This is a genomic window from Flavobacterium hauense (assembly GCF_054457175.1).
This window is the reverse complement of sequence record NZ_JBTKVX010000018.1, coordinates 1-96534: the sequence shown is the minus strand read 5'-3', so window position 1 is coordinate 96534 and position 96534 is coordinate 1. Positions and strand designations below refer to the sequence as shown.

Genomic DNA, 96534 nt, shown 5'->3' with positions numbered 1-96534 from the left:
TTATTACACGCCATGGCAAATAAATTATAATGGGCTTTTATTTGAAACCACTTCTATAAAACTTGGAAAGTTAATAGAACGACTTACTAAAGGTACTTTATTGGACAAAAAATTCATGGCGAAGGAATATGCTATATTTAAGATCACTGATTATATGTATAACTTATCTTTAGGTAGGGAATAAATATAATAAATCCGCTTTGAGTTTTCAGAGCGGATTTTTCTTTATAGGAATTCCTTATTTTAGCCTTCTAAACCTAAACTACTCATGAAGAAAATTATTAGCCTGCTGGCAATCGCCCTGTCATTATATACAGCCGTAGCATGTAAAGAAGATAAAGCGAGAACGGGAATCGAAAATGAAAAAAATGTAGACCCAAAATCGGCTAAGTCAGATATTTTTGCCGTAGCTGATAAATTCCACACCGCTTTCAGGGCAAAAAAAGCCGAAGACATAAAAACACTTACTACTGACACCGGCTTTTTTGCAGGGACCGATCCTGAAGAAGTTTTCAACCAGCAAACCTTTATTGATTACCTGAGATTAAAACTTACGAACCCTGGTATTGGCACCATAACCTATGAGATAGACAGGCGTGAAATAATTTTTGAAGATGGCGGCAAAGGTGCCATTTTAGTAGACCAGTTTACACCAATAGTATTCACCCAGAATATTCCGTGGCGTATGACAAGCCATCTTGTAAAAAAAGACGGTGCCTGGAAATTTGATTTCATTTCCTTTGCAATGACACCAAAAAACGACGTTGTACCTTATATAAACATGGCTGCACATAAAGAAGAATAAGATCTTTTTTTTGAGATAATTCGAAAAGCGTAATAATTTTTATTGCGCTTTTTTTATGCCGGAAGATTAACTTTATAAAGGGAGATAGCGGTTAAAGCTTATAAACACTTTCAAAATAAATTATGAAAAATTATTTTGGAAACCATGATTTATATCAGCTATTGCGGTATTTGTCTTACATACTTTTGATATGTAATTCAAAACACACACAAATGAAAAAGTTAATCCTATCCGTAATTGCATTATCATTTTTTAGCACTGCAACACTATTTGCACAAACTGAAAAAGAAGACCTTTCATCCGATTTTAAAAAGTGGCAGATTCGTCTTCGCGGTATTGCCGTAGTGCCCGATGAAAGTGCCAAAATAGGTACTATCGGAGGTGATGTTGCCATCTCATCTACCTTTATCCCTGAACTTGACTTTACCTATTTCTTTACCAAAAATTTTGCTGCTGAACTTATACTCGGCACCTCTAAACATGACGTCAGTACTACCGGTTCGGATATTTCTGCCATAGGCGGGCCGACGAATGCCAACATAGAATTGGGAAGTGTACGCCTGCTGCCTCCTACCCTGACATTTCAGTATCATTTCTTCCCACTGGCTGATAAAGACTTTAAGCCCTACGTGGGTGCAGGTATAAACTATACCATTTTTTATGATGCAAAACCCGGCAAGACTGTAAAAGGTATTGAATATGACAATGCCTTAGGTTATGCTTTTCAGCTTGGCTTTGATTATATGATAAACGATAAATTCTTTGTGAATGTCGATGCTAAGAAACTCTTTCTTAACACCGACGTAAAAGTAGATGCTTCTAACCTTGCCCCCGGACTTAGCATACCGGCCGAAGTGGACATCGACCCATGGCTGTTTGGCTTTGGTGTAGGGATGAAGTTCTAATGCCAATTCGTTTTTTTGTTGAAAAAGCCACCTTAGGGTGGCTTTTATTATACTGTTTTCAATGCTACGATGAGCAAATCTATATCCTCATTGGTATTGAAATGACTAAATGAAATGCGCAATGACGGTTTTCTTACCTCTTCATCCGACAAGATTTCTTTTAGTACATGCGAAGGCTTTACGCTGCCCGACTGGCAGGCGCTGCCTCTTGACACAGCGATACCCTGCATATCTAAATGAAACAATATCATGGCTGTTTTATCTTCCGGTAGCGGAAGCATCACATTGATTATATTATAAAACAGGTTATCATTATAACCGTTGATCTTATATCCCGGAAAATGGATATCCATCTGCCCGATAAAATACGCTTTCAGGGCACTGATATGTGCTTTTTCAGTTTCAAGATTGGCATACGATAATTCCAGTGCTTTTGCCATTCCACCAATCTGATGGACTGCTTCGGTTCCTGCACGGAAACCTTTTTCCTGCTCACCGCCATAGATCATTGGCTTTAGTGGTGTGTTTTTCTTTATGAAGGCAAAGCCTACTCCTTTCGGCCCGTGGAATTTGTGTGCGCTGGCGACCAGAAAATCAACTTCAAGCTCTTTTAGATTCAGAGGCATTTTACCCATGGATTGTACCGTATCGGTATGAAAAAGTGCTCCGGACTGTTTGCAGATACGGCCTGTCCTTTCAAGATCAAGTATCGTTCCTGTTTCGTTATTCACATGGATAAGGCTTACCAGTGTTGGCACATTATCAGCAAGCAGACGCACAAGATGGGCAAGGTCAATACTCCCGTCGGGCAACAAGTTTACATAATCTACCTCTACACCATATTGGGTACTGGCTTCGATAACTGAATGCAATACTGAGTGATGCTCTACCCTGCTGCTAATAATACGTTTAATTCCCAAATCCCTAACTGCACTCAGAATGACCCAGTTGTTAGCTTCGGTACCGCACGACGTAAAAATAATTTCACGTGCTTCTGCGTTGATTAGTCCGGCAATCGTTTTTCGTGATGTTTCAACCAGAACTTTGGCGCTACGGCCAAAACTGTGTGTTGAAGATGGGTTTCCGTAATTTTCTGCAAGCAGCTGCGTTATTTCCTGTAATACTTCAGGGTGCAATGCTGTGGTAGAGGCGTTATCCAGGTATACTTTTTTCATTAATGCAAAATTACAGAAAAAAAGCAGGCAATAGCAGGATCCGTTTTTAGTTGCATCGATCATGCAGTATTTATTATACGCAATCTAATAATCCAACTATCGAAAATCGATTAAAAACCTTATTTTTGTTCGAAATACTTCTTATATGAAAAAGTTTTTTTTACTACTAGCTTCAATGGTATTGATTGCAGGATGCGATGATGGCGATATGGCTTACAAATCGTTTGATTTTTCCAACCAGCCAAACCCAACTTCATGTCCCGCTAACACTACAGATCCTACAGCTACCAGTGAAATCTATTATAAAATAAATGCCACAGAAGGGCTTATATTGACCCTTGTAAAAGGAGCGCTTATAAACTCGCCTACACAGGATGAAGATGGTGTCGACACACCACGTGAAATTGTACTGAGCGGATCTAACACCCTTACCTACTATGATTTTGTAAGCAAACCTACTTCGCTTTGTATGGTATCTGAAGTTCCGGCCTTTAACGAAAAATGGACCGGACAGGGAACTTTATCTGTTAGTACCTATGAAATTTTAGATACTAACAATAAACTTACTGGATATACACATAGCATTACCATAAAAAATGTTTCTTTCAGCCGTGACCAGGAAACCATAACCGTAATTGATAGCGATTTCGGGAATGTTGACAAGCCATTGGGGTTCACATTTAATTTTGTTCCTGAAAACGGAACAGACCCTATGGTTAAGACATGTACCGAAACTACATTGATCTATACTATGAAAGACCAGCAGATTCTTTCTATTGACATTCCTGATCAGGACTTTTATTTTGCTAATGAAACAGGGACAAAAACAATCACTATCCCTAACGATAGTAACGATGCAACTGTGCTGTTCAATGTTTATAATGGTACCGCAAGTACACTAAATGTGTGTGGAAAAGGGTCAGACGTGCCTTCGTTACCTATTCAGAAATGGCAGCTTGCACAGGGATCTGTAATTATAAAGACAAACGAATCAGGTGGTATTTACACTCATAATATTTACCTTAAGAATGCTTTATTTATACGTACCAACAGTTCAGATCAATTTTATCTTGATGATGTTGTAACTGTAGGCGCAGATGGTTACTTTTTTGGAACATACTAATAAAAAAAATCCCTCGTAAAAACGAGGGATTTTTTTTTAACGCCTGTCAACGTTTTGTCTTATAAATACTTCGGTAGCGCCAAGACCATACTTTTGATAATCGGCATCCTTAAAATCGATACCCTCATAGCGCCCCAGTAAAAAATCAAGTTCTGCTTTCAACACTCCCTCTCCTACTCCGTGAATCAGGACTATCTTTTGCATCCTGTTCTTTATGGCAAATTCCAACTGTCGTTTAGCCGTTTCAGACTGTAGTGTAAGAATATCATAGTTTGACATTCCTCTTTTATTTGGTACAAGCTTTTCTATATGCAGGTCAACTTCAAGTACAAATTCATCTTTTTTCGACTTCTTTTCTTTTACGAAGCTTCTCTTTTTAGGCTCTTCTTTTTCTCTTATCACAGAACCCAGGCTCTGATTGGAGAAAAAAGATTTCATTTCTCCTGCATTATTATCTTTAACCAGTTCTTTCTCTTCAAACATTAGCTCAAAGCCTTCATTGGTTTCAATAATTATTTTTCCGTTCTTAAATCCTCTTACGCGTCCGCTGAAAGAATCATCCAGCACGATCACTTTTTCACCTATACTAAACATCTTTTTCCTCTTCAGTATTTTCATCCCTCTGGTGCTTAGAAGGAACTTTAGACATAAGTTTCATCATACCATACATAAAAACAGCAATACAGCCAACCATAATGATCTTATTAGGCTGTACTTTAGATTGCTCAAAAAGCGCTACAAAGGCGGCTGCAAAAAACAAAACAATATATATGGTCTTCATGATAGTTCTTAAATAGCATTACTAATAATGCTGCAAAGATAAACTTTCTGCCTAATATTTCATTTTAGAAGGTTAAAGACTAAAAATAAATGGCGCAACCCGGCAGGGCTTTGCTTATTCTTGCCTTCTCTGCCTCCCGCAATGGGTTACCTGTAAGTATAAGTGTTTTTAATCCTTTCATTTTTTCTATTCCCTCAGGAAGTTTTATAAGAGAATTGTGGGCTAATGACAATAGTTCTACCCCTGAAAGTTTTGTTATGCCCTCCGGTAGTACGGTCAGTTTATTATAATCGGCTACAATGCTTTTAAGCTGATTTAGGGAAGCAATAGTTTCCGGTAAACTTCTTAACCCGTTATACTCTATATTCAGTTCCTCCAGAGACTGAAGTTTTATCCATTCAGCATCAAACTCATTAAACTGATTACGGCCTACATGAAGCACTTTAAGGTTTTTGAGTTTAGAAATACTTTCCGGTAAATAACTAAGCTGGTTATTATCTATAGCCAAAACCTCAAGGTTGCTGCAATTACCTATTTTATCTGTTAGCGATGTCAGCGTATTTTGAGAAAGATAAAGATATTTAAGCTTTTTAAGTTTTCCTATGGCATCGGGTATTGTGGTTATCTCATTATCTGAAAGGTTCAGGTTTAGTAACGACGTGAAAACAGATATCTCCTCAGGTACATATTTCAAAAGGTTAGCCTGCATATTCAGGACTTCAAGCTTTGACTGCGTGAAAAGGACATCGTCCCAATGTTCAAGGTTATTACCCATTAGGTTCATGGAGTGCAATTCCTTTAATTTCCCTATATCATCAGGCACATTAAAATAGTGCCTGTCCCTTAAGTTAAGGTGTAGTACTTTGTTTGCTTTCATGGCATCGGCTACACTATAATATACCGGTTCTTTAAGCGGGTTAGTATTTTGCGCTACCGAATAGGATAACGAAAACAAAGCAAGCAGCACTACTGCAACAACATTTTTATTCATAAAATTTTAAATAGAAAAAAGGGCCGGTATAAATGGCATACCGACCCCTTAAAAAAATTAATCAACTACTTAATTCTTCCTGATAAGTTTGTAAGTACCTGTTTTATCACCAATGTGAACGCGTACCACATATACCTGTTCTCCCGAAGCGGCAGAAAGGTTAACTTCTATTTTTTGGTTTCCGCCAAATGACTGTCCTTTCGTTTCAGAAATTTTTCTTCCAAGCATATCGAATACTTCAACAGAAACATCTTTTCCTGAATCACCTGTAATATCTACAGTAACGTTACCCTGAGTTGGATTCGGATAAAGACTTACCATATTTTTAAGAGGGTTTTGCATACCAAGAACTTCTTCAACAACTATGTAGTCAGTCTTATCAATTGCAGGGCTTGTACCGGCAGCATTTGATGTAGTAAGGCTTACTGTATAAGTACCCGAAGTTTCATAAGTAACTACCGGTGTTTTCTCAGTAGAAGTTGCAGGTGTACCTCCTTCAAAAGTCCATGACCAGCTTGTAGGATTGTTGGTACTAAGATCTGTAAACGTTACAGTCTCTCCTTCTTCTACTGTAGTGATATCAGCAGTAAAATCAGCAGCTGGAGTCTGAGCACCAAGATCTTTATTAAGAGCAAATACTACAGTTGCAGAAGTATTGAAGTTTACATCGGTAAAAGTAGCATCCTGTTGAGGCGCATTGGTGCCGTTAGGGTGTTGTACTGAGAAGAAACCATATTTATAGTCCGGTGTAAATGTAAGTCCAGTTGGCTCAGAACCTGCAGGCATAGAAGCAAAAAGCTCTATTTTAGGGTTGCTCTGCGTATGGTTTGGACGAATAACCCAGATATAGTTAAGACCACCATCCTGAAGAACCCAAAGGTTACCTTTATCATCAAAAGTAAGGTTGTCATTACCATCAGCCCAAGGCTCATTTACAGGACCGTTAGGACCGGCAATAGTATAGCTCATATCACCAGCAAAAGTTTCAAATTCAGAAATGGTTATACCATTATCCCTGAAACTGTAAATACGGTTCTTACCTTTACTTGTAAAATATATTTTCCCATCAATAGGGCTGATTTCACAATCCTCTACACCGTTAAAGTTTGTACCACCCAATGTCTGCGCAACTGATCTAAGGTTGTTACGGTCTGCCTGAGTTGTGTTAGGAACCTGTATCCATGTAGCTGTCGGTGAACTTGGCTCATCGTTAGAAAGTATAAGATCCATTTTAAGAACATATACTTTTCCAGAAGTAAAATTACCCGGAGTGTCGGCAACAAATTTGTATACACAGTGTGTACCACCATCTTCACCATAGTAACCTGTAGAACCGTCAGCAGTAATTGCAATGTTCTCGTGGTTCATTCTTCCAAGAGCCCAAAGTTTCTCTTTTTTGTTGTTTCCGTACTCCATTACTGATGCCGTTGTAGGATCAATTTCTACGAACCAACCTAAATCTTCATAACCATCACCGTTAGCATCGCCAAGAGCTGTATCCTCTTCAGTTGTGATAACTGTTCCCCAAGGTGTAATACCTCCTGAACAGTTTCTTGAAGTCGTTACAAGATCTGTGTTGTACATGTCAACCATTTTAGAGTCGTCTACAACCCAAAGCTTAGTTTGTTCATCAAGGTGTATGTTAAGCATTGACACACCACCCGGAGTGTTCTCCTGGTTAATTGAAAGGTGACCTACAGTACTACTTCCTGAAGTAGGAACATATCCTGTAAAATCGTGGTTACCCGGTACGTTTCCTCCACCTGTCATATAAGCAGATCCTTCTTTGAAAAGAAGCTGGTAACGGAATTCAGGTGCAATGATAAGATGATCCAGCTGCGGAGTTGGAGCTATTGAACTGAAACACCCGATGTGTTCTTCGTCACAGCTAATTGTTAATGCCGGGTTTACATTTTTGATGAACATGTCAAATCCTATATCAGAACTTGAACCGTCACGGTTGTGTACTTCTGCAGATATCCTGTTAAGACCTGTAGTGAAAGCCGTTTTAGGAACCTGGAAAATATAATATCTTTTTTCATTAGCCCCATCTACTGTTGTAGATGAGAACGTTAAATGGTTCGTAGGTTCAAGAGGCATGTTATCCCTGAACACTTCTACACCATTTACATAAACGATAACACCATCATCTCTTCTCACACCGAATTCTACGAATTCAGTAAGTGATGAAGTGTTTACTTCTATATCTCTGTAAAAATAAGACGTAATAAATTTGTTCCCTGAATCAGGACCAAATGATATTACAGTTGCAGTAGGGTCACCATAACCAAGTGGTGCATTTCCTGAAAGCCATCCTGCATTTGCAGCAGTAGGAAGGTTCCAGTCTGTTTCGTCCTGGCTTGTACCATTGTCAAGGTACTTCCATGCAGATCCTTTTGTAACAGGATAACCGCCTATTTGTGCATAGATAGCACCCGAAAGCAATAGGCTTACAATTAGTAAACGTTTTTTCATAATGTAATCAATTAGTTTTTGTTTTATACCACAAAAATAGATTGACAACATTTCCTGAGCCTGAACAACGGCTTAAGTTTTGATTAATTAAGCACCCACTTCGTAAACTAAACCTTAATTAATTGCCAGATATTGCGATGCCGCTTAACATAAGAAAAACAATTATTTTGCGACCGGAACATCATTCAGGGAATTTATAAAAGTAATAAGTTCTTTTTTTTCTTTAGCTGTAAGGTTCAACGGATCGGCAGAGAGCGTTTGGTTACTTACATTCAGCCCAAGTCCACCACCACCTCCATTATTATAAAAATCGATAACCTCTTCCAATGTGCTGTATGCGCCATTATGAAAATAGGGAGCGGTAAGTCCTGCATTTCTAACAGTATTTGTTTTAAATGATTTTTCATAGATCCAGGCATACTCACTTAAGATCGTGTTAGACCACCTTCCCTCATCACTGTCCAGCTTCGGCTGTTTTGCATTGGGATCGGCCAATACTCCCAAAATCTCACTTTCATTCTCACTATATAAAGGGGGAACAAGCCCGGCAAATGTTGGTACAAAATGACAAGTTGCACAATTAGCCTTGCCCATAAAAAGGTTAAAACCGTTTTTTACATCCTGGCTAAGCACATCAGATTCTCCCCGTATGTATTTATCAAATTCGCTGTTGAAAGAACGTAGTGAAATCACATAAGAAGCAAGTGCCTTAGAGAACTTTTCGCGGGTAATATTGCCTTTACCAAAAACCTCCCTGAACTGGGCGGCATATTTTGGACTTTCACTAAGTTTTTTAAGGATTGCACTGTATGCAGTATTAAATTCGTCGGGATTAAATATTACATGCTCCGCCTGCTGCTCAAGGGTGAAGGCACGCAGGTCATAAAAAAAGCGGTCAGCATATACTGCATTTACCAATGTTGGAGCATTGCGCAATACTGTTTTACCCTGAATATTACTGATTGATTTTGGCATTCCGTCTGCGAATGCTTTTCCGGGCTGATGGCAGCTGGCACAATTCATTTTGCCATCACCACTTATTGCAGTATCATAGAACAGGGACTCTCCCAATTTACGTAGCTCAGCGCTGTCTTCCCCTTCTTTCAAATCAGTAAAAAAGTACGGATTTAGAAAATCATTACCAAAAATAGATTTGCTTCCGGCATTCCAGGCAGCCGTTTGCTTGAGGAACTCAGGCTCATTTCCCGGTTCAATCTCTCCTAACTTTTTATACAGAGGATCTATATATTGCCTGAATATCTCAAGCCTGTTTAAGGTCTCAAAAGAATCAGCCTTATCAAGGTATCCTATTACACCATCAAATAGCGCTGTTATAGAATTTGATTTCTCTGGATGGCTCTCAGCATAAAAAACTTTCATACCCTCAAATGATGCTTTAGCCTCGGAAATGGCATTAAGTGATCCGGGAGTATCAAAACCGGTAAGCCCCAAAGCATATAACCTTACTAATTGCAAACGCATAGCTGATATGCTGTTTTTTGTTTCAGCTTTAGTATCCAGGCTATCAAAAAGAAGCTTGTAACTTGAACTTAGCTTTTTTGTCAGAGTTGCTATTTGTAATTTTTCCTCAGTAGCTTCATCAGAAAAAACAAGTTCATCAAGTACCTGAAGTCCTTCGGGTGTTAGTACCACTGGACTGGTGCCTGCTTTCTCAATATGGAGCAAAGGCGCTCCATTAATATGCTCGTTTACATATTCAGGATTGTAAAATGCGAGATAGAACTCTATTTTTTTATAGCTTATCCTTGTTTGCGCTAATGTATTCCTTAATGAATCAAGGCTGATTTTTCCTTTGCTGAAATTAACTGCTGCATTATCAAGAATAATTACTGACTCTTTAAAATCATGTGTAAACTGATTGATAACCACAGGGTACTTTTCATACTCTTTTTCAGAAGCAAACGAAAGCGAGACAGCAACACCTCCTATAGCAACTATTGTTAGAAAACAAGCCCTTACTCTTTTATCAAATCTTAGCATAATACCACTTTCTTTTAAGCGGCTAACTTAAATAATAGCAAAAATCAAGGCGTTAACTAAGCGTTAAGCAATGTTTAATATAAATTGCCAAAAACTGATCTATACAATCTATTTTGCAGAATTTACCGCTGTTTGCAGAGTACTTAATGCTTTTTTTTGTTTTTTTATACTATCTGAGAAGATCCTGAAAAAATAATGAAGTGCAATAGCTAAATATTGTAAATCCTTTATAAATATGTTTATAAAGTTTATTCAAAAAAAAGCCTGCCTGCTCAAGAGCAGACAGGCAGTTTAATAAAATTATGGCTAAACTAGCTAGGCCTGTTTATGTATACCCATCCGGTCTTACTGCTTCCATCAGCATTTTCTATGCTGTAGTAGTAAGTACCATCCGGCAATTCATTACTGTTATTGTCCTGTCCGTGCCACTGGTTGGTATAACCTGAACCATGGCTGAACACTTTTTTACCATAACGGTTGTAGATCTCAATCTTTTTCACGCCTGTTCCTGTAAGGTCAAGGCTGTCATTGAGTCCATCGCCGTTTGGCGATATTCCCCTTGGGATATCACACATTAGCGTTGTCACGCTATAGGCCACTTCGTTTGAACACGAAGCTGAGCTAACCGTTACCGTAAAGCCTAATGGCAATTCCGGTGCGTTATTCGCTTCTGCATAGGCCGTAACATTGAATGTTGATTCTGTGCTCACCGTTACCCCGGCTTTGTCTTTCCATACATAACCGGCAGTTTCAGGATCGAATGACGCGTTTACAGGGTTTGCGAACAGCCATGCATTGTTGCCGCGGCACTCCTGTGACACAGCTATATCCAACTTGCCCGATACCGATACCGTAGCGATATCAGAACCTCCTACATTACATGTGGTATCATCGGCTACTATAGTATATGTAATCACATAAACACCCGGTGTACTACCTGCCACATTTATCTCACCTGTTGCAGGATTGATTACAAGCCCTGCTGTTGAGCTGAACGTTCCTCCTGTGGTGAAGCCTGTAACAGTTTCAGGAAGCGTATCTGTGCTGTCATAACAATACGAATCTTCATAAGTGAACCCTGTTACCGGGGTGATTCCTGACTTAAGCTCTACTGATGTGGTAAAGGTTCCACCATCGATGCAAAGCAATGCATCTACCGGTAGTATATACTGAATATCGTGTATGCCTTGTGTAGCGCTAGTAAGGTCGATGATACCTGTTGCTGCATCTACTGTAACAGTTGCTGAGCTGAACACCCCACCAAGGGTAAACAGGTCTTCAAGGGTTGGTACAAGCTCATTTCCTGAGTTGATACAGGTTGGGCTCTCGTAGCTGAATGCCACTACAGGTGCTGTCAGAGCATTGATTACAACCGTAACCGTAGTGCTTCCTGCTTCAAGACAATCTGCTTCGGTTACTGCATAGATAACATCATAAATGCCCGGTGTTGCTGTTGTAAGGTCAATCTCCCCTGTTACAGGGTCAACTGTCAGGCCGCCTGTAGCGCTGAATGCTCCTCCTGTGTAGAAGTTAGCATCTGGTGCCGGTGTTGGGTTAGCCTCTGCTATACAATATTCCGCAGCATAGGTAAAGCCCGTAACAGGAACTGTTGGCTGTACCAGCGTTATCTCAAAGATAGATGTACCTGAGTTAACACAACCTGCAAGGCTGGTATCGGCAGCAATGCTGTAAATGATCTCATGTGTACCTGCTGTTGCTGTAGCCAGGTCAATTTCCCCCGTTACAGGATCTATAGTTACCGTAGCCGATGAATATGTTCCGCCTGTTGCAAAACCTACGGCCTCTGAAGGAAGCAATGCGGCTGTGTTGTTTAGGCATACGTCATTGGTATAGGTAAAGTCTACCACAGGGTTGGTTGCTGCATTTACAGTCACTGTAACTGTATTTGTGCCAGGATTGATACAATCTACCGCTGTTACATCGTAAGTCACATCATACGTACCTGCTGTACTTGCCGAAAGGTCAATCGCTCCTGTTATCCCATCGATGGCAAGGCCTGTTGGGGTTGCCGTAAATGTACCGTTTGGTGCAAAATCTGCATCAAGTGTAATTACAGGGTTTGTAGCGATAGAACAATAGGTTGCTGCATCATAAGTGAAGCCCACAACTGGATTGGTTTTATCGTTTACAACAACATCAAGCTGGGCCCTTACCCCTTCGCATCCTGCTGCATCTACATAAGCCACATAGTATGGCGTGGTTCCTGCTGCCGTGGTTACAGGTATCGGAGCTGCTGTAAGTGCTGTGCCGCCTGTTGCAACATCATACCATACAAGGGTATAGTCTGCAAGTTCCGGTGCTGTAAGCGGTACGGCAACCGTATCGATACAGTATTCTACCGGAGTAATAACTGCCGGGATCTCATCATTAGCAACTTTGTTTATGACGATGGTTTCTTCGCAGTAGCGTGTCTTCCACGTAAATGTATAGTCTCCTGAAAGAACAAATCCTGAGATCGATGTTGTAGAAGCAGTTGGAGTAGCAATAACAACATCAGATGGGTTCCTTTCGTCAGCTATCCACTGTCCTACTCCACGTGCAGAAACAGATGTTCCGTCAACACCACATGCAACTGAATGTGGTAAAGTAAGTATCTCATTATTAGGAACAATACTAATTGCATCAAGTACTATCCAGCTTCCAATCGGATTTTTAGTGCGGAACAAAATCCTTGTCTTAGATTGTCCTGCTGGAACGTCGTATATTCCGGTTTGTACAGTCCATTCTTTAGAGTTACTAAAATTATCTTCCAGAAGTACAAAAGGACCTGCCGGTGGACCCATAAACATTTGGACTGCAGTTGGTGAAGATGCCCTTATTGCCTGAGCATAACTATAAGTCAGCTGTGTCATTTCAGAGGTATCAAAGTCCTGATACAATCCTTCAATATTTACCATATCAGCCGGATCATAATTAGGCGTAGTCTGATTAGTTAATAACTGAATAAACTGAGTGCCTTCATAAGGTACAGGAGTACCACCAGGAGCTGTACCTGAAAAATCCATAAAAAAGAAATATTCATTACCCGGAATATTATAGCGCCAGGCAGGGACAAGCTGCTTCGAGAACATATTAGTCAGACCTCCAAATGCTGCCTCCGGATCTTCAAAACTACCATTTGCAATACCAATTAAACACGGATTTGTTGGAGTTTTAACACAAACATCAAATGTATATGCCCTTGTATTAGCAACAGGTGCTGCATTAGTTTTTTCATTGTTATTAAGAGTCAGCCTCACTTTATAAGTGTCACCAATTATTGTGGCTGTAGAGTAAGCTGCTGTTATTGAGTTCACACTACTACAGGATAACTCTTCTAAAGCTGCACCGTTTACACGGTAAAGTGTCATTGTAATAAATGGATGAGGCGGATTACCTGATGAATTATAATAATCTCCTGAGAAATTACCCAACTCAATTATGTGTGCAGTAGAAGTAGCCTGGAACTGATACCAGATATCACCATTATTTACACCTGTACATGTCATTGGTTCAGTAGAAGGTGTTGCACCTAAGAAAGTTGCATTAGCAGAAGAAACTTCACAAGTATCTCCTGTATTTACTGGAACAACAACTGCTTTTGCAGCTGAATCATTCCTTAAAAATCTGAATGGAGCTGACCAGTAACTTTTATTGGTTGTACTACATACTGCTCTTACAAAGAACTCATAAGTTCCATTTGCAAGATTTGCAAAATCAGCAGCTACAGGAGTATAAGAATTTGTTGTTATTAATGTTCCTGCTTGTGGTAATGTACCATTATTAAGTGGCTGCACAAATACTTCCCACTGCGTTTCAGCACCTCCGGCTGTCCATGAAAGAACACCGTCAGTTACCGTAAGGTTAGTTGGATTCGGACATGTAACAACGCTACATGCTGCAAAACCGGTGTATATCACATCATTCATTGGCCCAACACCCTGAGGGCTGGTCCAAACGTTTGTACCGTCGGCTTTTTTTATGGTAACAGTAGCCTGAGCCTCTCCTGATGAAGGAACAGAACCCACGGCATCCCAGAATAGCGAATACTCTACACCATCACATAAGAATACGGGAAAGGTTTGAGAAGAACCTCCTGCTGTAGTTGTTAAATTGAAGGTCTGAACAACTACCTGGTTCTGTATTAATCTGATTTCACCCTGAATATCTCCAAAATTCACAGGATTAGCCAATGTAATATTATATTCACAAAGGTTCTCATAGCTACACATTGATGTGAACTGGAACGGCCCAACCCATGGACTGTCAGTGTCAGTACATGCAGCTCTAACATAATAGTCATATTTTGTGGCAGCTGTAAGTCCTGTTTTAGTATAAGGGTTAGTTGTAACTGTTGTAAGATAAGCCGGGTTACCGTCCCCTACCGGAGCCGCAAGCCCTGCTGGCTGTACATATACATCCCAAGCTGTTTCTGTGCCTGTAGTATCCCATTTTAACTGCGCCTGAACATCAGTAATGTTTAGAACTGCGAGGTTTGCAGGCTGAGAACAAGCCGGTATATCTTCAATAACAACCTTGTCAATAAGCAACATTTGTCCTCTGTAACCCCAAGCGTTAGAAGGTTTAGGAGGTATGCGCCATGCAATATTGATATTACCGGTAACACCTGCAGGAAGGTTAATAACTTTCTCTTTCCACTCGGTATTATTAAGTGGAGGTGTATCAAAGTAATCTGCTGACGATAAAACCGTTGTAAAATTGGCAGACTCAATACCTGTAGTAGACAATAGTACTTCAAGATCTTCATAATAATCTGAACTATTTGTCCTGTAATAATATCTAAGACGCTGTCCGGCAGTTACAGTAATGGTTGGCGAAATTAGCCAGTCATTGTTGTCACCATTTGAGCCGCTGAATATACCAGCTGCATGATCACCTTCATAAGGATTTATACCCGCATTGGTATTCCAGGTATAAACAAGACCTCCTCCTGTACCTGTACCTACATCGTTTCTTACAAGCCAGCATTGTTCAGTTGCTGAATCAGGGTTAAACGTTTCTGTAAACGGTGACGCAATAGGGTTACATAAGGTTTTAAATTTAATCGGGCCAATCCAGTTACTCTGGTCCGTGCCGCTACAATATGCTCTTACATATACTTCGTACTGTGTATCAGCTAATAAAGGAGCAACTGTGTTAAATTCAGGATTAGTATCAACCAGTGTACCGGCTGTAGGAACACCTGTGCCTACAGGCTGTACTGCTACTTGCCATTGTGTTTCTAAAAATCCTTTTGTCCATGAAAAACGGGCACTGTTAACAGTAATGTTAGATACCGTAAGCAATGAAGGATTAGGACAAGCCGGAGCTTCATCTATCCTTACATCATCTATATACAAGTTAGCTGTTCCCGGAGCCACAGAATATGTTGGTGGTACTCTAAAAGCAATATAGACAGGTCCGTTTGCATTAATATATAATGCTTTTTCAACATAATCAACGTTTGTAGATACCAGTAATGGCGAGATTACAGTAAAGCTTGCCGGGTTGGTATCTGTAGTTGACATTAATACCTCTAAGCCATTTCTTGCCGTAGCGTGAAATATACTTGTTGCAGATTTATACTTAAACTTAAGCTCTTTAGTACCTATCACATTAATAGCAGGTGTAATAAGCCAGTCATTATAAGATGTTGGGGCATTAAAGCCAGGTCTTACAAGCTGCGCTTCGGTAACCGGTACTGTCGGTGTACCTAATGTAAACGTTCCACCACCATTAACATCAGTGATCGTCCAACAGAATTTGTGAGAGTTTGCGGGATCGCCATTATTAAAGTTCTCAACAAATGGGGTGTTAAACACACCACATACAGTGTTGAATGCAACAGGGCCTACCCAGTTACTTTTTTGTGTAGATGAGCAGTAAGCTCTTACATAATATTCATAAGCTGTAGAAGGAAGTACTGTAGCGGTATATGGATTAGAGTTAACCAAAATACCATCTGCTGTTGGAACTCCTGTACCAAGAGGCTGCACGACAACTTCCCATTGAGTTTCCGTATCGCCTACAGTCCATGCAAACTGAGCCGTTGTAGTTGTGATATTACTAACCGTTGGTAAAATTGGATCCGGACAAGCAGGCTTATCTTCGATAAATACATCATCAATTGAAATCCTTGTTGCTGTATTACCCGTACCCGGTGTAACGATAAAGGCTATATTTACAGGACCTGTTATTGAAGTTGGGATATTAATTATCCTTTCCTGAAATGCCGTCATTGTAGCAAAAGACGTTTCCGGCATAAGTACAGTCGTGAAATTATCTACCCCTACTCCGGTAGTTGAAATTTTAATAGAATATTTCACATTTCCACCTACAGCCTGATGCTTATATCGTAACCTTTTTTGTACTCCTGTAAAGTTTACCTGAGGGCTTACAAAATAATCATTATTATAATTTTGGTTTCCATTTACTGCTATTGTAGCATAAGATGAAGATAAATATGTCCATGCAACAACATCGTTATTTACATCTAAAATGGTCCAACATGGTGTCGGAGCTGCAGGTGTTGCCCCTGTAAAGTTTTGTGAATACGGTGTAGGGAACATGGTACACTGCGTTGTAAACCTGTAAGGTGCACTCCATGCACCAGGTGTTCCGCCACAAACTGAACGAACATAAAGATCATACGATGTTCCTGCTGCCAAACCAGTGTTTATGTTAACATCAATGTTGGTTGGTGTAGCTGTACCGGCACCTGTCGGAACTCCTGCACCTGCAGCCTGAACTTTATATTCCCATGCACTGGCAAAGTTGCCAACGTTATTCCATGAAAATTTGACGCTTGTCTGTAAAAGATCCTTGTAAGTAAACACTCCCGGAGGAGCACATGCAGCCGATTGTACAGACAATGTAAATAATATACCTGCTGTTGCTGTTAAGTTTGAGGATACTACAATTATGTAAGTATGCCCAGCCTGTACAAATACGTTATTGATAGTAGCAGGAACAGCTGCTGTAGATGTAGTATTAGCGCCAAGACAGGCTACAGCAACATTACTACAACCATCGTATACAAAAAAGCCTGTTGAATGGTTAAAACCATTCAGAGCAGAATTTGCTGTAGTTACGTTTGTTACACTTATCAATCCATCCTGAGTAGGAGTATACGAGAAAAATGCCTTAGCACCTGTCATATAGTTTTGTGTGATTGCAGGCGAAAGACAGCCTGTTCCCGGATTTGGATACGTTACCGCAGCATTAGCAAATGTAGAAAGGTTACCCGTAAAAGTATACGGTGCTCCTGTAGCAGGAACGATAATAGGATTACTGCAATATGAACCCACAGCAACAGTACTAAAAGTATTGGCTGTTGTTGTAACCCACGCACTGGGGGTCACTGAACATATTGCTTTAATATAAGCCTTATAAGCAGTACTGGCTGTTAAGCCTCCCGCCGCATACGAAAACGACGGTCCTGCCCCTGTAACGGTAGTACCCACTGCCGAAGCACCCGGTGCCGGAAGGGCAGCCTGCTGCACAATAATCTGAAATTGTGTTGCGGTTGGATGTGTCCAGTTTATAGTAGCAGTCGAAGTAGTAATGTTTGCAGCCGGTGCTGTAATTGTAGTTGCCACTACAGGATTACATACTGTTGCTGTCTGTACACTGACATTATCAATTAACCAGGTGTCAGCATTAGGTGTAGCACCTACCTGTTGATTTACCAATACGAATGCAATGTAAATGTTAAGTCCCGGGGCAATATTACCCAGAGATAACGCTTTTTCCTCATAACCGGCAGTGGTAGTAAGCTGTGCTTCTGTAAATGTCCCTAATACCGTTGAAAAACTGCTGATATCAGATGGGCCCACTGTAGATAGCCTTACCTCATAAATATTACCAAAATCAGTCGCGCTGGACTGTTTGGTAAAAAATCGCAATTCACCATTGGAAGGAACCGCAAACGGTGGAGTAAAAAGATAATACCTGGCTGTAGTGCCACTACCGAGAACTTCCGCTGATGGATCGATAAAAGCAGCGCCCGCGCTGCCAAGATATCCATCAGTAGAGGTTGTCCATTGCGAAGTACCTCCCACGTAAGCCCTCGGCCATGTTGCCGGGATACCGCCATCGAAATTCTCGGTAGCCAGCTGTGCAAATCCTGCCGTTGAGATCAGGTTTAAAAGCACTATCAGGCATAGCTTCCCGATAATACTTTTCCAACTCAAAAAACGACAAGCACCTGAGTAATCATCAGGCGATTTTTCGAATAGTTTTTGATTCATAGTTTTGATAGGTTTTTGTTTAGTTAGCTTATTCCAGCTTAAGCAAATCTTAACATAAAACTCATATTATCCTAATAGTAGCCTTTATCAATTCGGTAATTTAAAAACACAAAATATCACAAATAAAACCTGATTATCAATACTTTAAAACACAATATCTACATTGTGGTTATCCGCAGCATTTCATGCTGTTTTGAAGTTTACTTATTAAAATTTTATCACATTGCTACATGATAAAGTTGTATCTCTGTATGCCATCTTTAAAAAAAAACTTTAAAATAAATTCAGCGATTTTTGTTTTGTAAAACAGTATTGGTTGTATAGAGCAAGTTAAAAACTGTTTTTAGCAAACGCTGTTTAAAGCAGCCATAGGCAACTATTATATTTTTATAATTATAAAAACATGCTGACATTCTTATATCTCTTTCCGTATGACTGATTTTTGTAAGCCTATTTATAGAATTTAGCAAACCTAAACATCAACAAAAAAGCCTAAACTCAAATAAATCAACACATTAAAGTTAATTCAAAGTCTACAATTCCGTAAAATATTATATTAAAATTTAGCAAAAATTTAAGAAGGATACATTATTATATTTTAACATTTGTCTATAAGCCGTATTCTATGTAAACAAATTACGGGTATAACAAATCAGATGAAATTATCTACTCAGATACTTATAGCATTTATAGCGGTCATACTGCTTTCGGCGGCAGATTCGTATACAAACTATATGCTATCTAAAAAAGTAGAGGAAAACTCAGAGTTTCTTTTAAAATCAGAAGACATTATCCGTAATTCAAATAAATCCCACAAGGCGATAATTGATATGCAGAGCTCTTACAGAGGATATTTGCTGACTAACGATCAGACTTTTTTGGATTTATATTATAAAGGCAAAAAGATAGTACCCACTTATCTTGAGTTGGAAAAAAAGCTTGTTGGCCACAGCGGTACACAGCGAGCCATACTTGATTCCATAAGCCTGATGCACACATCATGGGTAGCCTATTCAGGTCAGCTTATAAACTCAAGGCAAACGATGAATGCTTCGTACTATAACTTAGTTGAAACCAGAGTAAAAAAACATGTTGGAAAAAAAATAAATGACGAGATAGCACGTATGTTTACCCGGTTTGACCGAATTGAATATGCCCGGAGAAAACAGCACAGTGAAGTCCTAATGGCATCAATAAAAAATACACACACTGCTTCTTTAATATTTTTAACCCTTACCATAGGTGTGGGCATATGTAGTACAATTTATATAGTAAGGCTGATTTCAAAAAGAATTGCATCTATGGTGCGCTTGGCTGAAAATATTTCAAACGGTAACTTCTCAATAGTAGAGGACACCCGAAATGATGAACTTACCGGCTTGTCGAGATCACTTAATGTTATGTCGTTAAGGTTGGATAAGACCATCTATGAGCTGGAACATAAAAATGCTGAGCTAAACAAATTTGCATATGTTGTTTCGCATGACCTTAAAGCCCCTATAAGAGGCATTCATAATGTAATTACCTGGATTGAAGAAGATCTTGAAAATGAGCTCTCACCCCAGCTAAAGAAATATTTGAATATTATTCCACAAAGAACCCAGCGTATGGAATCTTTGATCAACGGTTTGCTTGACTACGCAAGGGTAAATAAGGAAACTGAACCTGAAAAAATAGATACTAATAAGCTCGTAACTGAAATTACAAGTTCTATAGTACCAAGGGATTTTATCGTAGAAACTGATGATTTACCTGAACTGTATGGTGAAAAGCTGAAACTCGAACAGATATTCACAAATCTTATCAGTAATGCCGTAAAATATACATCACACCAAAACGGAACCATTACTATCAAATATAAAGAATATCCGGGATACTATGAATTTTCCATCAAGGACAATGGGATTGGAATAGAAACCAGGTATCACAAAAAAATATTCGAACTCTTCCAGACGCTACGTGAAAAAAATGAAAAAGAAAGCACAGGAATTGGACTCGCAATTGTAAAAAAAATATTAGACGAACGACAGGAAAAAATAACGGTAAATTCAGAACCCGGGGAGGGCTCAGAATTTATTTTCACCTGGAAAAAAATATAATGCCATGGAAAAACACACCATTTTACTCGTAGAAGATGATGAACTCGACGTGATCAGCGTTGAGCGATCATTAAAAAAAATAGAAAACGAATATAATCTTTATACTGCCTACAACGGCATTGAAGCTCTGGATATCCTAAAAAAAATGAATGCGAATGCATTACCTGACGTAATATTACTTGATCTTAATATGCCAAAAATGAATGGCTTAGAATTTTTAAGGATTATCAGGGCAGATGAGCTATTAAAAGATATAAAAGTTTTTGTCATGACTACTTCATCTGAAAGCTCGGAACGGGCTGAAGCTGAAGAACTGGGTATTTCGGGTTATATAATAAAGCCTTTAAACTATACCGATAATACGAAGCGGGCTGATTCTATGGACGCTTTTGTTCAGTTTCATTTAAGAAAGATACTCACGAACGAAATATGATTATTCAATCATAAAAAACTAGTAAACAACAACAAACATATAATCCGTAACTTAGTAAAGTTCAACCTTACACTAATCACCTTACTACCAGATAGCAAAAGCAAAACGAATACGGACTGCATTAGTTATCGCCAACTAAAACTTGAATCAGGTTTATGAAAAAAAACACTCACCAAAAAGCCACTCCTACTACAGAAACGTTTATTGCAGTTCCTGTTATTGCGGAAACACCAATAAGAGCCAAACGCAAAAAAGCTACATCAGAGGAATCTGTACTCACTGATGCGGAATTTCTTAAAATTCTTGTGAAGGTCAAAAATGGTAATTTTTCACAACGCTTTCCTACCGACCAGAATGGAACAAAGCGATCTATATGTGATACACTGAACGAAATTATCGATCTGAATGAAAGAATGGTATTTGAGTTTCAGAAAGTTGGTAAGAGCATTGGTAAACAAGGTAAGCTAAACAACAGGGTTGCCCTAGACGGTGCACGTGGCTCATGGAGCTCATGTGTAGATTCGGTAAACACCCTGATCTCAGACCTTGTACATCCTACTATTGAGATTGCACACGTAATTACCTCGGTGGCAAAAGGTAACCTTTCGCAGGAAATGCCATTGTCTATTGAAGGTAATCCGCTGCAGGGTGAGTTCTTGCGAATTGCAAAAGAGGTAAACGGGATGGTGAAACAGTTGAACCTGTTCTCGATGGAGGTGACCCGTGTGGCTCGTGAGGTAGGTACCGAAGGTAAACTGGGTGGACAGGCTAAAGTGCGTGGTGTAGGTGGTGTATGGAAAGATTTGACCGACTCGGTTAATAAGATGGCGAGTAACCTTACCGGACAGGTACGTAATATTGCTGATGTAACAACAGCAGTAGCAAAAGGTGACCTTTCCAAAAAAATTACGGTTGACGTTAAAGGAGAGATATTAGAGCTTAAGAATACCATTAATACCATGGTGGATCAGCTGAACTCATTCTCTTCTGAGGTGACGCGTGTAGCGCGTGAAGTGGGTACTGAAGGTAAGCTGGGCGGACAGGCACAGGTAAAAGGTGTTGGCGGTACATGGAAGGATTTGACCGACTCGGTAAACCAGATGGCATCCAACCTTACCGGACAGGTGCGTAATATTGCTGATGTAACAACAGCGGTAGCAAAAGGTGACCTTTCCAAAAAAATTACGGTTGACGTTAAGGGAGAGATCCTGGAACTTAAAAACACTATTAATACAATGGTGGATCAGCTGAACTCCTTCTCCTCTGAGGTGACCCGTGTGGCGCTTGAGGTAGGATCGGAAGGTAAGCTCGGAGGACAGGCTAAAGTACGTGGTGTAGGTGGTGTATGGAAAGATCTTACCGACTCGGTGAACCAGATGGCATCTAACCTTACCGGTCAGGTACGAAACATTGCCGAAGTTACAACTGCCGTGGCGAAAGGTGACCTTTCTAAAAAAATTACAGTAAACGTTGCGGGTGAGATCCTGGAACTTAAGAATACAATCAATACCATGGTGGATCAGCTGAACTCCTTTGGTGCCGAGGTAACCCGTGTGGCACGTGAGGTGGGTTCTGAAGGTAAACTGGGTGGTCAGGCTAAGGTAAAAGGTGTGGGTGGTACATGGAAGGATTTGACCGACTCTGTAAATCAGATGGCATCTAACCTTACCGGACAGGTACGAAACATTGCCGAGGTAACAACTGCCGTGGCAAATGGTGACCTTTCCAAGAAAATTACCGCAGTAGCCGAAGGTGAAATCCTTGAGCTTAAGAAGACCATCAATACCATGGTGGATCAGCTGAACTCCTTCTCTTCTGAAGTAACCCGTGTGGCTCTTGAGGTGGGTACCGAAGGTAAGCTTGGCGGACAGGCAAAAGTAAAAGGTGTAGGTGGTACATGGAAGGATTTGACCGACTCCGTGAACCAAATGGCATCCAACCTTACCGGACAGGTACGTAACATTGCCGAAGTTACAACTGCGGTAGCAAAAGGTGACCTTTCCCGACAGATTACGGTAGATACCAAAGGTGAGATTCTTGAGCTTAAAAACACCATCAATACCATGGTGGGCCAGCTGAACTCTTTTGCATCCGAGGTAACCCGTGTGGCACGTGAAGTAGGTACCGAAGGTAAGCTGGGCGGACAGGCACAGGTAGAAGGTGTAGGCGGTACATGGAAAGATTTGACCGACTCCGTGAACCAGATGGCATCCAACCTTACCGGACAGGTACGTAACATTGCCGAGGTAACAACTGCCGTGGCAAAAGGCGACCTTTCATTACAGATTACAGTAGACGTAAAAGGAGAAATCCTTGAACTTAAAAATACCATCAATACCATGGTGGATCAGCTTAGGGGCTTTGCCTCTGAGGTAACAAGGGTATCGCGTGAAGTAGGTACCGAAGGAAAACTGGGAGGACAGGCTAATGTACCGGGAGTTGCCGGAACATGGAAGGATTTGACCGACTCCGTTAACCAGATGGCAGGTAACCTTACCGCTCAGGTACGTAATATTGCCGATGTGGCTATTGCCGTGGCAAATGGGGATATGTCCCGCAAAATTACCGTCGACGTTCGTGGTGAGATTCTTCAGTTGAAAGAAACCCTGAATACCATGGTAGACCAGCTTAGGGAATTTGCATCTGAGGTAACACGTGTTGCCCGTGAGGTAGGTACCGAAGGTAAACTGGGAGGACAGGCTAATGTACCCGGTGTTGCCGGTACATGGAAGGATTTGACCGACTCCGTTAACCAGATGGCTGGTAACCTTACCACTCAGGTACGTAACATTGCCGAGGTAACCATTGCGGTAGCAAATGGGGATATGTCCAAAAAGATTACAGCCGACGTGCGTGGTGAGATCCTTCAGCTTAAGGAGACCGTAAATACCATGGTGGATCAGCTTAGGGCCTTTGCCTCTGAGGTTACCCGTGTGGCCCGTGAGGTAGGTACCGACGGTAAACTGGGCGGACAGGCATTCGTTCCCGGTGTTGCCGGTACATGGAAGGATTTGACCGACTCTGTAAACCAGATGGCTAGTAACCTAACCGACCAGGTACGTAATATTGCAGAGGTAACTAAAGCGGTGGCAAATGGTGACCTTTCCAAACAGATTACTGTTGACGTTAAGGGCGAGATCCTTGACCTTAAGAATACATTTAATACCATGGTGGAACAGCTGAACTCTTTTGCTTCGGAGGTAACCCGTGTGGCACGTGAGGTAGGTACCGAAGGTAAACTGGGTGGACAGTCGGAAGTTAAAGGTGTTGCGGGAACATGGAAAGATTTGACCGACTCGGTTAACGTTATGGCATCCAACCTGACAGAACAGGTTCGTGGTATTGCGAAAGTAGTAACATCGGTAGCAAAGGGTAACCTGAAACAAAAATTATCAATCGATGCTAAGGGTGAAGTTGCGCAGCTGACGGATACTATTAACGAGATGATTGATACCCTGGCTACATTCTCCGATCAGGTAACAACTGTGGCACGCGAGGTAGGTGCTGAAGGTAAACTGGGCGGACAGGCTAACGTTCCGGGAGCATCGGGAACATGGAAGAACCTTACCGAAAACGTAAACCAACTGGCAGAAAACCTTACTACACAGGTACGTGCGATATCTGAGGTAGCATCGGCGGTAACGCAGGGTGACCTTACCCGTACTATTGGTGTAGAAGCAAAAGGAGAAGTTGAGGCTCTTAAAGATACCATCAACCAGATGATCTATAACCTGAAAGCAACAACGCTCAAAAATCAGGAACAAGACTGGCTGAAATCCAACCTTGCGAAATTTACCCAAATGCTTCAGGGTCAAAAAGAGCTCAATTCGGTAACCAAAAAGATCCTTTCAGAGCTTGCGACCGTTGTAACTGCACAGCACGGATTATTCTATATCCTGCAGGAAGAAGAGGATTTCATGGATTCCAAACTTAACATGATTGCTTCTTATGCCTATAAAAAGAGGAAAGACTCCCCTACCCAATATGGTATGGGCGAAGGATTGATAGGACAGGTAGCTATTGAGAAAGAAAGAATACTCCTGAGTAACGTTCCTAAAGATTACATCAGGATTAACTCAGGCCTTGGTGATGCCAAACCAAAAGATGTTATCATCCTGCCTGTACTTTTTGAAGGACAGCTGAAAGCTGTAATTGAACTCGCTTCACTTGACACATTTAGTGAAATTCACCTTGACTTCCTTGAAGGGCTTACCGAGAGTATTGGTATCGTACTGAATACGATCCAGTCGAACTCAAGGACTGAAGAACTATTGGTACAGTCACAATCACTGGCAAGCGAGCTGAAAAGCCAACAGGAAGTTCTTAAAAACACCAATGAGGAACTGGAAGAGAAAGCATTCCTTTTGGCCAACCAAAAAGAAGAGGTTGAGCTTAAAAACCAAGAGGTTGAGGTAGCGAGAAAGGCACTTGAAGAAAAAGCAGATCAGCTGACACTGACTTCAAAATATAAATCGGAGTTCCTTGCCAATATGTCACATGAGTTAAGGACACCGCTTAACAGTTTACAGATATTAGCCAACGAGCTGATCGCCAACCGTGATGGAAACCTATCAGAAAAGCAGATTCAGTTTGCTAAAACGATAAATTCATGTGGTGATGACCTTATCCAACTGATCAATGACATTCTTGACCTTTCTAAAATCGAATCGGGTTACATCTCTGTTGATTACAACCCTCTTAGCTTTGCTGAGATCACGAAATTTGTGGAATCTACCTTCAATCCTATTTCGGCGGCAAAACATCTTCGCTTTACCATTGATGTAGATGACAGCCTTCCTGAACTTATTGAAACCGATTCACAACGACTTAACCAAATCCTTAAGAACCTGTTATCAAACTCCTTTAAGTTTACTGAAAAAGGAGAAGTTGGGTTAAAAATATACAAAGCCAGTAACAATTGGAAAACCAAAAACATCAGCCTTGATGAAGCAGAAACCGTGATTGCATTTGAAATTTCAGATACAGGTATCGGTATATCTAAAGAAAAACAAAACATAATATTTGAAGCCTTCCAGCAGGCAGAAGGCTCTACCAGCCGTAAGTATGGAGGTACAGGTCTTGGATTATCCATCAGCCGTGGACTATCCGACCTTTTAGGAGGAAGTATTGAGCTTGAAAGTGAAACCAATATTGGTAGTAAATTTACACTGTTCCTGCCATTGAAATTCGTTCAGGTATCGCAGGCAGAATCAATTGAAGTATCTGAAGAAACGGATGAGCATGTAGCACCGGCTAAAGGAGGGCTTAAATCTCTTCCATCATCTAACTTTAACCGCTCTGATATTGATCTGTTCTTTGTTGATGAAGTGGGTGACGACAGGACCGATATTAAGCCTGATGATAAAGTGCTTCTGATAGCAGAAGATAATCTTACTTTTGCTAAAATCATGCTGGATCAGGCTCATGCAAACGGAATAAAAGCCATAGTAACCACAAAAGGAAATGATGTGATCGATTTTATTAATCATTTCAATCCGCACGCCATTACCATGGACCTGAATATGCCGGATACCAGTGGATGGAAAATACTGGACAGGCTTAAGACTGACTTTAACCTAAGGCATATACCGGTATACATAATCTCAGGAGATGACGAAAGGAATAAAGGTCTAAAGCGTGGTGCCAGGAACTTCCTTCTAAAACCCGTAAAAAATGATTCACTGACACAGCTGTTTGATGATGTACATAGCTTTAAAGATAAAAAAGCAAAACATCTTCTTATAGTTGATGATAACGAAGAAGAACTATTAAGGGTCCTCGAAGCTGTAGGCGGTAACGATATTGAAATCGCTACAGCCCGAACTGCAAAAGAAGCAATTGACTTTATAAAAAACCAGACTTTTGATTGTATCATACTCGATTTAAAATTACCGGATGCCGATGGATTTGATATTATCAATGATCTTGAAAATAACATTGCCGGACATGATACCGCGATAATTATACATTCGGCAGGTGATGTCAATAAAGCACAAAAAATAAAACTGAACAGGTTTGCCCATAGGATAATCACTAAGAGTGCTAATTCAATGGATCTGCTAATTGACCAGACAGCGTTGTTCATGCACAGGGTTCATAAAGAGCTTCCTGAGCTAATGCGTGAAAGGATTGAGACCTACTACATGAAAGAGGATGTACTAAGCGGCAAAAATGTGTTGCTGGTAGACGATGATGTGCGTAACCTTTTTGCGATGACAACTGCATTAGAACGCTTTGGCCTTAATGTACTGACTGCGGAAAGCGGACAGGAAGCCATTGACATACTGGACAAAAACTCAGCTATTGATATTGTGCTTATGGATATCATGATGCCCGAAATGGATGGCTATGAGACGATGAAGAACATCCGTAGTGTACAAAAGCATAAAAACCTTACTATTATAGCGGTTACCGCAAAAGCGATGAAAGGTGACAGGCAAAAATGTATCGAGTCGGGTGCATCAGATTATATCACAAAACCGGTAAATGTGGAACAATTGTCTTCGCTAATGCGTGTATGGCTTAAAAATTAATGTGTTGACAATGGAAAATAAAATGGATACTATAATCAAAATTTTAATTGTTGACGACAAAAAGGAAAACCTGTTATCGTTACAGGTTATCCTTGCCGATCGCGGATATGAGTTTGTGGAAGCCTCATCCGGAAAGGATGCTTTGCGTATATTATTAAAGGATCAGGATTTTGCAATTATCCTGATGGATGTACAAATGCCCTTAATGGACGGTTTTGAAACCGCGGAGATGATACGTCAAAGCGATAAGCTAAAGCATGTACCCATTATTTTCCTGACGGCAAATATGAATACCCAGGATTATATTTTTAAAGGTTATCAGGCAGGTGCGGTAGACTACATGATTAAACCGCTCTCGGCAGGAATCCTCCAGGCTAAAATCGCTGTATTTGCAGAATTGTATAAAAAAAATCACGAATTAAAGGTTAAAGAAGAGGAAACCAAAATACTGAATGATGCCATACTTGCCGCAAACAGGGAGCTCTCAATGCAGTATGCCGAAATTGAAAGGCATGTAAGAGACCTTAAGATCAAAAATAAGGAACTAGATGCATTTACTTATGTATCAAGTCATGATTTACAGGAACCTTTGCGTAAAATTGAGATTTTCTCGAACATGATACTCTCAACTGAAGAAGAAAAACTATCAGACAGCAGTAAGCAAAAGTTTAGCAGGATATTGTATTCTGCTAACCGTATGCGACAGCTTATAAACAGTCTGCTAATGTTCTCAAGAACCAATTCGTCTGAAAGGAGGTTTGAAGAAATCGATCTCAATGCCATTCTTGATGACCTTAAAGAAGCTTTAAGTGAAGATATACTCGAAAAAAACGCTATCATAGAATCTGAACTTCATGGAATCCTTAACATCATCCCTTTTCAGTTTACCCAGCTATTACATAACCTGATAAGTAATTCGATTAAGTTTTCGAGGATAGACAGTCCTCCATATATTTCTATAAAGAGTTATATAGCAAAAGGCGCAGCGTTGAAAATCGAAAAACTTTCTCCTGAGGAGGATTATTGCCATATTATTTTTCAGGATAACGGAATTGGATTCGATCCTAAGTACAGCGAAAAGATATTTGAGGTATTCCAGAAGCTCGATTACAGGGATGCCTATGAAGGTACGGGTATTGGCCTTACTATTGTGCAGAAGATAGTTGATAACCACAATGGTATTATAACAGCTTCTTCAGAACCTATGAATGGAGCACGTTTTGATATATATGTTCCTAATGCGATGAAGAATCAGGTAGATTAACCAATGCTCGATATTCAGGCTCAATAGTATAGGATCAGATCATAAATTTATGCTATTACCCTATAGAATTAAATGATTATGATATTATAAGTCAATATCTTAACTTTATACTTTTGACTAACTGAACACTTCATTAAATCCTAAATCAAAAAGTATGAAAGACGAATCCAATGACCTGAGTAAATGTCCGTTTCACAATGGCACAATGAAACAAGCCGTTGATAATGGAGGTACAAAAAATAACGATTGGTGGCCGGACCAGCTCAAATTAAATATATTAAGGCAACACTCTCCCCTATCTAATCCTTTGGATAAAGGGTTTAGTTATGCCGATGCTTTCAGGAGCCTTGATCTTGAAGCTGTAAAAAAAGACCTTCATGCCCTTATGACAGATTCTCAGGACTGGTGGCCCGCAGATTTTGGACATTACGGGGGATTATTCATAAGAATGGCCTGGCATAGTGCAGGAACATACCGTGTAGGTGATGGCCGTGGCGGTGCAGGATCAGGACAACAGCGTTTTGCTCCGCTTAACAGCTGGCCTGATAACGTAAGCCTTGACAAGGCCCGCAGGCTTCTCTGGCCAATCAAACAAAAATATGGAAACAAAATCTCCTGGGCTGACTTATTGATACTTACCGGTAATGTAGCATTAGAATCAATGGGCTTTAAGACGTTTGGTTTCGCAGGAGGCCGCGAAGATGTATGGGAACCTGAAGAGGATGTATATTGGGGATCGGAAAGGGAATGGCTCGGAGGCGATATACGCTATGCACACGGCTCTGAAGGCGTACCAAAAGAACATGGAGTAGTATCATCAGATGATAATGCCGATGGGGATATTCACAGCCGTAACCTTGAAAAACCGCTCGCTGCTGTGCAAATGGGACTTATATATGTAAATCCTGAAGGTCCTGACGGAAACCCTGACCCTATTTTAGCGGCAAAAGATATCCGCGATACTTTTGGCCGTATGGCCATGAATGACGAAGAAACCGTTGCGCTGATAGCCGGTGGACATACCTTTGGAAAAACACATGGTGCAGCACCATCAGACAATGTTGGCAAAGAACCTGAAGCTGCCGGAATGGAGTCTCAGGGATTCGGTTGGCACAATAACTATAAATCAGGTAAAGGGCCTGATACAATAACCAGCGGACTCGAAGTTACCTGGACAAAAACACCTACCCAATGGAGCAATAATTTCTTTGAAAATCTTTTTGCCTTTGAATGGGAACTCACAAAAAGTCCGGCAGGCGCACACCAGTGGGTTGCCAAAAATGCCGAGGCTATTATCCCAGATGCTTATGATAGCTCTAAGAAGCATTTGCCTACCATGCTTACTACCGACCTTAGCTTACGACTGGACCCTGAATATGAAAAAATATCAAGGCACTTTTTAGAAAATCCGGATGCATTTGCCGATGCATTTGCAAGAGCATGGTTTAAGCTTACACATCGTGATATGGGACCACGCGACCGCTATCTTGGTCCGGATGTTCCGCAGGAAGAGTTATTATGGCAGGATCCTATTCCGGAAGTTAACCACACATTAGTTGATGAAAGCGATATAGCTGACCTTAAAGCTAAAATCGCTGCATCTGGACTTAGCATATCTCAACTGGTATCAACAGCATGGGCATCGGCTTCAACATTCAGAGGTTCTGATAAGCGTGGCGGCGCCAATGGTGCACGGATAAGGCTGGCACCTCAAAAAGACTGGCAGGTGAACAATCCTGCACAATTGAAAAATGTTTTAAGCACACTTGAGGGTATTCAACAGGATTTTAATGTAGGCCAGGCAGGCGGAAAAAGGATATCGCTAGCAGACCTTATTGTTCTCGCCGGTAGTGCAGGAATCGAAAAAGCGGTAAAAGAAGCAGGATATACTGTAACTGTTCCCTTTACTCCCGGCCGTATGGATGCATCACAGGAGATGACAGATGTTGAATCATTCAGTTACCTTGAACCTAAAGCTGATGGTTTTCGTAACTATCGTATGCCAAAACTTCCCGTATCAACTGAAAAATTATTAATTGACAAAGCTAACCTGCTTACTCTTACCCCATCAGAGCTAACAGTACTAATTGGTGGATTACGTGTGCTGGATACTAACTTTGACGGTTCCAAAAATGGGGTTTTCACTTCAACTCCGGGGCAGCTTACCAACGATTTCTTTGTAAACCTGCTGGATATGAATTCCGAATGGAAAGCTGCATCTGAAGATAAAGAATTGTATATAGGAAGCGATCGTAAAACCGGAGCTCTAAAATGGATCGGAACACGTGCCGATCTTGTATTTGGATCTAATGCAGAGTTAAGGGCTATTGCAGAAGTATATGCAAGTGCCGATGCTAAAGATAAATTTGTAAACGATTTTATAGCAGCATGGCATAAAGTAATGAATCTTGATCGATTTGATATTTAAACAATACGGCAACATTTAAACATCAGTCCCTTTCAAACACATAATTTGAAAGGGATTCTTTATTTAAAACTTTATCAAAAAATTAAGAACAGTCTACAGGAATAGAGTAAACTTTGTTTAAATCAAATTCCCCGATCACAATGTTGCCTATCAAAGACATAGCCAGACGCTTTCCTGAAAATCCATTACTGTCTCCAAAAGACATTAAAGCAAGTAATACATCATTGCAGGTTATCAGTCTGCTTAACCCCGGCGTGTTTACATTCGATAACAAAACATGGCTACTGGTAAGAGTTGCTGAATGTAGTCCTCAAAAAGAAGGTGTTATTTTCTTTCCCGCTATGAATGAGGATGGAATAACCGAAATTATAGAAGTTAAGCTGGATGATCCTGACCTGATAGCCAATGATGCACGGGTAATTAACTATAAAGGATCGGACTATCTGACAACCATTTCACATTTACGACTGCTATACAGCGATGATGGTTTGCATTTTCATGAACCCGAAAAGGATAGCATGCTGTTTGGAAAGGGATACCTTGAACAATTTAGCATAGAAGATTGTCGTGTAAGCAAAGTTGAAAGCGTCTACTATCTTACCTATACTGCAGTTTCAGAAAATGGTGTTGGCGTTGGACTGCGAATGACTAAGGACTGGAAAACTTTTGAATCAAAAGGCATGGTACTCCCACCTCACAATAAAGATTGTGCCCTGTTTGAAGAAATGATCAATGGTAAATATTATGCTTTGCATCGTCCCAGTAGTGTAGCTATTGGCGGAAATTATATTTGGCTGGCAGAATCCCCCGACGGCATCCATTGGGGAAATCACAAATGCATAATTAAAACAAGGCCGCAACTGTGGGATAGTGCCAGAGTTGGTGCCGGTGCGGCTCCAATAAAAACAGAGTACGGCTGGTTGGAGATCTATCACGGCGCAAATACTGATCATCAATACTGCCTTGGTGCATTCCTTATGGCTCTTGATGATCCTTCAAAAGTAATTTCCCGCACCATTCAACCCATTATGATTCCTACAGAAGAATATGAACTCACAGGTTTTTTTGGACATGTGGTATTTACTAATGGCCATGTTGTGAATGGCGATGAACTCATCATTTATTATGGTGCTGCAGATGAATTTGTATGTGGTGCCCGCTTTTCGATTAATGAGATTTTGTCGCTCCTTGAATAATAAGTCTGATATTATCCGCCACCTCCACTTGGAGCACCATCATCAACTGCAGTTTCTTTACGTTTAAAATGCTTAAAGGTATTAGGCAGCAGGTTATTGAAGGTAACATTCACCTGTAAAGCATTATAGACCTTATCGTTTCCCTCACGGGGTAAATATTCATTGGCATACGAGATTTCAATTTGGAAATCATTTGATGCCTTATAGCCTAATCCTATCGTAGCCCGGTTACGGTCAAAATTATCACTGCCGCTTATTTGACTTTTTGTTTTAAAATATAATTCATCAGATACAAAGCCATATAAAGTGTTTGATTCTATTTTGGGCTTGTTTATAGGACAAACTGCCCTGGCCTGAAACCTGAAACGCTCAACAGACTCATATATACCGGCATCAGTTTTTATATTCCGGTCTTCAAACCTACCCCTCAGATTAACATTGATGCGGCGGTGCTTAAGTAAATTATAAGTTGCCTGAAAAGCAAAACGATATTCAGGCGCCTTATTCTGATTAAGCTCTGGTACATTCTCATTATAATAATAGGCATAAAAAAAAGAAAGCTTCCAGCGGCTTGCAGGATAATAATGTATCCAGCCACGGAAACTAAACTGTGTGAACCCGTAAAATATAGTATTCTCATCGGGTACGCCACTGGTAGTTAGTCCTGCATCCAGTTCGGCAACCCACTTTTCACTCAGGTCTCTTGTAAAAGCATACTCGTTCCAGAACTGGTTAAGTGTTTCAGTCTGGCTGTAAACAGAAAATCCGGTTACTATAAAAAGTATGGTAAAAATGTATTTTGAATAACTACGCATGTTCTTTGAAATTGGCATTCTCAAAAAGTAATTTTTACCAAATTTCGCAAGTTTTAGTTTTCAGGCCGCTTATAATTCATCCTAAAAGGTAGCATATTATAATCTGCTACCTTTTAAGACCAGAAAAGGCTCTAAAGCAAACAAAAAGGTCCCGCTACTGAGCGAGACCTTTATAATTTCATGAAAAGATATTACACATTTCGCATGGCTGCGGCTGCCGTTGCAAATACAATAATAAAACCTATGTAGGACAGTATCCAAATAATTGTCAATATCCCTGACCACATAAAATAAGATTTCAGGTTACTAAAGGCTTTTGTGATTCCTTCTGTACTGTTTTGATCAATGGCCTTTTTGGTTGAAATTGAAAATTTAAACAGGTACAGGACTGGTAGAAAAAACAATACTGTAAATGCAAGCATTATAATACCCAGTGATATAGCTGAGATGACACCCATAAATCCGGGTATCTCATCGAGCGCCTGTCCTGCAGCCATAATACCAAACGACATAAGCAGTCCAAAACCAAGGCAAATAAAACCTATAACTGATAAAAACATGGCCCAATTGGCAGCAGTTTTAAGAAAACTCTGAGCAGAATTGGAAACCTGCATTTCAAAAGAGTCAAAAGCAGAATTATTCTCCATAAATTATTATTTCTCGAAAGTTTTAAGTGTTTTGATTATAATCGAAACACAGTCTAAAAGTTGTTCTTTATTCATTACCAAAGGTGGTGCGAAACGGATGATATTTCCGTGTGTTGGTTTTGCCAACAAGCCATTTTCCTTTAGGCTCATGCATATATCCCATGCTGTAGAGCTATCTTCAGAATCATTAATTACGATTGCATTTAGTAACCCTTTACCCCTTACAAGAGTGGCAATAGTACTGGTAGCGATATATTCATTTATTTTTTCCCTGAAAAGCTGCCCCATGGCCTCGGCATTTTCAGCAAGCTTTTCTTCTTCGATCACTTCAAGCGCAGCAATAGCTACAGCCGCAGCAACAGGGTTACCCCCAAACGTTGAGCCATGCTGACCAGGCTTGATCACATTCATTATCTCATCATTAGCCAATACAGCTGATACTGGATATGCCCCACCTGAAAGTGCTTTACCTAAAATAAGAACATCCGGTTGCACATTTTCATGATGAACTGCTAGTAATTTACCAGTACGTGCAATACCTGTTTGCACTTCATCAGCAATGAAAAGCACATTATGCTCAGCACACAGTTGTTTTGTTTTAGCCAGGTAACCTTCGCCAGGCACATATACTCCTGCTTCTCCCTGAATAGGCTCAACAAGGAAACCTGCAATATTTTTTTCAGTTTTAAGAACATTTTCCAATGCGGCAACATCATCATAGGCTATCTTAATGAAGCCTGCGGTGTAAGGACCAAAGTTCTTTCTTGCATTCTCGTCATTAGAAAACGAAATGATAGTAGTAGTTCTTCCGTGAAAGTTATTTTCACAAACTACAATTTTTGCTTCATGCTCTGCAATGCCTTTTTTCTCATAAGCCCATTTGCGGCACAACTTGATTGCCGTTTCAACTGCTTCTGCACCCGTATTCATTGGCAATACCTTGTCAAACCCGAAGTATCTGGTTACAAACTCTTCATACCTTCCCAACTGGTCATTGTAAAAAGCACGCGATGTAAGCGTTAGCGTCTGAGCCTGTGCTATCATTGCATTTACAATTTTGGGATGGCAGTGCCCCTGGTTTACTGCCGAATAGGCCGACAGGAAATCATAATACTTTTTTCCTTCTGCATCCCATACATTAACACCTTCTCCCCTGCTTAATACTACCGGCAGTGGGTGATAATTGTGTGCTCCGTACTTGTCCTCCAAAGCAATGGCATCAGCCGAGCTTAATTTTTCTAAAACTGACATTGATTTTTTATTTTTTGTTTGTCAAACAGCAATTCCTTCTTATGGAGAGAAATCATCCCAATAAGCGTGCAAATTACTAAAAATAAAATAATGTTGTGTTTACTCTGAATTAAATGCAAACAAAAAACCTCATTTTAAACAAAATGAGGTTTTTCAATAAATTTGCTTAGAAGCTCATGTCATCGGCAGACGGTCCATAACTACCCGGCAATGGTATATCCAGCAATCGCAAATAGACTCCCAGTTGTGCCCTGTGGTGTATGATCTGCGAATATGCCATCCTGATAATATCATATTTTGTTTCCTTACTGTATATCTGTTCACCGCTACGCAGTATCCATTCTTTACCAAAGGTATTTACATCGGCATTAGCCAAAGCTTCTCTCCCTTTCTTTAGTGATTCTTCAAAGTAGTTCAATACATCTTCAGACGATTGCACTTCCTGAGGTGTGTAAGGATTATTTTCGAAATCTAGCTCATCGGTAGTAATTGCCATCTCAACCCATGCAGGCAGTTCAGCAACGTGAGCAGCAAGCCTTCTTAGGGTCATGCTTTTAGGATGGGGCTGCCAGTCAAATTTTGCGGCAGGTACAAGGCTCAGCATTTTGTGCGTTGTTACTGCTTCCTGTTCCATTTCTTTCTGTAATAGTTTAATAAGTTCCATAATTAATTGGTTTTATTGTTTTACAGTACAAAGAAAATAACAGGTTATGACAACCCTATGTCAGCAGCTTTTCAGTAATTGGATTTTTTTTAGCCATAGTGTCTAACAATCTGGCTACAGTATCTTTTAATAGTTGCGGTTCAATAATTTCTCCTTTATCAGCAAACATTATAAACCAGCGTGCAAGACCTTCTTCCAGCGATTGGGACAGGAAAGTCATTTCAACATAATCATCGGTCACTATCTCTGACACAAATCCGAAATAATGACGGCGATCCTGAAGGTAAACAGCTATGTTTTTATCAAAACGAATGACTGCCTTCTGGACTGCAAAGCCTGCCCTTGTTTTTTCCTGAAGCTGTTGAAATTCTTTTAAAGATGTACGTTCCTCTTGTGCCTGGCTGGTAAGATATATTTCTATTACCCTGTCAATACGAAATTGCCGGTACTCCTGCCTTAAGTGACAAAACCCAATAGTGTACCAATTCTCATGTTCATGAAATATGCCTATAGGCTCAATTAACCTTTCGCTTATATCATTGCCAAATGCTTTGTACATCATTTTTACTACTTTCTTTTCGGCTATCGCTTTAAGCAAAACATCAAGAATATTGGCTGGCGGTGTAGTATTTCTTGGCCTGTCAATAACAATAATCTGTTCTTCAAGGTTTTCAACAATATCTTTCTCTGTACCTCTCAAAACCGCCTTAACTTTATACATGGCAGAACCAAAATTAGTATTGAGTGCACTATCCGTAAATTTCCCCATAAGTTTTTCGGCGGTTACGAATGCTATTGCCTCTTCCTGCGTAAACATAACTGGAGGCAGCCTGTATCCATCTACTATCGAATATCCAATACCGGCCTCACCATATAAGGGCACACCTGCCTCTTCAAGTGTACGAATGTCCCGATAAATGGTGCGTAAGCTTGTACCAAACCTATCGGCCAGATCCTGTGCTTTTACAACCTTTTTAGATTGCAACTGGATAAGTATTGCTGTTATTCTGTCAAAACGATTCATGATTGGTGATTTTGCCATCCAAAGATATAAAATCTTGAAATGAAAAAAGGTCCCGTAAGACGGGACCTTAAATATGAAATCAAAAATAAACTTAACTCCGTACTAATGTAGCATTGGATGTAATAGCCGTATTCAATAACCTTGAAATTGGGCAATTAGTCTCTGCTTTTTTTACCAGCTGCTGAAACTCATCTGTTTCAATATCGTCTACCCTTGCAAGGACAGACAGATGTGAGCCAATAACGCTTCCGTCCTGGAAATCAATATCACACTTTGTTTCGATAGAAGCTACATTAAAACCTGCTTCATTTATGTAGGCAGTTAACTGCATTGTAAAACAACCGGCGTGTGCAGCTGCAACTAATTCTTCCGGATTGGTGCCATTACCATCTTCAAAACGGGTTTTAAAAGAATACTGAGTATTGCTTAATACATTGCTTTGAGTAGTTATTTTTCCCGCACCTTCCTTTAAGGAACCTGACCAAACGGCCGTTGCATTTCTTTTCATTTTATAAGTTTAATTACTATCCTAAATTACGTAATCATAAAATTGGTTGCATTTACTTTAACAAAATTTTAAACTACTCCATCATTGATAGCAGTTTGAGCGTAGTATTCCAGTTTCGTGTGGTAGCCCTCACTTTAAGCTTACTCTCTATCAGGTTATTAGATAATTTAGAATCCGATGCTTTGGATTCCAGCTTAAAATAAAGAATATCGTTTAAAAGTTCAATTAAATCATCACCTATTGGCGCCTGGCGCAGGTTTCAATATTCTTAGGAGCAGGAACTTCTGAAAGAAACGTGACATAGAGTTTTTTAAAACCCGCCGCCTCTTCTTCCCTGCCCTCTGCAAATGGATTATCATCAACGGCTTTTTCTACAGCCATTTTATCGGTTACAAAAACTGTAACATCAAATCCATACTGCGTTTCAATTAACGATTCAATTGCTTTTGCAATCTTAACTTTTGATTTCTCTTCACTCCTAAAAACAATATTGCCACTTTGTATATATGTTTTCACATCAGAGTAGCCTGCGTCGGTCATGACTTTGCGCAGATCTTCCATTTTAATTATCTTTTTTCCGCTGACATTAATACCCCGAAGCAGGGCCAGGTAGGTAAACATGGTGTTTAGTTTAATGAGATTGTAGCAAATGTATTTAAATTTTATAATAATATACCTTATTTTTGCCGCATGGGAAGAAAGAAGACAGACAAGATCGTATTTGACAATATTACAGTGCTGGATGCCGGTGCTAAGGGTGTATCAGTAGCAAAGGCACCAGATGGAAAAGTAATTTTTATACCAAATGTAGTACCCGGAGATGTAGTTGATGTACAGACTTTTAAAAAGAAAAAGGCATACTATGAAGGAAGGGCTATAAACTTTCATGCCTATTCTGAACACAGAATTGACCCTGTATGCAGCCATTTTGGCTCATGCGGAGGCTGTAAGTGGCAGAATATGCAGTACTCTCAGCAATTATTCTATAAAAATCAGGAGGTTTATAACCACCTTAAACGTATTGGTAAAGTAGAACTTCCCGATTTTGAACCTATCATGGGATCGGAGAAGCAATTCTATTACCGAAATAAAATGGAGTTTTCTTTTTCTAATGCACGTTGGAAAACACAGGCTGAAGTAGATAGCGGCGTAGAAATATCCGATGCTAATGCACTTGGCTTTCATATTCCTAAAGCCTGGGATAAGATCCTTGACATTACTCATTGCAGCCTTCAGGAAGATCCAAGTAATGGCATACGTAACAGTGTAAGGGAATTTGCAAATGCAAATGGACTTAGTTTTTTCAATCCACGCAACCACGAAGGGCTTCTGCGCACTTTAATGATACGTACTGCCTCAACCGGGGAGATTATGATACTTATTCAATTCTTTGAAGATGATAAGGAAAAAAGAGAGTTGCTGCTTGATTTCTTAGCAGAACGTTTTCCACACGTAACTTCGCTACAGTATGTTGTTAACAGTAAAGCGAATGATACTATTTATGATCAGGAAGTTGTGCTTTATAAAGGACGTGATTATATTCTTGAAGAGATGGAAGGCCTTAAATTCAGTATCAATGCCAAATCGTTTTACCAGACCAATTCTGACCAGGCTTATGAACTATACAGCATTACACGCGAATTTGCCGGGCTAACCGGTAATGAACTGGTATATGACCTTTATACAGGAACCGGTACGATTGCACAGTTCGTATCAAAAAAAGCCCGCAAGGTTATTGGGGTTGAAGCCGTACCTGAAGCTATTGCAGATGCAAAAGAAAATGCAAAACGAAATAACATAACCAATTGCGAATTCTTTGTTGGCGACATGAAAGTTGTCTTCAATGATGAATTTATAAATACACATGGCAGGCCGGATGTTATTATTACCGACCCACCACGTGATGGTATGCATAAAGATGTTGTAGAGCAGATATTACAAATAGCTCCTGAAAAGGTCGTGTATGTAAGCTGTAATTCGGCTACACAGGCACGTGACCTTGCCCTGATGGACGAAAAATATAAAGTTACACGTGTGCGTCCTGTAGATATGTTCCCGCAAACGCACCATGTGGAAAATGTTGTACTTTTAGAAAAACGATAACATAAACAGGCACTGCCTTTATGAAAAGACTAATAGCTTCTATAGCCCTGCTACTCGTAATTACCACTTATCTTTTGAGTTGTGAAAAGGATGATATCTGTGCAGACGGTACACCTACAACACCGGGCCTTGTGGTCGACTTTTACAGTAAGACAGAACCTGACCAAAAAATCGAAGTCGCTAATTTCAGATATTATGTACCCGGAAGAGAGGATGACATGCTGCCTCCTGATAAGGATACGTTAACCAGAGTTTCCAGAATTATCCTGCCATTACGAACAGACCATGACGAGGTAACCTGGGCATTAAGATATAATTCTGTATCCCCTTTAGGATTAAAAACAAGCAATACCGACCTGTTTACAATAAAATACACCCGTACGAATACTTATGTATCACGTGCCTGTGGTTATAAAACAACATTTACCCTGCTGCCTGAAACAAACGGTAATCCAAATCCGTTAATTGAACCCGGTACAGACGGTCCACTTATAGAAGACTATACAGTTGTTACTCCATATATTGAAAACCAAGATGAAGCACATGTCAAAATCTATTTTTAGCCTTTTACTACTTGCAGCTTTTTCGGGTTTTGCACAGCAGAACAAAGTCGCGGACACTATTACCAAATCGCCTATTGCAAAAACAGAACGATATGGACTTCGTATAGGAGGCGACCTTTACAGGCCGGCACGTTCGCTTTTTGAAGACGGTTTTACCGGATTTGAAGTTGTGGGAGATTACAGGCTTACACATAAAATGTTTGCTGCCGCCGAATTAGGTACAACAGAATATACCGTAGACGATGCTCAGCTAAATTTTACTACAAAAGGCAGTTACCTTAAAGTAGGCTTTGATTATAATGTTTATGAAAACTGGCTTGACATGCAAAACATGATTTATGTAGGTATGCGCTATGGTTTCTCTACATTTAGTCAAAATCTTAATTCATATACAATTTATGATACAACAGATTATTTTGAAGATGTAACTCTGTATCCCGACAAAAATTATTCAGGACTAACAGCCCATTGGATAGAAGTTGTAGGTGGTGTAAAGGCCGAAGTTGCAAAAAATCTTTTTGTTGGTTTTAGCGTACGCCTTAATATATTGTTAGCAGAAACCAAGCCTGATAACTTCGACAATCTTTACATACCCGGTTTTAACCGTACCTACGATGGCAGTTTTGGTGCCGGAATGAATTATACAGTTTCCTATCTGATACCTTTTTACAAGAAAGAGTCATTATCAAAAGAACCTAAAAAATAAAAAATGCCCCTTAATTGGGGCATTTTTTATTAATCATATTGTCTTACATTAATTATTTAATCACAAGTTTTTTAACCTGGTTTTTACCGTCAGCAGTAATACTTATAAAATAAACACCACTATTTAGGGCTGAAATATCCAAAACAGCTTCGTTAGCAGTAAAATTGTCTCTCACTATGGTTTTACCAAGCATATCTATCACCGAAACATCAAAGCCATTATCAGCATTGGCAACCCTCAGGTTAACATTAGCAGATGCAGGATTAGGGTAAACAGTGAAACTATCAGGAGTATTTTCATTAACACCCGCTACACTTTGTACTGTAGTACTTATTGGTTCTGTTGTAATTGGATCGTTGAAATCAAAGTAAATATCTGCCTGCGCCCACATAGAATCACCAATTGTAACGCTTGCTTTGGGCTTAATCCTATAAATCATGTAACCGTTGCTTTCAGGGACTACACCAGTAGCTGTATTTTCAAAAGCAAGATCGATACCTGTGAATAGGAATTCGATCTCTTCTCCTGAACGTTTTACTGTAAAGTCATCACTTCCGGATATAGCTTCAAAAGTAGACCAGTCAAGATTCTCGTCAAGATCAATTACTATCCTAACATTTTCAGCATTAGCAGTACCTTTGTTTTGGAAACGAACAGTATAATTCAGATAATTGGCAACCTGTGCTTCAGTAATATATTCCCCCTCACGCACCGTTATATCATTTGGATCGTAAGGACCAACTACAGTCTGACTCATAACCAAAGTATTATTTGCTACGTTTACATCGCCGTTTAGCGGTGTGATAGAAGCTGTAAAATTAAGTACAGTTCCCACCTGTGTTATTTGAGGTACATTGATCGTAAAGTACACCAAAGCTACTTTAGATTGAAAAGGCATAAGATTTGAATAACTAAGCGTTACTGTATTTCCTGATTGTGCCATCGCAGGAATTGCATTTGAAAATACCATATTAGCACCATCAAACTGAATTGTTACATTTCCGCTTTTGGTCGTATTTCCTAAATTTTGATACATTATAGCGTATGAAGCCACAAAACCTGCACGTGCTGTAGTAATCGGAATCATTGTTACAGCTACATCGCTTACAACGTCTCCCTCAGGAGTAATACAGAAATTCTTTTCAGCAGCAGATCCCGGCATTGTTATACCATAAACTGTAGGTGATATTGTAGCAGATGGTATGGCGTTTACATAAACCGAATTAGCACCATCCGGAACATTTTGAAAACTATAGTAGCCATCGGCATTAGTATAAGTAATGTATACATCATTATCATGGGTTAAATATACGGGAAGGTTTGCTACAGCTTCTTCAAATGTATTGCAATCATTATCAAGGTTCAATCTCGCAAAACCTGAAATTGTATTTCCGTTACAAATTATCGGCATCAGTTGTACCGGAGCCACCCAACGGCAATTGCTAACGGTTCCTGACTGCACCATAGAAACATATACCACACCTGCTACACTGGCATATGCCTGAGGGTTAGGTATGACATTCGTACCCGTTTGTGCTGCTGCCTGAGTTTGATGAAAGGTATAGGTATAACCTGTTATCACGCCACCGGTAACCTGTGGTATAACCTGAGTTAAATCGAAAATAGCCACTCCGTCTTCATTAGCACAAGCCTGTAAAGGGAGAGGTGCATTAAAATCAGGTAGTGTTACAATTGTTACCTGAAAACTTGATTCGTCTGAACATCCCCAATCGCTTTCAGCATATAAATAAATAGTTTGGGTTGAAGTTATCAACGTGTTGGGACCTAACAATGTTCCTGTGCCGTCCGGGCCAGTATAATATGATCCGGATGTCAAAGGCTGCAATTCGTAAGCATCACATGATTGTACATCCGGTAAATCCGGAACATATATCCCTGACAACCAGCTTATGTGAAAAACAGTGATGTCAGAATCTCCATTTTCATTATTGACAACCTTGGCAAAAATAAGCTGTTGCGATGGTGACACAAAAAAAACAGGATTAGCAATTGGATTTGTTCCGTTAGCGGCATCAGCCTGAGTAAGGTAATAAATAACTGTAAAATTCAGAGGATCCTGATTGCCTAAAATAATTGGATCCTGCACAGTAAGGTCAAATACCTCACTGCCGCATTGATTAATATTCGGTGCAGGATAGGCTTCTGCCTGACAGAATCCTTTAACTGCAATTAAAAGAATAATAGCTAAGAAAAGTAGTTTCTTTTTCATAAGAAGGTTTTAATTGGTTCGATGCTATTAGAACAAACCATTTGTTAAAATCCCTACTCAAAGATTAGAATAAATTTAAAAAACATCTGTAAACCGCCCTGTTTTAAAGGAATAAAAAACCGGAAAAATTCCGGTCTTATTCTTTTTTCTTATTCTTATCTTTCCATTGCTGTTTAATTGCAGGATAATCTATACTGAATGCAGGAGTTTGCTGCTCAAGCCTGTGATCTTTAAATGCCTGTAGTAAAAAACCTTCTATATGAAAGTCTTCGGGAACTGCTGCAGGACTGTATTTCATTTTCAGATCAATGTTAAACATATGTGCAATACGGTTTGACCAAAAGGCTTTCCATCCACTTTTATGGGATTTAATAAGGTCAAAAGTACTCTTTCCTGTTTGCCTGTATATAAGTTTAACCAATATTTGTCCTTCTTTTCTGGTAAGTTTCTTCAGCCTTCCTTCAAATTCATCTTCCAGATAATTTTCAACAATTTTTGCGTATTTTTTTTTCTCCTTATCGGTTTTGAGTTTTGCCAGGTTATTGCTAAGCATGGTTAGTTTGTCGGCAGCAGCTTTGGCATAGGGATAAACTTTAAGTGTCCTTCTTTTAAGGATAACAAGATTTGCACGCTCATCGACAGATAGGGTATCCTTAACATTAGATATCACCAGCTCCTGGAGCTGCACACTCATTGAAATTGAGTCCAGTTGGGCATCGGTAAGAGTATCTTTCTCTACAACCTGAGCAAATGCCCCCATCGAAGACAATAAGAGAAACAGCAAGCAAATCTGTGCTTTCATGTACTAAAAATTTTACGTCAAAATTATACAATAATACGCAACTCTGTAATCTAATTTATACTTTAGCAAAAAAATTATATATGTCTTCAAAAACCATACTAAACGACACATCGCTGTCTTTCCTGGAACAATACCTAAACAACCCTTCCCCTACAGGTTATGAATCTGAAGGCCAAAAGATATGGATGGATTACCTAAAGCCTTACGTTGATACTTTTATCACTGATACTTACGGTACTGCGGTTGGTGTTATCAATCCTGATGCACCTTATAAAGTTGTGATTGAAGGCCACAGCGACGAAATATCATGGTATGTTAATTACATAACGGAAAATGGCCTTATTTATGTTATCCGTAACGGAGGCTCCGACCACATGATTGCACCTTCTAAAAGAGTCAATATCCATACCAAAAACGGAATCGTTAAAGGCGTATTCGGATGGCCGGCAATACATACACGCCAACGCGGCAAGGAAGAACCTGCAAAAATTGAAACTATCTTTATCGACCTTGGCTGTTCTACCAAAGAAGAAGTAGAGCAATTGGGAGTTCATGTCGGATGCGTCATCACCTACCCGGACGATTTCATGATACTTAACGAAAATAAATTCGTATGCCGCGCTATCGATAATCGTATTGGTGGCTTTATGATCGCCGAAGTGGCACGCCTGCTTCACGAGAATAAAAAGAAACTTCCTTTTGGGTTATACATTACCAATTCTGTACAGGAAGAGGTTGGTCTTCGCGGCGCTGAGATGATCACGAACACCATTCGCCCTAATGTCGCTATTGTTACCGATGTTTGCCATGACAGCACTACTCCTATGATCGATAAACGTATTGAAGGCGAAACCCAGATTGGAAAAGGGCCTGTTATTACCTATGCCCCTGCCGTACAAAACAATCTTAGGGAACTGATCATTGATACTGCCAATAAAAAAGAAATCCCTTTCCAGAGACTGGCTTCGTCAAGAATTACAGGTACTGACACGGATGCTTTTGCCTATAGTAACGGTGGTGTAGCTTCAGCACTGATATCACTACCATTGCGTTACATGCATACTACTGTAGAAATGGTACACAGGGATGATGTTGAAAATGTGATTAAACTTATTTACGAAACCCTCCTGAATATAGAGAACGAAGAAACCTTCTCTTACTTCAAAGCATAAAAAAAAGCATTCGCCACGGCGGATGCTTTTTTTTTAAAAGCTAAAGATCGTTAGGCGTCCATTGCTTCTTTAAGAAGAACAGAAGCTTCTTTTGCATTTGATGCCTCTGCATGTTTAAGGGCAGTAAGTCCTCTTTCATCTTTTTCTTTTACATTCGCGCCACTTTTCAATAATAGCGTAATGATTTCAGACTGGTTGTAACGGGCAGCAATCATTAATGGTGTCATACCGTTGCATTTTTCGTGTACAGATGCACCATATTCGATAAGTTTTTTTACCGTTGCTACATCTCCTTTAGAAATCGCTACGCCAAGTGGTGTAGTTACTCCGCGCTCCCTAACTAATTCAAATTTAGAAGCAGTTCCAACATTGTTTGCCATTGTTGCGTTAGTGAATGCTAAAACAAGGGCCAGGGCTGAATAAATGATCGTTTTTTTCATGATTGATTGAATTTGATTTGATGATTGTTTTTATAATTACCGGTTGATGAGACCGTTTAAAATAATAGACGCTTACAAATTAAAAACGTTACAGTATTTTTTCGAATTAACGATAATTTAACAATCATAAACTTACTATGCTTGCATATATAAATAAAAAAAACCGCCTTAAAAATAAGGCGGTTACGAGTACTATTATGTAAGTTTTACTTGCTTAAAAAAGCTAAAACATTTTTTTCAATTCTTTCATTGATACTTGTAATATCAGCTTTGGCAAACTTCTCTCCTAAGATATTCTCATAAAGTTCTATATACCTCTCTGATACTGTTTCGATGTACTCATCGGTCATTTCAGGGATCTGCTGACCGTCTTTACCCTGGAAACCATTAGCTATAAGCCATTGGCGAACAAACTCTTTAGAAAGCTGTTTCTGCTCTTCGTTGTTGTTCTGGCGCTGTTGGTAACCTTCAGCATAGAAATAACGGGAAGAATCAGGAGTATGTATCTCGTCAATAAGAACGATCTTACCGTCTTTAGTCTTTCCGAATTCATATTTAGTATCTACAAGGATAAGTCCTCTTGAAGCAGCGATCTCAGTACCTCTCTGGAAAAGGGCACGTGTATATTTCTCAAGAACTAAATAATCTTCTTCAGAAACGATTCCCTGTGCAAGAATGTCTTCGCGAGAAATATCCATATCGTGCTCACCGTTATCAGCCTTTGTTGTCGGCGTAATTATCGGCGAAGGGAATTTGTCGTTCTCTTTAAGTCCTTCAACTAGTTCCACACCGCAAAGTACTCTTCTGCCTGCAGCATATTCACGGGCAGCATGTCCTGAAAGGTAGCCACGGATAACCATCTCAACCTTGAAAGGCTCACACAGAAGGCCAACAGCAACATTGGGGTCCGGAGTATCAATAAGCCAGTTTGGCACTACATCTTCGGTAAGGCGCATAAATTTAGTAGCTATCTGATTCAGTATCTGCCCTTTGTATGGAATACCTTTTGGCATAACTACGTCAAAGGCCGATAGCCTGTCCGTAGCTACCATTACCAATAGCTCATCGTTAATATTGTATACTTCCCTTACTTTACCGCGGTAAACCGATTTTTGCCCCGGAAAATTGAAATCAGTGCTTGTGATGGTATTCATGAAACTGTTATACGTTTAATGGTTTTTTGAAGATGCAAAAATAAGAAAGTTAATTGTCTAATCTTTTGTTTTTATCATACAATTTGTAATACATGGCGAAAACTGCATTCATTACTGCTATTACTATTGTCAGTATTGAAGTTCCAACTGTTAATCCATAATAATCATACCTCTCTTCAAAATTTACCACAAATGGTATTAATATGATTATAAAATAATGAACAATAGAAATCCTAAGATTTATTCTGCATTTAAACAGCCATAAAAAACCATATCCAGTAACAGCAATTATCTGAGAACCTAAAAAGAAAACTCCACTGGCAGCAACAAAATCATAGGCCTGACCAATTGTTTTATTCACGCCAAAAACAAAATACGATTCAGGAAAAACTCCCGTCAATCCTAACAGGATACTTAGAAATGTAATATAGCCCAACCCAATCAGAAAAAGATGCTTTGGTTTAGAAAAATCAATCATAAATAGCTAACAAAGTAAAACCTGCAAAACTATAGAAATTCTGCAGGTTTATATAAGAAGTTTTAAATTCTAATTCGTGTGCTCAATCGTCTTGTATGCTTCGATAACTTTCTTAACAAGGCGGTGACGCACGATATCTTTATCATCAAGATAAATAATGCCTATACCTTCCACATCTTTCAGGATAAGTATCGCTTCTTTCAGTCCGCTGGTGGTACTTCTCGGAAGGTCGATCTGGCCCGGGTCACCCGTAATCATAAATTTAGCATTCTTACCCATACGCGTCAGGAACATCTTCATCTGCGAGTGGGTTGTATTCTGCGCCTCATCCAGAATCACATAAGCATTATCCAGTGTTCGTCCACGCATGAATGCAAGAGGCGCAATCTGTATGATTCCTTTAAGAATATAATCTTCTAAAGTCTGCGGAGGCAGCATATCACGCAATGCATCATATAAAGGCTGCATGTACGGATCAAGCTTTTCTTTCATGTCCCCCGGAAGGAAACCGAGGTTCTCTCCTGCTTCAACAGCCGGACGGGTAAGTATGATACGCTTTACCTGTTTCTCTTTTAATGCTTTTACCGCAAGGGCAACACCGGTGTAGGTTTTACCCGTACCGGCAGGGCCTATGGCAAAAACCATGTCATTCTTAGCCATATAGTCCACAAGCTTCTGCTGGTTTGGCGTAATGGCTTTTATAAGTTTGCCGCCTATACCATGTACCAGTATCTTATCGCTCGGATCCATTTGCTCTGTTTGCGAATCGCTTTGAATTACCCTTTCTATGACATTGTCATCAATGTTGTTATAGCGTGTAAAGTGCTGCATAAGCCTGTTAAAGCGCTTTTCAAATTCGTCAAGAATTTCTTTTTCACCAAAGGCTTTTAACGTGGTTCCGCGTGCAACGATTTTCAGCTTAGGATAATATTTTTTTATGGTTTCAAGATGAGAATCCTGAGCACCCCAAAAATCTTTCGGGGCAATGTCTGTCAGTTCAATTATTCTTTCGTTCAAAAGCAGTTTATTTTAATTAGAGAAATGAGCATATAATTATTAGCTTTGCAATCAAATTTAGTGAAATTAAATCTCGCTTTTTGTAAAAGTTTTACACAATTTTATGTCAATAATTACCCTTACAACCGATTTTGGCCTCAAGGACCATTTTGTGGGCGCTTTGAAGGGAAAAATTATTTCCGGCTATGACGAAGCCCGGATTATTGACATTTCTCACGACATCGACCTGTTTAATGTTTCGGAAGCCAGCTATATCATTGGTGCTGCATATAATAGCTTTCCAAAAGGCTCTGTACACCTCATTGGTGTCGACTCCGAACTGACCAAAGACAACAAGCATATTGCCATGCAATGGAATGATCACTATTTCATTTGTGCCGATAATGGTATCTTAAGCATGCTTACGCAAAAGATCGTTCCGGAAAAAATAGTTGAGATAAATATCCATGACAGACTGCCGGAAGGTTCAACCGAAATGGATGCCTTCGTGGCTGTGGCCTGCCATCTCGCAAAAGGCGGACAGCTGAGCGTCATAGGCCGTGAGATAACCGAGATTAAAGAAATGAATGAACTGCAGCCTGTTGTGGCAGCCGACCTCAATTCGATAAAAGGGTATATTGCCTACATAGACCACTATGGCAACTGTGTTACCAATATTCCATATAAGCTTGTCAAAGACACTGCCAAAGGCAGGGATTTTGAAATAAAGTTCAGTACCAAGACTATAAAATCGGTACGCAAGAACTACTCAGACTTTGTTATCAGGGAAAACTTTACCATAAAAGATTACGAAGGCGATAAGCTGGCTATATTCAATGAAGCGGGCTTCCTTGAGATTGCCATATATCGTAGTAATCCGTTGACTGTAGGCTCTGCTAATACGCTATTAGGACTAAAGTTTAGAGATGTTATCAATGTGGTTTTTAAGTAGATTTTCAGACAGTTAGATTATTGAATCATTCGATAAAAGACGGTTTGAAATTTGTAATTTGTGATTTGAAATTTAAATTGAAAATAACTGTATGTTTGTACGCATAGTAAAAATGGGATTCTACGAAGATAAGGTTCAGGCCTTTCTTGATAATTTTGAACAGGTTAAGGAGCAGATACGAAATTTCCCCGGTAACCGTTTCTTAGAGTTGTATCAGGACAGGAACGACCCAACCGTGTTTTTTACCTATAGCTATTGGGAAGATGAGGCTGACTTGAAAAAATACCGCCAGTCAGAGCTATTCATTGAAGTGTGGGCTTTTACAAAGCAACTCTTCAACCAGAAGCCGGAAGCCTGGAGTGTAGATAAACTGGTTACTTTAGAATAAATCGATATGCGTTTTGTCATTCTGAACGAAGCGCAGCGAAGCTGAAGAATCTCTTTAGATATTTTCTTTTGTCGAAATTATAGAATGTGTATTATTATATTTAAAAGAAATAAATGAAAGCATTGTTATTACGTGAGATCAAATCCTTTTTCGGTTCACCGATAGGTTATTTGGTCATTGCTATTTTCCTGCTGCTCAACGGCCTGTTTTTATGGGTATTTGAGGGTGATTTCAATATACTGAACAGTGGCTTTGCCGACCTTAGCCCATTCTTTACCATATCGCCATGGATAATGATTTTCCTTATCCCTGCGGTAACCATGCGTAGTTTCTCGGATGAAAAAAAACAGGGAACCATCGAATTGCTTTTTACCAAACCATTGAGTGTATGGGAAATCGTAAACGGGAAATTCTTTGGTGCATTAACACTGATCGTATTAGCACTTATACCAACAATTATCTATGTTTTGGTTATATCATATTTTGGTAACCCGCAAGGTAACATTGATATGGGAAGCACTATTGGTTCTTACTTTGGCCTGTTGTTTCTGGCTGCCGGATATACGGCGATAGGTATCTTTACCTCTACCCTGTCTGACAACCAGATCGTAGCATTTATTGTTTCTGTGTTCCTTTGTTTTGTTTTCTATTTCGGGTTCGAAGGCGTAGCTAATTATATTGGCAGCATTAAAGGCCTTATATCATCGCTTGGAATGGATTATCATTTCAAGAGCATGAGCCGTGGTGTAATTGATACAAGAGATGTTATTTACTTTGTAAGTATTACTGTATTGTTCCTGTCGTTAACTGTTTACAAACTAAAATCAATCAAAGGATAATGGAAGCAGTAAAACAAAAGAACTTTAAACAGCTTGTCATCACTGCGATTATACTATTGGCAGTAAACTTTGGCGGATACTATTACTTTAAACGTTTTGACCTTACGCAAGACCAGCGTTATACCTTGTCTCCTGCAACATTAAGTATCATAGAAGAGGTAAAAGATCCTGTATATATAGATGTATTCTTGGAAGGGCAGTTTCCTGCTGAATTTAAAAGGCTTCAGGACGAAACAAAGCAATTGCTGGAAGAATTCCACGCACGCAATTCTAATATCATTTTCAATTTTATCAATCCGCTTGAGGACGGAGATAACCCTCAGGAGGCAATGCAGAAACTTTACAGTATGGGCATGACACCCGTAAATGTTACTGTAGATGATAAAGGAAAACAATCCCAGGAAGTGGTTTTTCCGTGGGCTATGGTAAATTACGAGAAAAAAACAGTCAAATTCCCGCTTCTGAAGAACATGACCGGAGCTTCTACAGCTGAAAAAGTTGTCAGCTCTGTACAGCATCTTGAATATGCTGTTACCGACGCCATTAACAAGGTAACAAGGAAAAAAGAGAAAAAAGTAGGCATACTAAGGGGTAATGGCGAAATGAAAGAACGCTTCATGGGCGATTTAATCAGGACCATTGGCGAAAACTACCACATTGGGCCGTTTCCATTGGACTCTGTTGCGCAAAACCCTGAAAAAATGGTTAAAGCCATTAAAAATTGTGACCTTGTAGTAATAACCAAACCAACTGAAGCCTTTACAGAACAGGAAAAACAGGTTTTGGATCAATATATTGTCAGTGGGGGCAAAACCCTATGGATGATAGATGCCGTTCAGATAGAGATGGACAGCCTTTATAATGAAAGCGGTACCACACTGGCTTTCCCTCGTGACCTTAATCTTAATGACATGTTCTTTAAATATGGTATCAGGCTTAACCCTGACCTTGTTAAAGATGAGATATCCACACGTATTAAGCTGGCAACCGGAGCTCAAGGAAGCGAAACACAATTCCAGGAGTATCTGTGGCGATTTTCACCTTATGTATATCCTGACTCAAAGAACCCTATCGTTAAGAATATGGACGGTATCAGGTTTGAGTTTGCCAATAGCATCGATACCCTTAAAAACGGCATCAAAAAGACTGTACTATTAAGATCTTCCCAATACTCAAGAAAGGTTGGTACTCCAACAGAGATCAATCTATCTATGGTAGAAGAACAGACCAGCCCGAAAGATTACACAAACAAAGGGCATATCCCCGTAGCTGTATTGCTTGAAGGTAAATTCCGATCCGCATTTGAGAACAGGGTCCTTCCGTTCAAGGATTCTTCTTTCAGGAATGAGGATAAGGCCGGAAAAATGATCATTATATCCGATGGTGATATTGCCAAGAACAGCCTTGACAAGAATTTTCAACCGATGGAGCTTGGTTATGACAAATGGACGGGAGTGCTTTATGATAACAAGGGTTTCCTTATGAACTGTGTAAATTACCTGCTAGATGACAAAGGACTTATTAACATCCGAAGCAAGGATGTTGACCTTCCATTGCTCGACACCCAGAAAGTTCATGAAAACTATACAGCCGCGCAATTTATAACTGTCGGATTACCAATAGTGATTTTAGCACTGTTCGGCTTCCTGTTTACATACCTTAGAAAAAGGAAATATTCAAAGTAGTGTTAATAAAAAATGTTGCACTATTCAATTTGATTACGATATATTTGTGAAACGTAAAATCAGTGGGTTTTACATCTAAAAAACAAAAAAAGAGATGAAATTTATAGTATCCAGTTCATATTTGCTAAAACAACTGCAGGTTTTAGGAAGTGTCATAAACAGTAATAATACGCTGCCTATACTTGACAACTTCCTGTTTGAATTAGATAATACCGAATTAAAAGTGTCTGCTTCAGATCTGGAGACAACTATGTCTGCCACACTTGAAATCGATTCAGAAAGCAAAGGTAGCGTTGCAGTCCCTGCAAAACTATTGCTTGAGACTTTAAAGACATTTCCTGAGCAACCGCTTACTTTTACGGTAGAGGATAACAACACTATAGAAATAAGCTCTAATTCAGGTAAATATGCACTTGCTTATGCCGCAGGAGATGAATTCCCTAAAGCAGTAACGCTTGAAGACCCTTCTTCTACCCTTGTACCGGCAGAAGTTCTGGCTACAGCTGTAAGCAAGACTATTTTTGCTGCCGGTAACGACGATCTTAGGCCTGTAATGTCAGGTGTATTCTTCCAGTTCTCTCCGGAAGGACTAATTTTCGTTGCAACTGACGCACACAAACTTGTAAAATACTCAAGAACAGACGTTAAAGCTTCGCAAGTGGCTGATTTTATCATGCCTAAAAAACCATTGACTATCCTAAAAGGTATTCTTGGTTCTTCTGATGCTGAAGTTAAGATCGAATATAATGATTCTAACGCTACGTTCTCGTTTGACAACTATGTACTTACCTGCCGCCTTATCGATGGCAAGTATCCTAACTACGAAGCTGTTATACCAAAAGAAAACCCAAATAAACTGCTTATTGACAGGACACAGATATTAAGTTCTGTACGTCGTGTGGCTATCTTCTCTAATAAGACAACACATCAGATCCGCCTTAAGATTGCAGGAACTGAATTAAACATTTCAGCAGAGGATATTGATTACTCAAACAAAGCTGAAGAGCGTCTAACGTGTGATTATCAGGGAGACGATATGCAAATAGGCTTCAACTCACGTTTCCTTACAGAAATGCTTACAAACCTTCAGAGTGATGAAATCATGCTTGAGATGTCACTACCTAACCGTGCAGGTATCCTTACCCCGGTTGACGGCCTTGACGAAGGTGAAACTGTTACCATGCTGGTTATGCCGGTAATGCTAAACAGCTAAAATCGCTATTTAACCAATCCTTTTTTATAGAAACCCGTATCGCATAAAGCTTTACGGGTTTTTTCTTTTTATTTTCCGGTGCTGTATTACTACCGATTTTGTTTTAGTGAAGCGTCAAAATATTTATTTCCCAATTGCTTTTAAAATTCTATCTTCTTGGATGAGTACATCTCTCATCAATAAATTATGCGGAAAGACTTTCAGCTTGGAATTTCTGAAACCAACTAAAATTTTCATCAGTGATGAAGCTGTTATTAGTGATAAATTCAATTCATATTCTAAACCGCAATCTTTTATAAAATCATCTGAAAACTCCGGTGCAATTAAAAGTGATTTAATCACTTTATAACCATTCTTTTTAGCAATTGAATCATACGCTTTTAATTGTCTGGATACAGAACTAAACTTATTATAATTGCTTTCCTTTATTGTTTTACATTCAACAATAATCAAATCATTATTATCAAGATTAATAAGTATATCAATTTGTTCTTTTGAAGTATTTAAATTTTTACGCAGACCTTCATCAATATTAAAACCTAATTCAGTTAAAATTTTCTTTGTAAGGTCTTCAAACTTTATCCCTAAATCAGCTTCTTTAACTGCAATACCTCTTTCTTTCAAAGCATTTAAATTTCTGAAGCCAATATTTTCATAGTTTTCCAAAAGGAGGTTTTCAGAATCTTTATATGCATCTAAAACATTAGAAATTATATCGCCTCTGGTTTTTATTTCTTTAAGTCTACAGAATTCTTCCAGTTCTTTTTCGGGTATGAGTTCAAGAATATCCCTAGGCTTAATATTATAATCTAATAGAAAATTACTCCTTAAAACATTCTCATCCTGTAACTCAAATTTAGTCCTTAAAGCCTGATTAATATGAGGAATACTCTCCCCTATTTGTATCAACATTTTTTCATATCCATCATGAGACATTCCCAAATTATCATCCCGGTCAATTTCCTCAAAATAATTAATTAAGTTATCTATTTTTTCTTCAATAAGTGTTCCTTTTAGAGATGTGATTAATAAGCTCTTCTCACAAAAGTCATTAAGATATTTTTTTTTATCAGTTAAAGTTGTGCCCTCTTTATGAATATCTTCAATAAATATTTGACTGAATGAAATTCCAGAGTTTATGATTTCATTGATCTTACCTTCTAATGGTAATTTTCTATCAATGTTATGCTTTTTGCTTATGAGATTGATTTGAGGTTCTCTAAACAATAATAAAATTCTTCTGAAGAATTTATCACCCACTTCTTTACCACGAATTTTTCTTAAAACCCTAACTACTTCATCAGCTATATAAAGAGTGTTGTTCTTTTTTGAGTAAAAAACAACTCCAATTGATTTCAATTCATTAATAACTGCATCAATTTCAAGCTTCTTTACAGGAAGAATTAAATAATTTATCAGTTTAATTTCCTCTTGTGAAAGAGACAATTGATTTGCAAGTGTTAAAAGAATTGCGTGTTCATCTGATGTTATTTTTTTATCTTGATTATTAGCTTCGTCATTAAAATATGCCGTTTTTAAACATGACAGATAAATTTTATAATCTCTCTTTCGTTCCTCAGAAATTTCAGATTTGTCGCTATTTATTTCTTCCTCAAAAGATTTAAGCTTAGATTTTAGAGATAATAGTTCCTTTTCATATAATCTCGAAAACCAGTCCTGGCGAATAATACAGCATCCATCTTTTGAGATAATATCAATTAGAATATCTAATTGAGATGAAGTTTTTAAAAATTCATTTTTGATATATTCTGCAAATTCATCCTCTAAAAGATTAAAAACATTTACAATATTAATACTGTCAACATTTTTTAGATCTCTGTTTGAATCAGACAAAATATTTTCAATAATTTTTCCATTCTTTGGTTTAGAAATAATGATTGTATCAATAATTTTCAAGAATGAATTCTTTTCAAAGGAATTGATATTGTTAAGTATTTTTTCAAGTTTCATATCGTAATAAATTGGTTGGTATTACGAATATAATCATAAAATTTTAACAATTTCTTACAACAATAAAAACCGCAATTCAACTAATGCCAAATTGCGGTTTCCAAATCGGGTTTAAAAGCCCTTATACTTATGATACGAATCAATACTGTTGCCACCGGCAAAAGTAATCAAATCTTCATTGAACCTGTTTTTATGCGTATAGAACAAACCATGCGGCGCATCATCATATACAACATACTCGGCGTGCGGCACCTGCTTAACTGTTTCTTCGGCTGAAATTTCGATAGGCACGGTTTCATCTTCCCTTCCGTGCATTACCAGCAACGGAATTTTTATTTTAGTAAGATCGTCCCTGAAATCGGTTGTCGACCAGGAATGCATCGATTTAACCGTTGCATATAAAGCTGCATTAAGGCTGCGGGTAAGGCTTTGCTGCAGGAACTCCTCGCTCACCGGATGATTGAAAGTATGGTAACCATAGAATTTCTTACCGAAGTCTGACAAAAATTTAGCACGGTCTTCTTCTAATTGTTCTTTCATTGTATCAAACTCCTCCTGTGGAATTCCACGAGGATTATCAATTGTTTTTAGCAAAAAAGGAGTTACAGATCCAATAAGGGCGGCTCGTGTTACCCTGCCATCAGCATTATATTTCGCCAGATAACGTGCCACTTCTCCACCACCCATGGAAAACCCCACAAGAGTAATATCGTTAAGATCAAGTTCATCTATGATCGCTCTGAGGTCAGAGGCTAAAGTGTCATAGTCATATCCTTCCCAGGGACGGGATGAATTACCAAATCCCCTCCTGTCATAAGCAATTACTCTTACATTGTGTTTAGGGAGCTCATTAAGCTGATATTCCCACATTGCATGGTTAAGCGGCCAGCCATGTATTAAGATAATCGGCTTACCTCTTCCAACATCTTTGTAAAATAGCTCCACTTCTTCGGAATTTCCCGATAAGCTTACTGATTTTGTTGTAATAAATGGCATAATATTGTTTTTAGCAGTTAATAATTCATATAAAGTTACTAACTACAAATCGCAGTATTATGCTAATTAAGAATTCGTTAGGTGTTAAAATCTTACATGGTAATTTATTACTTCTCTATTATGCCCATCTTTTCCATCAGAAAGGTCGCGCTTTTATTTTTGCAGATACCATCACGCAGCCTATAATCAAAATACAGTTCATTATCTACGATCTGCGCCTCAAAACAGCGGTTTATCAATTTCTCCGGATAATCGTCAGTAAGAGAGCAGACTTCTATATCGTGGGTTGCTATTGCACCCATGCCCTGCAGGTCAAGCATTTTTTGTATGACTTTTACAGTTCCGCTGTGTTTGTCTTCAGAGTTAGTTCCCTTTAAGATTTCATCCAACAGTATAAATGCTCTCTTACCCTGTAATTCATCAATAATATATTTAAGTCGCTTTACTTCAGCAAAAAAATAGGATTCATTTTCGGTTAGCGAATCTGATAATCGCATGGAAACCAATACGGGCAACGGATGAACATTTGCCTGCTGAGCACATACCGGTGCTCCAACTCCGGCCAACACCATATTTATACCCAGGCTTCTGAGAAATGTACTCTTACCCGACATGTTTGAACCTGTCAATATCATGAATCCGGGATCAAATTTTATATCATTACCTACTCTTTTTTCTTTTTCGATAAGTGGATGTGCTAAATCTTTAAAGTCGATCTTAAAGCAGTCATTCAGCTCAGGGAAAACAAAATCAGGATTATTATAATACAGATTACCAAAACTGCTTAAGGCTTCAATTTCGGCTATTGTATCAAGCCACGAAACAATATCTTGTGAATGCTGTTTTTTCCATTGCCATAATGCATTAAGCGAATGTATGTGGAATAAAAATGCCCCGTTAAACAATAGTGCTCCAAAGACATTATTAATGCTGTCAAGCCTTGAAAAGAGCACAGCTAATCTTTTTATCTCTTTTGATACCTTTTTATTGCCTTCATTAAAAACCTGCTGTAGAGCTTTCAGTTTTTCAGAGTCAAATTGCTCCTTTTCAATCACCTCAATGATAAGTCCGTAATGGTGAATGATTTCGTCGATTTCGGTAATATCTCTAATCTCCGCTTTAATTGACTTTAAATGAATTAATGTAAATAGAATATTAAAACCAAACAGGCATCCGGCAATATCACCAAATGTTCCATTTGCAGTTATAGCATAACCTATACAGGAAATTATAAATAATACAGGTGAGAGATACATAATACCTTTTACCGCGAATGACAAATTCCCTAAAGTTTTCTTTGTCCAGGCGATGAGTGCCCCGTAAACAGATTCACTGTCTTTTTTTACCATTCCCAGAGCCATGATTTCCTGCCTGAATTCAGGCTTAGACGCTAGTTCTTTTATAGCTTCCTGATTGCGTTTGATATCGTCATTAGGCAATATACCTTCCAGTAATCGGGCAAGTTTTTCATTTCCCTTATAGGTTTTGGTGCGGTTAAGGTTATGGAAAAGTGATTTAGCTCCAAATATATCCAAATCGTGCGAATAGGAATGAGCATGATCGGTAAAGGAGGCACCATCTCCAAACGGAATCGCTTTACCCGAAAGATAATCCATTTCATCCTGATTTATCTTTACCATTGCCTCTGCCCTGAGCTTTTTGTTGAGCACAAGTACGTGCCGGTTCATAAGTAGAATAAATTCTACCACACAAAAAGCCATACAGCTAAGCAGCACAGCCGGATTTTCTGCTTTAAGGCAATAATACCCAAGAACAAAAAAGGCAATAACCATCAGAAGCCTTGAAGCACTGATTATGTTATACCGGATAGTGAGCTTTTTAAGTTCGTCTAAATGGGCAGCCTTTCGCTTATTATAAAATTCCATACGCACACATCTCTGTCAAAAATTTAAATAAAATCCTGCCTCTGCAGATTTTTTAGCTTTCATGGAATACCAACAGAGGTATCCTGGTATGATAGGCCATTTTTTTTGTCAGGCTGCGATGAAATAAACCTTCGAAGAAGCCACGTTTATGAGTACGCATTACCAGCATTCCAACATGCTGATTTTGTATAAAATCAAGTATTGTCTGTTCGATATGGCCTCCGGCTATATTGTAGAAGTCTATTTTTTCGCTTCGGTAAAATATCTTCCATTCATTTATCCTTTCTTCGATATCTTCTGGATCATCATCATTTTTGATGTAAAGACATAGCACTGATGCTTCAAATTTACGTGCTATCTCAAGTGTTTTTGCAAGTGCATCGTTATCCCTGTCTTTATATTGGGTGGTAAAGGCAATGCTTTTTATAGGATGGTATTCCGCTTCGGCTGGTATACCCAAAACAGGTACAGTAGCATTGGCAATGACCGAAGCAGTAGAGGAACCCAAAAAAGTTTCCTTAAGCCCTGATGCCCCTTTTGTTCCCATCACGATCAGATCGATTTCCTCTTCTTTACATATCTTATTGATATTGTATATAAGATCACCATACAGCAAAACATTTCTCATTTTCACATGCCCAAGGTTTCGTCTTTCAGCAATTTGATGCAGTTCCGGCAATTGTTCCCTGAAGCTTTCAAACTGGTTCATCTCGACTATATCAAAAATCTCTTTGGTAGACTCCGGCAATGGTGGGGTTTCTACGATTGGAAGATCATAGACGTGCAGTATTACCAGTTCAGCTCCAAAAGAATCGGCGAACCTTAGTGCATAGATAAAAGCCGTTTGGGCAGCTTCGGAAAAATCGGTTGGAAAAAGAATTTGTTTCATGAGACCGTATATTGGTTTACCATAAAATTACAAAAAATATACCGTCTTCTTACATTTTAATTCTCAGTGTTATGTTAAAAAGCAAAGGGCTGCCAAATGGCAGCCCTTATAATCTTGTGCATTGTTTATTATAGCTTGTTGAAAGTATCAACATAATTACCTGTTATAGTAACGTTGCTTCCTTTTGTAACACTACCGAAGATAGTGATTGAAGAACCTGAACCTACAAATTCAAGTTTAGCACCACTGTTAAGTATCATGTTTCCATATACTACAACCGATCCTTCAATTTTAAGTGTACCATTAACATTCAGAGAATTGTATGGTGTAAGAACCGATCCCTGTGCCAGTGAGCCTTTCATATAGAATACTCCACCGCTGTTAACATTGATTCCCTGAGATACTGAAAGTGAACCACACCATGTAAGGTTTGCATTTACATTTACACCTGTTAGTGCTGCTGCTCCCTGATATTGTTTTGTTTCGCCCGAATTAACGTTTAACCATGTAGAACCTGTATAGGTAGGGAAAGATGTACAGTCAACAGTACTTGTTACCATCTTAACTATTTTAAGGCCTCCGTTACCCATTGCTGCAAATATATAGTCTCCTGAACTTGTAAGGTAGTTACATGAGCTGTTTCCGCTAAGGGCAATCGAACCAAGGAAACTTAATACCTGGTTTGTGTTTTTATAGATATACATACCGGCACCACCATTGGCAACAAATACATTTGAACTGTTTACAGAAACCGCATTAGTAGTAATATCACTTGCAAGTACACCAGCAACATTTGTTGGTACTGCAATCGTTTGGGTTTTAGCACCAGTTGAGATGTTATATACTCCAAGTCCGTTGTATCCTTCAGAAACTAATAATGAAGTTGTTCCAAGGAAATCAATTGTTCTTTTAGCCTGCTGAACATCCTGAGATGTAGGGAATGAAGCGATTTGGGTAAGGCCAGTCGCGTTATAAACTTTTACTCCCTGAGTTCCACTCAACACAACAATTTTGTTATCATTAAAACCTACCGCTCTAAGATCTGCCAATGGTATTGACATTTCAACTGCGTTAGAAGTCTTGTTAAGTTGGTACAGAGAGCCGTTATTTCCTGATACTGCGTAGTATTTTGATGATGAAGAAGTAACTGAAGTACCTGTATTACCAGCCAGAGAAACCTGGTTTAGCGTTGTAGTTACAAGACCGCCGTTAAGAGGCATTACACCTGAAAATGCTGCTGTTCCTGCTGTAGGAAAAGCGTCTACACTTCGTGCACCGGCAATGTATAGCACTCCGCTGTCAAACCTTACGCTGCTTACATCGGTATTTGGTAATATTGCCTGAACCATAAGCGTAGGGGCATTAGGATTCGAAATATTAATAACATCAATAGCTCCACCATAAGCTTCACCTTCGATATTGTAAGACACATACGCATATGTACCATTAATAGCTACGTGAGTAGCCTTAAGTGTCCTTCCATTATAAGAAGGTGGTGCAACTTCAGCAACAAGTGTTAACGGAAGTGTACCGGCAACCTGCTCTGTCCTGTCTGAGCTTGAGCTGTCGTCTCTCATAGAAAGCACACCCACATTATCAAAGCTAATACGCTGGTTAAGAGCCGATGCATCACTATCCAATACAATATCATTACCCTGTACATCATCATCGTTGTTACAAGATGCCATCATAAAAATAGCTGCTAATGCTGTAAATCTTAGTAAATTAAGTTTCATATAATAATAAAAAATTTAGTTGCTTAAATATATTAATTTAGTGCCAGTTCAAAAAGACATTTAACTTCTTCTTTGCAGGCTCCCTTAGAAAATAAAAGGACGTTTATGCTCACCGAATAAAAAATCTTATTTTCCATGATTATTCCGTTTTGATGAGACAAATATAGAAAGGGAAAATTGACTGAAACAAAATTTGAGGTAAAGCACAAATTATGTGCGGTAAATAGGCTTATCTTTGCAAAAAATCATACAAAATGATACTACAGGACACGATAGTTGCACTTGCCACCCCTTCAGGATCAGGCGCTATCGCAATCATAAGGATATCGGGGAACGATGCCATTGCAATAGCTTCAAAGGTTTTTGTATCAGTTAGCGGTAAGGACATTACCCGCCAAAAAACGCATACGCTACACCTGGGACACATTGTAGATGATAACAAAACTTATGACCAGGTATTATTGTCGCTCTTTAAGGGAACCAACTCTTACACCGGAGAAAACACCGTTGAGATATCGTGTCACGGATCTACATACATACAGCAACAGATTATTCAGCTTTTATTACGCAAAGGCTGCCGTATGGCTAATGCCGGTGAATTTACCCTGCGTGCTTTTCTTAATGCCAAACTTGATCTTTCGCAGGCAGAGGCAGTCGCCGATTTGATAGCTTCTGATAATGAGGCTTCTCACCAAATTGCAATGCAGCAGATGCGTGGTGGCTTCTCAAACGAAATTGCCAAATTACGCGAAGAATTGCTGAATTTTGCATCACTGATAGAGCTTGAACTTGATTTCGCTGAAGAAGATGTCGAATTTGCCGACCGCTCACAATTCACCGAACTTTTGGAACGCATTGTATTTGTACTTAAAAGACTTATAGATTCCTTTGCTGTAGGCAACGTTATAAAGAATGGTATACCGGTTGCTATCGTGGGCGAACCTAATGTTGGCAAGTCAACTCTGCTTAATGCTTTACTCAATGAAGAAAGAGCTATAGTATCTGATATTGCAGGAACTACACGCGACACAATTGAAGACGAATTAATCATTAATGGCATAGGATTCAGGTTTATTGACACAGCAGGTATCCGCGAAACGCAAGATGTAATAGAGAGTATTGGCATCAAAAAAACATTCGAGAAAATAGAACAGGCACAAGTGGTTGTCTACCTAGTTGATGGCTATCAGCTGATTGATAATTCAGAATTAAGTCGCCTTAAAATCGAAGTAGAAAAAGTAAAAAACCAGTTTCCTCTAAAACCTATTGTTGTTATAGGTAATAAAGCTGACAAGCTTACTGCTGAACAAAAAGCCATTATATCATCTGTTATACCGGAATTACTGTTGATTTCAGCTAAAGAGAATATTGGCGTTGAGGAACTGAAAGACAAATTACTTTCATTTGTTAATACAGGTGCTCTACGTAATAATGAAACGATTGTAACTAACACCCGCCACTACGATTCATTGATTAAAGCCCTTGAAGAAATACAAAAAGTACAATTTGGCCTGCAATCAGGTATCCCTGCCGACCTTATGGCTATTGATATACGCCAGGCTTTATATTTCTTTGGGGAAATCACTGGCCAGGTCACAAATGACGAACTGTTGGGAAATATTTTTGCTAATTTCTGTATCGGTAAATAGCAGGTATAATCACATCCTAAGAATTATAAATTCACTACGCCTGTTTAGTTGGTGTTTTGCTTCGGTACAAGGAACCCCATTTGAACACTCGTTTATTAACTGGGTTTCGCCATAACCTATAGCACTTTCGATTCTTTCGGGTGCAATGCCTTGGGATATAATATAATCCCTTGTCGATTTTGCCCTTTTATCTGACAACTGAAGGTTATAATTATCATTAGCCCTGGAATCGGTATGTGATTCTATTTTTATGACCATGTTTGGATATTCGTTCATAAGCATTACTACCTTATTTAGCTCAATAGCCGCATCATTACGTACTACAGATTTATTAAGGTCAAAGAAGATAATGTCTATTTTTATCTTAAGCAGCCCATTCTCTTTTATTATCAATGCAGGATCAATACCAAGAGGAACTATAGTCTCTCCTGAAACTTTATCAGTCAGCACCGGCTTGGTATTATCTTTAAAGCCTTCTTTAGAAGCAATCACAAAATAGTTAGTATCACAATCAATTGGCACTGTAAATTCATAGTTGCCATTTATTTTCGAAACAGTTTCATCAATTTTAATTCCGTCAGTATTAGTAAGGGCAACGCTTGCCCCGGAAATCCTTTCTCCTGTAATTTCATTGGATACGGTTCCTTTAATGACCTGTTTACACACTATTGGGGTTCTTTCAAAAGAATAAATGTCATCATCTCCTTTACCCGTTTTACGGTTAGAGCACACAAAGCCTTTGTTGGTTTCTTCTATCACGATATATCCAAAATCATCCATATTGCTGTTAAGCGGCACGCCAAGGTTTACAGGAGTACTGTACACACTATCTTTAACCACGCTTTCAAACACATCAAGGCCTCCAAGGCCTAAATGCCCGTCTGTTGTAAAATACAAGGCTTTCTCAGTTACATAGGGAAACATTTCCCTGCCTGTAGTGTTTATAGTTTCACCAAGATTCCTGGGCTGAGAGAACTTATTATCTCCCTCTATATCAACTACGAATATGTCAGTCGCCCCTATAGTCCCGGGCATGTCTGACACAAAATAAAGCTTCTTGCCATCAGGGCTCACTGTTGGTTGCCCAACAGAATATCCATCACTGTTAAACGAAACTTCTTTTACGTTTTCCCACTTTACCTTTCCTTTATCTTTGGCAGCAGCTGTAGCCATGTATAGCTTCAGGTTATTAACTCCTTTTCCATCCCTTTTTAGTTTACCATTGTAATTATTTCGGGTGAAATAGATAGTATTGCCATCGGGTGAAAACGCTACACAGGCTTCGTGGTATTTAGTCGTTATTTCTTTTGCAAACCGCTCTTTATACGTAACATCTGTTTGAGCAGGATTTATATCGCCTAACTGAAGATTGAGGAAAGGCTGGTCGTTCCATCCATAATTTTCAGTCTTGAAATAAGAAGAATCTATAGTTGTAGAATATACCAGCTGCCCTTTGTAGTACATAGGGCCAAAATCGGAATATGCTGAATTTATCTCAAGATTCTGAAGCGTAAATTGTGAAGGCAGGTTTCTGATGTCGTCCAGTGTAATTTCTTTCTGGGAAAAGTTCTTAGCCCGCGCATCAGATATTTTGAGTTTTTCAGCAAAGTTTTTCATCCATTTTTTTGCCAGGTCATAATTTTCAGTGCCTTCGAGTGTCTGGGCATACCTGAACATATATTCAGCAGGCACCTCATCCGGATATTGTGATATAAACTTCCCATACCATTTATTGGCTTCCTGCATGTTTGTATTAAAGTAATAGCAATCTCCCACCCTTTGCAACGTTTCTTTGGAAATGTCGCCATTTTTAATTGCAGCCTCATAAGCTTTTGCCGCTTCTATATACCACATTTTATCAAACAGGGCATCAGCCTGTTTATTGCCTGTTTGTGCATATCCAAAAGATATTGTCAAAATAAGGAGTATAGTAAGTACTTTTCTCATGGCTCTTATATTTTAAAAGAATCTTGGCGACTTTAATCCTTTATCTTTAGATTTTAACTCAAACCTTAGCATAATCTCATGACTTCCGTATGTAAAACTCTGAAGCTCGGTGGTTGTATAATCAAATGCATACCCTATAAGCAGTTGTGGCACTATCTGAAAACTTGCCAGTGCACTAAAAGAATCGCCTGTACGATACGATGCCCCAAGGGTAAATTTTTCATTGAATAAGAAATTTGCCGAAATATCAGCTGTTACAGGTGCTCCTGAAACCGCCTTAACCAAAAAAGCGGGTTTGAATTTTACATTATACGAAAGGTCAAAGACCATCCCACCTATGATGTAAAAATGCATACGTTCATCGGCAAGTCCTTCCTGGACACCGTCATATCGTTTATCAACCAGAAAATTCGGTACAGAAAAACCAATATAGTTCTTCTCACTATGCAAATACAACCCTGCACCAATGACCGGCAAAAAGCGGTTCCTTATATTTTCCTGATATTGAACATCAGGATTCTGATAACTTCCTTTGGACCAGTCAATATTAAGTATCCTGCCCCCTGCTTTAAGTCCAAAGGATAGTTTATGTGTTTCAGAAGCTTTTATAGTATACGAAAAGTTACCATCAATATATTGCTCTTCTGATGGTCCTATTTCATCATTAACTACCGATATGCCAAGTCCTACGTTCTTGCCTATTGGGGAATCAATAGTCAGCGACTGGGTATTGGGAGCTCCTTCAAGTCCTACCCATTGTGTCCTGTAGATGCCTGTTATGGTAAGATGCCCCATAGAACCGGCATAGGCCGAATTGACACTGAGTGTATTATACATATACTGAGTGTATTGAGGATCCTGCTGTCCAAAAACAAAATTTATGGACAACAGTATGAATATGGCGGTAATTTGTTTGATTCTCCTGGTCATTGTTCAAATGGTGTTAGTTCAATTACCTTACTTATCGTTTAATATAAAGCCATCCCGATGTCTTATCAGATCCGTCGCCCAAATCCAGTATGTAGAAATATGTTCCTACCGGCAGTGTTTTTTCAGGCCCGTCAGATGTTCCGTCCCATGTGTTGTCATAGGCTTTCCTACTGTATACCTTATCGCCCCAGCGATTAAATATTTCAAGCACATTATTAGGGTACAAGGAGATACAATCTATATGGAAAGTATCATTATCTCCATCATCATTTGGAGAGAATTCGTTATAGATCTTAAGGCATTTAGGCTGTACTTCGGCACTATCACTATCATTGGCAGAATTGGTGTCAATCTGGTCAAGGTTTGTAAGCGTTGCTGTATTCAGGTAATCATTCTTATCAACAACTTTAACCGTTACCGTCATACTCTCCTGACTGCCGGAGCTAATTGACGATATTTCCCATAAACCGCTACCTGAATCATAGCTGCCGGATGTTACCACTAATGAAATGAATTCATAACCGGTTGGCAGGATATCCATGACTTCAACATTGGTAGCAGCAGTAGTGCCCAGATTACTAGCTGTAATAGTAAACACTACATTGTCATCCATTACCGGCTTTGAAACATCGACATCTTTAGTGATGGCAATATCTGTGCTTTGTACCTGTATGGTGACTGAATCCTCATCGTCTTCACTTTGGTCATCGTTATTTGGTGTACTATCAGGATCATGAAGATCAGATGCCGTTACCTGGGCAATGTTGAGATAATTGCCTGTTGGCAATACAGTAGCTGTTACTAGTAATGTTTGTGCGTTACCATTACCTATTGTTCCAATATTCCATAATCCTGTAGAAGGGTTATAGGTTCCCGAAGTAGTGCTTGATATTACATAAGCATATCCAGAAGGCAGTAAATCTATTGCCTGCACTCCTGTTGCAACCTGAGGTCCATCATTCGCTACCGTTATCTCAAAAGTTACCTGTTCGCCTTCTACCGGTACAGTATTATTAACTGTTTTGATTAACGAAAGGTCAGCCGACTGGATAATAGGCACTACTGTTGCGCTGGCCTGGTCATCCTCGGTAGGTATATTGTTACCCGGTGTACTATCAGGGTCAAAAATGGCGCTTGAAGTTACTTCAGCGATATTGACATAATCACCATTGCCTAGTACAATAGCATTGATGAGCAGGGTTTCTGAAGCTTCATTTACAATTGTTCCCACCTGCCATATTCCTGTTCCGTTATTATAAACACCTACTGTAGAACTTGCCAATACATAGAGATAACCCGTAGGCAGTATATCCGTTACCTGAACACCTAATGCTGTTTGAGGACCATTATTGGTCACAATTATTTCAAAAGTTACCTGAGCTCCCACTACAGGTGTTGGATTATTTACTGTTTTTGTCAATGATACGTCAGCTACAGCGGGAACAGGAATGGTAGCTACAGAAGCATAATCATCTTCGGTAGTAATTCCGTTATCCGGTGTACTGTCAGGATCTGTTAGACTGCTTGCAGTGACTTCTGCTACATTAAGATAGTCGCCTGTAGGTAACACTATGGCGTTTACCAACAATGTTTCAGAAATTCCATCAGCAAGGCTGCTTATTGTCCATACCCCCGTGCTATTATTATACACACCTGAAGTGGTGGTCGCAAGCACATACGCATAACCAGCCGGCAGCAGATCGGTTAACTGAACTCCTGCTGTATCCTGCGGCCCATTGTTTGTTACAATTATTTCAAAAGTTACCGAAGAGCCTACAAGCGGTGTTGGGTTATTTACTGTTTTGGTTATGGATAAATCGGCACTAGGGACAATAGGCACTACTGCAATACTTGCATAATCATCTTCGGTTGTGGCTCCGTTATCCGGTGTACTGTCAGGATCCGACTGATTAAGAGCAATAACCTCAACCTCGTTCAGGTATTCATCAACGGTTCCTGTAGGACTGTTTACTATTACATTTACTATTAAAGTTTCTGTTCCTCCCGGAAGTACTATACCAACATTCCATTCACCTGTAGCCTCATCATATGCTCCTGAGGTGGCATTGTAAAACTCAAAATCATACCCTGATGGCAGCAGATCCCTTAATACAACTCCACCAGCCGCGCCGGGGCCTGAATTTGAAACTGTAACGACAAAAGATATGTGTGTTCCTGCCAAAGGAGTCAGCTGATTGTTCAAAACTTCTTTAGTAACTGACAAATCAGCTATATCAAGCATAGGAGAGAGTAAAACATTGTCTTCATCGTCTTCACCAGCAATATTATTATTAGGGGTACTGTTAGGGTCTATCCTGTTGCTTTCAAAAATCTCAGCTATATTCAGGTAATTACCTCCCGGAAGTACTTTTACAGTCATTAATAAAGTTTCTGTAGCATCGTTCAGAATAGTACCTATGTTCCATATACCGCTATTCTGGTTATAGGTTCCCGCCGTAGAACTGAATACCAAATATTCATATCCGCTCGGCAGCAAATCAAGAACCTTAACCCCTGCCGCATCCTGAGGGCCATTATTGGTTACTGTTACCTGAAAAGTAATAGTTGAACCAAAAATTGGATTCAGGTTACCGCCAACAACTGTTTTTTGCAAAGAAAGGTCAGCCATAAGAGGAATCGGCAATTGGGTTACTGTTGCGAAGTCATCTTCTGAAGTAACTGCATTATTTGGTGTGGAATCAGGGTCAGGAAGGCTGCTTGCTGTTATTTGGGCAGTATTAGTATGACTCCCTGCAGCATTTACCGCTGCTGTCACGATAAGTGTTTCAGAATCACTATTAAATAATGTTCCTATATTCCAAACTCCAGTTGTGCTGTTATAATTCCCTGCTGTAGCATTATGTATTACATACGTATATCCTGTGGGAAGCAAATCGGTAACCTGAACCCCCGATGCAGTCTGTGGCCCGGCATTTGTAACCACTATTTCAAAAGAAACCTGAGAATCTACAAGTGGTGTAAGGTCGCCGCCAATAACCGTTTTAGTTAATGAAAGGTCGGCTACTTGTGTTATAGGAACAACAGTGGCGCTTGCCTGGTCGTCTTCAGTAGCAATATTGTTAGCAGGAGTACTATCTAAATCTGGAAGGCTGCTTGCACTTACCTGAGCAATATTCACATAATTACCCGTAACATTTACGGTTGCGTTAATCAATAATGTTTCAGATGCACCATTTGCCAAACTGCCTATGTTCCATAATCCGTTAGTAGCATTGTAAGTTCCCGCAGTTGAGCTTGCCAGTATATAAGTATATCCGGAAGGAAGCAGGTCTGTTACCTGAACACCTGTCGTAACCTGTGGCCCGTTATTAGTTATGATCACTTCAAAAGTAACCGATGCTCCTACTAATGGTGTGGCATTATTTACTGTTTTGGTAAGCGACAGGTCAGCCGATACTGGAATAGGAGTAGTTATAACACTGGCATAATCGTCTTCTGTTGTTATGCCATTATTTACCGTACTATCAGGATCTGGCAGGCTGCTTGCAGTAATTTCGGCAACGTTAAGATAGTTTCCTGCAGCATTTACTATTGCCGTTACCTGCAATGAATGTGAAGCACCGCTTGCAATCACACTTCCTATGCTCCATAGGCCGGTTACTCCATTATAAACCCCTTCTGTAGCATTGTACGATACAAAAGTATATCCTGAAGGAAGCAGATCGCTTATTTGAATATTATTTACTGATTGAGGGCCCGCATTACTTACTGTAACTTCAAATATTACCTGATTACCTACCAACGGTGAACTGTTACCTCCAACAATGGTTTTTGCCAATGATAGATCGGCCATAGGAACAACCGGAATGGTTATAGCAGAAGCATAATCATCCTCAGTAGTAATACCATTATTTGGTGTACTGTCAGGATCGGGCAAATTGCTTGCTGACACTTCAGCTATATTGAGATAATTTCCGGTAGGCAATACGGTTCCATTAATTAACATGGTTTCTGAAAACCCGTTTGCAAGATTACCCACAACCCATACTCCTGTGGCACTATTATAAATTCCTGCAGTAGTACTGGCAAGAACATAAGTATAACCAGAAGGCAGCTGATCAGTTACCTGAACTCCTGTTGCTGTCTGAGGGCCATTGTTAGTTATAACAACCTCAAAAGTGACCGGCGCACCTACTGCCGGTGTTGCATTATTTACTGTTTTAGTAAGTGACAGATCGGCTGAAACAGCTATTGGAACAGTTCCAATACTTGCATAATCGTCTTCGGTTGTTACAGCATTAGCCGGTGTACTATCAGGGTCAGCAATATTGCTTGCGGTTATTTCGGCGATATTGAGATAAGCACCTGTGCCATTAACAACTACTGTTATCTGTAAGGTTTCAGATGTTCCTGAAGCAATAGCACTGCTTAAATCCCAAACACCAGTTGCCTCATTATAAGCGCCTACTGTAGCAGTATAGGATACAAAAGTATAACCTGCAGGCAGCTGATCTGTAATGAGAACACCTGTTGTCGGCTGAGGGCCTGCATTGCTAACTGTTACATTAAATATTAGCTGGGTACCGACCAATGGTGTTGTATTTCCTCCCACAATGGTTTTAGTCAGAGACAAATCTGCTGCTGATGCCACAGGTACAGTTACAGCACTTGCATAATCATCCTCAGTTGTAACACCATTACCGGGAGTACTGTCAGGATCGGCAACATTGCTTGTGGTTACTTCGGCAATATTTAAATAGTTACCTGTTGGCAATACCGTACCATTAATAAGTAGTGACTCTGATGCTCCACTGGCAAGAGTGCCAACAGCCCATATCCCTGTCGCGCTATTGTATATTCCTTCGGTTGCACTGGCAAGCACATAACTATATCCTGATGGTAGCTGATCGGTCACCTGGACATTTGTAGCTCCCTGAGGCCCACTATTGGTTACAATTATTTCGAAGGTGACCGAAGAACCTATTAGTGGTGCAGCATTATTAACTGTTTTGGTTAAAGACAGGTCTGCCGAAATAGTTGTTGGGAATGTTATGGCACTTGCATAATCATCTTCTGTTATAACAGCATTATTTGGTGTACTATCAGGATCGGCAATATTACTCGACGTTATTTCTGCTGTATTAAGATAAGGACCTGCTGCATTTACAACCACAGTTATCTGAAGGGTTTCAGATGTTCCGGAAGGGATGGTACCACTAACATCCCAAACACCCGTGCCCGTGTTATAAGCACCTTTTGTAGCAGTATACGATACGAATGTATAACCCGCAGGAAGAATATCTGTAATCAATACTCCCGTTGCAGTTTGAGGGCCTGCATTGCTAACTGTCACATTAAATATTATCTGCGTTCCTACCAACGGATTCGTGATACCACCAACAATTGTTTTTGATAATGAAAGATCTGCCGCTGCAGCGACTGGAACAGTTATGGCACTGGCGTAATCATCTTCTGTTGTTATCCCGTTGTTTACAGTACTATCAGGATCCGGCTGGTTACTTGCTGTAACCTCAGCCACGTTTTGGTAATTTCCTGTAGGAAGCACAGTGCCGTTAATAAGCAATGTTTCAGAGGCTCCACTTGCTAAAGCACCTATAATCCAGACACCCGTGGCACTATTATAAATTCCTGCGGTCGAACTTGCAATCACAAAAGCATAGCCTGAAGGCAATTGGTCTGTTATTTCAACACCAGTTGCACCCTGAGGGCCATTATTAGTTATGATAAGCTCAAATGTAACCCCTGTTCCAACTAATGGCGTAGGATTGTTTACTATTTTGGTTAGCGATAAATCTGCTGCAATTGCTACAGGAGTGGTAATAGCACTGGCATAATCGTCTTCTGTGGGATTAGCATTACCCGGAGTACTATCAGGGTCAGGCAGGCTGCTCGTTGTAATCTCAGCAATATTCAGATAATTACCTGAAGAAAGAACCGAAGCATTGATTAATAATGTTTCAGAAGCTCCACTGGCAATAGTGCCAACCAACCATATGCCTGTACTGTTACTATAAACTCCTGTTGTAGTGGTGGCAACAATATAAGAATATCCCGAAGGCAGTTGATCAGTGACCTGAATGCCTGTAGCATCCTGAGGACCATTATTTGTCACCACTACCGTGAAAACAATGCCTGAACCTACTAATGGCGTAGGATTACCTACCGTTTTAGTTATCGAAAGGTCAGCTGAAATCTGAACAGGCACGGCTGTAACACTTGCATAATCGTCTTCGGTTATCACACCATTGTTTACTGTACTGTCAGGGTCAGAAAGACTGCTGGCAATAACCTCAGCTACATTCTGGTAGTTCCCTGATGCATTAACAGTTGCGGTTACTATCAGGGTTTCAGCATCTCCATTGGCTAATGAGCCAACATTCCATACCCCTGTACCGCTATTATATGTACCGGATGTAGCGCTAAATATATTATAGGTATATCCTGTTGGAAGCAGATCAGTAACCTGAACACCTGTTACATTATTAGGCCCCGAGTTGCTCATCACAATTTCGAAAGAAATCTGGCTGCCTACAAGTGGTGTTGTGTTTCCTCCTACTATTGTTTTTGTTAATGATAAATCCGCTGATAAGGCTGTCGGAACTGTGATTGCAGTAGCATAGTCATCTTCAAGAATAGCGCCGTTATTTACGGTACTGTCTGTATCAGGAAGGCTACTGGCTGTAACCTCGGCTGTATTTATATATGAGCCTGTTGGGTTTACAGTAGCTGTTACCTGTAAGGTATATGATGCTCCTGAAGCGATAGTCCCTACTGTCCATAAACCTGTGACAGCATTGTAACTACCTAAAGTAGAACTATACGACACAAACGTATAACCCGCAGGCAGCAAATCGGTTACTGTTACTCCCGAAGTGCTTTGCGGACCCGCATTGCTCACTGTTACCGAGAAAGTAACCAGAGTTCCAACTACAGGTATAGGATTATTCACAGTTTTAGTTAGTGATAAATCGGCAGCGGTACCTACAGGTACAGTTGTTACACTGGCATAATCATCTTCAGTAGTAACGCCATTATTTACTGTACTATCAGGATCAGGCTGGCTGCTTGTAGTAACTTCAGCAGTATTGATATATGGTCCTGTTGGGTTTACAGTAGCTGTTACCTGTAATATCTCTGAAGCCCCATTGGCCATAGCACCTACTGTCCATACCCCTGTTCCTGTAATATATCCGCCTTGCGTAGTTGTTGATGATACATAAGTATAACCGGTAGGCAATAAATCAGTCACAATTACACCTGTTGTATTATTTGGACCTGCATTCGTAACTGTTACTGTAAAAATCACCTGTGAGCCAACCAATGGTGTAGGGTTATTTACTGTTTTGGTCAATGATAAATCTGATGCTAAAGCCGTTGGGGTTGTGATTGCTGTAGCGTAGTCATCTTCAGTAATTATAGCATTGTTCGGGGTTGAGTCAGGATCTGTTTGGCTACTTGCTGTAACCTCAGCTATGTTAGTGTAATTACCTGTGGCATTTACAGTAGCTGTTATCTGTAATGTTTCAGATCTCAAATCCGGTAATTGAGTTATAGTCCAAACTCCCGAAGAAGGATTATAGGTACCCTCTGTCGCACTATATGAAACATAAGTATAGCCAGATGGCAATAAATCAGTTATTGCAACTCCTGTAGCATTAAATGGACCTTCATTACTTATTGTAATTGTAAATGTTACTTGTGTCCCGACTAAAGGATTTGTGTTGTTTACAGTTTTGGTTATAGATAGATCCGCATTAGTATCAATAGGTACCTGAGCGCTTACTGCAGTCAAAGCAGCAGCATAATCATCTTCGGTTGTTACTCCGTTATTTGGTGTCGAATCAGGATCCGATTGATTACTAGCTGTTATTTCAGCAGTATTAGTGTATGTCCCAACTGCATTTGCTGTAACGATAATTTGCAGCGTTTCAGATTGTCCATTTGAAAGATTACCAACTGTCCATAACCCCGTAGTATTATTATATGTTCCCGTTGATACTGTATAGCTTTCAAAAGTATAAATAGATGCTAATAAGTCTGTCACTACAACCCCTGTTGTATTTTGAGGACCATAGTTTGTTACTATAATTTCAAAGATAGCCTGATCTCCAATTGTTAAAGTTGAATCATTTACTGTTTTGGTTAATGACAGATCTGCCGAAGTACCAATTGGAATAGTCGCAGTTGCCGCGTAATCATCTTCTGTCGTAACGCCATTGTTTACAATACTATCAGGATCAGGTAAACTGCTTGCCGTTACTTGTGCAGAATTTAGATAAACTCCGGAAGCATTAACTGTTGCTGTTACCTGCAATATCTCTGAAGCTCCATTGGCTATACTGCCTACATTCCAAACTCCAGTACCGGCCACATAGCCTCCTTGAGTAGTTGTTGATGAAACATAAGTATAGCCAGTCGGAAGTAAATCAGTTACCGTAACACCCGTTGTATTATTTGGCCCTGCATTAGTAACCGTTATCGTAAAAGTAACTTGGCTACCAACCAGTGGCGTAGCATTATTTACAGTTTTAGTTAATGACAAGTCTGCTACTAATGGCGTTGGTGTTGTGATTGCACTCGCATAATCATCTTCCGTTGTCACTCCGTTATTTACAGTACTGTCAGGATCCGGTTGGCTGCTGTCGGTAATTTCGGCAATATTGTTATAATCACCGGTGGCATTTACCGTAGCGGTAATTTGTAAAGCCTCCGAATCTCCACTTTGCATCGTGTTTATAAACCATAAACCTGAAAAAGGATCATAAAGGCCTGTAGTAGCGCTATATGAAACAAACGTATACCCTGTAGGAAGAAAATCGGCAACAATTACGTTTGTGGTATCGGCCGGGCCTGCATTGTTAATGGCAATAGTAAAAGTAACATTTGTACCTACTACCGGTGTTGGGTTATCAACGATTTTGCCAATTGCTAAATCTGCTGAAAGATTAAGTGGTATCGGAAGTGTCGCTGCCTCAGCATAATCATCCTCAGTCGTAACGCCATTTCCCGGCGTTGAGTCAGGGTCAGGTTGGCTACTGGTAACAATTTCCGCAATATTAGTATAATCTCCAGTAGCATTTACTGTAGCAGTAATCTGCAAAGCATGGAAATTTCCTGCCTGCATAGCACCTACAATCCATGAGCCCGAAGGAGCATCATAAATACCCGCAGTTGTGCTATAAGAAACATAAGTATAGCCTGAAGGAAGCAGGTCGGCAACAATTATACCCGACGCATCGCTTGGACCTGCATTAGCTATAGCAATGGTAAAAGTTACATTTGTGCCTACTACAGGAGTTGGATTGTCTACAATTTTATCAATTTGTAAATCTGCTGTAATATCAACCGGAACCGGGGCCGTCACGGCTTCAGCATAATCATCTTCTGTTGTAACGCCATTATTTACAGTACTGTCTGTATCGGGTAAACTGCTTGCTGTGACCTGTGCAGTATTTAAATAAATACCACTTGCGTTAACTATTGCTGTTATTTGCAGTATCTCCGAAGCGCCATTGACCATAGCACCAACAGTCCACACGCCCGTACCGGAAACATATCCGCCTTGAGTTGCTGTAGATGAGACAAACGTATATCCTGTAGGAAGCTGGTCGGTTACTGTAACACCTGTTGTATTATTCGGACCCGAATTGGATACAGTTACTGTAAAAATAACCTGGCTTCCAACAAGTGGTGTAGTATTATTTACTGTTTTTGTTAATGATAAATCAGCAGCTAAGGCCGTCGGTGTTATATTTATACTGCTGTAGTCATCCTCAGTAATAACACCATTCCCAGGTGAACTATCGGGATCGGCAAGATTACTTGCAATTACTTCTGCAATATTCTGATATATACCTGTAGCATTTACAGTTGCTGTGATAATCAACGTTTCTGAATCACCATCAGCTAATGTGCCAATATTCCAAACGCCGGTAGCACTGTTATAAGTACCTGCCGTAGCGCTAAATATAACATAAGTATATCCCGTAGGGAGCAAATCAGTTACTAGTACTCCCGTTGCATTCTGGGGACCTGAATTGGTTACCACAATCTCAAATGAGACCTGGCTGCCTATTAGTGGCGATGTATTTCCGCCAACTATGGTTTTTAGTATGGATAAATCGGCAGATAATGCTACCGGTGTTGTAGACACGCTGGCATAGTCATCTTCTGTAGTAACGTTATTGCCCGGTGTACTATCATTATCCGGTTGGTCGCTGGTTTGTACCTGTGCGACGTTCGTGTAATCACCTGTGGGCAATACGATTACATCTACCAACAACGATTCAAGGTCGCCACTTGCTATACCTCCTATTGTCCATATACCGGTAATCTCATCATATACTCCTTTGGAAGAACTAAACGATACATAATCATAACCTGTAGGCAAAAGGTCCTGAACCGAAACTCCGGTAGCATCCTCGGTACCACTATTAGATATAACAACTTCAAAGGTTATTTGTGAGCCTACAAGTGGCGTTACATTATTTGCAACAACAGTTTTTGTCAAATATAAATCTGCTGGCGGCGGAACAGCAGTGATTACGGCATTGTCTTCATCGTCCTCGCTTTGGTCACCATCATCATTATTTGGTGTACTGTCATCATCAACCTGATCCATAGCTATAACCTGGGCTATATTCAGATAGCTTCCTGTTTGGTTTACTGTGGCATTAAAGGTAAGGTTTAAAGTAGCTCCATTGAGTACCGTAAGCCCTGACCATGTTATTGACTGATCGCCAATATTATAAACTCCACCATTACTTACAGATCCAGGTACTAATGTAAAACCTGCCGGGATCATATTTTTTATCGCTACCCCCGTAGCATCTACGCTTCCGCCAAGGGCAGGATTATTAAACACACTAACAGTTAATGCTATTACATCACCATAATTGGCCGTTGTTGGCGTTACCAAATTGGTAAGCTCTAAATCGGCAAGTGAAAGTATTTGTACGCTGACCACGTCTGATGCGGTACTACAAATACCATTGCTTATCTGCCATTGGAAAACATAAGTTCCCGCTGCTGTACCCGAAACCTGAGTTGTGGGCGAATTAACATTTACAAATGAGGCAGTTGTTGGTCCAGATAGCTGTGTCCAGGTACCAACACCTACTGTAGGTGCTGTTGCAGCCATTACTACAGGTGTAAATTGCGCGATTACCTGATTAGGCCCGGCATCGGCAGTGACAGGCTGTTGTACTATTACTACCTGCATGGTATCAAAAGATGAACAGCCATCATTATTTTGTGTTGTTGCTGTCCATGTAAATTCATAAGTACCGGTTACAAGGCCAAATACTGTTGTATTAGGTGCATTTGGCGATGCAATGTTCGCTGTATTAGGCCCTGATGTTTGTGTCCAGGTGCCTAAACCTTCTGTCAGAGGCACTGCAGCAAGATTGGTCTGTGTCGCAGCACATAATTGCTGGTCAGGCCCTGCGGCGGCTTGTGTTGGAGGTAAAGCGTTGAAGGTTATCGAAACCGTATCTGTTGATGGCTGACACAGAGAAGGATTTGTAAATGGCCCATTGGTAACCGTCCATAGTAAAGTATAGGTCCCTAAAGTTGTAACATTAGATAAGGTAGTCTGTGGATTATTCGGATTGTCAATTACCGCTGCACCAACCGAAGGGTCGCCTCCCGGAGCAAATGTCCAGGTTCCTAAACCTGCTATCGGTGCAATAGCATTAGTCTGATAGGTTTGCTGACATGCAACAGTATCATCAGAGCCCGCATTCGCAGTACTTGGCGCCTGATACATGGTAATGCGTACAATATCAGACAAATCCCTGCATGAAGTGTTTAGAAAAACCCATTCCAGCACATACAACCCCGGAATGGTCATATTGGTTACTGTCGTCACAGGAGATGTAGGGGCTGTTATATTTGCAATGCTTCCCGTCGGCTGAAAGACAAATCGCCATAATCCTGAATCAACATCTACCGGTGGAGTATTTCCGGCCATAGTAACTGTGCCGGCAACATCTGATATACAAAGATTTTGGTCAGGACCAGCATTCGGGTCAGCACTTGAGCCATCAAACACCTCAACGTTTACGCTGTCTGCATTTCCCGCACAGGTACCACCTGAAGTAAAATTAAAAGCATCAAGAGTGTATGTGAATTCATAAGTATTTCCCGGCACTACGGTAGCATTAGCAACAAAACTGTTAGCCGGTGATTGCGTAATGACTACTCCGGTTGGGTTTCCGCTTGTTAATGCCCATGTCCCTTTAGAGTTAAAATTACCCGTTAACCTCACATTATCAACGTCACAATGCGTTTGGTCGCTCCCTGCGTCTGCAGCTGGTGAAACTTCAATAACTACATCGTCAAATGTCGCCGGGCATAAAAAATTTTCTTTACTGGCAATAGTCCATCTAAAAGTATATGTTCCGGTAATTAAATTTGTAATAGTTGTATTTGGATCCAGTGCATTTGTAATGACCGGCTGGTTTGGGGCACCGCTCAATAAAGACCATTCCCCTGTTTCAAAAAAGGCATCATAAGGACTTCCTGCCATTGCAGCTGTTGTAGCACCACATATATTTTGGTCAGGTCCTGCAATAGCTGTTGCCGGTGATATACCAACCCTTAAGCGCACATCATCAAAACCTGTAGAGCATGTTCCCGCTACTACAGTCCATCTAAATAAGTATCCTCCACTTAACGTAAATGTAAATGTAGCATTAGGATCATGTATGTCACTAATAGAGTACCCGCCTAATCCTGATACCTGTGTCCAGGTTCCTGCTCCACCACTAGGTAAAGTGGCAGCCATTATTACCTGGTTACCACAAACATCCTGATCGGGTCCTGCAATAACTGTAATTACAGTATCAGCTACAGTAACTTCTGCGGTGTCAGTTGTTGGATTACACGAACCAATGATTTTATTTATACTCCATGTAAATATGTAAGAACCGTTTGCGGGTATTGTAACTCCCGTATTTGGGTCGTTAATATCAATAAAAACAACTCCTGACGAAGGCATGGCAGACCATGTTCCCTGTTCCAATACTCCCGGGGTATTACCGCTAAGGGTTATGCTTGTTGTCCCTCCCGGATAACAGGCATCAGGCCCGGCATTTGCTAAAGAAGCCCCTGTAATAGCATTTGTAGATATTGAAACATCATCTGAAACTGGTGCGCTACAACCCGAAGAACTCGGGAAAGAATACGCTATAGTCCAGCGTAAAACATAAGTATCATTTGGCGAATCAAAGCCTGTAGCTGTAGCATTAGGGTCGTTTACATCAGAAAATACAACCGTTGGGGGCCCGGAAACCTGGCTCCAGGTACCAAATTCACCCGGATCGGGCACAGATGCTACCAAAACCACCTGAGAGTCTGCACATACGGATTGATCCGTTCCTGCATTTACAGCAGATAGTGTTGAAGAGGAAACATTTATGTTAACTGTGTCTATAGAATAAGCGCATGCTGAACCTCCACCTTTTGTTATATATTGAAAAACATAACTCCCTGAAACCAATCCCTGGGCAGTAGTGTTTTGAGAAAGCGGATCTACTATAACGGCTGTATTAGGACCACTCAATTGCGTCCAGTAATGTGAACCTGTAGGGGCTGTACCTACACCTGCCAGTGGTGCAGTGGTAAGGCCACAGGCAAGATTAACATCGGATCCTGCATTAGATGGTGTTGGCGAGCCTGATACAACAATAGTCATACTATCATAGCCATAGTCACAATCCAAAGGGAGTTCACCGGTTTCCGATATTAAAAATTGTAACACGTAAGTTCCTGGTTCAGTAAGACTGATGTTTAGGACAGTACCCACGTTTTGACCTGCTGTTGGAAACGGAGCTAATGGCGATGTAGCGGGTCCACTCAATATCCTGTAGCGGCTTATCCCTGTTCCGGTTGTTACAATAGGTATAGAAAAATCAGTCTCATTACAGGCACCAAAGAGATCATCTCCATTATTTACCGTAATTGTGCGGCTTGAGCCCCTGTATTCTACTATATAATCTTTGCTGAAAGTACAACCTGTATTATTGTTGGTTAACGCATACCTGAAGCGGTATGGATCTCCTGCGTCATTAATACCTGTCACAAGTGTAGAAGGACTGTTTGGCGATTGTATTGACCCTGGTGGCAATGTAGTCCCTCCTACCTGTGTCCACTGTACAGTCTCTCCGGCATAAAGCGGTGTTTGTGCTACCAGCGTAACCTGAGATATGGTTGGGTCACAAAAATAAATATTAACGTCTCCACCCGGAAGCGTAGTAATATCCTGTGTTGCTGCAGGCACAATAATACTAACAGTATCACTTCCCGAAACACATGGCCCTGTAACGGTCCATCTGAACACATAAGTACCCTGTATCAGGTCTGAAACATTGGTATTATTCTGATTCACATTAGCAATAGTAGGATTATTAGGTCCGCTTACAAAAGCCCATGTGCCGTTTTGCCCATTTAAGCCACAGCCTCCATAAGAACCATTAAGGTTAGTGTTTTGTGTTGTTGTATAACAGTTGCCGAGATTTATATCGCTACCTGCATAAATAGGCGTTGCACCTCCATAATTGGTAACTGTCATAGAGGATGACGATGTACAATTTTGTCCCGGAGCATAATCAGGCCCCTCAATAATCCAGTTAAGAGTAGTCGTGCCACAGCTTGTAGCAGGAAGCGTTAATGTTGTAACTGCCGAATTGGGAAAATTAATTACTACCCCAGCCGGATTTCCTCCACTAATTTCCCAATGGCCAACTTCTCCTGGATTCTGTGGCTCATTACCACTGGCAACAATAGATCCTGATGAATTAGGGCATGATGCAATATCCGGGCCGGCATTTGCAATAGTTATAGGATATACTACAACAGTTTTATCCTGAAACGCTACAACACCATCACCACACATAGCAGAATACCTAAATACATAGGTATTACCCCCTGTATATCCTGTTACTGTTGATGTGGGTGAAGTAGGTGAAGTTATAATTACTGATGGCCCTGAAATTTGTGTCCAATGCACCGTTCCAAGTATAGGCGAAGGACTATTACCATCCAGAAGCAAAGCATCATTTTCACATATAGACACATTGAGCACACCTGCATTAACAACACAATTTTGTGCACTCAGTATAAAAACATTACCAACTAAAAATGAAATGAGTAATAATGTCTTTACTATATTCTTGTAATTATCCTTATTGTAATGTTTTTTCATAAGCAGAAAAGATTAGTTCATTACACAAAACGGAAATCATTTACTGAACTACATGAACAGATAATTGTTAAGGTTTCAACTTCACCTCTACTTTTTCTAATTTACCCTGAAAAGTAAAAGGCACATCGTAGTCATGCGTTACAGGAGTACCAAAGTCTTCACCTACATCCAGTGTTTCGTCAGCAGAGAAACGGCTTGGAACTGTTTTCGGAATATCTCCTTCTGCTACCTTTTTGCCATCAACCAGCAGCGTAACCTTTGCCGCTTTACCGGCTCCGCCACCTGCATAATCAAATTTTGCTACTACGGTATGTTTACCAGCTGTTAATGCTGTTGGCGACTGTATGGTCCATTTATGTTCAGGATAATGAGAGAAGGCATACGAGAATTTAGGTTTTCCTTTTTGAAGCATTAATACCAAACCTGCAAAATAGCCTCCCTGTGTAATTATCACTCCTTCTTGTCCTGCTTTCACCTCTATTTCGGCAGTAATATCAAATGAGGTGTTTTTCATATTAGGCGCCATACCCTCAGTAATACGTGACGTACCTTCATGGAAAACATAGCTTGTCCTTCCTTTGTTCAGGTTAGGACGGTTTTCAGGGTTAACCCTGTCTATATAGCGGTCATCCAGCGGATATACATTATATTTTCTGGCTTCTTCATCAAATGCTTTTTGCATTTCTTTTAACTTCTCCGGGTTTTTAGCAGCAATATTATCGGTCTGGCTAAAATCTTTGGTAAGGTCATACAATTCCCATTTATAGTCTGTTTCAGGATTTTCTGATGGAATCGGGTGCCCTTGCCACGGCAGGTTTCTTGGTGTAGTACTTGCCAGCCACCCATCTTTGTATATTGCCCTGTTGGCAATGATTTCATAGTATTGGGTAGTATGGGTTTCGGGAGCTTTTGCATTATCAAAAGAATACATAAGGCTTTTTCCCGCCATAGGCTGTTGGTCAAAGCCATCTACCTTTTTCGGCTGAGGTATCTTAGCCGCTTCAAGGATAGTAGGCACAATATCGGTAATATGCGCATACTGGCTACGCACCTGCCCTGTTTGTTTAATGCCTTTAGGCCACGAGATAACCATTCCTGTCCTTGTACCTCCTAAATGTGAAGCTATTTTTTTATCCCATTGGTATGGTGTGTTCATAGCATGGGCCCAGCTGTGCGAATAATGCTCTGCCATCCATGGGCCTCCAAAATCGTCCAGATTTTTCAGCATGAATTCTTCAGTATCTACCTCACCATTTACCATAATACCTATCTCGCTTGTAAGTCCTTGTCCTGTAGGATCTTCGGCGCTGGCACCATTATCACCCATAATAAAAATCACAAGTGTGTTGTCTTTTTCCCCCAGCTTTTCTATAGATTCGAGGATCCTCCCTATCTGGTAATCACAAAATGCAAGTTGAGCAGCATACACTTCCATTTCCCTTGCAACGACTTTTTTCATGCCGGGGCTAAGGGCATCCCATTTCTGGTAGTCTTTAGGCGTGGGTGCCAGTTTAGCATCTGCTGGGATAACACCCATCTCTTTTTGTTTCTTATAAGTCATTTCGCGCTGCTTGTCAAAGCCGTAGTCAAATTTGCCTTTAAACTTCTCAATCCACTCCTTAGGTGCCTGGTGCGGAGCATGAGCTGTTCCCGGAGTATAATAGGCAAAGAATGGTTTTTTTGGAGAAACCGACTTTTGCATTTCGATCCAGCGGATGGCATGATTGGCCAAATCCTCATCAAGGATATAATCTTTGTTTAACTTGCCATCTACAATATACGGGTCCAGTGGCTTGGTGTTTTCCATCAATGCCGGCCTGAACTGGTTGGCATCGGCACCTAAGAAGCCATAGAAATATTCAAAGCCCAAACCTGTTGGCCATAGGTTAAAAGGCCCGGCCGGAGACGATTGCCAGTCGGGCACATTGTGGTTCTTACCAAACCATGAAGTGCCATAACCGTTGTCGGTCAGTATTTTACCTACGGTAGCCACACTGCGTGGCACTAAGCTGTTATAACCAGGGAATGGTGTCGAAAACTCCATAATAATACCTGTTGCCGCAGTATGGTGGTTTCTGCCTGTTATAAGGGCTGCCCTTGACGGCGAACACACCGCCGTAGTATGGAAACGGTTATATTTCAGGCCATTTTTTGCAAGCTTGTCAAAATTAGGTGTTGGAACAGGTCCCCCGAAAGTAGAAGTCGCTCCAAAACCAACGTCATCAATTAAAATTAAAAGTACATTGGGCGCTCCTTCAGGCGCGCTCACTTCTACCGGCCAAGCAATAGCATCAGATCCCTTAATACTAGGTGCTATTTTACCTGTTTTTTGAAATGCTTCAATTGGCAGGACACTTCTATCCGGCCAATTTTGAGGCGGTTTTTCCTGGGCATTCATTAAACAAAATGAAAACACGGTAATTAATCCTCCTAATACGTAATTATTTTTCATGAGTAATTGGTTTATATAGAATCTCTTACTATCAAAGTAAGTGAGTATTCTCCAAAGCCAATTAAAATAATTGAGTTATGATGTTGCAAATTAGAATATGCAACGCTTTTTAAGAAACTTTAACAATTTTAATAGATACTAGAATTATTAAAGAATAAGTAATGGAAAATAAAATTGAATGGCCTACATTAATTTAATCTACATACAGGCATATTGCAATAGTATGTTTTACTCTGCAAATCATATTTAAAAACAGTAGTGCAAAAGATTAAACAAAGTATAATTAAGAATCTTATGGATATAATTCTTAATTCTTTGTCTCTATATTGTATGCTAAAGCTTTATAAACAAAGGAAAGTTACTTTCTGCATCGGTAAATAACAGGGGCAAAACAGCACAAACAAAATCAGTTAAATTTCTATAAACCAGCAATTTAACTGGTTTTTCATTTTTAGCCATTTATCTTTATTTGGTGATATTTGGTAAAAGTTTGTACCTCCATTGTACCTCATTTTTAAATCTGTCTATCAAACTGGTTTTAAGTCGAAAACATGGCATACGGAGACACACTTAGACACTAAAGGTAAACCATATTCAATGTATTTTTATTGTAGTAAAATCCGGGCAATTCATTTAACTAATAAAAATCCTGTTTTTTCTAGTGTTTTTATTTATCTACTACTTAAAATTATTCTTGTTACAAGTAAACAGGCCTGTTTTTAAAATAGTTATATTTGACATAGTATGCAGGCTAAAGAACTCTTTAAGGAATACATCAACAAAACCATTTCACTGACTGACGAGCAGATTGATTATTTCTTCTCGCATTTTAAACCTATGTCTTTCAAAAAAGGACAAACTATTATTACAGCCGGGGAGCATATTGATTGCGAATACTTTGTGATTGATGGTTTCTTAAAAACGTTTTACATTAATGATAGTCTGAAAATGTATATCCTACAGTTTGCTATGCCAACATGGTGGGCATCGGATTATGACGCTCTGTACAACGAGTCTCAAGCTACTATTAATATTGATTGCATTACCGATGCGCAGGTGCTGTGCCTCTCAGCTAAAGACAGGGAAAAGCTCTGCAGCGAAATTCACCAGATAGAATACTTCTTTAGATGGCGAACGAATAAAGGTTATGTTGCCGTACAAAAAAGATTGCTGTCTTTTATGAATAACGATGCAAAACGTCGATATGAAGATTTGATGAAACAATATCCGGCGTTATACAACAATGTACCCAAACATCTAATCGCAGCCTATTTAGGTGTTTCGAGAGAAACATTAAGCCGCCTTTACAACTCCTGAGAAAAGTGATGTATATCACATAAGTTTCCTACCCTTCTGAATGTGACACAAGTCACATAAGTCCCTTGTTATTTCTATTCACCTTTGTAGTGTAATTTTTAAACACATACAAAATGGAAACAATATTTAAATTAGAAACTGCCAAAACTACAATTGAATGGATTGGCAGAAAAGTAACCGGTTCTCATGTTGGAACGATTGCTGTAAAAAAAGGTGTATTTGTATTTAATAACGGGCAACTTTCGGGAGGAAAAGTAGTTATTGACACTACCGCTATAAAAATACTTGACATTACCGATCCTGGCACCAATGCGCAATTCGCAGGCCACCTGGCATCTGATGATTTTTTCAACTCAGCACAATACCCGGAAGCTTTATTTGAAATCACTTCTGTAAAAGCAGGCGATACTACTTCACATATTGAAGGCAGCCTGACAATAAAAGGAAATACAAATCCTGTTTCATTTGATGCATTTGTAAGTACAACTGATGGTATAATGACCATGTCAGGAAAAATCACTATTGACCGTACCAAATTCGGAATGAGATTCCGCTCCGGAAATTTCTTCCTGAATCTTGGAGACACATTAATCTACAATGATTTTGATCTGAACATCAATGTAACCACTAAACCTGCAATTGCAGAATAAGCATAAAAATTTAAAATCATGCCGTACGTAAAAATTGAGCTTACACGTGAAGGCGTAAGCAGGGAACAAAAACAAATCCTTATAAAAGGTATAACAGATCTTATAACCGACACCCTTAACAAAGACCCACATTTAACCCATGTAGTTATACAAGAAGTTGAATTAGACGATTGGGGATACGCAGGAGAACAAGTATCAGTATTAAGAGAAAAAGGCATTACTGCTGACAAAAAATAAAGAAATGAAAAAACAGACAGTAATCGTAACCGGTGCAGCATCGGGTATTGGTAAAGGAATAGCAAAATACTTTTTAGACAGGGGCGATAATGTAGTGATCAACTCACTAACACCTGAAGCACTTGAGAAAGCATACAATGAATTTGGCGCAGGAGATAACCTGGCAATGGTTGCAGGTAATGTTAGCGATAAGCAGACAGGTGAAAAATTAGTAGCCACAGCAATCGAAAGATTTGGTTCTGCAGATGTACTCATCAACAATGCGGGAATCTTTGAAAGCAAACCTTTTTTAGAAGTAGATGAGGCTTATCTTGATAAATTCCTTACAACTAATCTAAAGGGAACTTATTTTACTACCCAAGCGGTTGTCCCACAAATGCTAAGACAACAGGATGGTGTTGTAATTAATATTGGAACACCACTAGTAAATCATGGATTAGGAGGATGGCCAGCTACCGCGCCAATAGCAAGCAAAGGTGCAATACATGCCCTGACCATTCAACTGGCTGCTGAATTTGGTAAACAAAACATAAGGGTAAACACCGTTGCTCCTGGGGTTATTCGTACACCGATGCACGGCGATAAAGCCGACCAAAATGCAGGACTGCATTTGCTAAACCGTGTAGGTGAAATTGATGATGTAGCAGAAATGGTTTATATCGTTGCAAAAAGTAACTTCATTACCGGATCTATCATTAATGTAGATGGTGGTAAAGGTGCCGGACATAATTTAAACTAAAATAATAACCGCTTTAATGCCCTGTAAGGGCAGGGCACTAAAGCACTAAATTTAATACAATGAAAAATATAATAAAAACAGCAATCGTAATGGTTTTAGCAATGACAGGCATTATTGGCTATGGCCAGAAACAACATAAAACAAAAATACTTTTTGTTTTGACATCACATGATCAACTGGGCGATACAGGAAAGGCAACTGGTTTATAGATTGAGGAATTTGCGACACCTTACTATTTCTTTAAGGACAAAGGAATTGAAGTAGTACTCGCTTCTCCAAAAGGAGGACAGACACCTATCGATCCTAAAAGTAATGATCCCGCATTTCAGACATCTTCAACCAAACGCTATTATGGCGATAAGAATGCTCAAAAAGCATTGAGTACTACTGTAAAACTTACAAGTGTAGATCAAAAGGATTTTGATGCTGTATTCTATCCCGGTGGTCACGGTCCAATGTGGGATCTTGCAACAGATAAAAACTCAATAAAGATCATTCAGGATTTTTATAATAATGGTAAGCCGGTTGCCCTTGTTTGTCATGCTCCTGTAGCTTTGGTCAACGTAAAAGACAAAAATGGTAAATACCTGATTGCTAATAAAAAAGTAACAGGCTTTGCCAATACCGAGGAAGAGGCTGTTGGCTTAACCAAAATAGTACCTTTCCTTTTAGAAGATAAACTAAAAGAACGTGGAGGTATATTCTCCAAAGGCGCCGACTGGAACTCTTATGTAGTGGAAGATGGATTACTGTTGACAGGACAGAATCCGCAGTCTGCCGAAGAAGTAGCTTCAAAACTGTTGGCTAAACTAAAATAATGAAAGCCCTGATATTAACTGCTTTTATGCTCTGTACCATACAGGGCATAAAAGCACAAAATTTAACAACAATGGAAACTAAGAGACAAGACAAAAAAGCCATAGCTAATGCCATTGAAAAATATTATTTTAATGGACTGTATGAAGGAGACATACAGCTTTTAGATCAGATATTCTATAAAGGTACCTTATTGTTTGGAGATGTAAAAGGAGTACCGTATGCAAAAACGCTTGAACAATACCTTGAAGGTGTAAAAAACCGCCAGACCCCAAAAGATTCAGGCAGACTTTTTAAAGGCGAAATCATTAAGATTAAAGTCGTAAATTCGATTGCCATTGCCGAAGTAAAGGTTAAAATGTATGAGTTTGAGTATCATGATATGTTATCATTCCACAAGATTGACGGCAAATGGCTCATTGTAAACAAAATGCTGACTGACGTAAACCCCTAAATTAAAAAGTCATGTGGTACAATACAAAAGTAACAGAACTGTTAGGAATAAATTATCCAATACTGCAGGGACCAATGGGAGCCGGATTTTCTACTCCTGCCCTTCTTGCTGCTGTAAGCAACGCTGGAGGATTGGGCAGCCTGGGTGCCTACACCCTGACACCACAAGAAATACTGGATGCTGACAAAGCCATAAGAGAAGTAACTACTAAGCCTTATAACATCAACTTATGGGTATCTGATGTAGATGAAAGCCTTAAGAACTATCCAATGGAAAAACTGGAAAACATCAAACTGCTTTTTAAGCCTTATTTTGATGAATTAGGTATTCCCGTCCCGGATCTTTCGATAGATATTCCTTCCAAATTTGAAAAACAAGTAGAAACGATGTTTGCTATCCGTCCTGCGGTATTCAGTTTTATTTTTGGGATACCATCAAAAGATATCCTTGACGAAAGCAGAAGACTGGGAATAAAAACCGTAGGTGCTGCAACAACTCTCGAAGAAGCCCTTGCTCTCGAAGAAGCTCAGGTAGATGCTATTGTTACTGCAGGATTTGAAGCCGGAGGCCACAGGCCGTCTTTCCTAAGGCCGGCACAGGATTCTTTTACAGGACTGTTTACCCTGATACAACAATTAAAAGCTAAAGTAAAAACGCCTATTATCGCCGCTGGAGGTATTGCTGATGCTAAAGGTATTGCAGGAGCCCTCGCATTGGGAGCAGATGCAGTACAATTAGGTACGGCTTTTCTGGCAACCGACGAATCCGGAGCTACACCTCTTCATAAAAAGATGCTATTCTCAGATGAGTCTAATCATACAATGCTGTCAAAGTCGCTTACCGGAAGAACAGGCAGAATGATCGCTAACCGCATATCTATTGATGTGCCTTTTGAAACAGAAGTATTACCCTTCCCTTTGCAAACCCGCTTGCTGCAACCTTTAAAAGCAGCTGCCCTGGCACAGGGAAAAACTGAAATGATAAGTTTTTGGTCGGGACAAAATACAGTATCACTAAAACATCATAGTGCCGTTGAATTAATGCAGTCTCTGATCCAGGAAACATCACAAATCATGAAATAACTACACGGTCATTTAAAATATTAAATTGAAAAAGCTCCTTACAAATTGTGCGGAGCTTTATTTATGTTCTGAAGACTCACTATCGATTCTCAAGCCAACTCAAAAAAGGTGTTGCTTTTTCTTTCCCGACTAATATTTTCTCTTCAGTTGGAATGGATAGTTTTACAATAAGCTTACGTGCAAAATAATGCTCTACTTCGCGAATAGCTTTAAAGTTTACCAGATATTGCCTGTTTATTCTAAAGAACTGGCTTGGTGCCATAAGCTTATGCACATCGTCAAGCGACTGCGTAATGGGATACTCAACTTTATCAAAAGACATGATAGAAGGTCCTTCATTTTTAATAAAGAAAAAGGCGATATTTTCTGTTTGTATCGTCATATACTTATTGTTCTTAAAAACTAAAAAACTGCTCTTTCCCCTATTCTCATTATTTCTGTTTATAAGGTGGTCAAAATCAGGTAATGCTTTCTTATTTCTCTGAAAAAAGTTTTTCAGATCAGCAGCCTTAGTTAATGCCTGTGTAATACTTTCTCTTGAAAAAGGCTTTAGCACATAATCAATACCATTTGCTTTAAAAGCCTCAATTGCATAATCATCAAAAGCCGTGCAGAAAATAACCGGTGAAACAACCTCAACATTTTTAAATATCTCAAAGCAAAGACCATCCGCCAGCTGAATATCCATAAAGATAAGATCGGGTTGATCGTTCTCCGAAAGATAGCTTACCGCACCATCAATACTCTGAATATAAGATTGTATTATTATATCAGGACGTATGCTCACGATAAGTTGTCCTAACGCCTTTGCTGTTTTAACTTCGTCTTCAATTATTACTATCGTCATGGATAATTGGGATTTTTACTTTAAAAACAGTTTCACTTTTCTCAATTTCTATTTCTTTATGTATGAGGTGCGTAAACCTCTGGTTGATGTTATCAAGTCCAACACCTGTAGAAAGCTCTCCTCTTTTCAACTGGATTTTATTCTCTACAATTATATAATTTTCATTATTATACAGTTTTATATTAAGTGGCTTGTCAAGCGATACAACATTATGCTTTATACAATTTTCTATTAGCAGCTGAAGCGTAAATGGCGGTACGCTTACGCTATCACAATCAATAGTAATCGTATTCTCTACCTCAAAACCTTCCTCAAATCGTGCCTTTAACAAGTACGTATAAGAATCAAGTATCTTTAATTCTTCGCTCAGGCTTATAAGATCCATTTTTCTACTTTCAAGAGTAAAACGATAAAAATCAGAAAGCTTAAGTATGAAGTCAGCACTATGAGGATCCTGCATATCTACCATCGATTTCAGGGTATTCAGACTGTTGAATAAAAAGTGTGGATTCACCTGCTGCTTCAACAGCTCATACTGCGCCCCTATATTAACCGAAATAGTACGCTCAAGTTCCATACCGATTTGCTGTGTCTTATAATTCTGAAACAGTAGATGCACAAACATATATACTATAAGGTTTATTAGCACCCCTCTTAGCTCAAACATAACCGGTGCGTCAAGCTGAGTAGCTTCAAAAAGTTCCTGATGCGCAATAACCAGCAGTACCATCATTACCATACCCACAGCAACACTAAGCAAAAGCTTTACAGTAAGAAAATTTTTAGTCGTTTTCTGAGAAGTAAACTTTGGAAGGCTATAAATATTCAAATACCATATAAACACAGAGAACAAAAAAGTAATCGATGAATTTACAACGATCTCCAATACAGTAGAACTGTGATCGAATAGCTTGGGAATTGAAGCCAATATTCCAAGTGCCAGTGAACTGAGCCAAATAACACGTTTGGAAACCCTGAAAGCATTCATTCTGTTCATATTTATGTACATAATATTGGGAGTATCAAATTTAGCATATTTATAGCTGTACTTACTGCTTCGGCCGGAATATGTTTCTATTATTTGGCAAGGTTATCAACATCAATAATGGCTTTTGCAAAAGCAACAGGATCTTCCTGGGGTACATTGTGACCTATGCCATTTAAGATTCGGTGTAAATATTTGCCTGTAAACATATTTGCATATCCTTTTCCATCTGCAGCGGCTCCGTCAAAATCACTTCCTATGGTTATAGACGGTACTGTAATAACAGGACGTTTTTCAAGGCGTTTTTCTAATTTATCATACTTAGGCTCACCTTTGGCAAGACTTAACCTCCATCGGTAATTATGTATTACAATGGCAACATGATCTGGATTATTGAAAGATTCGGATGTGCGGGCAAAGGTAGCGTCATCAAAGTTCCATTTAGGAGAGGCTATCTTCCAGATTAGTTTATTAAAGTCATTTGTGTTTTGGGTGTAACCTGCTACACCACGATCGGTTGCAAAATAATACTGATACCACCATCCCAGTTCAGCTGCCGGCGCCAATGGCTTTTGGTTTGCAATTCGGTTAACTACAAGATAACCACTCACTGACACAAGCGCTTTTACACGTTCAGGCCAAAGAGCTGCCATAATAACCGCTGTACGTGCTCCCCAGTCAAAACCGCCTACGACGGCTTTATCAATTTTCAGAGCATCCATAAAGGCAATCATATCTGCAGAAAAAGCAGATTGTTGGCCATTTCTTGGCGTTTTATCCGCGAGAAAACGAGTAGTTCCTGAACCTCTTAGATAAGGAACAATAACACGATAGCCTTTCTCTGTAAGTATCGGCACTACATTTTCAAAACTGTGAATATCATAGGGCCATCCGTGTATAAGAAGTACTGCCTGTCCGTCAGCCGGACCGGCTTCATAATAGCCAACATTAAGATCCCCTGCATTAATTTGTTTTATTGGGCCTAATGATTGTGCATGAGCATAAACAGTGCCGAATATAATCGCTATAATTAAAAAGATACGTTTCATATATTGTTGTTTGTATAGAGAATTAAAAAATTGCTTTATCGGCACCTAAAATGACTCCTGTGTTAGTGTCCTGTACAAAACCTATAACCTCAAAGTCTTTAGTGTTAAAATCTTTTGGCAGCTTAATTTCTGTACTGCCTTTTCCGGTAGCAGTTAAGATCGTGCTGTTAAATCGTCTTACAATTTGATAATGATACAGCAGCCTGCCGCTATTTTCACCACGCTTTACATTGCTTTGTGCTGTTTTCTGTACAACTGCTAACCTTAGCAGACTACTTTTAGAAGCTCCGTTTACAACATAGCTAACAGTAAGAGCATCATTTTTTTGAGTAGCCTTCAGTACTATTTCAGCAGTTGATGGTTTGGATAATTCCTTTGCCATAGAAGATCTCACTATACTTTCCTGAGAACCGATATACCCGGATTTTCCGTTTATTACAACTTGCGGAGTGTATATAGGCTCAGCATTGAGCCATTTTGCGTAATCATACTGTCTCCTGGTATAGTCAGTATTGCTGAAAATGTCCTTCCAGCCCTGACTATCCCAATAATCCACATGATAAGCAAGTACATATACTTCCCTGTCTTTGTATTCACTCTGGATTCTCCCCATAAGGGCATCCGCAGGAGGACAGCTTGAACAACCTTCTGAAGTGAACAATTCTAAAACCGCAATTCCTTTTTTTGGAGATTTGTTGGTATTGTTTTGTCCAAAAACATTCATTCCTGCAAAAAGCGCGAATAGAATAAAAGCCTGTATTAATTTTATATTTTTCATGTTTAATATGTAATAGTTAATAATTTATATCGAAATTAAACTGTAAATGAAAGCATTGAAAGTACTAATATGTAAACCAGACATTTCAGGAACTGAACCGTCCATATCGCAAGATGAATATCCCGGTTACTTTTTCATGACAAGCAGCTGTTTTCCTTTTTCTACTATGTATGTCGCGAGTTCCACCGCTTTTCCTTTACCTATATTCTTTGCAGAATGATACTTACCCGCAGGAATAAAAAGCACGTCACCTGCCTTTAGGGTTACGGGTTTTTCTCCTTCAATCTGATATTCAAAAAATCCTTCCAAAACATATATCACTTCTTCTCCCGGGTGTGAGTGCATCCCAAAAGAGGTTCCTGTCTCGAAATCAATCTTTGCCTGAATGGTTTCGTATCCCGCAACCTGCAAATCATATCGCTGAAGATCAGTACGTGTAATACCTTTGTTTTGAGCCAATGCTATTGCTGGAATAAATAAAAATGCCATGCCTAAAATTATAATAGCTTTATTAAGTGTTTTCATTTTTTTATGTTTTATAAAAAAGGCAATGGATTATAACCTCATTGCCCATAATTGATTAAATAGGTGTAGAACGTCCTGACCTTATTTATTACAGGATAATTGTTTCAACTTTTATATTACCATGCGTAGCTTTAGAATACGGACATGTAAGGTGAGCCGCTTCTGCAATTGCTTTGGCAGTTTCAGGATCAATCCCCGGCAGGCTTACAGACAGGCGTGCCTGCAAAGAATACTCTCCATCGGTTAGAACTAAATCAACTTCTGTAGCAACGCTTGTATCTGCCGGAAGCCTTAATTTCATTTTAACGGCTGCAAAGCCCATAGCTCCGATGAAACAAGCCGACCATCCTGCCGCAAATAATTGTTCAGGGTTAGTACCTGCTCCCGTAGACCCGGGTGACGATAGTTTAATATCCAATTTACCGTCTGAACTGCGGGAAGCACCTTCCCTTCCACCTGTTGTCAATGTTTTACCTGTGTACAATACTTTTTGTTCCTGAATACTGTTTGTATTTTCCATGATTTCTAAAATTTTAAAATTTGTATGATTTATTATTTACGTAATGATCTGAATGCGGCACGCATTTCTTCGGCAAAAAGCTGTGGTTCTTCCCATGATGCAAAGTGTCCGCCTTTGTTTACCTCATTAAAGTAGATAAGGTTTTTATAGCTGCGTTCTGTCCAGCTTTTTGGTGCCTGGTATATTTCTCCCGGAAAAACGGTTACAGCAACAGGTATTTTAATTTCTGCTGTTCTTTGCTCTACAGCATTAAAGTTATTCTTATTGTTTTCCCAGTATAATTGTGCCGAAGATGCTGCTGTATTTGTAAGCCAGTATAATGTGATATCATCAAGCATTTCGTCCTTTGAAAGTGAGTTTTCAGCATTGCCTCTACTATAAGTCCACTCGTTGAATTTATCCAGGAAAAACGATGCAAGTGCTACCGGAGAATCTGTAAGGCCATATCCCAACGTTTGCGGACGGGTAACCATCATACCTGCATAACCACCTCCTTTTGTATAAAGTTTATTAAGTGAGGCATAGGCTGCTTTTTCTTTAACAGACAAACCATCGGGTGCGGGATTACCATTTTTAAGTGCTACGGCAATATCAGCGGGAACTGTTGCAGGCATATTAACATGAATACCTAACAACCCCTGCGGTGCCTGGCGTGCCATGGCATCTGCAATTACTGAACCCCAATCTCCTCCTTGTGATACATAATTTTTGTATCCAAGGCGTTTCATAAGCAGATCCCAGGCATTTGCTATACGATCAGGCCCCCAACCGGTACTTTTCGGTTTTTCAGAAAAACCATATCCCGGCATGGATGGAATAACAACATCAAACGCATCTTCGGCTCTGCCTCCGTAAGCTGTAGGATTAGTAAGTGGTTCTATAACTTTTAAAAGTTCAAAAACCGAACCCGGCCATCCGTGAGTAATGATAATCGGCAATGCATTTTTATGTTTCGATTTTATATGAATAAAATGAATATCCAGACCATCAATATTAGTTACAAATTGAGGCAATGCATTTAATTTTGCTTCTGCTTTGCGCCAGTCATAATCAGTTCCCCAATAACCCATAAACCTTTTAATCTGTTCAAGTTTCAACCCCTGAGATTGGTCGGTTACCGTTTCTTTATCCGGCCATCTTGTCGCATTAATACGCTCGCGAAGTTCGGTAAGCTCTTTATCCGGTATACTAACATGAAAAGGACGAACTTGTTCTGATCCTTTCAAATTTGCTGAAGTCTTTTTTTGTGCGAAGCCGGTTACTACTGTAAGCATAAGTATACCTGTAAGTATTATACCTTTCAGGCCTCGTCTTTTTCTTTCGTTTGTTTGATTTGTTTTCATTATTCTAATTGTAATAGATCATAAATTGTTTTGAATCATACTGAATTCTGAGTCAAAAGTATATCGGTAATCTACCTTGTACAATGTAGTCTTAGCCCAAACGGACAAAATGAAACCCCAAACAGACAATAGGCTTTATGAGTATTTAAAACCCATTCTATAAAAGTGGTTTTAAACTTTAATTGCTCCGGTATTTGAACCACTTTTGGCGATGGTAATTACTTTTTCCTTACTATTTTGTTAGTTGCTAATTAAAAACGATTGTGCCTTTATGCTTTGCCTTCTTCTGGTTAAAAGAAAATCAACGTATCACCTGATATATCAATGGCTTATATAGATAGCACGAATACTGCACTTAAATAGGGTATTAAAATATACTGGTTGCCCAAATTATTTTATAAAACTCTTGGATAAATTAGAAAATCAATATCGTTTCAATTTTATAAAATAGGATTCCACTTTTTTTTATTGTATTTTTGAAAAAATAGCACTACTGCAATCAGTATTTGAAAAATTAAAACAGGTAATTTTTTTTATAGTTGTTACATGGACATGCACAACTATAAAACGATGAGAAGTACCGGGCAGATAATTTTAATCGATGATCCAGAGTTGATGAGGGGGATACTCGAATCCTTCGGCCATCAGGATGAAATCATTGCTTTTAGCGACTGCAACAAGGTCATAGATTATCTCACGCTTTCCGAAGTTTGTCCCATCCTTAACATGTCAGACATCAGTATGCAACTCGTAAATGGCTACGAACTGCATGACCAGATAGTAGAGGATGCTTACATTTCATTTATTTTATAACTGTGTAGTCCACCAGATGGATGTCAAAGGACTCTGCAAATCCGTGCAGGTTTTTTTTAACAAAAGCCATTACCTAGCTTTGTGCTTATTTGGTCTTCATTAGAATTTTAATTTAATTATATATACATTTATGGCTGACTCTTTTCAAAAAAAAGAAAGTATTAAGAAAAACGCATTAAAAAAAAAGCTTAAAGCCGGTAAAAAACTGGATAGGAAGACTAACAATAACAAAGGTAAAGGATTTGAATCCATGCTCGCATATGTGGATGCAAACGGCAGGCTTACCTCTACACCTCCTGAAGTAAGACCAACCCAGGGCACGCCGCAATCGTACAAGTAGGACACACAAGGCACTAAAACTTATTATTACAAATAAACACTTATTTATCAGATAGTTCCAAACAAATAGTCTACCTTTACCGAAATTAATATATTTATAATGCAAGAAGGTACAGTAAAATTCTTCAATGAAGAAAAAGGTTTCGGATTTATCACACCAAGCAACGGAGGAAGTGAAATCTTTGTTCATGTTTCAGGACTTAAAGAAAGCATCCGTGAGAATGATGAAGTTCGTTTCACTATTGAAGAGGGCCGCAGAGGTCCGACCGCAACAAACGTAGTCATAGCTTAATTACTATAACAGTGAGTTACCAAGCACCTGCCAATGGCAGGTGCTTTTTTATTTATTATACGTATCATTATTATAAAATTCGTTATAACCCCATCTAACCTTTAACAGGGATTTATACAAACTCCCTCCAATGTTCACTAAATTTAATGATATAACAGATACAGATTGTGAACAATAATAAATATGAAAACTACAGAAAAGATTATAATATCGGCAATTATAGGTACTACATTCATGACTCTGTATAGCTATTGGAAATCGAAAAAAGAACAACAGGAATATACAGAACCCGTCATGATCAATAAACTGATTGATAATTCTGAAAATATGCCACAACTTAACGATGAAGATATACATCCTGCCGGCTGGGGACTTCATTATCTGGCAGGAGTTGCTTTTGTATCAGGCTATTGGGTTATTTGGGAGAAGGCCCTTAAGAACCCTACTTTATTCAGGATTTTGTTAATCGGATCATTAAGTGGGATTACTGGAATAATTGTTTGGAAAACCCTTTTTATGCAGCATAATAATGCGCCTAAAAACTATAGGTATGGGTATTATAAACAATTGTTTTTTGCTCATATAATATTCGCTGCATTTGCCTTGGCTACATACAAAGGTTTAGAACGTATCGAAAATAAAGCAGAAACGATTTAATACAACTTATTATGCCCGAAGGTCCCAGCATTATAATTGCAAAAGAAAAAATGGCTGAATTTATTGGCCATAAAGTAATTGTCGCTGCAGGTAATGCCAAGATAGACATACCCAGACTGGAGAATAAGAAACTTTTGGATATAAAGACTTGGGGCAAGCACTTATTATTATGCTTTGAAGGATTTACTATCCGCATTCATTTTTTGCTTTTTGGCACTTACCGCATCAACGAAACCAAAGAAGCCTTGTTGCGATTAGGACTGACATTTAACAATGGCAAGATCAACATTTATACAGCAGCAGTAAAAGTACTCGAAGGTGATATTAGTTTACATTATGACTGGTCAGCCGATGTAATGC

Annotated in this window: 67 protein-coding genes and 2 pseudogenes; 32 read left to right on the top strand and 37 right to left on the bottom strand. The window is 39.5% G+C overall.

Features of this window, described 5'->3' with window-relative positions:
• The 3 genes from ACX0HA_RS13530 to ACX0HA_RS13520 form a co-directional block, all read left to right on the top strand.
• Positions 1-184: hypothetical protein (locus tag ACX0HA_RS13530; RefSeq protein ID WP_458845825.1), on the top strand; the 184-nt coding region annotated here is incomplete at its 5' end.
• 84 nt (positions 185-268) lie between these two features.
• Complete coding sequence (locus ACX0HA_RS13525; RefSeq protein WP_458845824.1) at positions 269-805, top strand: nuclear transport factor 2 family protein; 537 nt, start codon at positions 269-271, stop codon at positions 803-805.
• A gap of 212 nt (positions 806-1017) precedes the next feature.
• Entirely contained in the window at positions 1018-1710 is a 693-nt protein-coding gene (locus tag ACX0HA_RS13520; RefSeq protein ID WP_458845823.1) for an OmpW/AlkL family protein, read from the top strand.
• Between the two features lie 47 nt (positions 1711-1757).
• On the opposite strand, the gene ACX0HA_RS13515 is transcribed toward ACX0HA_RS13520, so the two are convergent.
• The gene (locus tag ACX0HA_RS13515) at positions 1758-2885 is read right to left on the bottom strand and encodes a cysteine desulfurase family protein (RefSeq protein ID WP_458845822.1); all 1128 of its coding nucleotides are present in this window, start codon (positions 2883-2885) and stop codon (positions 1758-1760) included.
• 145 nt (positions 2886-3030) lie between these two features.
• On the opposite strand from ACX0HA_RS13515, the gene ACX0HA_RS13510 reads away from it, so the two are divergent.
• Positions 3031-4008 carry a hypothetical protein gene (locus tag ACX0HA_RS13510; protein WP_458845821.1) on the top strand — a complete coding sequence of 326 codons (978 nt, stop codon included), beginning with the start codon at positions 3031-3033 and terminating at the stop codon, positions 4006-4008.
• Between the two features lie 36 nt (positions 4009-4044).
• Here ACX0HA_RS13510 and ACX0HA_RS13505 read toward each other — a convergent pair whose 3' ends face one another.
• The 6 genes from ACX0HA_RS13505 to ACX0HA_RS13480 all read right to left on the bottom strand — a co-directional run bounded on the left by ACX0HA_RS13505 (position 4045) and on the right by ACX0HA_RS13480 (position 18505).
• Positions 4045-4602, bottom strand: coding sequence for a Smr/MutS family protein (locus ACX0HA_RS13505; protein ID WP_458845826.1), 558 nt, complete (start codon positions 4600-4602; stop codon positions 4045-4047).
• On the bottom strand, positions 4595-4789 hold the full coding sequence (locus ACX0HA_RS13500; protein WP_458845820.1) for a hypothetical protein: 195 nt from the start codon (positions 4787-4789) through the stop codon (positions 4595-4597). Before ACX0HA_RS13500 ends, ACX0HA_RS13505 begins: the two co-directional genes overlap by 8 nt.
• A gap of 79 nt (positions 4790-4868) precedes the next feature.
• On the bottom strand, positions 4869-5780 hold the full coding sequence (locus ACX0HA_RS13495; RefSeq protein WP_458845819.1) for a leucine-rich repeat domain-containing protein: 912 nt from the start codon (positions 5778-5780) through the stop codon (positions 4869-4871).
• A gap of 69 nt (positions 5781-5849) precedes the next feature.
• Positions 5850-8255, bottom strand: coding sequence for an alkaline phosphatase PhoX (locus ACX0HA_RS13490; protein WP_458845818.1), 2406 nt, complete (start codon positions 8253-8255; stop codon positions 5850-5852).
• A 162-nt stretch (positions 8256-8417) separates the two neighbouring features.
• On the bottom strand, positions 8418-10256 hold the full coding sequence (locus tag ACX0HA_RS13485) for a cytochrome-c peroxidase (RefSeq protein ID WP_458845817.1): 1839 nt from the start codon (positions 10254-10256) through the stop codon (positions 8418-8420).
• 311 nt (positions 10257-10567) lie between these two features.
• Complete coding sequence (locus tag ACX0HA_RS13480) at positions 10568-18505, bottom strand: choice-of-anchor J domain-containing protein (RefSeq protein ID WP_458845816.1); 7938 nt, start codon at positions 18503-18505, stop codon at positions 10568-10570.
• Between the two features lie 656 nt (positions 18506-19161).
• Between ACX0HA_RS13480 and ACX0HA_RS13475 the strand changes: the two genes are divergently transcribed.
• The 6 genes from ACX0HA_RS13475 to ACX0HA_RS13450 all read left to right on the top strand — a co-directional run bounded on the left by ACX0HA_RS13475 (position 19162) and on the right by ACX0HA_RS13450 (position 32458).
• A complete protein-coding gene (locus ACX0HA_RS13475) occupies positions 19162-20604 on the top strand; it encodes an ATP-binding protein (protein WP_458845815.1) in 1443 nt (480 codons plus the stop codon).
• Between the two features lie 4 nt (positions 20605-20608).
• Entirely contained in the window at positions 20609-21037 is a 429-nt protein-coding gene (locus ACX0HA_RS13470) for a response regulator (RefSeq protein ID WP_458845814.1), read from the top strand.
• Between the two features lie 155 nt (positions 21038-21192).
• A complete protein-coding gene (locus tag ACX0HA_RS13465) occupies positions 21193-27570 on the top strand; it encodes a HAMP domain-containing protein (protein ID WP_458845813.1) in 6378 nt (2125 codons plus the stop codon).
• 22 nt (positions 27571-27592) lie between these two features.
• Positions 27593-28834, top strand: coding sequence for a response regulator (locus ACX0HA_RS13460; protein WP_458845812.1), 1242 nt, complete (start codon positions 27593-27595; stop codon positions 28832-28834).
• 154 nt (positions 28835-28988) lie between these two features.
• Positions 28989-31262, top strand: a complete 2274-nt coding sequence (katG, locus tag ACX0HA_RS13455; RefSeq protein WP_458845811.1) for a catalase/peroxidase HPI — start codon at positions 28989-28991, stop codon at positions 31260-31262.
• Positions 31263-31402: 140 nt separating this feature from the next.
• Positions 31403-32458, top strand: a complete 1056-nt coding sequence (locus tag ACX0HA_RS13450; RefSeq protein WP_458845810.1) for a glycoside hydrolase family 130 protein — start codon at positions 31403-31405, stop codon at positions 32456-32458.
• A gap of 11 nt (positions 32459-32469) precedes the next feature.
• Here ACX0HA_RS13450 and ACX0HA_RS13445 read toward each other — a convergent pair whose 3' ends face one another.
• The 7 genes from ACX0HA_RS13445 to ACX0HA_RS13415 form a co-directional block, all read right to left on the bottom strand.
• Positions 32470-33273, bottom strand: coding sequence for a DUF2490 domain-containing protein (locus ACX0HA_RS13445; RefSeq protein WP_458845809.1), 804 nt, complete (start codon positions 33271-33273; stop codon positions 32470-32472).
• 191 nt (positions 33274-33464) lie between these two features.
• Entirely contained in the window at positions 33465-33920 is a 456-nt protein-coding gene (locus ACX0HA_RS13440) for a DUF5362 family protein (protein WP_458845808.1), read from the bottom strand.
• Between the two features lie 6 nt (positions 33921-33926).
• Positions 33927-35171: an ornithine--oxo-acid transaminase gene (gene rocD / locus ACX0HA_RS13435; RefSeq protein ID WP_458845807.1), complete on the bottom strand. Its 1245-nt coding sequence runs from the start codon at positions 35169-35171 to the stop codon at positions 33927-33929.
• Between the two features lie 166 nt (positions 35172-35337).
• The gene (locus ACX0HA_RS13430) at positions 35338-35835 is read right to left on the bottom strand and encodes a DinB family protein (protein WP_458845806.1); all 498 of its coding nucleotides are present in this window, start codon (positions 35833-35835) and stop codon (positions 35338-35340) included.
• Positions 35836-35890: 55 nt separating this feature from the next.
• Positions 35891-36859 carry a helix-turn-helix transcriptional regulator gene (locus ACX0HA_RS13425; RefSeq protein ID WP_458845805.1) on the bottom strand — a complete coding sequence of 323 codons (969 nt, stop codon included), beginning with the start codon at positions 36857-36859 and terminating at the stop codon, positions 35891-35893.
• 91 nt (positions 36860-36950) lie between these two features.
• On the bottom strand, positions 36951-37367 hold the full coding sequence (locus ACX0HA_RS13420; protein WP_458845804.1) for an OsmC family peroxiredoxin: 417 nt from the start codon (positions 37365-37367) through the stop codon (positions 36951-36953).
• Positions 37368-37604: 237 nt separating this feature from the next.
• Entirely contained in the window at positions 37605-37988 is a 384-nt protein-coding gene (locus ACX0HA_RS13415) for a DUF1697 domain-containing protein (protein ID WP_458845803.1), read from the bottom strand.
• A gap of 69 nt (positions 37989-38057) precedes the next feature.
• Here ACX0HA_RS13415 and rlmD point away from each other — a divergent pair, with 69 nt between their 5' ends.
• From rlmD to ACX0HA_RS13400, 3 genes are read left to right on the top strand one after another with little or no spacing between them, the layout of a single operon-like run.
• On the top strand, positions 38058-39470 hold the full coding sequence (rlmD, locus tag ACX0HA_RS13410; protein ID WP_458845802.1) for a 23S rRNA (uracil(1939)-C(5))-methyltransferase RlmD: 1413 nt from the start codon (positions 38058-38060) through the stop codon (positions 39468-39470).
• A 20-nt stretch (positions 39471-39490) separates the two neighbouring features.
• Positions 39491-40033, top strand: a complete 543-nt coding sequence (locus ACX0HA_RS13405) for a DUF6452 family protein (RefSeq protein WP_458845801.1) — start codon at positions 39491-39493, stop codon at positions 40031-40033.
• Positions 40014-40739 carry a DUF6048 family protein gene (locus ACX0HA_RS13400; protein ID WP_458845800.1) on the top strand — a complete coding sequence of 242 codons (726 nt, stop codon included), beginning with the start codon at positions 40014-40016 and terminating at the stop codon, positions 40737-40739. The genes ACX0HA_RS13405 and ACX0HA_RS13400 overlap by 20 nt, the downstream gene beginning before the upstream one ends.
• Before the next feature lie 52 nt (positions 40740-40791).
• On the opposite strand, the gene ACX0HA_RS13395 is transcribed toward ACX0HA_RS13400, so the two are convergent.
• Both ACX0HA_RS13395 and ACX0HA_RS13390 read right to left on the bottom strand, forming a co-directional pair.
• Positions 40792-42969 carry a T9SS type A sorting domain-containing protein gene (locus ACX0HA_RS13395; RefSeq protein WP_458845799.1) on the bottom strand — a complete coding sequence of 726 codons (2178 nt, stop codon included), beginning with the start codon at positions 42967-42969 and terminating at the stop codon, positions 40792-40794.
• Between the two features lie 136 nt (positions 42970-43105).
• Positions 43106-43771 (bottom strand): DUF4294 domain-containing protein, encoded by a 666-nt coding sequence (locus ACX0HA_RS13390; protein ID WP_458845798.1) that lies wholly within the window; start codon positions 43769-43771, stop codon positions 43106-43108.
• An 80-nt stretch (positions 43772-43851) separates the two neighbouring features.
• Between ACX0HA_RS13390 and ACX0HA_RS13385 the strand changes: the two genes are divergently transcribed.
• Positions 43852-44943: a M42 family metallopeptidase gene (locus ACX0HA_RS13385; protein WP_458845797.1), complete on the top strand. Its 1092-nt coding sequence runs from the start codon at positions 43852-43854 to the stop codon at positions 44941-44943.
• Positions 44944-44993: 50 nt separating this feature from the next.
• Here the strand turns inward: ACX0HA_RS13385 and ACX0HA_RS13380 are convergent, their stop codons facing one another.
• The 4 genes from ACX0HA_RS13380 to ACX0HA_RS13365 all read right to left on the bottom strand — a co-directional run bounded on the left by ACX0HA_RS13380 (position 44994) and on the right by ACX0HA_RS13365 (position 48032).
• Complete coding sequence (locus ACX0HA_RS13380) at positions 44994-45383, bottom strand: ankyrin repeat domain-containing protein (protein WP_458845796.1); 390 nt, start codon at positions 45381-45383, stop codon at positions 44994-44996.
• 206 nt (positions 45384-45589) lie between these two features.
• Positions 45590-46537 carry a phosphoribosylaminoimidazolesuccinocarboxamide synthase gene (locus ACX0HA_RS13375; RefSeq protein ID WP_458845795.1) on the bottom strand — a complete coding sequence of 316 codons (948 nt, stop codon included), beginning with the start codon at positions 46535-46537 and terminating at the stop codon, positions 45590-45592.
• Positions 46538-46586: 49 nt separating this feature from the next.
• Positions 46587-47015, bottom strand: a complete 429-nt coding sequence (locus ACX0HA_RS13370) for a hypothetical protein (RefSeq protein WP_458845794.1) — start codon at positions 47013-47015, stop codon at positions 46587-46589.
• Between the two features lie 69 nt (positions 47016-47084).
• Positions 47085-48032, bottom strand: a complete 948-nt coding sequence (locus ACX0HA_RS13365; protein ID WP_458845793.1) for a PhoH family protein — start codon at positions 48030-48032, stop codon at positions 47085-47087.
• A 103-nt stretch (positions 48033-48135) separates the two neighbouring features.
• On the opposite strand from ACX0HA_RS13365, the gene ACX0HA_RS13360 reads away from it, so the two are divergent.
• The 5 genes from ACX0HA_RS13360 (at position 48136) to dnaN (ending at position 53088) form a co-directional block, all read left to right on the top strand.
• Complete coding sequence (locus tag ACX0HA_RS13360) at positions 48136-48963, top strand: SAM hydrolase/SAM-dependent halogenase family protein (RefSeq protein WP_458845792.1); 828 nt, start codon at positions 48136-48138, stop codon at positions 48961-48963.
• A 91-nt stretch (positions 48964-49054) separates the two neighbouring features.
• The gene (locus ACX0HA_RS13355) at positions 49055-49351 is read left to right on the top strand and encodes a putative quinol monooxygenase (protein ID WP_458845791.1); all 297 of its coding nucleotides are present in this window, start codon (positions 49055-49057) and stop codon (positions 49349-49351) included.
• A gap of 113 nt (positions 49352-49464) precedes the next feature.
• On the top strand, positions 49465-50190 hold the full coding sequence (gene gldF / locus ACX0HA_RS13350; RefSeq protein WP_458845790.1) for a gliding motility-associated ABC transporter permease subunit GldF: 726 nt from the start codon (positions 49465-49467) through the stop codon (positions 50188-50190).
• On the top strand, positions 50190-51875 hold the full coding sequence (gene gldG / locus ACX0HA_RS13345; RefSeq protein WP_458845789.1) for a gliding motility-associated ABC transporter substrate-binding protein GldG: 1686 nt from the start codon (positions 50190-50192) through the stop codon (positions 51873-51875). Before gldF ends, gldG begins: the two co-directional genes overlap by 1 nt.
• Positions 51876-51969: 94 nt before the next feature.
• Positions 51970-53088: a DNA polymerase III subunit beta gene (gene dnaN, locus ACX0HA_RS13340; RefSeq protein ID WP_458845788.1), complete on the top strand. Its 1119-nt coding sequence runs from the start codon at positions 51970-51972 to the stop codon at positions 53086-53088.
• A gap of 123 nt (positions 53089-53211) precedes the next feature.
• Here the strand turns inward: dnaN and ACX0HA_RS13335 are convergent, their stop codons facing one another.
• The 5 genes from ACX0HA_RS13335 to ACX0HA_RS13315 all read right to left on the bottom strand — a co-directional run bounded on the left by ACX0HA_RS13335 (position 53212) and on the right by ACX0HA_RS13315 (position 60566).
• Entirely contained in the window at positions 53212-55059 is a 1848-nt protein-coding gene (locus ACX0HA_RS13335) for a hypothetical protein (RefSeq protein ID WP_458845787.1), read from the bottom strand.
• A 111-nt stretch (positions 55060-55170) separates the two neighbouring features.
• Positions 55171-56055 carry an alpha/beta fold hydrolase gene (locus ACX0HA_RS13330; RefSeq protein ID WP_458845786.1) on the bottom strand — a complete coding sequence of 295 codons (885 nt, stop codon included), beginning with the start codon at positions 56053-56055 and terminating at the stop codon, positions 55171-55173.
• Positions 56056-56162: 107 nt separating this feature from the next.
• Positions 56163-57941 (bottom strand): MutS-related protein, encoded by a 1779-nt coding sequence (locus ACX0HA_RS13325; RefSeq protein WP_458845785.1) that lies wholly within the window; start codon positions 57939-57941, stop codon positions 56163-56165.
• Between the two features lie 52 nt (positions 57942-57993).
• Positions 57994-58830, bottom strand: a complete 837-nt coding sequence (locus tag ACX0HA_RS13320; RefSeq protein WP_458845784.1) for a universal stress protein — start codon at positions 58828-58830, stop codon at positions 57994-57996.
• A gap of 128 nt (positions 58831-58958) precedes the next feature.
• Complete coding sequence (locus ACX0HA_RS13315; protein WP_458845783.1) at positions 58959-60566, bottom strand: LVIVD repeat-containing protein; 1608 nt, start codon at positions 60564-60566, stop codon at positions 58959-58961.
• A 254-nt stretch (positions 60567-60820) separates the two neighbouring features.
• On the opposite strand from ACX0HA_RS13315, the gene mnmE reads away from it, so the two are divergent.
• Entirely contained in the window at positions 60821-62215 is a 1395-nt protein-coding gene (gene mnmE, locus ACX0HA_RS13310) for a tRNA uridine-5-carboxymethylaminomethyl(34) synthesis GTPase MnmE (RefSeq protein ID WP_458845782.1), read from the top strand.
• 9 nt (positions 62216-62224) lie between these two features.
• On the opposite strand, the gene ACX0HA_RS13305 is transcribed toward mnmE, so the two are convergent.
• The 5 genes from ACX0HA_RS13305 to ACX0HA_RS13285 all read right to left on the bottom strand — a co-directional run bounded on the left by ACX0HA_RS13305 (position 62225) and on the right by ACX0HA_RS13285 (position 83190).
• Positions 62225-64162 carry an OmpA family protein gene (locus ACX0HA_RS13305; protein WP_458845781.1) on the bottom strand — a complete coding sequence of 646 codons (1938 nt, stop codon included), beginning with the start codon at positions 64160-64162 and terminating at the stop codon, positions 62225-62227.
• A 12-nt stretch (positions 64163-64174) separates the two neighbouring features.
• Positions 64175-65092: a PorP/SprF family type IX secretion system membrane protein gene (locus ACX0HA_RS13300; RefSeq protein ID WP_458845780.1), complete on the bottom strand. Its 918-nt coding sequence runs from the start codon at positions 65090-65092 to the stop codon at positions 64175-64177.
• Between the two features lie 31 nt (positions 65093-65123).
• Positions 65124-80279 (bottom strand): PKD domain-containing protein, encoded by a 15156-nt coding sequence (locus ACX0HA_RS13295; protein WP_458845779.1) that lies wholly within the window; start codon positions 80277-80279, stop codon positions 65124-65126.
• 67 nt (positions 80280-80346) lie between these two features.
• On the bottom strand, positions 80347-82731 hold the full coding sequence (locus ACX0HA_RS13290) for an arylsulfatase (RefSeq protein WP_458845778.1): 2385 nt from the start codon (positions 82729-82731) through the stop codon (positions 80347-80349).
• A 333-nt stretch (positions 82732-83064) separates the two neighbouring features.
• Positions 83065-83190: a hypothetical protein gene (locus tag ACX0HA_RS13285; RefSeq protein ID WP_458845777.1), complete on the bottom strand. Its 126-nt coding sequence runs from the start codon at positions 83188-83190 to the stop codon at positions 83065-83067.
• Between the two features lie 285 nt (positions 83191-83475).
• Between ACX0HA_RS13285 and ACX0HA_RS13280 the strand changes: the two genes are divergently transcribed.
• From ACX0HA_RS13280 to ACX0HA_RS13250, 7 genes and pseudogenes are all read left to right on the top strand, one after another.
• A complete protein-coding gene (locus ACX0HA_RS13280) occupies positions 83476-84048 on the top strand; it encodes a Crp/Fnr family transcriptional regulator (RefSeq protein WP_458845776.1) in 573 nt (190 codons plus the stop codon).
• Positions 84049-84161: 113 nt separating this feature from the next.
• Positions 84162-84698 carry a YceI family protein gene (locus tag ACX0HA_RS13275; protein ID WP_458845775.1) on the top strand — a complete coding sequence of 179 codons (537 nt, stop codon included), beginning with the start codon at positions 84162-84164 and terminating at the stop codon, positions 84696-84698.
• Positions 84699-84716: 18 nt separating this feature from the next.
• A complete protein-coding gene (locus ACX0HA_RS13270) occupies positions 84717-84935 on the top strand; it encodes a tautomerase family protein (RefSeq protein ID WP_458845774.1) in 219 nt (72 codons plus the stop codon).
• Positions 84936-84939: 4 nt separating this feature from the next.
• Complete coding sequence (locus ACX0HA_RS13265) at positions 84940-85674, top strand: SDR family NAD(P)-dependent oxidoreductase (RefSeq protein WP_458845773.1); 735 nt, start codon at positions 84940-84942, stop codon at positions 85672-85674.
• Positions 85675-85763: 89 nt separating this feature from the next.
• Positions 85764-86492: pseudogene (locus ACX0HA_RS13260) on the top strand (type 1 glutamine amidotransferase domain-containing protein).
• The gene (locus tag ACX0HA_RS13255; protein ID WP_458845772.1) at positions 86492-86944 is read left to right on the top strand and encodes a nuclear transport factor 2 family protein; all 453 of its coding nucleotides are present in this window, start codon (positions 86492-86494) and stop codon (positions 86942-86944) included. The pseudogene ACX0HA_RS13260 and the gene ACX0HA_RS13255 overlap by 1 nt, the downstream one beginning before the upstream one ends.
• A gap of 11 nt (positions 86945-86955) precedes the next feature.
• On the top strand, positions 86956-88026 hold the full coding sequence (locus ACX0HA_RS13250) for an NAD(P)H-dependent flavin oxidoreductase (RefSeq protein ID WP_458845771.1): 1071 nt from the start codon (positions 86956-86958) through the stop codon (positions 88024-88026).
• Between the two features lie 79 nt (positions 88027-88105).
• Here the strand turns inward: ACX0HA_RS13250 and ACX0HA_RS13245 are convergent, their stop codons facing one another.
• From ACX0HA_RS13245 to ACX0HA_RS13215, 7 genes are all read right to left on the bottom strand, one after another.
• Complete coding sequence (locus ACX0HA_RS13245; RefSeq protein WP_458845770.1) at positions 88106-88873, bottom strand: LytR/AlgR family response regulator transcription factor; 768 nt, start codon at positions 88871-88873, stop codon at positions 88106-88108.
• Complete coding sequence (locus ACX0HA_RS13240; protein ID WP_458845769.1) at positions 88854-89870, bottom strand: sensor histidine kinase; 1017 nt, start codon at positions 89868-89870, stop codon at positions 88854-88856. The genes ACX0HA_RS13245 and ACX0HA_RS13240 overlap by 20 nt, the downstream gene beginning before the upstream one ends.
• Positions 89871-89950: 80 nt before the next feature.
• Complete coding sequence (locus ACX0HA_RS13235; protein WP_458845768.1) at positions 89951-90907, bottom strand: alpha/beta fold hydrolase; 957 nt, start codon at positions 90905-90907, stop codon at positions 89951-89953.
• Between the two features lie 22 nt (positions 90908-90929).
• A complete protein-coding gene (locus ACX0HA_RS13230) occupies positions 90930-91685 on the bottom strand; it encodes a DUF1223 domain-containing protein (protein ID WP_458845767.1) in 756 nt (251 codons plus the stop codon).
• Positions 91686-91811: 126 nt separating this feature from the next.
• Positions 91812-92210 (bottom strand): cupin domain-containing protein, encoded by a 399-nt coding sequence (locus tag ACX0HA_RS13225; protein ID WP_458845766.1) that lies wholly within the window; start codon positions 92208-92210, stop codon positions 91812-91814.
• Positions 92211-92298: 88 nt separating this feature from the next.
• A complete protein-coding gene (locus ACX0HA_RS13220) occupies positions 92299-92730 on the bottom strand; it encodes an organic hydroperoxide resistance protein (RefSeq protein ID WP_458845765.1) in 432 nt (143 codons plus the stop codon).
• Between the two features lie 32 nt (positions 92731-92762).
• Entirely contained in the window at positions 92763-94073 is a 1311-nt protein-coding gene (locus ACX0HA_RS13215) for an epoxide hydrolase family protein (RefSeq protein ID WP_458845764.1), read from the bottom strand.
• A gap of 615 nt (positions 94074-94688) precedes the next feature.
• Here ACX0HA_RS13215 and ACX0HA_RS13210 point away from each other — a divergent pair.
• The 5 genes and pseudogenes from ACX0HA_RS13210 to ACX0HA_RS13190 form a co-directional block, all read left to right on the top strand.
• Complete coding sequence (locus tag ACX0HA_RS13210; RefSeq protein WP_458845763.1) at positions 94689-94886, top strand: hypothetical protein; 198 nt, start codon at positions 94689-94691, stop codon at positions 94884-94886.
• Positions 94887-95016: 130 nt separating this feature from the next.
• Positions 95017-95226, top strand: coding sequence for a hypothetical protein (locus ACX0HA_RS13205; protein WP_458845762.1), 210 nt, complete (start codon positions 95017-95019; stop codon positions 95224-95226).
• A 99-nt stretch (positions 95227-95325) separates the two neighbouring features.
• Positions 95326-95517 (top strand): cold-shock protein, encoded by a 192-nt coding sequence (locus tag ACX0HA_RS13200; protein ID WP_458845761.1) that lies wholly within the window; start codon positions 95326-95328, stop codon positions 95515-95517.
• Between the two features lie 183 nt (positions 95518-95700).
• Positions 95701-96174, top strand: a complete 474-nt coding sequence (locus tag ACX0HA_RS13195; protein ID WP_458845760.1) for a hypothetical protein — start codon at positions 95701-95703, stop codon at positions 96172-96174.
• Positions 96175-96224: 50 nt separating this feature from the next.
• Positions 96225-96534 (top strand): annotated as a pseudogene (locus ACX0HA_RS13190) (endonuclease); the annotation flags it as partial.

Coding starts and splice junctions, on each gene's coding strand:
- rocD (WP_458845807.1), bottom strand. CDS start 35,171: ATGTCAGTTTTAGAAAAATTAAGCTCGGCTGATGCCATTGCTTTGGAG.
- ACX0HA_RS13465 (WP_458845813.1), top strand. CDS start 21,193: ATGAAAAAAAACACTCACCAAAAAGCCACTCCTACTACAGAAACGTTT.
- ACX0HA_RS13450 (WP_458845810.1), top strand. CDS start 31,403: ATGTTGCCTATCAAAGACATAGCCAGACGCTTTCCTGAAAATCCATTA.
- ACX0HA_RS13525 (WP_458845824.1), top strand. CDS start 269: ATGAAGAAAATTATTAGCCTGCTGGCAATCGCCCTGTCATTATATACA.
- ACX0HA_RS13200 (WP_458845761.1), top strand. CDS start 95,326: ATGCAAGAAGGTACAGTAAAATTCTTCAATGAAGAAAAAGGTTTCGGA.
- ACX0HA_RS13380 (WP_458845796.1), bottom strand. CDS start 45,383: ATGAAAAAAACGATCATTTATTCAGCCCTGGCCCTTGTTTTAGCATTC.
- ACX0HA_RS13375 (WP_458845795.1), bottom strand. CDS start 46,537: ATGAATACCATCACAAGCACTGATTTCAATTTTCCGGGGCAAAAATCG.
- ACX0HA_RS13390 (WP_458845798.1), bottom strand. CDS start 43,771: ATGAAAGCACAGATTTGCTTGCTGTTTCTCTTATTGTCTTCGATGGGG.
- ACX0HA_RS13405 (WP_458845801.1), top strand. CDS start 39,491: ATGAAAAGACTAATAGCTTCTATAGCCCTGCTACTCGTAATTACCACT.
- ACX0HA_RS13490 (WP_458845818.1), bottom strand. CDS start 8,255: ATGAAAAAACGTTTACTAATTGTAAGCCTATTGCTTTCGGGTGCTATC.
- ACX0HA_RS13270 (WP_458845774.1), top strand. CDS start 84,717: ATGCCGTACGTAAAAATTGAGCTTACACGTGAAGGCGTAAGCAGGGAA.
- ACX0HA_RS13220 (WP_458845765.1), bottom strand. CDS start 92,730: ATGGAAAATACAAACAGTATTCAGGAACAAAAAGTATTGTACACAGGT.
- ACX0HA_RS13210 (WP_458845763.1), top strand. CDS start 94,689: ATGAGGGGGATACTCGAATCCTTCGGCCATCAGGATGAAATCATTGCT.
- ACX0HA_RS13475 (WP_458845815.1), top strand. CDS start 19,162: ATGAAATTATCTACTCAGATACTTATAGCATTTATAGCGGTCATACTG.
- katG (WP_458845811.1), top strand. CDS start 28,989: ATGAAAGACGAATCCAATGACCTGAGTAAATGTCCGTTTCACAATGGC.
- ACX0HA_RS13500 (WP_458845820.1), bottom strand. CDS start 4,789: ATGAAGACCATATATATTGTTTTGTTTTTTGCAGCCGCCTTTGTAGCG.
- ACX0HA_RS13235 (WP_458845768.1), bottom strand. CDS start 90,907: ATGAAACGTATCTTTTTAATTATAGCGATTATATTCGGCACTGTTTAT.
- ACX0HA_RS13215 (WP_458845764.1), bottom strand. CDS start 94,073: ATGAAAACAAATCAAACAAACGAAAGAAAAAGACGAGGCCTGAAAGGT.
- ACX0HA_RS13295 (WP_458845779.1), bottom strand. CDS start 80,279: ATGAAAAAACATTACAATAAGGATAATTACAAGAATATAGTAAAGACA.
- ACX0HA_RS13315 (WP_458845783.1), bottom strand. CDS start 60,566: ATGAAACTTAATTTACTAAGATTTACAGCATTAGCAGCTATTTTTATG.
- gldG (WP_458845789.1), top strand. CDS start 50,190: ATGGAAGCAGTAAAACAAAAGAACTTTAAACAGCTTGTCATCACTGCG.
- ACX0HA_RS13420 (WP_458845804.1), bottom strand. CDS start 37,367: ATGAAAAGAAATGCAACGGCCGTTTGGTCAGGTTCCTTAAAGGAAGGT.
- ACX0HA_RS13355 (WP_458845791.1), top strand. CDS start 49,055: ATGTTTGTACGCATAGTAAAAATGGGATTCTACGAAGATAAGGTTCAG.
- ACX0HA_RS13240 (WP_458845769.1), bottom strand. CDS start 89,870: ATGAACAGAATGAATGCTTTCAGGGTTTCCAAACGTGTTATTTGGCTC.
- ACX0HA_RS13290 (WP_458845778.1), bottom strand. CDS start 82,731: ATGAAAAATAATTACGTATTAGGAGGATTAATTACCGTGTTTTCATTT.
- rlmD (WP_458845802.1), top strand. CDS start 38,058: ATGGGAAGAAAGAAGACAGACAAGATCGTATTTGACAATATTACAGTG.
- ACX0HA_RS13265 (WP_458845773.1), top strand. CDS start 84,940: ATGAAAAAACAGACAGTAATCGTAACCGGTGCAGCATCGGGTATTGGT.
- ACX0HA_RS13510 (WP_458845821.1), top strand. CDS start 3,031: ATGAAAAAGTTTTTTTTACTACTAGCTTCAATGGTATTGATTGCAGGA.
- ACX0HA_RS13245 (WP_458845770.1), bottom strand. CDS start 88,873: ATGACGATAGTAATAATTGAAGACGAAGTTAAAACAGCAAAGGCGTTA.
- ACX0HA_RS13300 (WP_458845780.1), bottom strand. CDS start 65,092: ATGACCAGGAGAATCAAACAAATTACCGCCATATTCATACTGTTGTCC.
- ACX0HA_RS13480 (WP_458845816.1), bottom strand. CDS start 18,505: ATGAATCAAAAACTATTCGAAAAATCGCCTGATGATTACTCAGGTGCT.
- dnaN (WP_458845788.1), top strand. CDS start 51,970: ATGAAATTTATAGTATCCAGTTCATATTTGCTAAAACAACTGCAGGTT.
- ACX0HA_RS13195 (WP_458845760.1), top strand. CDS start 95,701: ATGAAAACTACAGAAAAGATTATAATATCGGCAATTATAGGTACTACA.
- ACX0HA_RS13255 (WP_458845772.1), top strand. CDS start 86,492: ATGAAAGCCCTGATATTAACTGCTTTTATGCTCTGTACCATACAGGGC.
- ACX0HA_RS13320 (WP_458845784.1), bottom strand. CDS start 58,830: ATGAAACAAATTCTTTTTCCAACCGATTTTTCCGAAGCTGCCCAAACG.
- ACX0HA_RS13415 (WP_458845803.1), bottom strand. CDS start 37,988: ATGTTTACCTACCTGGCCCTGCTTCGGGGTATTAATGTCAGCGGAAAA.
- ACX0HA_RS13440 (WP_458845808.1), bottom strand. CDS start 33,920: ATGGAGAATAATTCTGCTTTTGACTCTTTTGAAATGCAGGTTTCCAAT.
- mnmE (WP_458845782.1), top strand. CDS start 60,821: ATGATACTACAGGACACGATAGTTGCACTTGCCACCCCTTCAGGATCA.
- ACX0HA_RS13520 (WP_458845823.1), top strand. CDS start 1,018: ATGAAAAAGTTAATCCTATCCGTAATTGCATTATCATTTTTTAGCACT.
- ACX0HA_RS13495 (WP_458845819.1), bottom strand. CDS start 5,780: ATGAATAAAAATGTTGTTGCAGTAGTGCTGCTTGCTTTGTTTTCGTTA.
- ACX0HA_RS13470 (WP_458845814.1), top strand. CDS start 20,609: ATGGAAAAACACACCATTTTACTCGTAGAAGATGATGAACTCGACGTG.
- ACX0HA_RS13330 (WP_458845786.1), bottom strand. CDS start 56,055: ATGCCATTTATTACAACAAAATCAGTAAGCTTATCGGGAAATTCCGAA.
- ACX0HA_RS13485 (WP_458845817.1), bottom strand. CDS start 10,256: ATGCTAAGATTTGATAAAAGAGTAAGGGCTTGTTTTCTAACAATAGTT.
- ACX0HA_RS13305 (WP_458845781.1), bottom strand. CDS start 64,162: ATGAGAAAAGTACTTACTATACTCCTTATTTTGACAATATCTTTTGGA.
- ACX0HA_RS13400 (WP_458845800.1), top strand. CDS start 40,014: ATGTCAAAATCTATTTTTAGCCTTTTACTACTTGCAGCTTTTTCGGGT.
- ACX0HA_RS13250 (WP_458845771.1), top strand. CDS start 86,956: ATGTGGTACAATACAAAAGTAACAGAACTGTTAGGAATAAATTATCCA.
- ACX0HA_RS13425 (WP_458845805.1), bottom strand. CDS start 36,859: ATGAATCGTTTTGACAGAATAACAGCAATACTTATCCAGTTGCAATCT.
- ACX0HA_RS13370 (WP_458845794.1), bottom strand. CDS start 47,015: ATGATTGATTTTTCTAAACCAAAGCATCTTTTTCTGATTGGGTTGGGC.
- gldF (WP_458845790.1), top strand. CDS start 49,465: ATGAAAGCATTGTTATTACGTGAGATCAAATCCTTTTTCGGTTCACCG.
- ACX0HA_RS13225 (WP_458845766.1), bottom strand. CDS start 92,210: ATGAAAACACTTAATAAAGCTATTATAATTTTAGGCATGGCATTTTTA.
- ACX0HA_RS13360 (WP_458845792.1), top strand. CDS start 48,136: ATGTCAATAATTACCCTTACAACCGATTTTGGCCTCAAGGACCATTTT.
- ACX0HA_RS13335 (WP_458845787.1), bottom strand. CDS start 55,059: ATGAAACTTGAAAAAATACTTAACAATATCAATTCCTTTGAAAAGAAT.
- ACX0HA_RS13205 (WP_458845762.1), top strand. CDS start 95,017: ATGGCTGACTCTTTTCAAAAAAAAGAAAGTATTAAGAAAAACGCATTA.
- ACX0HA_RS13430 (WP_458845806.1), bottom strand. CDS start 35,835: ATGGAACTTATTAAACTATTACAGAAAGAAATGGAACAGGAAGCAGTA.
- ACX0HA_RS13515 (WP_458845822.1), bottom strand. CDS start 2,885: ATGAAAAAAGTATACCTGGATAACGCCTCTACCACAGCATTGCACCCT.
- ACX0HA_RS13275 (WP_458845775.1), top strand. CDS start 84,162: ATGGAAACAATATTTAAATTAGAAACTGCCAAAACTACAATTGAATGG.
- ACX0HA_RS13395 (WP_458845799.1), bottom strand. CDS start 42,969: ATGAAAAAGAAACTACTTTTCTTAGCTATTATTCTTTTAATTGCAGTT.
- ACX0HA_RS13230 (WP_458845767.1), bottom strand. CDS start 91,685: ATGAAAAATATAAAATTAATACAGGCTTTTATTCTATTCGCGCTTTTT.
- ACX0HA_RS13285 (WP_458845777.1), bottom strand. CDS start 83,190: ATGGCTAAAAATGAAAAACCAGTTAAATTGCTGGTTTATAGAAATTTA.
- ACX0HA_RS13505 (WP_458845826.1), bottom strand. CDS start 4,602: ATGTTTAGTATAGGTGAAAAAGTGATCGTGCTGGATGATTCTTTCAGC.
- ACX0HA_RS13460 (WP_458845812.1), top strand. CDS start 27,593: ATGGATACTATAATCAAAATTTTAATTGTTGACGACAAAAAGGAAAAC.
- ACX0HA_RS13385 (WP_458845797.1), top strand. CDS start 43,852: ATGTCTTCAAAAACCATACTAAACGACACATCGCTGTCTTTCCTGGAA.
- ACX0HA_RS13445 (WP_458845809.1), bottom strand. CDS start 33,273: ATGCGTAGTTATTCAAAATACATTTTTACCATACTTTTTATAGTAACC.
- ACX0HA_RS13325 (WP_458845785.1), bottom strand. CDS start 57,941: ATGGAATTTTATAATAAGCGAAAGGCTGCCCATTTAGACGAACTTAAA.
- ACX0HA_RS13280 (WP_458845776.1), top strand. CDS start 83,476: ATGCAGGCTAAAGAACTCTTTAAGGAATACATCAACAAAACCATTTCA.